The organism is Oceanobacillus aidingensis (assembly GCF_042654105.1).
Lineage (GTDB): Bacteria > Bacillota > Bacilli > Bacillales > Amphibacillaceae > Oceanobacillus > Oceanobacillus oncorhynchi.
Map to the genome: position 1 here is coordinate 1 of NZ_JBHSFT010000019.1, position 115,343 is coordinate 115,343.

The window sequence follows — 115,343 nt, forward strand, 5'->3', positions numbered from 1 at the left end:
TCGACAACTCAAGGTTATCAGAGAGAGGAAAAGGAGTGTATTTTTTTGCCTCCGTTCCATCTGGCGATGGAACGGAGGACACCACCACATTCAGTATAGAGCCTTATTGGGCTGTATTTCTTCTTCCTATATGAAAAAAAGCCATTATCCATGCACAATTGGATAATGGCTTTTATGATTACTATTTCGATTTATGATAGAAAGATTTAGGAACATCTGAACGGAAAAACATCAGTGTATTTGTTTTCGGATGGTAAAGTGCCAGCGCTTTTGCGTGCAGACCCAGCCGGCCAAGTACACGGCGATTTCCGCCGCCGTATTTCTTATCGCCTACTACCGGATGGCCCAGCTCTTGCATATGAACCCGGATTTGATTCTTTCTGCCCGTTTCCAGCTCTACCTCCAGTAAAGAAAAACGTTGATTGGATTGAATAACCCGATAACGTGTCGCTGCCCGCTGACCGTCATTTTTAACCCGGCTGGAGTACATCTTATGTGTCGGACTTTCTTTTAACCAGGAAACAATATAACCTTTTTCTTTAGTAACCTGTCCTTCCACTAAAACGACATAGGTTCGTTCTTTCACTATATCCTTCCAATTATCCTGAAGTTTGCGTTTTACCTTCTCGCTTTTTGCAAAAACCATCACTCCAGATGTTTCCTTGTCTAAGCGGTGGACGACAAAGATACGATTGGCCGGATCCTCCTGTTTCACATAATCCATCAGCTGATGAAAAGCAGTTTGTCTTCTTTCTTCCTTTGTTGCAATTGAAAGCAGACCTGCTTCTTTATCGATGACAATGATATCTTCATCCTCATAAACGATGGACATGCCAATAAAGATTTCCTGCTTCACCGCTTCTTTATTCTTTAATATTTTAACAACCTGTCCCTTTTCCAGCATGTAATTATGCTGTGTTTGGATGCGATCATCCACAGAAACCTGCCCTCTGGTTAAAATAGACTTTACCGAATTACGGCTGCGGTTTTCTAGAACCTCTCTTAGAAAAGGAAATAGTTCTCCCGATTCCGTAACTTCATAAGTCAAAAATGGCGCAGCTTTTTTCGATCGGGGACGTTTTTTGTTTTTCATGTTAAATCTCCTTTATTCTTACACCGTATAGAATTTCATTTTTCACAAACCTTTTTCAGTATATACACCCTTGCGTATAAAAGCTAGTCCTCATCCTTCACATCAATATCCTCTGGGATTGGTTCATCTAAGTATGCTTGAATGACCTTCCTATACTTCTCGACCTGTTCGAAATATGTTGTAAATTGTTCTTTATTGATTAAATAGTTTTCCCCATCATAAATCGCACGTATCTTCCCTTGTAAAACATAAGTACGCACAATGGATTCATCTATTGATAAATACGCTGCTGTTTCTTTGATTGTTAGATACATTTAAATAAATTGCTTTTGAAGGACGTCATGATACGCTTCATTTTTCTGCATTTGTTTTTTTGCAAACGGGCATAAAGGGATAATATATTTGTCGTTTTCTCGTGCATATAGAACAACTTGCTCCAGCAGCTGTTGAGCAATCCCCTGGCTTCGGAGTTCTTTTGCCACATACGTATGATCAATAACTAAACGGTTCGATCCTGATTGTACAAAAGTAATTTCTGCTTCCGGATCCTTGATATCCTCCCCAACGTAAAATTTTGTTTCTCCTTTATGAATGGTAGCCATGTTAGCCCTCCTAAATATCTACATTTCTTTCATTATACTCTTTCAAGTTTCTGGTCTCAAGACATTATTTTTGTAAGCGTTTTAAATATTAAGAAATTAAACTCTTTTTTTAAAATAGATTGCTGGACGAAACCAGATACTTCTTTCTACAATGAACATGAGGTGATTTTTTGAATACTTATATCCGACAATTATTACCATCCGATAAAATATTAATGGAAAATATGCAGACAGAAATAGAAGATGATTATATTATACGCATTTTTGAGATTTTATGTACTGGAAACCACGTACTTTTTGGACTTTTTTATAATAATCAATTAGTCAGCACAGCCGGCTATTCTGTTTTCGCATCCGCCTATGCCATGCTAGGCAGATTAAGAAGCGATATTCGTTATCAAGGAAACGGGTATTCCAATCGGATAACTAAATACGTGCTGGATCAGGCATTCCAAAACAAAGACGTGGAATGGGCAGGTGCAAACACACAAGCTCATAACGCTCCGGCACAAAAGGTATTGAACCGTATCGATTTGGAAAAGCAGACCGAATTTTATGGATGTACAGCAAAAACATTGGATGGCATATCAGGTGCAGAGGAAACTTGGCGGGAAATAACGCAGACAGATGAAAAACTGAAATTATTAAATACATACCATGTTCATGAAAATACGTTTTTTCCGCTTGAATGCTATTATCCTTTTCTAAGCTCGCCTAAGCTTTTTCAAGAAGATCAAATAAAGAGCTGGCGATTCTTTCAAGAGAATGGCCATCCTCCATTAATTACAAAGAAAAATATAAAAAAAGAGGTGTATCTTCACGCTATTTACCCATATAAAGATTTATTTCAGCGCAGAGGGTTATGGAATACGATTGCGAAAGCGCAGCATGCGTTACAAATACAGCATCCAGATAAGAAAGTCCATGTATGGATTGATATTCCCGCAGCCATTATCGACCAGCTGCCTAATGCTCATCCATTTGAATTAGATTCTCCGTGGCTGCTCTATGGAATAGACAGAGAAGCGTGGGCAAACCTCTAAAAAAAGCAGGCGATGCATTTAAAAGATACATCGCCTGCTTTTAGCCTTCATGCTTTTTAATATTCGTGAAACCTGCTTTCTGCATAGCCGGGAATTGACCAGATATTTTCTCCATGTTCTTTTGCCTCTTCCTGCGCTTGCTCCAGCTCTTCTAAGTACTTTGTATTCGGCTCATACACAAAGCCGACCCTTGCATACCCTTCTTCGACTAATAACTGGTTAACATTATCACCATCTGCCCAGATATAGGCAAGCATCCGGTCGTAATCGTCTCTTTCAGGATTTCCTCTTTCTAACTCGACCGTTTCCCCTTCCGGCATCAGTTCTTTGGCAAAATCACTTGCTTCCTCGCCAAATGGCTGTACTTCCGTATCAGGCTTCACACTTTCCGGGGTATCAATCAAGAGTAAGCGGACCCGCTCTCTTGTTCCATCTTCCAGATGAACAATCACAGTATCACCATCAACGACCCGTTCCACAGTGACTAATTCTCTTCCTTCTGCCGGTTCATTGTCTTCTAAAAAATCCAGCAGCTCGCATCCTGTTAAAACAAACAGCGACGCGAACAGAATAAACAGCTTTTTCATTTCTTACATCCTTACCATTATCCATATTCTTTTTTTTGAATTATTTATTAATAACCACGTTCATGCTGGTATAGATTAATCGACGGCGCTTTCCCATCTAAATAGTTCTTTAAATTCGGAATAAAAATATCTTCAATCACACGCTGATTATAAAACTCCGTTGCTCCTGCGGTATGCGGTGTCAAAATGACATTTTCCATCTCCCAAAGCGGATTAGATGCTTCTAACGGTTCCTTTTCAAATACATCCAGCCCGGCACCGGCAATTTCATTATTCTCTAACGCCTCAATCAGCGCTTTCTCATCAACAATTGACCCTCGTCCGATATTGACAAAGAAAGCATCGTTTTTCATCTGTTTAAATTGCTCTGCGCCAATCAGACGATGGGTATCCTCTTTTAATGGCAAAGTAACAACTACATAATCACTTTGCGGAAGTACTTTATCTAATTGATGCGGCTGATACATTTCATCCACATTTTCTGCAGCTTTCCCTGAATGACGGACTCCAAGCACCTTCATCCCAAAGGCTTTTGCTATTTTAGCTGTTTCCTGTCCTATTTTCCCTGTGCCAAGCACTGCCATTGTCTTGTTATGGATTTCCCCGCGAAGTTTTGCGTGGTGCCATACTTTTTCCTGCTGCTGTCTGACATAAGTATGAATTAACCGTGTAAATCCTAGAATATACGCAAAAATTGTTTCGGAAATCGGATAGCTGTGCACCCCGTTTGCGCTTGTTAATTGAATGTTCTTTTCCACAATTTTATCTAAGTTTAACGAATCGACCCCTGCACTCCAGGATTGTACCCATTTCAGCTGATTGCTTTCCAGATAGGTACTTTCTTTATCCTTGCGCCAATTAACAAGGATTTCTGCTTGCTTCAGAATATCATCAGAAAGTTCTTTGCCTGTATGGATTTCCCAGTCTGGAGCAGCCTTTTTTATTTCTTCTACATACGTATCCTCCAGATTTAAATGAATTGCCATCGTCCTTTTTGCCATATATCCTCCTATCCGACACCATTCTCATAAACATCGATGGTACCTGTCTCTATATTCTTATCATTATCTTAGCAATTGCTCAGCCATATCGCAACGACTGCGCATTCTTTGTATTTTTCGAGAACAAGTAATACAATTGTGAACGGAGCCTATATCTATTTAAAGACATTGATAAAACGGAATCACAGCAATGGATTTCGAAAGGAGAAACAATAATGAATGCTATTCAATTACCTGAGGCAGTCCAAGAGCTGCTTGAAAATAATAAAAAAGAAGTAACAGATCGCGAGGAATTGATTCGTTCCGGCGGATACCTCCCGCCAAGCGATGATTTATTGATTGATGCCATTGTCGCATTAAGTATGGGTAAAAATATATTATTAAAAGGACCGACCGGCGCTGGGAAAACAAAATTTGCGGAAACCCTCTCCTCTCTTTTTCAGCGGCCGATGTACAGTGTAAACTGTTCCGTTGACTTAGATGCAGAAAGCTTGATGGGGTTCAAAACGCTTGCTTATGAAGAAGAAAAACAGACAATTGAATTTGTTCCGGGGCCAGTTACCAATGCAATGAAGCAGGGAACATTTCTTTATATTGATGAAATTAATATGGCTAAGCCGGAAACCTTGCCGTTGATTAATGGTGTTTTAGATTATCGCCGAACGATTACGAACCCTTTCACCAACGAGATTGTGACTGCTGCAGACGGGTTTGGCGTTATCGCGGCGATCAACGAAGGCTATATTGGAACAGTTCCTTTAAACGAAGCATTAAAAAACCGTTTCATTGTCATTGACGTACCTTATATTCAAGGAGAACAGCTGGAACAATTAATTACTGAATCGACCAAACTGACAGACAAACAGCTGATTGGGCGTTTTGTGACACTATCCAATGATTTGATCACAGCGGTAAGTCAAGGAAAATTGTCAGAGGATGCTGCTTCTATCCGCGCCCTGCTGGATGCTTGCGACCTCTCAACCTATCTTCCGCCTAAACGCGCTATTTTACGCAGTATTGTGGATAAGCTCGAAGAAGATCGTGAGAAAGCGTTTGTGGGGAATTTGGCAGACACGTTATTTTAATTAAAGAGGAGTAACTTTGATATGTACCGATTTCACCAAACAAAGGTTGACACCCATTTATTTATGCAATTGCAGGATTTAACGACTGTTTTGGCGAAGAATGAACAATTGCAATTCGAGTCCAGCTTTGGTTCCTTTATTGATATAACAGAAAACAAAGTAACCGCTGGCCGTTTTTGGGACCGTCTCCCGGCTGAAATGCAGGAAGCGGGCGCGAAATCAGATGTCATCCTGCGCACATTAGGCACCCTGCATCAGACCGATGTAAAAATCCTGCAGCAATTCAAAAAGGATTGGGAAGATTCCCTTCTTCCCAAATTCGCAATTCAGCTGATGACATTATTAGAAGACATTCGTTTAGAGGACGCAATCCGGAAAGAACGTCCGGGCACGAAGCGAAACTTTTCTTACAGGCGAGCGTATTTCCATCACTATTTCACGACCCAGCTGCAGTCCAATGTCACACGCAGCTATGCAACCGATGAAATATTTTGTATGATTTATTTATTGCTTTTTGCCAATCAGCCAGACCCGGGGTTTCCTCGTGTGGAGAAAGCACAGCTGGAGATGCTCGACAGTATAAAAGGGCATCTGTACAGCGTCTTTGAGACAAAGCATACACGTGATAATGTGGCGTTGACCGAACAAATCATGCGAAAAATGCAGCAAGCAGGCTATACAGATTCAATTCACGAATACTTCATCCTGCCAATCGGGCATGTCGAATCGTATGAAAAAAATACGCTGTTTGATGAATTAACACGTACCGATCCGTTAGTGAATGACGACCAGCAGGAAGAAACAAATGAAGAAAATGAATACTTCGATGAAACCTTCTCTACCTGGCATCGTGAAAATAAAAATGATGACCGCAAGCAAAACTTTCTGCAATTTGAGTTGGAGCAAGGCACAAAAACCTCGATGCTTGGCGGCGGTGCCCGGGAAACAGAAGACGGCGATCAAGCAATGGCTGCGATTCAAGGAACTTCCGGTCAGAGTAAACAAAATGACTATTCCGATAAGGAAACGCTGACCAAAGAAGAAAACACTTCTGAAAACAGTAGTGAATCAAGCTTTGGGAAAGAAAATGAACATGCACAGATGTTTACAGAGTATGCAGAGACTCCTACAGAGGATGAACAATTACAATACCGGCAGTTTGTAGAGGAAATTGATCCCTTTAAAAGAAAACTTGCCAAAACCATTCAATTAACGTTAGAGCATAAACAGGATACACCGAGAACAGATTTATTATTTGGCAGGCTCTCTAAAAAACTGCTTCCTATCTTTTTAGAGGATTCTCCACGTGTATTTTATAAAAAGGAACAGGAATCAAAAAAATTCGATGCGGTCTTCACCCTATTGATTGATTGCTCTGCCTCGATGGAGAACAAGATGGAAGAAACAAAACGCGGTGTGACCCTGTTTCATGAAGTGTTAAAAGAGCTGCGCATTCCGCATGAAATCATCGGTTTCTGGGAGGATGCCAATAAAGCGAGTGACAGCTACCAGCCGAATTATCTGCAATATATCCAGACTGTGGAGGATTCTTTGTATAAAGAGCAAGGAGCTAAAATTATGCAGCTGGAAGCACAAGAAGACAATCGAGATGGCTTCAGTATTCGTCATGTCACTAAAAAATTAATTCCCCGCAGCGAGAAAAATAAATTTCTGCTGATTTTTTCCGACGGACAGCCGGCAGCTTCCGGCTATGACCAGAATGGCATTGTGGATACGTATCAGGCTGTAGCCGATGCCCGCAAGCATCAGATTGATGTAGTTGGAATGTTTCTCGCAAACGGTCAGATTGAAGAAAACGATGATACAATGATGCAAAATATTTACGGGAAAGAACGCATCATGGTTCCAGATGTGAGCGCCCTGCCAGAGCATTTCACTCCGCTGCTCAAGCGTTTATTACTGAAAGCAATTTGATAAAACGAAACTTCACTCAGTGGGAGTCTTTCGACGCACAAATGTTTCCGATGGGGCGAGTAATCGCAAAAGCACTTCGATGGGACGAGTAATCGCAGTCCCAGTCCCAGGATGTGCTAGTGCAGACGTTGCGACAAATGTTTTCGGTGGGGTGAGTAATCGCAACCCCAGGACGTCGCGAACTTAGTCTGCTTCCTTAATTCTCCCACTGAGTGTTAGCTGAGTGATTCAGGGAGTTAGCGTCCGTTATCTCCCGCCTAAATAAATTTATTTTTACGCTTTATTTTGAGGCGGGAGTTTTACGGACGGTTCTCCGTGATAAAGTGTTTTTTCCCCATACAAAAGGCGAGCATTTTTCGGAAATGCTCGCCTTTTATGATTAAATGCAAATATATACTATTTTTCTGAATTTTATTTCCAAACCAATATAACCTGGATAGCTTTATTGAACTTCCATGTGCAGATCGCCTGTTTTTGCCCAGCCTTTCATCTGCAGTGCCTTGTAAGTCATTACAGAAATAATTGCCGGCGTAATCACACCAACTACAATATACATGACTAAAACGCCCGCACCTTGGTTGGCTAAAATATTTAATGGCGCAATAAACGAGTTTAATCCTAAACCGGCTAGCTCATAGGGTACTTCAAAATCAAATATTAAAATAGCAATGGGTGCACAGATAATCGATGATACAAACGGTCCGATAACTAAGCGCGGATTCTTCACAATATTTGGGACCTGCACTTTCGGCGTTAAGAAGAATTGTGCAATATTTGCACCTAAATTGTTTTGTTTGACCGACATGGCAGTGAACCCTACAAATTGAGCTGTGCAACCAATCAATGCCGCAGCACTTGATACGGGATCAAGCTGTAGTGCAATGGCTATAGCCGCGGAAGATGCCGGCGACATTAAAAAGATACTCCAAATTAATGAAATAACAATCGCTGAAATAAACGGAGACCCTGTAGTAGAGCTTGCGATGATTGCACTGATTTTCTCAAGTAATGGGGTTGTCACGGCCGCTAAACCAACACCTGCAACTCCCCCTACAAAAATAGAACAAAACGGAATTGCCATCATATCAAGCGATGTTTTCCCTGTTACACGCTTTCCGACCCAGGTAGCAATAACAGCAGCCAGTACTGCGCTGATAGGCTGTCCTGTAATAAGCGTCCAGCTTCCGTCAGCCGTCATAGATAAAGCATTCGCGCCAACCGTACTGGAAGCCATCGCTCCAAAAATAACTAATGTATTTCCCCCAAGCTGATAGGCTATTCCAGCTCCAATCGCCGGCGCCAGCATCAGCTGAGCTGCATTACCAATCAATAGAAAACCTTCCCACCCTGTAAATGTTCCGATTGTTTCAATCAACAATCCGATACCAAGCGTCACTAAGACGGCGTTCGCCAATCCTTGTGATGCTTTGTACATTCGATCAATTATGTATTTCTTTGTTGACTCTTTCACTTTTCGTACCTCCTAATAATTCACTTAATTTCCTTTTCTTTAAATTAGTGGGAAATGTTATTTAATTCTAAACAGAAAGTGCTATTTATCATAAACCCATTTCTTTTTTGCGTCAATAATTATTTTTTTCTGAATGTTTATCTTTTCGATGAAAATGAACGTTTTTGGTTGTTTCCGACTGAATTTAATGATATTCTATCATTAAGAGGTGAAAGTAATGCTGACAGATGAACGCCATCAATTTATTTTACATCGTCTAAATGAAAGCGGTGTAGTTAAGTCTGTAGATTTAATCGAGAGACTTAACTGCTCTGAGTCCACTATACGTAGGGATCTTGCTCATCTAGAAGAAAAAGGGCTCCTGCTCCGCATCCACGGCGGAGCAAAATTGAACGCTACATTTGGAGCGGAATTGACCTATCAGGAGAAAACAGTCAAAAACAGTCAACAAAAGAAAAATATAGGAAGGCATGCTGCCTCCCTTTTAGAAGAGAATGATGTGATTTATTTAGATGCAGGGACGACAACACTGGAGATGATACCGCATCTTGCTAATTTGTCGATTACCGTTGTAACAAACGGTATTGCCCATGCTTCGATGCTTGCAGACAGACAAATTGAAGCCTATCTCGTAGGCGGTAAATTAAAGCATTCCACAAAAGCAATGGTGGGCGCGCCAAGTCAACATTCTTTAATGAATTATCAATTCACTAAAGCCTTTCTCGGCGTAGACAGCATTGATATGACATATGGCTGTACCACGCCGGATCCGGAGGAAGCAACAATGAAACAGCTTGCTATTGAAAGAGCTTCAGACACATATTTTCTTGCAGATGACAGCAAATGGAACAAAGTCAGTTTCGCAAAAATATGTAATTTCTCGGATGTAACGTTTATTACGGATAAAATATCAACGATTCACCAACCCTATTTAAATCACACAACTATTTTGGAGGTAGATTAGATGATCTATACAATCACTTTAAATCCATCGATTGACTATATTGTTCCGGTCGACAAATTGGATTTAGGCGGGCTGAGTTATATGAATAATGATTATAAGCTCCCCGGCGGAAAAGGCATCAATGTATCACGAATTTTAAAGGCACTCAGGGCAGACGCTGTTGCTCTTGGATTTGTCGGAGGCTTTACCGGAAAATTTATTGAAGATGCTTTAGACGAATTAGATGTTCGGACAAACTTTGTTAATATCCAGGAAGATACCCGCATCAATATTAAGCTGAAAGCTGATCAGGAAACCGAAATAAATGGACGCGGTCCTGCTTTATCGGATGAAGAAGTGGCAAGGTTCCTGAAGCAATTTGAAGAAGTGAAGGATGGAGATACGGTAATTTTATCCGGAAGCAAGCCCCCTTCCCTTCCAGACAACTTCTATGAGCAATTAATCCAAAGAGCAACCGATCAAGGTGCTGCGTTTGCGATTGATACAACAGGTGCTGCCCTTGAAGCATCCTTGAGCTACCAGCCGTTATTAGTGAAGCCGAATATTCATGAGCTGGAAGCATTATTTGATGTGAAGCTGCAAACAGATGAAGAAGTCATCGCTTACGGGAAAAAGCTCTTAGAAAGAGGGGCAAAACACGTGATTATTTCCATGGGTGGAGATGGTGCATTACTTATCACGAAACAGGGAAACTATAAAGCAAAAGCACCAAAAGGAAAGCTGATTAACTCCGTAGGTGCCGGCGACTCCATGGTTGCAGGATTTATCAGCTCCTTCTTAAAATCGGGAGATCCGGCCGAATCATTTAAAACAGCAGTTGCTTCTGGCAGCGCTACTGCTTTTTCAGAAGACCTGGCTACTGCAGAAGCCATTGAAAAGCTGCGTTCCCAAATCCAAGTAGAAACCATTTAATTTTTAAATAGAAAGGATGAGAAACATGCAGGTAACCGATTTATTAAAAAAAGATGTTATGATTTTAAACCTTCAAGGCACATCGAAAGAAGCTGTCATTGATGAAATGATTTCAAGTCTTTATAAAAATGGCATTATAACAGAACAAGCATCATTTAAAGAAGCTATCCTGGCTCGCGAAGACCAATCCTCCACCGGCCTCGGTGACGGAATCGCCATGCCACATGCGAAAACAGCAGCTGTAACTGAACCTACTGTCTTATTCGCTAAAAGTGAAGCAGGAATCGATTATGATTCCTTAGATGGACAGCCTGCCCACCTCTTCTTTATGATTGCTGTTCCTGATGATGGAAGTGATACGCATCTGCAAACCATCGCAGCGCTATCCCGTCTTTTAATGGAACCGGATTTTACAGGTAAATTAAAAGAAGCAGGCACTCCAGATGAAGTACAAGCGCTTTTTGCAGAAGCAACCGAAGAAAACGATGCTCCGGAAGATGAAGCAGCGGAAGATAAAAACGAAGAGATGAATGTCACCGACCTATTGAAAAAAGACGTCATGCTCTTAGACCTTCAAGCTTCATCCAAAGAAGCAGCAATAGATGAAATGATTGCAAACCTTTATAAGCATAATGTTTTAACAGAGCAGGCATCTTTTAAAGAAGCTATATTGGCTCGTGAAGAACAGTCCTCTACCGGGTTAGGCGACGGTATTGCAATGCCGCATGCAAAGACAAAAGCAGTAACCGAACCTACTGTTCTATTTGCTAAAAGTAAAATTGGAGTAGATTATAATTCCTTAGACGGACAGCCTGCACACCTTTTCTTTATGATTGCTGTCCCTGAAGGCGGAAACGATACGCACTTACAAACACTGGCTGCTCTTTCCAAACTGTTGATGGAACCTGTCTTTGTAGCAAAACTGAAAGAAGCATCTACTCCGGATGAAGTGCAGCAGTTGTTCCTTGATGCAACACAAGAGGATACAACAGAGGAAAAAGCAGAGGCGCCCGAATCAGGCAGTTCTGCCAGCAGTGATGAAAAACCTTTCGTCGTAGCAGTAACCGCTTGTCCTACTGGTATTGCCCATACCTATATGGCAGAGGATGCTCTCAAGAAAAAAGCAAAAGAAATGAATGTAGACATCAAAGTAGAAACAAATGGTTCAGACGGTACGAAAAACCATTTAACAAACGAAGACATTGAGCGTGCTTCCGGCGTTATCATTGCTGCCAGCAAAAAAGTGGAAATGGCCCGCTTTGATGGCAAGCACGTTGTTGAGCGACCGGTTGTAGACGGCATTAAAAAAGCAGAGGAACTTATTACCAAAGCATCGGCGCAAGATGCTCCCATTTATCGTGACTCCGGGGAAAAATCTGAAGAAGACGGCGAATATGAAAAACAATCCGCCTGGGGTAAGATTTATAAGGATTTAATGAACGGGATTTCCCATATGCTTCCATTTGTTATTGGTGGCGGGATTTTAATGGCTATTTCCTTCTTGTTTGAAAGTTTCTTAGGAAGTGAATCAGAATTCTTCTTATTCTTTAACAGCGTAGGAGGTACAGCATTTAATTTCTTAATCCCAATTCTTGCTGGTTATATCGCCATGAGTATCGGCGACAGACCTGGTTTAATGCCTGGTATTGTAGCTGGTATGATGGCAGTACAGAGTGACGCCGGTTTTATCGGCGGTCTTATCGGTGGTTTTGTAGCTGGTTACTTGGTGGTATTAATCAAACACTTATTAAAAGATCTGCCACAGTCTTTAGCAAGTCTTAAACCAATTTTATTATATCCTGTGCTCGGGTTACTTGCCACGGGAACAGCAATGTACTTTGCAATTGGACCAGTTTTTTCTAAGCTAAATAGTTTCATCCTTAGTTTCCTTGAAGGTATGGGAACAGGAAATATTGTTATACTCGGTATCCTTCTTGGCGGCATGATGGCTATCGATATGGGTGGGCCATTTAATAAAGCTGCTTATACTTTCTCTATCGGAATCTTTAATGATACAGGAGATGGAGCATTTATGGCAGCTGCCATGATTGGTGGTATGGTTCCTCCTTTAGCAATCGCTCTGGCAACAACGTTCTTTAAAAATAAATTCACCCCAGATGAGCGTAAATCTGGAACAGCGAATTATATAATGGGGCTATCCTTTGTTACAGAAGGCGCTATTCCATTCGCAGCTGCTGATCCATTACGCGTGATTACCTCATCTGTTATCGGTGCTGCAATCGCTGGAGGATTGACTCAATTCTTCCATAGTACCATTCCAGCACCACATGGCGGTATTTTCGTTGTTTTATTAGGTAATGCATGGTGGTTCTTCTTACTATCATTACTTATTGGTACAGTTATCTCAGCGTTAATACTTGGTATATGGAAAAAACCAGTTTCCAAATAAGAAAGAATCCATACCTGGATTTTCAAGGGGCGAGTTCGACAAATGTTGAACTTGCCTCTTTTTCTAATATATAAAAAAGCTCTGGCATCATTGCGATGCCAGAGCTCTTTATTATATCGAAACTATTTTCTCTTGTAATTTTTATGGTTAACTACGGTTTTGATCGGTTCCCCTGTAGATGGGTGATTTCCGATACGGACAATAACTGAATTCTCGCGGATAATAAGCACTTCTGCTTTCTTACCTTTATATTCACCGCGAACAATACTAATCGTTTCACCGACCTCAGCAATATCCTCCTGCTTCACCGGTTCTTGTTCTAAATTTTCTTCTTCCATGTTATAACCTCCCTGTATCAATAGCGAACTAGTAATTTACCTCATTCATCGTACCACAAGTGTATAAGGAATTATATTTTTTTTCAAAAGAAACGCTAAAAATTTATTTCTACGCTCGAATCTTATATAATCAAGGTATCTTAAGGAGGATTTGTTATGAACCTTGTTTTTGACCCTAAATGGGATAAAGCGCTTCCCGATACAGACCGTCTTAAAATTGAACAAACGTTTCAAAAATTCGTATTGCCGAATACTGCCGGTAAACAAATAACATTTACCCCTTTATGGCAAGCAAGAAATCACCGGTCTGATTTATTGGTTACTGTTTTAATAAATAATTATAGCGGCCAAGCGTATTCCTTTGGAGACACCACACTAAAATACGTAGAAGACAACGCAGTAAAAGCCGAAAAGACATTCACTTTAGAAAGAGTTTATGTGCCTCCAGACTCTAGCATGCCCTGGACATTTATTTTTCCGGAATCCAGCTTTATAAACAGCTCTATTAACTTACATGGCAGCTTAATTTGTCACAACTTAAACGACCTTGATCCTCCTGATTGATTATGACGGATAATGGCTAATTATGATGAAAAATAACCGTCATTATATTTACTGGTTAAATCTGGAACCGGAAAATAGATTAAAAAACGTACCCTTTGAACTAAGTTTCGTTTTATAATTAGTATATTACTTGGATATTCATGCATAGGTAGGTACTTTTTCTTTTTTAAACCGGGATTTAACTATCATTTTTTATTAAAAAACTATTACAAGATTTTAATTCATACAATCCTATGCTATATTTGAAGATAGGTTTCATCATGAACAAGTTGAAAATCCATATCCCTGCCCTTATAGTATTAAAAGCTCGAACAGATTAGTCGAAACCTGTAAGTCAGCTTCAAGAATCAACATCGCATAATTATTCATTTTATATTGACATCACGAAAATACTTGCTCAAATGACAGGAGAGGATAATATTGAGTATGACACCAACTTCGAATTCAACTTTGAATTTTATTGACGCATTTACGTTATCTGAAAAAACAAATTTAAATATTTCAATCCTATCTTTAAGAGATTTGGATGATTTTCAACTTGATTCATCAAATATACCGGATTTAATTATGATCCCAATTTATCAATACAACGATATTACACGCATTCTTGAACAGGAACAATTAAAGGATGTTAAAATTGCAATCATCCTGCCTAATTTGCATATGAAGGATATTATCCGATTGTATGAATTTGATATAGATGGATATTTTGTTAAAAATATGAGCCTGAATGAAATCATATCAGGAATCCGTTTTATCAATGAAGGATGCATTTATGTTTACCCCGAGTTAGCTAAAGCATTACACGATGAATTTTTAACTTTATCTTCTACGTTACAATCCCGTCCGGATGGTCTTCTTACCAAACGGGAATGGGATGTTTTACTTGAAATATCCAGAGGAAACAACAATGAAATTATTGCCAATAACTTAGAAATCTCTGATAAAACAGTGAAAAACCATGTAACCACCGTTTTACGTAAGTTAAATGTTAATGACCGGACGAATGCGATGCTGTTAGCGTATCGGAAAGGCTGGATCTAAAAAATAAAAAGTATAACTAAAACGAGAAGCCTATGAAATATATAGACTTCTCGTTTTTATAATGAATGGTTTGTAAAGCACTCAGGCATTCTAAAACTGCACTTTATGCTTTACACACTCTCTTTTCAGCTATTAGCTGCCCTGAGATAATTCTGTTTGCACTTGTTGTACTTCTTGAGGTGTTGCTGTTTGACCAGGCTGATAATAACCATGCTGCAATGCATATTGATATACTTTCAATTGGCGTGCTTCGTCCCGATTTCTTAGTTCTACAAATTTTTGGCGCAACGCAGGGTTATTCGATTCAGAAATATAACCGGCGTAACCTTTCAAACTTGCATTAAGACCGTTTAAATAATCATTTACCATCTCTTTATCCTGAAACATTTTCAAATCACCCTCCTACTGTAAAAATGACATTAATTGTTGTTGTGCATTACGAGCATCCTGCGCATCAAATTGCAGGATTGATTTAAACTCCGGATCTTGTGCCTGTTCAGCATATGCCTCCAGCTTATTCACAATCATCCCGTGCTCTCCAATAACCTTACGCAATGTTTCCAGTTCTGTTTGCGTTAATTGGTTCATCAGACAAACCCCTTTCCAAAAATTTATCAAGGTTATTATGCCCGGTGAACTCATTTATATGCCTTTGGATAGGTGCGATAAAGAAATTTTTTACTGTTTTAATGCATCAAGTCTGTATCCAAAATTTATATTCTTCCATATCAAGTACTTCTATCGATCCTGACCAATGCAAAACAGTTCCAATAAAATCCGGAATATCTAAGTCTGACATCTCATATACTTCTCCATTATTTACGGTAGCAGTAGCATCCTCTACAAATACAACTTTGAAACCTCTATCATATGCAGCAATTGCTGTAAATAAACAACAAAATTCTGTGTTAAGGCCAATAATGACAAGCTCGTCCACTTTATATTTCTGACACTTTTCCAATAAATCTGTTTGGTAAAAAGCACTGGGAGTTTCTTTTTGAATTATTTCTGTAGCATATTTTTTAAAAGACGGATAAATCTCTGCACCTTTTCCCTCAATATAGAACGGATCTTCTCTATTTTCACTAGTATGTTGAATAAAAAAAACAGGAAAATTCTGATTTGAAAAATCCTTTAATACCGTCTCCATATTTTTTACACGTTGCCCTAGACTATATTGTTCATTAATCAGCTCTTTCTGCATATCAATTGCTAATACTGCCTTCAATGTAGCTCCCCCAATTGTATTTAAAATTTTTTAATTTATTGAATCAATATATACCATTAGAATCAGCTCTCTAATTTAAATTCCTGCTTTTTTGCCAAAAAAGAGTTTCCTTATATAGGAGAACTCTTTTCATCAGCTTATTTTTTAGTGCTTTTTATCTTTTCCGGATAAAAAGTTATTTGCTTCTTTTCATTTTAATAATACTTAATTTGACCTTGAAGCGTTCCAGTATATAATTCAAACTTATATTCATCAAAATTTGTAAAATAAAGAATGGTTTATTCCTTGAATATACATTTAAATCCCTCTATGTCGAAATTTCTTTTATTAAGCCTTTAATCTCAAAACATCGCTTGTCAGCTTCGGATCAAACCCGTAGATTTCTTTCTGCTTGTATGAATGGATTTCCTCATAAATAGTTATCATATAATCCAGTAATTGCTCATTTGTTTTCTCTTGTTCATCCCAGTACATAATATCCAATTCTATTTCTGTATGAGATACTAATGCCTGGAATCGATAAGAAATCCTTTCTGATACCTTAAAGCCTTCACGGAAATAAAAACGCAGGCGTTTCTCTGTATCTTCATCCCTTTCATCCACTGGCTCTACTTCCAAAATAATCGTTTTCCGTTTGTTTTTTAGCTGTTGAATCAACTTTTTACCTATTCCCTTTCCCCGAGCCCTTTCAGAAACCCATAAAAAGTCAACAAAAACAAAATCGGCATACTCCGCATACATCATAATATGTAAATCACTTTCATCCTTATGATAATGATTGGGCTTATCCACCAGTAAAGCTTTTAATTGCTCTTCTGCTTTCATTTCTTCCACTGGAAAATATCCGTTTAATCGTTGAAACCAATCCATTGTAAAACCTCCTGAAAAATTTTTTGCTTCCCTTTTTTATTTGCTGTCTCCAGTCACAGCTGACTATTTGACAGGAGAGATAGACACACGAATACAGCGTCAAGGCAATGAACGCTTTCCTTGATAAAAGGCCGATGATTTCATAGAATCATCAGCCTTAAAATCATACTTCGCATTCCTCTACTCTTCCATCAAAAGCACTGCTTCTTCTTCTACAAATTCACCTGTCCGCTGAAAGCCGCTATGTTCATATAATGTGATGGCAACATGATTTTCCTTCACGGTAGATGTACGTAACGCTTCTTTCGGATAATTCTTTTGGAAGTCTTCCATAAATTTCTTTAAAGAAGCTTTTCCATATCCTTTGCCTTGAAAATCCTTCGCAATCATAAACCGGTCCATCCACCATGAATCCTTATCATAAATATCACTTGCCGGATAATAGCATAACATGAGAAATCCGACCATTTCCTCCTCATGATAAATCGCATAAGGACGTTTCTCTTCCTTTTCATAAACTGCTTCCAAAACAGAATACCAATTAGGAGCTATAAAATCTTTTTGATTATCATTCACCTTTAATAATGAGCATTTTTTATAGTTCGAGCTGTCAACCTTCTTAAATGTAATTGTCATCCTCACTCATCTCCCTTAGTTATAGATGATACTTTCATTTTAAACGATAGGAAAAAGAATGGACAGTAATTACTCAAAGATATCTGGTTTAAAATTCCTGATGCTTCAAAATGATACGTGCTTTTCCGCAATTTCTTTTTCGAGTCGTTTCCGTACATCGCTCGCAGGTGAGCTCTGGCTTTGCTTTTCGCCATATTTCCGGACGTTTATCGCCTCGTTCTCTTCTTCCTCATCACCGACAACAAAAATATACGGTATTTTTTTCATCTGTGCCTCTCTTAATTTTAATCCCAGCTTTTCTTCCCGATAATCTGCTTCAATACGGATACCTGTTTCTTTGAAAGTATCCATTAATTGATTTGCATAGGAATGATGTGCAGAGGAAACTGGTAAAATAATGGCTTGAACAGGAGCCAGCCAAACTGGAAAAGCGCCTGCAAAGTGTTCAAGCAGAATACCAAAAAAGCGGTCGATGGATCCATAAATTGCCCGGTGGATAACAACAGGGCGCAGCTTTTCATTTTCTGCATTGACATAAGTTAAATCAAATTTTTCCGGCATTTGAAAATCAAGCTGTAATGTCGCACATTGATGGCTGCGTCCTAAGGCGTCTTTGATATGAAAATCAATTTTTGGGCCATAAAATGCGCCATCACCTTCATTTACTTGGTAAGGCAGCTCCATACGCTCTAACACATTTTCTAACGCCTGTTCTGAAGCCTCCCAAGCAGCATCCTCTCCCATAGATTTCTCTGGACGTGTAGATAATTCAACCGCATAGCTGAAGCCAAACACCCCATATATTTCATCAATTAAACGAATGGCTCTTTCCATTTCCTCCTCTACCTGATCTTCCCTTGCAAAAATATGGGCATCATCCTGACAGAAAGTGCGGACCCGGAGCAGTCCATTTAAAGCGCCGCTGTATTCATGACGATGGACTTGACCGAATTCCGACAGCCTGATTGGCAAATCACGATAAGAACGCAGCTTTTGCTTATAGATTAACATATGCCCCGGGCAATTCATCGGCTTTAATGCGAAATTGGTATGATCGACTTCCGAAAAATACATATTCTCCTGATAGTGATCCCAATGGCCTGACTCTTCCCAAAGCTGCTGGTTCATCAGAAGTGGTGTACGCACTTCCTGATAGCCTGCTTTTAATTGTGCTTCTCTGGAAAATTGTTCAAGCTCCTGGCGAATAATTTGACCATTCGGCAAATAGAACGGCATGCCAGGCGCTTCTTCAGAAAACATAAACAGATCCAGCTGCTTTCCTAATTTACGGTGATCTCTTTTTTCTGCTTCCTCTATAAAATGCAAATGTGCTTCTACATCTTTTTTCTTCGCAAAGGCAATGCCATAAATACGCTGCAGCATTTCGTTATTACTGTCGCCCCGCCAATATGCTCCTGCCAGCTTTATAAGATGAAATGCTTTAACATACCCAGTAGATGGTAAATGTGGACCTCTGCACAAATCAGAGAAATCTCCTTGTTCATAGATTGTGATTGCTTCATCAGCCGGGATACTTTCTAACAACTCTACCTTATAAGGCTGATGGTGTTTTTTGAAATAAGCTTTTGCTTCTTCCAAGGAGAGTTCATACGAATGAATTGAAAGATTTTCCTGAATAATCTTTTGCATCTCTTTTTCGATTTTCATCAAATCTGCCTGTGTAATGGATTCCTGACATTTCATATCATAATAGAACCCATGTTCAATCACCGGCCCAATACCAAACTGAACGTTTCCTTTTCCGTAAAGCCGCTCAACAGCCTGTGCTAAAATATGTGCTGCAGTATGCCGCATAACCTCCAGACCTTCGTCTGAATCCAGTGTTAACAATTCAATTGCACTCTCTTCGGAAATAGGATAACTTACATCTACCAGCTTCCCATTCACTTTTCCAGCAACAGCTTTCTTCGCTAAGCCTTTTGATATTTGTTCAGCGATTTCTTTTAAGAAAACTCCTTTTTCTACATCATCTTCTCTTCCATCCGGAAATCTAATTTTCACTTCATTTTTCATTTTCTTCATACTCCTTCTTCATTTTAGGCAAATAAAAAAGCATACACTTCCCTCTATACAAAGGGACGAATATACTTCTCCGCGGTTCCACCCAGATTCCCGCCAAGTGATTGGCAGCTTCATTTTGCAGTAACGTTGCATATGGCGGCATCAGTTGTCACCCTGACGCAGCTCGGAGGTGGTAAATTACGCTTCTTGGTTAGAGAGCTCTCACCTTCTGCTCCCCTCTCTTTAAACCTTCCAAGTAATTCATGTCCTCTTCTTCGCTTTTCATTGTTCCAAGCTTTTTATTGTATTAAAAAAAACACATCCTCCCCTTCCTAAGAAGGGGCGAATGTGTTATCTTCGCGGTTCCACCCAGATTCCCGCCAAGTGATTGGCAGCTTCATTTTGCAGTAACGTTGCATATGACGGCATCAGTTGTCACCCTGACGCAGCTCGGAGGTGGTAAATTACGCTTCTTGGTTAGAGAGCTCTCACCTTCTGCTCTCCTCTCTTTGAGCCTTCCAAGTAATTCATGTCCTCTTCTTCGCTTCTCTTGAATAAATTATAAAATATCATACTAAAGTTTTTTAATTTATGCAAGGGGAATTTTTTATTTGATAATTACACTTATAATGTGTGTTCAAAAAGCCAGATAAATAAGACCAAGTCGGCTAAGGCTGTAACGTCCTGGGACTGCGATTACTCTCCTTACCGGAAACGTTTGTGCGTCGAAAATTAAAGATGACGAGCTATCTCCAAACAGAGCGTATGCTTGAGAGTATTGGAAATAGCTCGTCAACGTAAAAATTCGCTATGTCATTTTTAGTGGGACTTTTGAACATTCTCTTATATTTCAATAGCTTATCTGATTAGACTATTTAGATGTTTAAAGAATGCTGTTTTTTTCATTCAATAACCTCCCAGACACCAGAAATTCCGGGCGTTTCTCCACTTGTCCACCATTTTGCTTGGAAAACTTTTCCGTTATAGATAACTTTGTCTCCTCCAAGATAAACAGCATTAGCTTCCCATACCGGATAATTAGGGACTTCTGGTTCCGATTCTTCCGGGTCTTGTTCTGTCCCATCTCCGTCAAAGTCAACGTCTATAACATTATAGAAAGCATTCGCCGTATCATCCACATCCCAAACACCTAAAATAACATGGTAACCAGTCCTCTCAGGAATCGTTACTTGATGCGTTACTTTCTCCCCAGGTCTCGCCCCTCCATCATACACTTCATAAAATGGAATAAGTTCAAATTGGTCTCTGGTTAATGGTTCATTCGGATTCCAATCGGGTTTAGTTATATAATAATGCCATTTCGTTGTTGCATGCATCGCTGTTAAATGCCAAGTAAATGTATTAACTCCTGAATTCAAATCAACTTTTTCCCATCGATCTGAAGTCTGCTCATCTAATTCAGGAAAAACCCCCCCCGCCGAAGCAATTTCCCCATCTGAAATACTTACTCCCGGAAATCCTTTTGGTGCTTCTAAGCTTTGTGGCTCCCATTGAACACCGCCGCAATTTGTATTCACCTGTTCATTACACAATAACCCTCTTGATTTTGGCTGCTCAATATACCCATGTGCAGCAACAGCTCCTAGCCCAACAAACATAAAAAAGACGAGCGAAATAACGGTTGTTCCGAGATACTTCAGTGACTTACCATGAAATAACCTTTGCATAAAACTCCTCCTTTACTTGTTTAGACGGTTATAGATTAAAATCCAATGTTTTCTTAATGATATAATATTTTGGCTAATTTTCATTTAATTTACAACCGTCTTAAATTTATATTATCACTAAAAATGAAAGCGTCAACATAGATTATAATGTTTAATACAATTGTAACATTTTTGATACTTATGTAACAATACATTCTTATAATTCAAAAAAATCATAGCATTCCAATAAAAAAATTCCGTTATAATTCTTTTACCCTGCCCATATCTTATAAAAAGGAGGCTGCTTTCTTGAGTGAAAATCTGGCAAAAATAAATAATAAATGGATTCGGCTGGCTGTTTTAATCATTGTATTCATCAATACAGCTGCCATGCTGTTAGGCTACAAACTCATCCCTTTATCGAACGAAGAGCTTGTTTCCGTGCTATCTCTCATCGCTTTATTCATATCCGAAATCTGGAATCATTGGAAAAATAACAGCTATACCCCCTCCGCAAAAGAAGCGGATAAACTGATGGAAAAGCTGAAACGTTAAGATAGAAAAAGCTGATGGACAAGGTCCTGCCCCTCTATATTTAGAGAAGGCATCCCCTTATCCCTCAGCTTTAGCTTTTTATTCCATCTCCCCATAAATCATGTCCAAATGTTTCGGGAGCACTTCAATCGTTGCTGGTGTTTTATTTAAAAATTCACCATCACAATCAATATTTTGTTCCGGGGAAGTAGATACTTCTAAACGGTTTGTCCGAAAATAAATAATATCATCATCTTTTTCATTTTCCGGATAATCATCCTGTATCTTAGCTTCCAGCCATTTCTTTAAATACTTCAGTTTTGCTTCTTTGACAATCAGGACATCGAATTTTCCGTCCTGTACATCTGCATTCGGAAAGAAGGATTGAATCCCGCCGAGAAAGGAACCATTTCCAACAACCAGCAATTCTGCTTTCTCATCATAATCGAATTCCTCACTATGCAATTTCAATGCAAAAGCTTCATTTTGAAAAGCAAGCCTGGATGTATTCAGATAATAAGAAACCCTTCCGAAAACCTGCTTATTTGCTTCATCCATTTCTTCAGCAACCTTGGAAATAATACCGATGCCCCAGAAATTTAAAAAGTAATTTTCCCCATATTTACCCACATCGACCTGCATTCGTTTCTGCATGATAATTTGCTCTAACGCTTCTATTGGCTTTTGGCTGATGCCAAGCGTCCGGGAAAAATCATTGCATGTTCCGCCTGGCAAAATAGCAAAAACCGGCCTGTTTTTCAATGGAACGAGGGCATTCATAATTTCAAAAACAGTTCCATCTCCCCCACCCGCAATCAGTAAATCAACTTCTTCCGCATGCTTTTCAACAAAACGTTCTCCATCCCCTTCCTTTTTGGTCTGCAAGATAGTTACCTCTTCAAATATTTCCGTTAATCTAGATTGAATTTTATCTAATTGTTGTGCCAGCTTTTGTTTTCCGGCGTTCGGGTTTATAATTAAAGCGACTTTTTTCACCATTTCCGCTCCTCACAAATCCATATTTTACTGCATCAATATGTTTAAAGTTCTCCATTACATTTATAAATAATCATAAAGTGAGACTTCATTCAACGTGAGCCTGCGCCTGTTATCTCCTGCCTAAATAAATACTTTTTCACACTCTCTTGGAAGACGTCAGTTTTACAAGCGCTTCTTCATGAAAAATACCTTTATTCCATTGTACATGAGACCTGCTGTTCTTGCTAAAACACAGCCTAAATTATTTGTAAGATGTTATTCCTTCAAAAGAAAAAAGCTGGCGAAACGTTTTCCTAGAACATTCTACCAGCTGTTAATCTATTCTTATTTAGAATTCTGTCTCTTTTACTTCTCCGGTAGTCTGATCTACCGTATACCATCCATACGTAGCGGTATGTGCTAAGCCGTCATCCTGATCAACAAGCTCATATACCTGTACCACATAGTTTCCTTCTTCATCCTGGTGACTAGTAACAACCTCTAAACTATCGTCGACCATATTTAAGTGTTCTTTAACTAATTTTTCAGCTGCTGCAGCATCAATCGATGAGGCATTCTCATCTGTATTCTCTTCTTCATTCTCTTCTGATTCCGGATTCTGATTGCTCTCAGAGTTGTCCATATCGGCATCGTCTGATGTATCACTGTCACTGGTATCTGTACCACCCTGACCAGAATTATTTTCCTCACTGTCAGGACTTACCTGATCATTTTCTTCTTCCGTTGCATTTGCTTCATTATTAGCTGTATCTTCATCTGTTGATTCATTTGTTTCTTCTGCAGCTGCTCCATCCGTATCCTGGTCTGCAGTGTCATTGTCTGTATTATTTTCCTGTTCGGTCTGATTCGAATCCGCTTCAGCCTCACTATTTGAAGTATCTCCGTCATTTTCCTCAACTGGAATATCTTCTGTTTCCACATCAGATACGATCCACTTCTCTTCATTCCAGAAAATAGAATAAGTAACGGTAAGCATATTATCCGTCTGTTCCTGCTCTACTTCATACAAATTATCTTCTGCTTTTTCTAATTCATATGTTTCTTCTTCATCAAACCAGACAGGTTCTTCGGAAGCAACTATGTAGATGGATCCCTCTTCATTCTCTTCAAAATAAGCATCTGCCATCTTTGCTGCTAAATCCTCGGACATAATGGTCGAGAATTCCTCCTGAAGCTCTTCCGGAGAATCAAAATCCGTTACTTCTCCGTCTTCCGCTGCATTTTCAATCACATTTTGGAATGCTTCATTGTAGGTTTGTAATACCTCTTCTGCTTCTTCTGCCTCTAATTCAGGGATTTCTTCTGTCTGTTCATCCGGTTCTGGCATTGGCTTTTGAGCTTCTTCGTCATCATTATTGCTGCAGGCTCCCAGCAATAATACGATAGCCGCAGCTACAGCCATCAGCCTAAACAATCTGCTTTTCACTATATTTTCCCCCATTTCTAATTTCTTCTTCTTTATCATACACCTTTTCCAGTAAATTAGAAATATCTTCAAACAGGGAAAAGTCATGCAAGCCGCTACCTTCTTTTTTCAATCGTTAACCAGGGTCTGCCTCCATCCCAATGTACCTGAACAGGGATTTTAAATGTTTCACTTAATAAAGCATCGGTTAAAACATCGTGCTTTTCTCCAGTCGCTACTAATTTTCCGTCACGAACTAAGGCCACGTGGGAAATGGCTTCTGTAATTTCTTCGATATGATGTGTAACATAAAGCAGGTGCGTATTCGCTTGTATATCGTTCATTAATTCCAGTACCTCTTCACGCGATAAAATATCTAAACCGGAGCAGGGTTCATCTAAAATCAGTATTTCCGGTTGACTCATTAACGCCCGGCCAATAAGAACTCTTCTTCTTTCCCCTTGCGAAAGCACTTGATATTTTTTTCCTTTTAAGTAGTCTAATCGAAGGTCTGAAAGAATCTGATCAGCCTGCTGCCAATCCGCTTCAGATACCTCTTCATAAATCCCAAAGGAAGCAAATTTACCGCTGATAATCACATTTTCAACCGGCTCCAGCTGGATCGTCTCTTGAAAACGCTCCAATGCACTGCTTACATAGCCGATTGATTTTCGTAATTCAGATAAATCTGTTCTTCCAAAAAGCCGATCCAGCACGGTCATTTTTCCAGACGTCGGATAATTATAACCAGTAATAATATTTAAGAGCGAGGTTTTACCTGATCCATTTAAACCTAAAATCGCCCAATGCTCTCCCTCTTTAATTTGCCAATTAATATCCTGTAAAATTTCCTGATCATTTCTGCGCCATGTTATCTCATTAAAATAAACAATGTTCTCCATTTCTTATCCCCTCTATCTAATTGAAAAGTCTGTTAATTATTCCGCTAGAATACTATAAGATGTGCTGCTTTTCTAGTAAAATGCACTTTATGATTTCTGTTGCCGCTAGTTTTTCGGTTAATTCTATCTATTTGTTTATTGTCGGCTGCTTAGGTCTTTTTCCTTCTCCACCTTAACAATTTCATAATTATCAGAATATCCAAATCATAGCACTAAGCCGCTGTCAGTTCAATCTTATTTATTGAATTGTTAAGTTTAGTCAGCAAACAGATTGATAATTCTATGAAAAGGAGTTATTTCATGCATTTATCCATGTCTTTGCAATTCAGCTTCATATATCATATCCCCTGCTCCAGAGACCAATAGCCGTACCTGTCAGCCAGATATATACCGAGGCATAGAGAATACGCTGAAGCAAACCGCCGGGCAGACTGGTCAATACAGGCTGTAAGAAAAGACTGAAAAGAGCTGCTGAAGTGACTGTCGTACAAATCATCGTCCACCAAAATAGACGCGGCATTTTTTTATAAATCGCAATACTGATTAAAATCATCGCAGGAATCTGCACAATCATTCCCGGGAGTGCTGTGAACGTATGCCAATTAAAATGAATATCTGCAGGAATGATACCAGAGATGCCATAACTCACTCCAAAAATTCCAATAAAAATACTTGCTATTTTAGCAGAACGAACCTTGGGCCATAGCGGGTACAGCAAAACAGCACCCATCAAAACAGCTAACCCGGTTAAGAAAAATGTCCAGTTCATCAGCCAATGGTAGGGTGAACAGATAGCGTAGCTTGCAAGTACATACGTATCCGTTCCACAAGCCGTTACTCCAAGGTCACTCATCGGTTGATTCATAAAGCTATAAGGAGCTGTAGTTGCCCGGATAACAACTGCTTCGATGATAAAATAAGCACTTAAAGCAATCCAGCTGAGCAGACCGATTAGAATAGATAATCTGTTAGATTTACGTAATAAAAATATTACTGCAACAGCCGCCAATGCAACAATCAGCATTGTTATTGCGTGAAATTCATAACGCATTTTCTTCTGCCTCCTCTGCTAATTGAATATATGGTCATTTGGCAAAGTTATATTCACTAATTCATATCCCTTTCTTTCTACTTACGTTGCTTCCCCCTGCAAGGATTCATTCCATTTAGTTGGAAGCTTTATTATTTGAAAAGGCCACCCTTCTTTTTTAAGGATGTCCTTTTCAAGCAAAGTATATTTAAAATGAAACTTCCCTCAGTGGGAGTTTTCCCGCCAGTCACACTGCGATAAATTAAACCTGCAAATACTGTCCTGTATATGAAGCTTTGTTTTCCTTTATCATCTCTGGTGTTCCTTCTGCAATCACCTTTCCTCCTTTTGCACCGCCTTCAGGACCTAAATCGACCACCCAGTCTTCTGCTTCGATTACCTGACTGTTGTGCTCCACCATAATCACTGTATTTCCTGCATCCACCAGCCGATTTAACAGCTTGAGCAGCTGAATCGTATCATTCGGATGCAATCCAGTGGTCGGCTCATCTAATAAATATAGTGACGTCTTTTTCCCTTGCTTCATTAATTCTTTGGCCAGCTTTAATCGTTGCCCTTCTCCTCCAGATAAAGTGGTTAAGGATTGTCCCATTTTCAAATAGCCTAAACCGATTTCTGTTAGGAGCTTTAAGATGGCTTGTATCTTTTTCTCCCCTTCAAATATAGAAAGGCATTCATGGATAGAGCTTTCTAAAATATCATTGATAGAATAGCCCTGGTATTTTACTGCTAATATCTCTTGTTTAAACCTTCTCCCCAGACATTCCGGACAAACGACCTCTAAATCAGGGAAAAAGAGCATATTGGTCGTTACATAGCCAAGTCCCTGACAATTTTCACAACGACCTCCTGCTGTATTGAAGGAGAAATGCTTTGCTGTGAGCTTCTTTTCCTTTGCTTCCGGCAGCTTAGCAAACATAGCTCGAACAGGTGTAAATAAATCAATGTAAGTTGCCGTATTGGACCGTTTCATTCTGCTGAGCGGAGACTGGCCGACAATAATCATCTGATCAAAGATATCTAGACCAGTTATTTTTTCAAAGTCTTCATGGATGGCATCATTCGCTTTTGCCAGCACTTCAAATAACAGCGATGACTTTCCTGAGCCTGAAACACCAGTTACTGCGGTTAAGCAGGCTGTCGGAAAAGTTACGGTCACATCCTGAAGATTATTGGCAGCAGCGTGATGTATTGTTATCCCGGCTTCGTATTTCTTTGTCCGATTATTCATTTTCCGAGGCTTCTCTGCACGCAAATATTGCCCTGTAACTGACTTTTCCTGCTGAAGCAATTCCTGCAGTGTTCCTTGACCAACCACAGTACCTCCAAGCTTTCCAGCTCCCGGTCCAATATCAATAATATAATCTGCCTCCCGCATGACATCCACATCATGCTCAATCAACAGAACGGTATTCCCTAAATCACGCAAATGCTTTAAGATACTAATCAGGCCGGCTGTGTCCTTCGGGTGCAAACCGACTGTCGGCTCATCCATAATATATAATACACCGGTAAGTGCAGAATCTAAAAGTGCAGATAACCGAATACGCTGTGCCTCCCCGCCGGATAACGTAATCACTTGTCTATCCAGTGTCAGATAACCCAGCCCTATTTTGATAATTCGGGAAAGCTTTGTTTTTATATCCTCCACAAATGTTTCGACAAGCTGATAACTTGTCTGCTCCAGTGATGCTTCTAATTTATCTATCCAAGCTGCCATTTCCTCTAAAGAATGGACAACCAGCTGTGGAATTGTCCAGCCTTCAACGGTAACTGATCTGCTCACTTCATTTAAACGTTCTCCATGACAAGCTGGACAAGTCTGCGAATAGAAATAAGCATCTGCTTCGGCTGAAGAACCATCATGCTCTGCATATCGGCGCCACATCGAGGTTAATACGCCGGGGAATTTTCCTTTTTCTACTGTTTTTGGAGGCTTTACGTTTGGAAACAGCTGCTTCACTTCATCACTTTCTACACCATAGTAAAGAATAGCCTTTTGCCCTTCATTAAAGTCCCTGATAGCTACGTTATCGGCATCCGGAAGCTGATAATATTGAAAAGCTGCTTTTAAAACAGCAATTTGATATTCGCCATAACGCCCGGCAAAAATATCCACAGCGCCATCCTCTAAAGAAAGCTCCTCATGAAAAACTGATGGCAAATGAATAGCTACTGTTTCTCCCAATCCTTTACAGTTCGAACAAGCTCCTTCGGTTGTATTATAAGAAAAGTGCGTCCGAGTCAGCTTTTCCATTTTCACATTACAATTCGGACATAAGATATATTCTGTAAAGCTATCCGCTTCTTTTTCCACGTTTCCTTCATAAGTCATTGGATTAATGCTATATTGACAGCTTGGGCATGTTCTTTCTCCAAGCTTTTCAAATACCATTCTCAAGCTGGTATACATATCTGTCATCGTCCCCACTGTCGAACGTGGATTCCGATTGGTGATATGCTGATTGATACTGATTGCAGGTGATAACCCGCTGATAGAATCAACTTTGGGTTTGTTGATTCCCTGCATCCCCATTGATTCTAAATATTGACGCTGACATTCATTGAATAAGGTGTCCAGAGCAAGCGTGCTTTTCCCAGACCCAGAAGGGCCTGTAACCACAATCAGTTTGTTTTTAGGGATAGACACAGAAAGATTCTTTAGATTATTCTCCCGTGCTCCGTTTACGGTCATTACATTATGCATGTTGATATTCCTCCTCCGTGATTTTTGTTTTCTTTCTGTTTTCTGTTTTCAAGTGCAATGTTTTTTTCATGGTGACATGATGAACGATAGTTTTAATAACCAATTGCATCTTGATATCCCTCCTTTCTAACATCTATTACCATCATATAACATTTGTGCAAGTGCAAAGTTTGAGTTAAAATGATAAGCTATAATAACGTTCAATTAACCAAAACCCGTCATGGGTCTATAAGGTTTTAATCTAATCTTTGGAGGTAATCATGGAACTGCGGCCAATCGATATTGCTAAGAAACTAGATGTAGGAACAAGTGCATTAAGACACTATGAAGAATGGGGCATTGTGCCAAAAGCGATTCGGAAAGCAAATGGATATCGTGTGTACACTGAGGTCCATGAAGCTTATTTTCAGTGTATCCGGGCTATGTACCCTGGTTTTGGGATGGGGACCGTCCGCAGAGTGATGCCTCTGCTGCAGGAAAATAAATATATTGAAGCATTATGGGAAGTCAACCAAGTGCAGGCTGAGTTATTTGAAAGAAAACAGCAGGCATTGGATGCTGCTTCTATCTTAAGTCCAGATAATATACAGGATTTCATGAAAAAACAGCAAAAGAAATATTATTCGATTGGAGAAGTAGAAGACGAATTACATGTTGCTGCAACCACCCTCAGACATTGGGAAAAGGAAGGGTTAATCACTCCTGAAAGAAATCCGGAAAATGGTTATCGACTATATACAAGGGAGGATATGAGGAGAATATTGATCATCAAAACGGTACAATCCTCTGTTTATTTATTGGACACCGTACGCGATATCCTGGATAAGATACAGCATCATAGTTTAACAGATGCCAGAAAAATTGTTATTGATGCACTGGATTATATGGATTATCAAATCGAGCAGCAATTAAGAGGAGCTTATTATCTATATAGACTGATTGATTTGTTGAAGAGCAAAAATACAGCTGTTTAATCTTTTTTCTGGGAACGCTTCGTATTTTTTAACGCTGTAACACAATGCCCATAAAAATATAAAACAGATATTCCATAAAATGGAATATCTGTTTTATATTTTATTCAAATTCCCAATCTAATTGCGGTTTTTTGGTAACACAATCAATATGCACATCTGCTTTATTCATTCCGCCAAAAGTATGATTAGAGCCAAAAGCAACATGGACCGTTTCATAAGCTTTTTCATCTTCTAAAATATTTCCAGTGATTCTCGCAGCATGGTTCGTGCCAATTCCAAGCTCAGCTGCCAGACGCCCATTTCCTTCTCCAAGAAGGGTTAATAGCAATTCCCCCTGTTCTCCGGTTGCTTGAACAAGCCGTCCTTTTTCAACTGTCAAAACAACAGGCCCATCTACCAATCCGATTCCTGCCATGGACCCATTTATTTCTATTTTCCCTTCAGCCAGTCCTTCTACAGGAGCAATATATGCTTCCCCAGATGGAAGGTTTCCTGATGCTGTTTTACCGCGGAATATTCCTGTGCTTGCTATTCCATCTCTGCCTTCTAGCGGAATACGGAGTTTAAGATTTTTTTCTTTTCCAGTTGTAATGGTTACTGCTTTCGCTTTTGTCAGCTTAGCGGTCATTTCGTTTGTTTCTTTTTCTACGCGCTTGTAATCTGCACTCATTGCTCCTTGAAGAATCATATCTTCCGTAATTCCTGGCATCGTAATCACACTTACCCCATGGGCATTTGCATTTTTTCTTGCAGCCGTATGAGTAAGGGAATGCTTGGTCAGGCAGAATACAAGATCATATGAAAGCATCGCTTCAGAGATTGCTTCCGATGGTTCTTCTCCCGATTTACTGCGGTCCGACATTATTTGTAAATTTGTATTCCAGCCATCCTGCTCCAAAGCCTCATTAAATTTCTTTCCCAGAGCTTCTGTACTACGATCTGTTACCACTAAAATTATCGTATCTTTCTCTGCAAATACATTATTCTTCATTAATTTCGCAACGGTTTGCTGAAAAGAATTCATTTTACTGCCTTCTTTCTATGCCTTAAAAATTATAATCTATTTAAGTGTGCTTTTGCTGCATAAGCAGCGACTTTTCTTGGCAGAAATACCTTTAGTCCACTTGCATTTACTGCTCTCTTCTCATGCTCTTCATTGTAACCCATACAATCAAGGACAATCAAATCTGCTCCCCGGTTTTTTAAAGCTCTTGCAGCTCCTTCTATATTACTTTTTTCATAAGGAGAAGCTACTTCCACAAGCTTTTTTATTTCCGGATGATTCCACTTTTCAATCAACGAATCTCTTTGCTCTTCTAAAGGAATAATTAACCCCAGATTTCCTGACGGCATTACCTTGTGGACAGCTTGGTTTAACTCAACGTCTGGATAAATAATTGGCTTGGTCCCTTGTAAAGTTGGAAAATCTCCTGTACAAAGCATAATAATTACTTCTGTCTGTTCTTCCAACATATCTCTTTCTTCCTGGAGCAGTGGAAGAAGTTTTGATTTTCCCATTTTCACAGAGCCTCCGTTTCTGACTCTGGATATATACGTTATGTCCGAAGCATCCGGAGCAACGGTATGAAATGAATCCACATCAAGCCGGTCCAATGCTCCTTTTTCAATGATTTCTGTTTCTGATCCAAGAATTCTCTGAATAGAAGGAGTAACATCTGTACGCGGAGCTTGTCCGATAGTTAAGACGCCAACGCTTCCTTTTCCCATCTTAGGCTTTCCCCAATGTTTGCAGATGTTTCATCGATCCATAAAGTTCTTCCAAACGATTATACTCTGCTTCATCATAAAATTCGATTTGCTTCTGAGTAAATTCTTTAGCTACTTCAATTGAAAAACGGACAGCCTGTGCAACATCCACTTCATGGCTTGCTCCTGTACCGCTTCCCGGAACAGCTGTCTGCGCAGTTATTGCTACACCAATAACTGGTGCATCTGTCGCAACTGATGGTTGGAGGATACTGTTAATATGGAAAACATCATTTCCATATGGAGTAATATCCTGTGTGGTGACCGCAAAAGTGACTGGTAATTCTCCCGTTGTCATCTCCATAATTCTTATTAAGTCATCGTTGAATTTTAAAACATATCCAGACTTCACAGTTGGTGACAATGCTATTCCGCGGTGATTAAATACTTTATTTCCTTTTGTCGTATCGATAGATAATACTGCATCCATCTCTGGGAATACTTCATATTGATTCATCGTCAAAATATCAACCGGTGATCCCATAAAGTCTACAGGCTTATGTGGCTGAGTTGGTGCATTTGGACAAATATGTGTGGTGATATAAATATCTCCAGGCAGGCGATCTCCTTTTTCAGCCATCGTTGCTAGTTTCAAAGCTGTTGTAACTGCTGCAGCCGCACCATCCCCATCAGAGACAAACCCGATACGATTTGGACGTGCACCAAGTCCGCCTAATCTTCCAACAATACCTAAAGAAGGCGCTTCCCCTCCGTCTATTTTTCCATTTGTTCCTTTAATCACTATTTTAATGAAATCAGTCGAACCAGCTTCTCCATTTACTGTCTCAAAACCGGCATCGCAATAAGTCATTTCATCGAACAGTTTTACAATTTTTTCACCATTGATACTTGGATTATCTAATAATTCCATAACTTCCATTGTATATTTTAAAGACATTTTATCTTCAGCCCCTTAACGTGTTTTGTATATTCTTTTAAATAATTGATTTATTGATAATTGGCTCTACCGTTTTTAATAGCTTCTGATTGTACATGGTAGAACTTAAAAGTAAGTTCTCTTTTGGTACTGACATAACAGCTATTTTTATGCCTTCTTTAATTTCTGCACTAACAAGCGGTTTCCCCGTCTCGACATCGAAAGTCATAATTAGATCAGGAAATGTTCCTTTACGCTCTCCGTTCTTTTCTGCGGTCATATATTCGTTCCAAAAAGTAAGCTCTAAATCATCAATGCGAACATAACCAACATCAAATCCACCTGTTTTATCTAATTGAAATTCATTCACTTTACCAGAATGAATAATTCTTCCTTTTAAGTACGTCACTGCTTTTTCAATCCGTTCTGGACCCTCAGGTACAGATAAAAATTCATTACCTAGTTCAATTGCCTGTGTTATTGCTCCAACTGCTGCATTTTCCTTAATATACTGTGTATCGACTGGATTTCGGCAAACACCAACCATGCCTCCTGCTTGCACTGAGATGGAGCGGACTGCACTGGAAGTAAGGTCTAATGTACCTGTGATGGAACCAGCTGCTTCTTTATCACCTTTCCCTCCAGCAAAGGTTTGAATCGATTGATAATCCGCTACTTCAGAAAGATTCATTGACCCCATGGAACCTGTTGGATGTGCTCTCCCATTGGAAGGGGCATCTACTACTGGCAAGCCAGTAGCAGCAGCTTGCAGCCAGCCATTAATCGTTGTTGAAGCACCATTTTCATTTGTCATTAATGCTGCAATCGGCTTGTCAAATTCCATTTTCATTCGATGAATTGTATTAACTAATTGATCGGAATCAACATACATTTCTTTAGCGGAAGGAGCTCCTACTAAGGAAACACAAGGAACAAATTCATTGTCCTGCAATTCATCGACTGTAATCAGCTCCGGATTCCCCAAAGCAAAAGCAAGGTCGGTCTTTTCTAAGCCGTCAGCGATCCAGCCGCCTCCACCTCCGCCAAGAATACATCCTCCATATACAGCACTGATTGCATCTTCTTTTGTCAACATTTTTCTAACCATTGTCCAATCCCCCTAATTATCTTGCTTTCCATAAAGATGAAAAGAAGCTATAAATCGCATCACCGGCGATAAATCCGGCTGCCATCGTATACATTGTATTTTCTGCCTCTTGGCCTCGAAGCTTGATAACTGCTATTCGAATAATCAGTCCGGCGATAACAGCCCAGCCGGCAAGTGGGTTAACAATCAGCAAACCTGTCGCAAATAAAACTCCCATTTGACGTTTTGGACCGCCAATAAGCTGGATAATTGCACCAGGAATGGCCCATATTAATATCATCATGCCTACATTTCCTGTCAGACCCGATTCAATTGTTGCTGCATAAACTGCATCAACAGGTGGAATGAGTCCTTGTTCAAAGAAACTCTCTGCGAATAAAAAAACAACGACAAATGCGACACCAAATCCGATAAACGCACTTTTAAGCTGTTGCTTCCTTCCAAACAATTCCTGCTCCAGAGTGGCCCCTTTTCGTAAAATAACACCTGTTTTCAAATCAAATCCCAAGTCTGCAAAAGCAGGTCCAGTCGAAGCGGTATATCCTGTTAGTAACGCAAGGGCAATCGGTGGAAATCCAATCATCATTCCGATTAATAAGAAAATCAGCGTTACTGCAAATGCAGGAAACCATCCGGAGTGCATAGCGGCAATTCCGACAATCATCTCACTGATGATAGCAGCAAGTGCAGCAAATAAAACAAATATAACAATCTGCCATACTGGCATGTCTGTCATAATTCCACCTAAAATTGCGACTACCACTGCACCTAGAGCATAAAATAGATAACCAAGTCCAAAACCAGTTTTGATATCCTTTTCTGTACGTGTATATTCACGCTCTGGAATCTGTTCATTTATTTTTCTCTGTTCTTTTCTCGATTTGACAAGGATGAAAATAAACTGTAACAGTGCTACACTTCCCGCACCAATCATCATGCCATGTGGAATATAATATGCATTTAAGTCTAATCCAAATAAAGGATCAGAATATCCCATAAGTAATAAACCTATTCCAAACATGGCAAGAGCCCAAATATTACCGATAAAAGCTACACCAAAGGCTGACATCGAGATGCCAAAGTAAGAACCAATTACCCCGCCAACAATGCCCAAACTTAAATATTTGGCTTTCTTTCCACCTTCATCTCCTGCTTTAATAGCTTCTGCAGTTGCTATTCCTGATGGCCAAGCTTCATCTGAACCAAATAACTTTGTGTCAAACACTTTATATAAGATTAAAGCATCGATAGCAAGAGCAATTCCTGAACCAATCAGCATAGGTATTATCAACTCAGGAACTCCCATTGCATAAGGTAATCCAATTGGAATCAATAAACTGTTTGCTGCGCCAAAGGTTGCAGCAGATATCGTTGTTTGCACCAAATTCTGGTTTTCCAATGTACGATATTTATAAAACATCTGCATCGGAATCCTCGCAATTAGCATTGCAATTAGAGCACCAATAATAGAGGTATTCGGAGTAATCCCCAGTGACGTAATTAACTGCATCCCAATAATCGCACCTAAAAACGCGATAATAATAGAGAATATAATAAATGTAGGATCAAACGTTTTATTCTTCATCTTTTTCCCTGCTTTCTATTAGCTGATAGGCTATCGCCTGCGCTTCGACTAAATCAATCACAGGAATTTTCACCCTTTTCTGTAAATAGTTCTTTAAACGTATTGTTGAAAAGCCTGTACAAGCGAATAAAATAACATCAGCCCCCGATTCTATCTGCTCATGAACAAGTGTCAATAGTTCCTGTTTTGCGTTCTCTTTGAATAAATCTGTTGTTTTACTTAGTTTTGGTGAAGAAGTATAAGCGTGGAAACGACTTCCGAGCTCTTCTTTCATTCTTATTGGAGCCTCTTGGGTTATCCCAATAATTCCAACCTTACTCCCTACCATACTGGCAGCATGTGCACCTGAGACTCCTGCACCGATTATTGGAATATCTGTTTCCAAACGAGCTTCATCTAATGCCGGATCCGCCGCACAGCTGATGGTAATTGCATCAATATCCCTTTCTTGGGATAGCTCTTTTGCCAGAGAAACAATTTTGGGTATCGCTGCTGCTTCCGATTCATTATCATATATACCATTCGGCTGCTCTCCGATACATTTTGTTTTTGAGGCAATTTGATACAACTCTTTCATTCTTGTTCCATGCTCCATCAAAATATTTTCATTATCTGTTGATAATACTCTGATAATTCCTAACATTACTTCATCTCCTTTCCGGCTATTATAAAGAGTTATAAATTATTTTAGAATGTTAAAAATGTGCAATATATTTACAATAAATTTTCACACTTTTTTCAACTGCAAAAAAAGTGCATACGTTTTATCTTTCTAAAAATGACTAAAAATAAACTCATTATAGCTGTTATGAAATCAATTAAATGCCCTGGTTCCCAAAAAAAACTGGAGCAACACTCAAATTCTATCAGTAGAGTCTGAGTATTGCCCCGGTTTCTTTCATTTCCACAATCTTTTATTCATAACAATATTTTTTATCGTTTTATCTTTCAAGATAATTCTTTTATTTTCAAACAAAAACGCAATATAAAACCTGCTTCCGGATTACTGATATCCATATTTAACTCCTCTTCAATTTTATTAATTCGGTAATTTAAGGTACGTCTGTGAATAAATAATTTTTCAGAAGTTTTAGAGACATTTCCGTTATTATCCAAATAAACGATTAGCGTATGCAGTAAATCATCATTTTCTTCCCGAAGCAAGGGAGACAGAACTGTGTCGGTATATTTTTGCACAACATCTTCCGAGGTTAAATTAATCAATATCTCATAAATTCCTAATTGGTCTTGGATATAAACATTTTCTTCCGGTTTTACCTTTTCCCCTATTTCCATCATTTTTGTAACAGAATGCATCGACTGATCGAAGTTTTGAGGATCTGATATGCAAGAACTTATTGAAATACGAATCGGTTCTGCACTGTTTCTTGCATTATATTGTACAACAATCTGCTGCCATGCCTTAACAAGCATTGAATAATTCACCTTTTTCCCATAATGAAATGCATAAAAATAATTATGTTTTTCAAAAATTAATGTCTGACCAAATTCGAATTTCTTTATTAGAACGTCCAATTCTTTCCTGATGAGACAGGAGGAATCCACCAACAAATTCGCAGGCTGGTTCGACTGTCTTATCCATGGCGCTTGAAAGTGTACAATGGTTATTCCCTTATCTTCATTCTCCTTTAAATCATTTAAAAAAGATTCCATTAACTCTATTTCATATAGCCGATTTTTTTGATAATAAATCTGATCACTCATAAATAGTTCACTCAATTTATTACTCATTTTCTTCATAGTGACAGAATCTGTTTCGGCTAATTTTTCATCTGCATAGAGCACATGAATAATTCCAAAGATTTGATTCTTTGACGTCAAAGGAATCAGCATCCTATTTTTATATCCTTGCATTTTATAAATAATAAATGATTGATCATTGAATTCTGCTATCCATCCTTCAATGACTTTTAAATAAGAAGCAGCTTGTGGAGGAGAAAATAAAGCGTTCTTTTTCCTCCATCCATCTGTTTTAAAATAAGCAGAACGATACAAAAGTTTTCCTTCCAGATCTTCCACATAGACAGAAGCTTTCACGACTTCTGCCATACTTTCAATTGCCTGCTCCATGGAAATAAAATTTGATTCTTGTATTTGAGTAAATGGATGATGGGTTTGAATTTGCAGTTGTTTCTCTTCATATAATTTTTCATATAGAGGCATCAAAATATTGATATACGAAATATTCTTTGGAATAGATATAATCGGAAAATCTCTTCTGCTTGCCAATTCAATCATTTTTTCTGGAAGCTTATTAATAAACCTTCCAAGTTTGACTACAATCCCAGACGCACCTTTCTCAATTAAAGTACGGACAATGTCAACTTGCTTTTCTTCGTCATCCTTAATCGAATAGAAAGTAGTCATAATCAATATACCGGGTGTAACCCAATCCAGCACTTCAGGAACCTCCATTACTTCAACAGAATTAATTATATTATTTAACCCCTCATGCCCTGTAATTAGTGTTCCTTCTGATAACTCTCCAATTTTTAATGCTTCTGCAATTCTCATAAACGTACTCCTAACCATTTCCTAATCTCATTTATAATTTTCAAAACAAATTATTGGTTCACTATCTGAAATAGGATATTACAGTATCTTACCTCTTTACATTATTTGAAGTCAAATACATCAAACACTTTTATATCACATTAATAAACAGCCATGAACCTCAATAATCCTGAGTTTATGGCTGTTAGTTTCTTATTAAAGAGCTGCACTAAAAATTAACCTTTTAGACAATTCCTATACTTTTTTATAAACTTCATCAAGGGAATCCAATGATTCATTTTAGTATAACTTTAGAAAAAACCTCTCAAACTCCTTCTTCCTCATCCGGCACATACTCTAAAATATCCCCTGGCTGACATTCCAAAGCCTCACAAATCTTTTCCAATGTAGAGAACCGAATCGCTTTTGCTTTTCCATTTTTCAAGATAGACAGATTTGCCATGGTAATACCAACCTTCTCTGTTAATTCCGTTACACTCATTTTACGTTTTGCCAGCATCACATCAATATGAATCACTATTGCCATATCATCACCCCTCACACGGTCAAATCATTTTCTGTTTTAATTTCTAACGCATTTTTAAACAGCTTCTGTAAAAGGGAAGCAAATACAGCAACAACAAATGAAACAAACAATGGCACCATGCCAATTATAATTACACCTGGAGCATCATCCTTCTCGGCAAACAAATAAATAAACGGCATCGTCAGAATATAAATCCCAGTAATTGTTAAGGCACATTGTTTAATCTTTTTCAGAGTAAAAACAGCCTCTTCTGAAAAGGTCTGATTTTGGTCAATCAGCCTCAGTAGTTTTAAGGCTTGGTAAAGTGCCAGATAAAATGGAATCGTTGTTAAAAAAACACCAATTACAATTGGATATATGACCCATTTAACCATCGCAGAACTATCCGAAATATCGATGATAATTTGCGGAATTAAAATAACCGATAGGGCAATCATAATTAATCCCATTAAATAAATAACTGTTTTCAAAAATGTCGTTGAGCTTTTCTGCATCATAATCACCTCGTTTATATATATATAAAATACTTCTCTTAATTAACTTTTACTTCTGGCAATTCCTTGATTACTTCCTTCCAATAACCCTTCTATCTTCGCCTGTGATTGTTTTAACATTGCTACAATCAAGAAGCTGACAATGACTAATAACAGCCAGGAGCTTACTTTTCCTAAATGTACCATGCTCCATACTTCTGCCTGGTTTGGATATTCCCATGCCTGGAAAAAGGTTGCTATATTCTCGGCTATCCATATAAAGAAACCAATCAGGAAAAAAGAAAGGACGATGGGCATACGATAGCGTTTATTGCCGACCTTATAATCCACCCATGCTCTTAAAAATACGATAAGTACTAATGCAGACAGCCACCATCTGATGTCCAGCCAATAATGATGGGTAAAGAAATTCAAATAAATTGCAGCTGCCAGCGGTCCTGCTAAAAAGATAGATGGCCATTTTACCAGCCGAACATCTAATCTTCTCCATGCCTGACACAAATAGCTGGCGACACTTGCATACATAAAACCACTGTATAGCGGAACTCCAAAAATCTTCGTAAACGCTTCTTCCGGATAGACCCATGAGCCCATATTCACTTTAAAAATTTCTAAAGTCAATCCAATGATATGAAATAAGGTAATGACGACAAGCTCTTTTTTCGTTTCTAATCCGGAGGCTATCATAAAAACCTGTGTGATGAGACAGATAACCAATAGCCAATCATATCTTGACAGGAAAGGCAGATCGATAAACTTTGTTATCGCTAAGGACGCAAAAATAATGACTGGAAAGATACAGGACAGCGCCTGTTCATAACCAAATCGGATAAGCTGTTTGATTGCTTTCATTTTCTCAATCTCCAATTTAAAATTTTATTATTAACATTGATTATAGATAACTATTTATCGAAAATCAATAAAAATATTTCAACTAAGAATAAATTTCTTCATTCCCCCTGTTATAACAGGCTATTGCATCTTTTCAAAATTAAATGGAACATTTCTGATAGAAATTATAATTAAGCAGGACACCCGCTATATGTTAAAACTATATCTACCAATATGTTTTAAGTATTTTACAGACTTTTATTATTCTGTATATAATTAATCTATTAAGCATAAGTAAATACATACTTACGAGGAGTTGCAGCGATGTTAAACATAAAATACGATATTGTAGGTTCTTTTTTAAGACCCGATGAAATCAAGATTGCCCGTGCAAAATATTTTAATGGAGAAATTGATTTGAATGCATTAAGAGAAGCAGAAGATCAGGCCATTTCCGATTTGGTGGAGAAGGAAGTGGCACACGGTCTCAAATTTGTTACAGACGGTGAGTTCAGACGCAGATGGTGGCACCTTGACTGGCTGAAAGAATTTGACGGCTTTACTACAAAGCATTTTGATAAGGTAATCAACGACGTCACGAACAAAATTGAGCTAGGATGTATTGAAGGGAAAATTTCTTATAACAAGAATAAGAATCATCCAGAAATAGAAGCCTGGGATTATTTACATAGCCTCGCTAAAAATTACGATGGCGTAGAAGCAAAAAAATCTATCTCCGGACCGAATATGATTCTGGTTGATCATTTTCTTCAGCTCGGCATCAAGGATACACCATATTATGGCACCGATATTGACCTCGTTATTGAGGATATTGGAAAAGCCTATCAGGAAGCCGTTCAGGATTTATACGATCATGGATGCCGTTACTTACAGATTGATGATACGTCATGGACCTATATGATTGATGACACATTCAATGAAAAAGTATCCGCTCTGGGTTATACAAAAGAAGAGGTTTTAGAATGGTTTAGACGAGCTTCTGCCAAGGCTTTGGAGAAAAAACCCGAAGACATGACAATTGCAACGCATTTCTGCAAAGGAAACTTTAAAGGAAACCCGCTCTTTTCAGGATTTTATGATTCAGTCGCAGAAGTTATCAGCACGATTCCTTATGACGGTTTCTTTGTGGAATATGATGATGCCCGTTCCGGTTCCTTTGCACCTTGGGAAGTGCTTAAAAATACCGGCGCTACATTTGTAGTCGGTCTTATCTCTACCAAAAATCCGGCATTGGAAGCACATGATGATATTAAGAAAAGATATTTGGAAGCCAAATCCGTCGTGGGCGATAACATTGCACTATCTCCACAATGCGGTTTTGCTTCCGTGGAAGAAGGAAATTCTATTGATGAGGAAATACAGTGGAAAAAGATTGACCTCTTAGTTTCCTGTCAGGATTTCCTCTAAAGAAGAATGCTCTCTGGAGCTGCGAAATAATAAAGCATTAGAAAGCGTGGCTGTGCCAGACTTCTAATGCTTTTTCCATCTCTAGAAATTCTAATAGATGCTCTTAGAATTTATCTCCTCTCCAGCTCTAATAAACTTTCTTTCATCGGAATACCTCCGCGAAATCCTGTCAGCTTGCCATCCTTTGCAATCACACGATGACATGGAACCAGAATCATTACTGGATTGGCGCCGATTGCGGCACCAACAGCTCGTACCGCTTTCGGTTTTTCTATTTTTTCCGCTATATTCATATACGAAACTGTTTCTCCATAAGGGATGTGCTGCAGCGCTTCCCAAACAGATTCTTGAAAAGCAGTCCCTTTTAAATCCATTGCCAAATCAAATTCTTTTCGTTCACCATCTAAATAGGAAATCAGCTGCTCTTTGTAACAATTAATTTTCCCCTCATCATGTACCAGTTCTGAGTCTGCTCTTTTTTTATCTGCCCAGGCTTCAATTTCATCTATTTCTTTATTTTGAGATCCGACATAGCATAATCCATTATCAGTTGCCGCAAGATAGAACGACCAGCCGTTATGCTCTAATTTTCCATAATAAATTGTTTCTTCTTGGTTATGCTTCATTGCAGACACCTTCTCCCTGTACGCTTTTCTAAATTGACGCGGTGTTTGTTGATTCTTTTCTTTAAAAAGTGTTGTGAAGCGAGTTGGATTTGTTATACCGATAAGATGAGCTATCTCCTTCACAGATAAATCCGTTTCTATTAAGCAGTCCTTTGCTTTTTCCAGCCGAATTTGCTGCAAATAAGCCAATGGAGTTATTCCTGTCCACCTTTTAAACACGCGATGCAAATGATAAGGACTGCCATGACACGCTTCTGCAAGCTCATTTAATGTTAAAGACGTTGCATAATTTTCTCTGATATAATTTTCCGCCTGTGTTACCCATTCTTCATCCGGAAGGCTGCTTCCTCCAGATTTACATCTCTTACATGGCCTATATCCAGCTTGTAAAGCATCTTCTGCCTTTTTGAAAATGGTAACATTATCAAAGTTGGGAACTCTTGATTTACAAGAAGGACGGCAAAAGATTTTTGTTGTTTTCACCGCATAAAAGAATTGCCCGTCATACGATTTATCATTTTCTATAATTGCCCTTCGCTGCTCTGCAGTTATTTTTGTATCCAACAGCAACCACCTCTTCTTTCATTGTACACCTGAAAGATAAGAAATAAAGAATAATCCAATTAAAAAGCAAGATATGAAAGTTTCTACTTTCCTCTTACAACTTGTTTTTGTCTGGCTTTCTGCTGGAATAAAAAGGGTATTACTAAATACAAAGCATAGGCAAAAGTCATCCAGGATGAAAAAGCAATTACCTGTGTCTCGTGTAAGTCAGGAAATATCATTTGATAATTTGAAAAAACAAAGCTATCCAATAGTAAACCAATCATGGTTCCTACAATTCCAAATCGTATCGCGGCATACTCCTTTTTATCAAATAGGGTATAAAGATAGATGACCAGCGTTAATAGAATGGCTGTTCCAACGAGAAGTGCTCCGGAACTATACATAAATGCATCTGTACCAGGCGGAAAAAGAACAGCTTCTCCAAAAATCCGGAAAAATAAGGTAGCTGCGCCCCAAACGATGACACCCCATGCTGCGGTGAACAAATAGGTTTTCATTCCGCTGCCTCCTTCTCGCTTAAATTTGTAATAGCCTCTATAATCTGCTCAAATTCCTGATATACTTTTTCAACGGGAAAATCTTTTTGCAGTAATGCCTGCATCGCCAAGCCATCCACCATGGCATTAAACATAATTCCCCATGCTTCCATAGAAACACCATGCACCGGAGATGCCGGCCATATTTTTAATAGATTCTCGGATAATGCCTGATTTTCTGCCTGCATAATCTCTGAGAGCTGATTTCTGATCTTCTCATTTTTGAAACTGGCTGCTGTCATTAAAATAAACAGCTGATGAAAAAAAGAATTATAGGAACAGCGGCTTTTAGCCGAAGCAATCGCCTGCTTTAGCACATAGGTATTACTTTTAGAAATTTCATACCAGCTTTTTTCACATATGTCCTCGACAATGCTCAAGAGCAGCTGTTCCTTGGTCCGAAAATGGTAATAAATCGTCCCTTGAGTTACTCCGGCTGTATCTGCTACCGCTCTCAAAGTAAACTTCTCCGTCCCCTTCTCAACCAGACATTCCTTGGCATATTGAATGAACTCCTGCTTGCTGACTCCATTAGGTTTTGCCATTCGCACACCGTCCTTTTAGTTATTCAACTGACTAACTTTAAAATATCATAACCAAATACTTTTTACAATGATTCTTCCGGATGTTATTACACGACATAAAAGCCTGTTACTATACCGAAAAAAGAATACCTTTTCGAATTGAATATTTATACAAATAAATGTATAATAATTCAAAAGCTATCGGAGGGATATTATGCTTGATAAGACGATGGAAGAATTATCTTTAAACAATTGGCAGCCTTTATCTACATTACTTTATGACGGCTGGGTGCTGAGATTTGCGAATGGTTATACCAAACGGGCGAATTCCATTCAGCCTATCCTCTATTCCACTTTAGAATTGGAGCAAAAAATAGATGCATGCGAGAAAATCTATGCAGAAAAAAATTTACGTACCACGTTTAAAATCACGCCTTTTATTCAGCCAGAAAACTTAGATGATATATTAAAGGAGCGGGCTTATTCATTGGTGGACTATACCAGCGTCCAAACTATAGCTTTAGATACTATCAGCGAGCCGGCTCTCCATAGGGTAAGAATAGATGAAAAAATAAACAGAGAGTGGCTGGATTGTTTTTGCCAACTTAATAATGTAGAAGAAAAAAATAAGGATACTATGATGCAGATGCTATCCAATATCGTAACGCAAAAGTGCTTTATATCCCTCTATTATAATGAAGAAGTAATTGCCTGCGGTCTTGGTGTTATCGAAAGGGAATACATAGGGCTTTACGATATTGTCACCGATAGTCAATACAGGAATCAAGGATTTGCCGAACAGCTGATATTGCACTTACTAAAATGGGGAAAAGATAAGGGAGCAAAATACAGTTACCTGGCTGTTTTGCTGAATAACGAATCTGCATTGCGGCTCTATTCCAAAATTGGTTTTTCAGAAGTTTACAGATATTGGTACAGAGTAAAAGAAAATAAGTAAACGCCCGTTCTTCTGCCGGAACTGCAACAGCAGATCAATAAGCTTGAAGAAGGGCCGATTGTATCTATTATTATAAATACACAATCAGCCCTTCTTTTCTTTCTAAAACAATAAATTATTTTATTATCTCAGCCGGTATCCGGCATATTACCGCTTCATAACGTTTTGAGGCTCTCCTTCTAAAAATGCCACCGTATTATCAAAAGCAATTTTAGCTCGTGCTTCCATGGCTTCATCTGTTAAAAAGCCGACATGTGGAGTTAAAATAGCATTTTTCGCATGCAATAATTTATAGTCTCCTGGAATTGGCGGTTCCATATCAAACACATCAATACCAGCTCCTGCGATTTTGCCGCTGTTCAACGCATCTGCCAACGCGTCATTATCCACAATCGGCCCCCGTGCACAATTAATTAAAACAGCTGTTTCTTTCATCAAGCTTAGTTTTTCTTTAGAAATCAGCCCCTTCGTGTTCGGCATCAGCGGCACATGTAAGGTTACAATATCTGATTGAGCCAATACCTCATCTAAATCCATATACTCCATGCCCAGTTCTACTGCTTCTGGATTGATGCTCGCCTGGTTGGAGGCAACTAATTTAGCGCCAAATGCTTTGAATAAACGGGCAGTCTCGATACCAATTTTTCCTGTACCGATAATACCGACTGTTTTTCCTTTGATTTCTTTTCCCTGAAAAGCTCCAGGATAATCTGCAGCACGGATATCACTATTCCCCTGCGTTACGCGGCGATACAAATCCATCACCAGGCCAATGGCTAATTCAGCAACTGCCTGATTGGCATATCCGGCTGCATTACATACGAGGATATCTTGATTTTTTGCATCTGCAATCCCTACATGATCCACTCCTGTAAAAGCAACATTGATTAATTTTAAATTGTCATTTTGATTAATTACTTCTGTCGGATACGGATTATTTGCAATCATTACTACATCTGCATTCTCACTCCGTTTGGCCAGTTCTTTCGTATCGGTTGTTTTTTCATTATAGTAAACAAATTCATGCCCTTTCTTTTGGAGTGGTTCTGCTAATTTTTCAATAAGTGAATCTGGAACATTTAGCGGTTCTAATAATTTGACTAACATACCTGTCATTCAATCCTTTCTGCTATCCTTCTTAGCTGCTGGTTTAGTTTTTTTGTCTACATTTTAAACTATCTATTGTTTCATTATAATGATAAACATTATGTTAACTCAAGAAATGACCATCATTCTTTTCGGTCACATCTAATTCATTTTGAACATTGCGTCCCTTTTAATCCAGTTATGCAGCTAAATTTTAACTTCTGTTCCTATCATTTGAATACAGTAAAAACGTGCCTGTCTTCATCAATCTATTCTGCCGGATAACTGTAAACAGCTATTGTATTGTATGATGATACACTTATTAGATAAAAGCTGGAAGTACATAACATATATTTAAAGGGGATAAAAACATGTATTTTGATCGAATTGATTATCATCACGCGTCTGCTTACGAACCGTATATGCAAAAATTTCAAAAAGACGAGGAAGAACTGACAGAAACAGATATGGATGTAATTGAATATTATGCTGGAAACCATATCGGCTTCTTTCTGACCTAGATTATTCAACATCAGTTTGAAGGGGAATTGTTAAAAGAAACAGCAAATGAAGATCTCCAGGCTGTACGAAACGAAACAATGTCCGGGATAGAATTTTTTATTAAAAATTGTGATGGAAAATTCACAGAGGAAGATGTCTCTGAAGAAATTTTTCCGTTTGTAAATGCTTATTATGAAAGATACTATCTGACTGATTATGGATTATGGGTAATAGATGATTTAATAGAAGTACCATTTGGTTTCATCGGTACATGGGAAAATTATCATGATTTCGAGTATACTATCGATCATGCCTACCAAGACTACAAAGATCAGAAACTCTATCTGAATTAAAGAAGAGCTTCTCTTAAACATACATATGTCTAAGAGAAGCTCTTCCATTCATTGATACTTTTTTTGAAGTCTCTTGTTACTCTTCTTTTACTTGAGATTCCTAAAACACATCATTTTACCGTTTCTTTTTGACTTATCAAGGCATCCTCCAGTCGATTCACTGCTACCACTAAAGCATATACAGATGCCGCAGTGATATCCTCATGAATGCCTGCTCCCCAGTAAATTTCTCCCTGATGGGAAATACCAATCTGTGCACAAGCCTCTGCAGCGGAATCTTTACCTAAAGATTGCTGTTCATAAACTTCTAAAGCATAATCAATGTCAAAATGCGCTTTTAACGCATTACTGATCGCATCCAGACTTCCGGCTCCTTTACCTTGCAGCTCGATTTGCTCCTTTTCTTTTTGGATGGTTAACGTTACTTCCTGCCCGGTTCCTTTATTAAAATAGTAATCTACTAATTCAAAGTTTGGATGATATTCCACATAATTTTCTCTAAAGACCTGATAAATTTCTTCCGCGGAAAGCTCTCTGCTTGTTTGATCAGACACTTTTTTCGTTGCATATCCCATTGCTTCGTTCATTTTATACGGAAGTTTTACGCCAAAGTTCGTTTCCAGAATATAACCGATTCCGCCTTTTCCGGACTGACTGTTGACCCGAATAACATCTGCCTGATAATTTCTGCCGATATCTACTGGATCTACTGGAATATAAGGAACATCCCACTTTTCCGTATTTGTTTCCTGACGGTATTTCATCCCTTTGGAAATTGCATCCTGATGTGAACCAGAAAAGGCTGTAAAGACAAGATCGCCGGAATACGGATGTCTTTCATGCACTTCTGTTCGAGTCAGCTTCTCATACTTTTCACGGATGGCATTCATCTGACTGAAATCCAATTCCGGATCAAACCCTTGGGAATACATATTCATTGCTAAGGTAATCAAATCGACATTCCCTGTACGCTCACCGATGCCAAATAACGTACCTTCTACTCGCTCTGCACCAGCTAAAACGCCAAATTCAGCATCACTCACGCCACTTCCACGATCGTTATGCGGATGAATCGATAAAGTAACTCCATCCCGATAAGCCAGATTTTTGTGAATATATTCAATTTGATTAGCAAAAATATGCGGCATCGCAATTTGAACAGTGGTCGGGATATTGATGATTGCTTTATGATCAGGTGTCGGCTTCCAAATATCTAACACACTATTACAAATATCTAAAGCATAATCTACCTCTGTTCCTGGAAAGCTTTCCGGACTATATTGGAAATAGATATCTCCTCCTGCTTCTTCCGCAAGCTCTTTCACTAAAACAGCTCCATTTAGAGCAATTTGTTTAATTTCCTCTTTAGATTTCTTAAATACTTGCCTGCGCTGAGCTTCCGAAGTGGAGTTATATAAATGCACGATAGCTCTTGGTGCACCTTGAATTGCTTCAAAGGTTCTGCGTATAATATGCTCTCTTGCCTGCGTGATCACCATAATTGTTACGTCATCTGGAATCATATTATTATCAATTAATTTCCGTAAAAGATTAAACTCCGTATCAGAGGCAGCCGGAAAACCAACTTCGATTTCTTTAAAGCCGATATCTACTAATAGCTGGAACAATTCCAGCTTTTCTTCCAAATTCATTGGAATAGGCAACGCTTGGTTTCCATCCCGCAAGTCCACGCTGCACCATGTTGGAGCTTTCTCCAAGGTTTCTTTCTTCACCCAGTCATAAGATATTGTCGGTGGCATAAAATATTGTTTTCCGTATTTTTGATGATTAAACATGATACATTCCTCCTCAAATTTAAATTGAAATAAAAAAAGCCTTTCTTCTCCAGCAATTCACTTTGCTAGGAGACGAAAGACTTATTCTTACGCGGTACCACCCCGATTTCATGGTAAACCAAATTACCATGCACTTATCCAGATACAGACAAAACTGTCTTATATCCTTCCCGTGTAACGGTGGGGTTCCGTCCTTAATTACTTTCTTAACTTGATTTCACTAAGGCTGCTCTAAGGCGAGTTCCCTGCTTCCCTGTCATTGCTTCTCATCAGCCAGCAACTTTCTGTAAACAAGTCAGACAAGTACTATTCCTTATCCTTGCATTCCAATTTTGATATTTTCACTATCTTATCAGATTTATCAGAGAATGGGAAGGGGGAATTTTAAAAATATTTTTTGTTGCTTGTAAATTCATATTGAAAACATCAGCTTGGCACTATTTGTATCAAATATTAAATGTTTTTTAATAACCCTCCAAATTCATAAGCAAAATTTCATTCAGGGAGTTAACACCCGTAAAATCCCCGCCTAAATAAATTCATTTATACTCTCTATTTGGAGGGAGAGGTTTACGTAAGGTTCAAATAACAGAAGATGCCTACCCTTTTTTATAGTCAGCACGGACAAAAGGCCAGCTTACTTTTCCCTGTTTCTAATCTCCTTCTCCACCTTCCGCAACGCTTTTTTAGATCCCCGCTCCAAATCATGCTGCATTTTCAGAGAATGATAATTCTCGAATAAAGTATCCATATCGTAACCTGCAGGATATAAATCCTTCCCTTTAATCTCTAAGGAGATTCGCTTTACATTCACCGTAATCAGCTCATTTTTATAAAAAACGACCACATTATATTGTGAATCAGCTCCTTCATAGATAATTCCGAAATCATCGTATTCCAACAGCTTGACCCGATCTCCTTTTTCGTACTCCGTAAATACAGCTGATTTCTGTTTAACTGTCTTAGGCTTTCTAATTTTATTATGATTAACAAGGTCAAAATGATATTCTTTATTATTCATATATTCCTTCGCTTTTTGAAGAACTTGTTCTTTCATGTTCATTTTCCTGGAGATCCACAGCGCATTACTTTCTCCTGATTTCCCCATAATCAATTTATACAGCGGCTCTAATGTTTCACTATTAAATTGCATCGCCGCATTCATGAAGTCCGGATGCATTTCTGAAAAACGCTTGATTTCACCATAGTGGGTTGTAGCTACAGTAATACAGCCCATCTGATAAAATTCTTCTAAAATAGAGATAGCAAGAGCTGCTCCTTCATTCGGCTCTGTTCCGCTGCCAATCTCATCAAAGAGTACTAAAGAATGATGATTCGCCTGCTGCATAATCTCAGCTATATTTTGCATATGAGAGGAGAATGTACTTAGCGCATTTTCCATGCTTTGATTATCGCCAATATCCACAAAAATATTTTCGAATAAGCTGATTTCCGTTTCCTTATTAGCCGTTATATGAAACCCTGACATCACAGATAATGTCAGAAGCCCAATCGTTTTTAATACAACGGTTTTTCCGCCGGCATTTGGTCCGGTGATAATCAAGCTCCTGAAATCTTCACCTATCTCAAAATTCAAAGGCACTGCTTTCCCTGTTAACAGCGGATGTTTACAATCGATCAGTTTCATATACCCATGGTCATTCAATTTGGGCTCAATTCCGTCCGTCTGCTTACTAAATTTAGCTTTGGCAAACACCATATCATATTGGCCAATCAATTCCATATTTATTTTTAATTCGCTGATATTCTCTAAAATCATTCCCGATAAAGTTGCCAGAATTTGATATTCTTCCATCTGCTCCTCAGCTTTTAATACAGCAAGTTCATTATTTAATTTACTGACTGCAGCAGGTTCAATAAAAACCGTAGAGCCTTTGGAAGAGGTGTCTACAATGACGCCATCGACATGATGCTTATAAGCAGCTTTTACTGGAATTGTATATCGATCATCTTTTTTACTGATAAATGCTTCCTGGATATATTTTTTATACACACTGCTTTTCAAAAATCGGTTTAAACGTTCCTCCATCTTCGTCTCAACAGCTTGGATATGGTTTCGAATCCGTTTTAATTCTTTGCTTGCTGCGGAATCGATTCGATTTCCTTTTATCGAAAAATCAAACTCTTCTTCTATACTTTGAAATACGGCCATTGAATTTGCATAAGAGGCTAATACAGGTGCAAAAAATGCTTTATCGAGCATGTATTTTTTGATTTTCCGGCAGCCCCGCAGGAAATCCGATACATTTACTAGATCATCCGGCTGTAAGATGATTCCCTTTTCTAGATTTTGCATGATATTTTCAATATTGGAAACGCCCAGGAAAGGAACACGGCTATTCGTATTCAAAATGGCCACCGCTTCCGTCGTTTCATTCAATCTGCTTTTCACCACGTTAATATTTGAGCTGGGCTTTAATTTATCCATTAACTGCTTTCCCAGCCCGCTGATACAATAAGATTTGATAATTTTTTTTAGTTCATTATATTGCAGTTTATCAAAGGTTATCTCATTCATTTTTTGTTCTCCTTTACGATATGCGTTGAAGTAATCAAGTTCCTCTCTTGTTTACAAGGGAGCGTATGAATGAAGATACCTGCCCATTAGATTTCAATACGTATCTTCTCATCCATTTTGAGAATGAATTTTATCAATAAAAAAAGCCGCAGGAATACCGCAGCTTTTTTACATAATAACCCATCTGTCATGTACATCTGTTTCAGAATAACAACAGATAGCACAACGAGACAAGACGATTATGATGAGGTGCTTATAAGTTCAGCAGGTATCTTCATAGGTTGAAATAAATACATTACAAATAAAGGGTCTACTCACCCTAATTATTTCTATATTTATTTCGTTTGAAATTATCCTATTTAGAACCTACTACAATACTCACACAGCACACTCCTTATTTATTTAAATAGCATTGAAATCTAATTTATAATCACATTATACAATATTTAAAAATGAAATGGAACTGCAAATTTATATGAGATGTATTTCTTCTTACATTAGGTCAAGGCATCCCATCTCTTTTCTATTTCAAGTATTGTTTGACGTCTTCTATGGTTTCCAATTCATCTATATGATCTATTATTGCTTCCAGTGTGCTTATTTCCTGTTCGTGTATCTTTTTCTTTATATCTTCTGAAGGTGGAGCTACAAACTTTGTGATTAATCGAATTGTGGTATTGGCTATACCTTCCGCTCTGCCTTCTTCCTTCCCTTCATTCCGAAAAATCTCCGCTAATGTCATTGTCAACTCGCTTCCTTCTTGATAAGTGTTTCCTATATGGTCGATTATATCATAAAATTGTTTTTTGGTAAGATGCCGCTGGACACGGAAAATATAATAAAACAACGTCTTCAAATACGCTGTGGCTCTTGCTTGATCCTGCAGCTGCCGCAGGTAATCGACTGCCTGATAGATGGTATTTACCACGGCGTGGATATCCTTTTTGCGGATATCCCGAAACACCATCAGAATAATTCGCAGGAACACATTCAATTGGACATTTTCGTCTTTATAACCAGATACATCGTATAGAAAAAATTCATAATCAGGGACATATTTCTGCAGATCGGGCGGGAAATCCTTATACTCTTCCAGCAGGTACAAACGAAAGTTCGCTGACCATAAAAATTCCCTCTCAAGATTGAATAATTACATGTTTCGAAAATACCTTGCAGGGGTATAATAAAAGGAAAGGAGTGGATTACAAATGCATGAACAACATAATCATCACAACGCGCATCATTCCGACCATGAACATCATCAAGAGAAGCATCATGCTCATTCCCACCACGATCATCATGAGCATATGATTGCAGATTTTAAAAAGCGGTTTTACATTTCGCTTGTACTGGCACTGCCGATTATTCTGCTTTCGGATATGATTCAGTCGTTCTTTAATTATTCGCTAACATTTGCAGGGGACCATTGGGTTGAGCTCATTCTGGCATCTATTATTTTCTTCTACGGCGGCTGGCCATTTTTAACAGGTGCTGTGGACGAATTAAAACAAAAATCTCCTGGAATGATGACCCTGATTGGATTTGCAATTACTGTAGCCTATGTTTATAGTGCCGCTACTGTATTGGGTTTGGAAGGTCATGATTTATTCTGGGAATTAGCAACACTGATTGCCATTATGCTGCTGGGGCATTGGATAGAAATGAAATCTGTCAGCAAAGCCTCTGATTCCATGGAATCATTAGTAGAGCTGATGCCACAGGAGGCAACTAAAATAGACAAAACGGGCAACACCGAAGTCATCCCCGTTTCAGAGCTAAAAAAAGGGAATCATGTTCTGATTAAACCAGGTGAAAAAATACCAGCAGATGGTATCATTATTAACGGAAAATCCTCTGTGGATGAATCCATGCTGACTGGCGAATCGGTCCCTGTTGAAAAACAAGTGAAAGATGAAGCAATCGGCGGTTCAATTAACACATCTGGTTCATTGACAATTGAGGTTTCTAAAACAAGTGAAGAAGGCTATCTTTCACAGGTGGTTCAGCTTGTTAAAGAAGCACAGGAAAGTAAGTCAAAAACGCAAAAGCTTTCCGACCGTGCAGCAAAATTACTGTTTTATGTTGCTATAACTGCCGGAATCCTTACATTTGTTATTTGGATTTCTCTTGGCTATGGAATGGAAGAAGCGATGACACGAATGGTAACAGTTCTCGTTATTTCCTGTCCACACGCCTTAGGGCTGGCAATTCCTTTGGTAGTTGCCCGTTCCACTTATCTGTCAGCTCAAAACGGTTTGTTTATCCGTAATCGTGCAGGCTTTGAAGATGCACGAAAAATCGATACAGTCGTATTTGATAAAACAGGCACGTTGACCAAAGGGGAATTTGCTGTAACAGATATTATTTCCAGCAGCAATATAACCGAAAAAGAGCTTCTGCAAAAAACAGCTTCTATTGAAGCACAGTCGGAGCATCCGATTGCTGCAGGGGTTGTTGCGTCTGCGAAGAAGCAGCAAATAAACTTGACCACACCAGAAACCTTTGATTCCATAACAGGTGCAGGTGTAAAAGCAAAATTGGAAGGTTCCTGGCTTCTAGCAGTAAGCCCCGGTTATATGGATAAAAACGGAATCCCTTATGATAAAGAAGCTTTTAACCAGCTTGCTGATGCAGGTAAAACAGTAATTTTTGTTCTGGAGGAAGAACAGTTCATTGGAATGATTGCCCTTGCTGACCAAGTCAAAGCTTCCTCCAAAGAAGCTGTACGCCGTTTACATGAGCTTGGCATTGAAGCACAGATGCTGACTGGTGATAATCAGACCGTAGCGACCGGCGTGGCCAAAGAAATCGGCATTGACCACGTTATCGCTGAGGTGCTCCCAGACCAAAAAGCCGATCAAATCAAACAGCTGCAGGCAAATAAAAAAAGAACAGCGATGACCGGCGACGGCATCAATGACTCCCCTGCTTTAGCCACTGCTGATTTAGGCGTAGCAGTCGGGGCCGGTACAGATGTCGCGATGGAAACAGCTGATGTTGTCTTAGTGAATAGTGACCCGGTCGATGTTGTTTCCATCATAGAGCTTTCCCGCTCAACCTATCGCAAAATGATTCAAAACCTTTGGTGGGCAGCAGGCTATAATATTATTGCCATTCCATTAGCAGCAGGAATACTAGCCCCTTGGGGCATTGTACTAAACCCTGCCGTTGGCGCAGTATTAATGTCACTCAGTACGATTATGGTAGCGTTCAATGCCAGGTTATTGAAAAATAAACATGCCTAAAGAAGGCCTCTGCCATGTAGAAAAACGCAAATCGGCTGGCGCGTCTGATTTGCGTTTTTTCTATTCTTTCAATAATCACCTTATATCAGGATTGTTTTTATATTCCAGTCCCTTTTGATATTCCGCTTCCTGAATGTCACCCGGCACCATGCTTCCACCGGTAGCCCAAATTAAATGCGTATCTCCATCGGTCACTTTCAGTTCATTTTGAACGACATAAGAAGGTCCCATCAACCCGGTTACAGCAGAAGGTTCCAAATGAATGCCCTCTGCATCAGCCATTTCTGCAATTAGGCGGAACATTTGCTCATCACTTACCGTATAAATTCCTTCTAACAGCGGCTCCATGACTTTTCCGACAAAACCAGAGGGTCTGCCGACAGCTAGCCCATCTGCGGCTGTTTGATTGTCTAATCCAAAGTCATTGACGGAAATCTCATTATGCAGTCCTGTCATCATTCCGACCAGCATACAAGGGGAATGAGTCGGTTCTGCAAAATAACATTTTACAGCGTCACCAAAGATAACCTTCAAACCAAACGCAACACCGCCCGGGCCTCCGCCGACACCGCAAGGCAAGTAAACATGGAGCGGCTTCTCCGGACTCACTTGAATTTCCCGTTCTTCGAATTGCTTTTTCAAACGAATAGCTGCCACCGTATATCCTAAAAATAAATCCTTAGAATTTTCATCATCGATGAAATAGCTTTTCGAATCATTTTCAGCTTCTTTTCTTCCCTCTTCCACTGCCTTGCTATAATCAGATGGATGCTCCATAACCTGAACTCCGCGCGATCTTAACAAATCTTTTTTCCATTGCTTTGCATCTGCAGACATATGGACAATGACTTGAAAACCAAGCTTGGCGCTGATGACGCCGATACTCAGACCCAAATTACCTGTAGAGCCTACAAGAATCGTATACTGCGAGAAAAATTCCCGATACGTTGCTTCCGTCATTTTACTATAATCATCTGTTTCGGATAACAAATGATGCTCCTGTAACAGGGTTTCTGCATATTTGAGAACTTCATAAATACCGCCTCTGGCTTTAATCGAACCGGAAATCGGCAAATGACTATCCAGCTTTATGTAAAATGCACCAGGGATTTTTTGACCTGTAATCGTTTCGATTCTGGCCTTGATTTGATTCCCTTCTATCAGCGGTGATTCAATAATTCCCCTGTCCTTTTCCGTTTCGGGATAGGCCTTTGCTATAAAAGGTGCAAATCGTTTTAAGCGTTCCTCCGCATCTTTCATATCTTTTAATTGAAGCGGCTGGTCTTGCAATGCTTCCTTATTATCCTTCACACCCGGATTACTCCAATAAAACGGGGTGTAATTTAATATGGGGCCCAGATCCGGAAATTCTCTGATCCATTTCTCCATCGGTTTCCCCTTTACGATTGTCATTATCCTGTCACCTCTTTTTGAAAATTGTTCTGTTAAGCTAGATTATAACACTCTCCACTTAAAACAAATAATTTGATGGCAGGTATTCTATTATGTTTTTTCTTCGCTTAACCACGTTTCCCTCGTTAATTTCATTTGCATAGAATCGATCCATTCCCCTTCAAATTCCAGCTCGTTTTCATTGATGCCAACTTTCACAAAACCAATTTTTTCATAAACATGCCTCGCCCTTGGATTAAATTCCAAAACGTCCAGGGTCAGATAATGAAGTGTCGTGTTTTTAAACACATAATCGATAAGAAGCTGTGTCGCCTCTGTTCCTAAGCCGCGATTTCTCCCCTGTGGACCGATAAGTATTCTGAAATTCATACTATGCGTGGATTCGTCGTATAAATTGATTACTGCTTCGCCCACCAAAATGTCCAGGAATGAATCAACAATAGCCAAGTCCAGACGGTCCGTTTGAGTGTGTCTTGAACGGTACCAGCCAAGAATATTTTCTTCTTCCTCCTCAAAGTCAAAATCCATATCGCTTCCAGTTAATTTTAAAACTTCCTCATCCGTCAGGCATGCATTTATATGAGGAAAATCTTCTTCCTTAAATGGCCGAAGTGTAACCTTTTCACCTTTCAGCCAAGGTTTATGACTTAAATCTATCATACCGCAGCTCCCCCTTTTTCATTAACATACATGGATATAGTCCTGATTTCCAATGAAAGCCATTCTTTTTCAATCGAATTGACACAAAGAAAGTCATAGAAAAAGCACCTTGTTATCTGCCTGACTTAACAAGGTGCTCTGCTTATTTCTTAAACGCTTTATATATAAAATAACCAATGATACCAATCACTGCATAAACTGCAAAAAAGACAATAAAGCCCCATAAGCCCATGACAGCATCAGCAAATTCCATATTTCCGCGTTGTGTATAGGCCTGCTGAATCTCCACAGCAAATACAAGGACGACCATTACGGTAAATGTGTAGAGAAAAGCCAAAATGGCAATACTCCACTTTATTTTAGATAGAATTTTAAATACTACATAGACAATAAAGAAAGTTACGATTCCCAGGATACCAAAAATCCAGAAATGCAATTCTTTATCTGTCATATTCGAACCAAATGTACTGGCAATCACATCATGCATATCATTGATTAAATCGACAATCAACATAATTGCTTCCCTCATAGCAGACTCCCCTCTGTCAGAAAATGCTTATAATCATAGCCTACACGAAAACAAAAAATAATTCCTTACTTATCTCTTTAAATTTATACAGCTTTACGCAATCAAAGGAAGTATGATAATGGGGAACATGTTCATCTTGGAATAGCAATATATATATGCTTATTGTTAGGTGTGAATGTTGAGTTATTTAAAAAGATTATTTATGCCGTACACGATTTATACATAACTCGCTGTATTCATTAAGACTATATTCTTTAAGAACAGCGCTACTTATCATTTAAATAATTCCTTGGAATCGCAATATAATTTCTGCAATTAATGCCGAACCTATAAATGTTCCTAACATGACTAAGCTTGCCACAACAATCGTCTTCCATCCTAATTTCACAAAATCTGTCCACGAACGGCCGATGGCAATACCGGCATAAGCTAATATAGGCGTTGCAAGTGCGAGAAGCTCGACCTGACTCGTCCATTCAACAATTTTCTCCGAACCGGGCATCCATGGCATAGATACCAGAACGCCTATCAGTGAAATATAAGCAATACTCGGGAAGTTAACCGGTATAAGTTCTCTTAAAATAAATCCAGCTAAACAAATCAGTATGAGTGTGATCATCCCAGGAAGCGCTGTTAATGGCATAATTTCATAGCCTGCCCAATTTCCTATAAGGGCTGTAAACCCAAAAATAACTAATAATAATGTCCATTCTTGTATGTTTTTTAATAACATCATTAAGCCCTCCTTATCATTTAGACGATCTGCTTCGAGTCATCACACGGTATATTTTTTCTGTCAGCGGCAAACCAATAAACAGGCTGACCCATAGTCCAGTTGAAAGTGATAATAAATTACTTGCTCCAGCAAATGCGACAATTTGGGTCTCTAAATCTGGAAATGCAGCTACGAGCGAACCGCTGGCTGCTGCCATCATACTGCCGCTTCCTACTCCTGAGGCCATGGCAAAAGAAAGCGGATTTAACGGAGTAATCGTTGCAAGAAGACCGGAAATCAGCCCCAAGAATACGGCTCCAAAAACCGTTCCAAAAATATACATTGCCATAACACCGCGGCCTTCCGGAGAATTGACTCCAAATTTATCCATGATCAGCCCTACATTTGGCTCTCTCCCAATCGAATGAGTCATTCCAACAGCTTCTCGTTTCAACCCCAGCCAAATTGCAACAGGGAGAGCAAATAGTATTGTCCCTAAATTACCAAGTTCTTGCAAAAGCAATGCCGGACCTGCAGCAATTACTTCCGGTAAAGATGGGCCAATGATAACTCCGATTTTTGCTAATAATAAAGCAACTCCGAGCACAATAATAGGCTCTGCATTTTTTGATTGCTCTTCTTTAACCAATGGGGTAAAAAATAAAACCAGCCCGATAATTAAGGCATATAGCATAGGTAAAAGTAAAATTACTCCGGGACCGACCGTGATACTAAATTGTCCAATTGCTTCTGTTATCAAAACAATGACAAGTACGATAGCATGCAAACGCCAATCCTTCCATAACCCCATAACTGTACTGGATTTTTTACTCATTTTGGAACCCTCCTTTTAATTTTTATTCAGCAATTCTACTTGTCTTAATTGACCAATCATTTCATAGACAGCTGTAGAATCTTTATGATTCTTCCCGTTATAACTGGCGATTTGAAATAATTGGTGTGCGGATTGACTGGAGACCGTCGGGATTTGCTGACCTTCAGCAAGGTCCCGGTATAAATTCATATCTTTCATCATATTCGCTAATGAAAATTTCACATCATTAAATGTGTCTTTTAACATATTTGCTCCAAAAACATCCATTACACGTGTTTGCGCAGATCCATTTTGTAAAATAGAAGCAATTTTCTCCTTGGAAACACCCGCCTTTTCACCAGTAATAAGTGCTTCACTCAACAAGGTGATTACTCCTCCAACCACCATGTTATGACACAATTTCACAATTTGTCCTGCACCGCTTTCCCCTACGTATTCGATATTCTCCCCCACCGCTTCTAAAACAGGTAATACCTCTGGAAAAGCTTGTTCGCTTCCTCCGGTCATAATCGTCAGCGTACCATTATGAGCACCTTCCGGACCGCCGCTTAATGGGCAATCAAAATATTCTATTTCATATGTTTTAGCGATTTCATGCAATTGTCTTGTAATTGCTACATCATTTGTGCTCATATCTAAGATATAAGCCCCTTTCTTCATCACAGAAAATGCTCCCTGCTCTTGATCTGTCATTAATTGCTGAATAACGGAAGGAGACGGCAGGGATAAAATTATAACATCAACCAATTTTGCTAATGTTCTAACATTTTCAGCACCAATGGCTCCTTTATCCGTCAATGCCTGTACAAGTTCATCATTAATATCAAAAACATGTACATGATAATCTTTTTTTAATAAATTGGAAGCAATTCCAGCTCCCATTAATCCGCATCCGACGATTCCTATATTTTTCACGAAACTCTCCCTTTCCTGGTTGACTTCATTTAGATAATAGACAGACGGCGAATATCAGGTTTATTAGAATATAGATGTGCATTCCAGGATATGAGCCGTCTGTTTATTATCTTTTTATGCTTTAATATAAACAGTTTTATACTCTGTCCAAAAATCTAATGCTGTTGACCCTTGTTCACGAGGACCAATGCTGGATGCTTTTTTGCCGCCAAATGGATATTGATTTTCAAAATAATTAGACGGTATATTCACATGTGTAACCCCCGATTCAATTTCACGAATAAAATGAAACGCTTTATTCATATCATTGGTATATATCGTTGACGAAAGCCCAAATTCATTATCATTCGCCAGCTCAATTGCTTCCTCATACGTATCTACTATTGTAATTCCCATTACCGGACCAAAAATTTCTTCCCGGTTAATCGTCATTTCCTTTGTTACATTACTGAATATGGTCGGCAAGACAAAATATCCTTTGTCCTTTCCGTCGTCTGTCAAACGCTTTCCTCCATATTCCAATGTGGCTCCTTCATCTATAGCAGAGTGAACATAATGTAAATAGGTGTTTAACTGTCCTTCATCAATTACCGGGCCATTATCTACGTTCTCTATAAATCCATCAGCAATAACTAATTTTTCTGCCCGTTTTACTAATTTTTCAATTAATTCTTTTGCGATAGACTTTAATACAATCACACGGCTGGTCCCTGTACAACGCTGTCCATTATCTAAAAACCCGCTAATCACCAGATTTTCAACCGTTTCGTCAATATTGGCATCTTCAAGAATAATAGATGGATTTTTTCCGCCCATTTCAGCCTGCATTTTTGCTCCGCGAGCCGTTACAGCTTTTCCAAGCGCCAATCCTACATCCGTTGACCCTGTAAACGATACAGCCTTGATTTTCGGATGATTTCCAATAGCGCTCCCAATCACGCCGCCAGGTCCTGTCACCATGTTAATTACTCCAGCCGGTACCCCAGCCTCTTCAAATAATTCCATGATTTTCACACTAATTAGCGACGTATTGCTTGCAGGCTTAAAGACTACGGTGTTTCCTGCGATAATTGCAGGAGCTATTTTCCAAATCCCGATACCTAACGGAAAATTATAAGGAGCTATTACACCAACCACCCCGAGTGGTTCTCGAATAGTATAGCCGAAGATATCATTATCTTGAGAAGATATGGTTTCACCTGTCAGTCTGGTTGCTTCTCCGCTAAATTGCTTCATCGCCTCAATCGTTTTACGTACTTCTCCATGTGCCTCCCGGAGTGATTTGCCAACTTCTTTTGTAATAATGACAGCCAATTCTTCCTTATTGCTTTCAAGAAGCTGAATCAAATTGAAAATGACATCCCCTCTTTTCGGAGCTGCTGTGCGCGACCATTTTAAAAAAGCGTTTTCAGAAGCTTGTATAGCTAACTCGACATCTTCCTCATTAGATTGTTGGAAAAAGCCTACTATTTCATCTGTTTTTGCAGGATTTATGCTTGCGTATGTTTCATTTGTTTTTGATGGAACCCATTCCCCATTTATAAAATTAAAATACGTATTGCTCATTTCTAAATAGCCTCCTTTGAATACTTGATATATTTCATCTTAAAATGAAAGCACTTAAAATTAAATAGGGCGAGCAACAAAGATTACCCATCTTTTTTGTTGCTCGCCACATATAGACGAAAGGCTATCACGAAATCAATCCAATCCTTCTCATCATCAAATTGAATGTCTAATGCTTCCTCTATTTTTCGTAAACGATAGTAAAGTGTATTGGCATGTATATGCAAATGCTCAGCAGTTAGTTTATGATTTTTATTTAAATGGATAAATACTTGAAGTGTTTCAATAAAGCTTTCATCCAGTGAATATAAATGCTGCAGCTTATCATGCATAAACATTTTCAGAACATCCTCGTCTACTTCATATAAAAGCCTCTCAACTCCCAGCATAGCATATTCAACTATCTCCATCTGGTGATGTTTGGCATATCCAATGGAGCGAATAGCTTCCTGATAGGAAACAGACAGTTCCTTTATATTCGTTTCTCTGCCAATACCATAAATAACCTCCATGTTATTCCAATATATTTTTATTTGTTTAATAAGCTCATATAAACGATTCTTTTTTGGCTCCGGTACAATAACAATTACCTGAAAGGTACGCGTAAAAATTAAACTGTCTATTCCCAGTGACTGACTAATTCGCTCTATTGACTGGATAAATCGTTCTTTTTCTATTAATTTATCTAGCTGCCATAATGATTTATCCTTCCCTTCCATTATCATACATTGCACAGTCCAATCTTTCTTCCATTTCACATATTGTAAAGCATGCTGCAGATCTCTATCTGAAATTCCTTCCATTAACTGATTAAACACTTCTTCTCTGAAATGGATTTCTTTTTCAAAAAGCGCATTGTTTTTAACCAATTCTAATGCAATGGGAAGGCTTGCTTGTTCAATAGCAATTTTGCTCATATAAGAAAAATCATTAAAGGCTTTTTCAAATTTCAATAATCCCAGCCTTTCATTTCCTCTTACAATAGGAAAAATATTTTCTTTATCGTATTCTTTTATCTCATGATCAAACTGAACCGGCGATTCAATAATTTTTTCCAATAAAGAAATGACATTTTCAATGCCTCGCCCTTCAATAATTAATTCATAAAATTGATTATGAATAGCATACGATTGTCTCAGTAAATTATTTTTCTCCTTTAAATCCTGGTAAACATTCGAATTATCGATTGCGATAGCCGTTTGATCCGCAACCACTTCAATAACCTGCATATCCTCTTTTGTAAATATATTTTTACGGCTGAAATTATTGACAACAACCATGCCATAGCAGCGGTTCTTATTTACAATCGGAACAACAAATGTGCTTTTTATTTTTCTTTCTTTGATTCCTTTATAATAATATTGATAATTTTTTGCAGTCATATTTTTCATATAGTCATCAATTTCTTCTTCCGAAGTGAATAGTTTTGACTTTTTTTCTTGAAACACCCTGCCAGCAATCGATTCACCGGGAGCGAATGCAATTTTTTCAAATGCTTCCTTATTCACATCCTGCCCTTCAGCAAATTTAAGTGTTTTCGTTTTTTCATCATATAAATAGATAATAAAAACTCCTGACACATCAATTAACTCCGTGGCTGCTATAATAACACTTTTTAGGATTTCTTCTATTTTTAATGACTTTGTCAGCATTTTATTTATTTCCAGCAGTTTTTTTGCTTTATGAATATCCTTAAAGTTTTCATCCATTCATTTCACCACTTTTCCAAAAGTCTAAATAAATAATTTATTTATTATCTTATCACAATTACTTTAAAATAATTGTGATATCTCAAAGTATCACGATAAAATGCCTCGACAAACACAAAACGCCCCTGGAGTTAGATGATTCCATCTAATTCCAGGGGCTGTCGTACTATATATAAGAATTATCCCACAATGGATGCATACCATTTTTGAAACAAGGTAAAGGCTTCTTCGTCATACGCAATAAGATACACACGCATCTCATTCTCTGATAAAAAGTCATGAATGACTGAGACAGCAATGTTAAACGCTTGTTCCTTTGGATATCCATAAACGCCGGAAGAAATAAGCGGAAAAGCAATACTTTCCATTTGATACTCCTTCGCTAAAGCAAGCGAATGCTTGTAGCAGTCGGCCAATAGCTTTTCTTCATTTCTTTGCCCACCGTGCCAAACTGGTCCGACAGTATGGATAACATATTCAGCCGGCAGCTGATAGCCTTTTGTTATTTTCGCTTGACCTGTTTCACAGCCGCCAAGGTTCCGGCATTCCTCATACAGTTCAGGTCCTGCCGCCCGGTGAATTGCTCCATCAGCCCCGCCTCCTCCAAGCAAAGTAGAGTTAGCAGGATTTACAATAGCAGCTGCATTGACTTTTGTAATATCACCTTGAATGATGTTAAAAGACATAAACGTCCCTCCAGGTAAATTATTAATCCTTCTAATCTAGTTATTTCCCATTTTCATAATAGAGAAATGACTGCATAGGAAAATACAAAAAATAACATTAAAACGGATAATACTTATTGGTAGCTGGATGATTATGAAGCGTCTGTAGCTGACTTATGTAATATAATTATAAGGAAGTGAGGTTTGTGTTGCAAATAAAGATGGATTCATTTACAAAAACCACTAATTTTTATTTATCTTACATATGGTAATAAATAGAAAAAGACGTCTCTATCTTCCATGAAAGAATTAGCAACGTCTTTGTGCCATGTATATTTCATTATATTTGGGAGTGTAAACTAAACTGTGTAAGTAAGAGCACACGGCTAACAATGCAGCTTAGTTTACACTCCCTGAAGCTTCGCTTTATATATTTACCAGCCGCTCTTTTCCGATTCTTCTCCAGAATTTAAAGAAAGTCTCTCTTTTCTTGCCGAGCTGTGCATAGCTATCGATGATTCTCTCTATAATCACGTATAATTCTTCCGGCTCCAGATTCTCTTTCAGAAGCATCCCCACTTCTGCATCGAATCCATTTCCTTTTCCACCTACATACAAATTGTACTGATCCTTAAATTTCAAAACGCCTATATCGCTGACCATTGGTTCTCCACAGCCAATCGGACAGCCTGTATAAGCCATCTTTAGTGTGAAAGGAACTTGTTTGCCTGCAAATCGCTTATTAAGTTCTTTTGCTACAGGCATCCCTTCCCGCTCTTCTCCTTTACAAAAATTGCAGGTTCTCAAGCTCTTAACGTAATTTCCCACTGGATAACAAGATAACCCAACATGTTTAAATTCTTGTATTATTTCTTCTTTTTTGTTTTCCGGTATTTCGATATAAAGCTGTTGAAAAGTGGTTAATTCCAGCTCTTCATTTGCATCCATATATTTAGAGATGGTCAGCAGCTGGTTGGCATTTAATTTTGATCCGAATCCGATACCTCCATTGACGGCGATTTTAATCTTTTTTCCATCACTCTCCATATAAACTCCCCCCTCTTTATACTTTTTCATCATTTTTATACAATACATTGGTAAGGTATTTTTAATGACAGAAAAGAAATGGACTCCATAAAGAAATAAAATCTCTTTACGGAATCCATTTCTTTCTCTTAGCTGACTTCTAACAGCTTTTTGATTTCTTCTTTATTTTGCTCAAACCCGGTCATGCTTTTCGCTTTTTTCCTTAAACCCAGCATAGACGATCGAGAAAAAACAATACCGGGAACGATTCTATTTCCTGTTATCTTTTTTAATTCCTTCTCTTTTTCAGGCTGTTTTGCTAAGTCATATTGCTTATGCTGGATTTGATGTTCTTCCAAGAAGTTTTTCAAATCCTGGCAATCTGAGCAAGTTGGTCTAGTATAAATTTCCAAATGATATGCAGCCATTTATTAACTTACCTCCTCCAGGTATGATGATATCACTTATTTACTTACTTCAATATTGAATGAATAAGTGTGTACCTTATTATTAAATTCAAATTCTGACCAAATTTTATACATGCCCTGCTTTGGAAAATGAGCATGGAATGTCGTTGTGTCGTCAGAATCTGGATGAACATGGATATATTGTTCTGCTGCTTCATCTACAATGACTACATGCCCCAAAGCACCTAAATACGGTTCAGGAGTTTCTCCATGCATATTAAAATCTAAAGGTACTGCTTTTCCGGTCTCTGCTTTGACGTCCTCTAACGTAACAGTTTTACCATCTACTTCTTTTGTCCAATCATCGTCAGGCTTTAAGACAGCTTTTCCTGTTTCCTCCGTTCCAACCTGAACTGGACTTGGAGCTACCTGATATGCTTTTTCCTTTGATGTAATATCAACAAAGGCTTTGTACGTACCATCCTTTAAAGGCTGGTTAATAGTATAAAGTCCTTCCTGCTCTTTTTCCGGATGCAAATGATAATACTGTTCCAAGTCATTCGATACCATAATAAAATGCATTTCTTTTTCATGTGCCAAAGCCAGCTCCGGCGCTTTTCCGGCATTATCCTCTAAGGCGATAGATATTTTTCCGTCCTTATACGTTACATCTACTTTTACCTCTGATTCACCTGAATGATTATGGTGGTGATGGTGATGACTATGATCCATATTTACTTCCTCCTTTGATTTTTTCATATGATGATATACTGTGTTTTCATTGGTCTCGACAGATTTTATGAGGAGAACTTTATAAAAAGAGGTTACCTCTTAATTTGCCGGTGATAACTCTTCCTCTGTTACCCATTTATGGTATTGAACTTCTTCTCCAGTATCTGTGGTTTCAAAATCAACCATATAGACAGTGATTTCATCTGCCGAATCGATTTCCGCATGAGCACCGTCCATTCCTTCCATATGATCGGCATTCAATACAACCTCCGTACCAGGATCTAATGGGGCAGCATCTGGATTTTCCAACTCTTCATGGATGACCCACTTATGATTCTCGATCTTCTTTCCATCTTCTGTCGTATAAGATACGGTGTAAACCGTTGTATCAAATGCACCGGAGACTTCCGCAACAGCACCATCCATTCCTGGCATATGATCGGCACTTATGATTGCCTCACTGCCGATTTCAAATGTCGGTTCCTTTGCTTCTTGAAGACCTGCAGGGATGTCTCCAGAACTGGACATTTCTTCAGCTGAATGATCCATCCCTTCATGCTCATGCTCATCTGCGTGTTCATCGTGTCCCATTTCTCCGCTTGCCAGTGGATTTTGCCCAGTAATAATGGCAAACGCTGCGAAAACAGCCACTACATAGATAATCCCTAAGGAAACCCATTTCTTAATGGACATATTATTGGCCTCCTTTTAACTTCAAGCGTTGTAATCGTAAAGCATTTAGTACAACGGATACTGAACTGAATGCCATCGCTGCTCCGGCAACCCATGGAGCGAGCAGTCCAATTGCTGCGACTGGAATGGAAGCTGAGTTATAGAAAAAGGCAAAGAACAGGTTCTGTTTGATATTACGCATTGTTTTTGCGCTAATTTGTACACTGTCTGCTACGCTATTTAAATCGCCGCGCATCAGCGTAATATCCGCTGCTTCAATCGCTACATCTGTTCCTGTACCAATCGCCATACCGATATCTGCTACAGCTAACGCTGGGGCGTCATTGACACCGTCACCAACCATGGCTACTTTTTTGCCTTCCTGCTGAAGCTTTCTAACCTCATCTGCTTTTTGCTCGGGAACGACTTCTGCGATAACACGATCTATTCCTACCTGTTTTCCAATTGCATCAGCTGTCCGCTGATTATCTCCAGTCAGCATAATGACTTCTAATCCTTGCTCGTGCATTCTTTGGATAGCTGTCTTAGAAGTCTCTTTCACAGTATCTGCCACCGCAATAACACCCGCTAATTGATTTTCCAAACCAATTAACATCGCTGTTTTCCCATCTGATTCAAGGTCTGCCATATTATCTTCTACAGAAGAGACATCAATATTCTCTCGCTTCATTAGCTTTCTTGTACCGACAAAAATCATTTTCCCATCTACAGATGCTTGAATACCGTATCCCGGTATCGCTTCAAAAGAATCGGTTTCTTGAATCTGAACGCCTTTTGCTTTTGCACCTTTTACAATTGCTTCTGCCAATGGATGTTCAGAATTATTTTCAGCAGAAGCGACGAAAGCGAGCACTTCTTCTTCTGTAAATCCTTGCTCAGGCAGAACATCTGTTAATTCAGGTTCTCCTTTGGTTACTGTTCCTGTTTTATCTAAAACAATTGTGTTCAGGTTACGTGTATTTTCTAAATACTCTCCGCCTTTAAACAAAACTCCCAGCTCTGCTGCTCTGCCTGAACCGGCCATCACAGATGTCGGAGTAGCCAGACCAAGCGCACATGGGCAGGCGATGACCAATACCGTAATCGCAGGGACTAAAGCAGAGCGTAAATCGCCAGGTGCAACAAAGAAATACCATACAAGTCCCGTCACAAGTGCTATTCCTATAACGATGGGAACAAATACGCCAGACACTTTGTCAGCAACACGCTGAATGTCGGCTTTACTTCCCTGTGCTTCCTCAACTACCTTTACAATCTGAGACAGAGCTGTATCCTTACCAACCTTGGTAGCTTCCATCGTCAGCAAGCCATTTTTATTAATAGTCGAACCAATAGCTACATCTCCTGTCTTCTTATCAACAGGAATACTTTCCCCAGTAATCATCGATTCATCAACTGCTGATTCCCCTTTTACAATTTGACCATCCACAGGGATTTTTTCACCAGGACGTACCATAACCACATCACCAACGATTACTTCTTCAATTGCAATTTCTTGTTCTTTTCCGTTTCTGATGACGCGGGCAGTTTTTGCCTGCATGCCAAGCAATTTTTGAATTGCCTGACCTGTTCTTCCTTTGGCACGAACTTCAAATAGTTTTCCAAGCAGGATTAATGTGATAATAACTGCCGCAGCTTCAAAATAAAGCTCTGGCATACCAGTCTGACCTTGTACCTGCCACTCGTAGCCGAGGAAAATACTATAAACAAAAGCAACCGTTGTTCCTAATGCAACAAGGACATCCATATTCGCACTGCCATTTTTCAATGCTTTATATGCGGATTTATAAAATTGTGCACCAACAATAAATTGGACGGGCGCCGCTAATGCCAGCTGTACCCACGGATTCATCAGCATATCCGGTGAATAGATAAACGACGTAAATTCAAAGTGTGTTACCATTGTCCATAATAAAGGAAGGGTTAAAATGGCTGAAAAAATAAATTTCCCTGTCTGATGTCGAATTTCTTCTCCTTTATTATTTGCTGTTTCTTCTTTAGATGATTGCACTTTTAAGCTGTAGCCTAATTTTTTTACAGCTTCCATCATATCGCCTGCAGTAACTTGGCCTTGGTCATAATCTACTGCTACGTTTTCTAAAGCAAAGTTGACAGAAGCGTTAGAAACACCTTCCATTTTATTTAATCGTTTTTCAATTTTATTGGCGCACGCTGCACAGGTCATACCCGATATATCAAATGTTTGCTTATCATGCGCAACATGATAGCCTAATTTTTCAATTTTATCTTCAAAATCCTGCACATTTGTTTTATCAGGATCATAAACAACCTTTGTTTTTTCAATTGCAAAGTTGACATTTGCATTTTCCACGCCTTCTATTTTGTTGAGCCCTTTTTCAATTCTATTGGCACATGCTGCACAGGTCATGCCTTGAATTTGTAAGTTTACTTCCTTTTGTGCTCCCATTTTCTCCACCTCTCTTATACCCTTTGGGGGTATTAAAAATTCAAAAAGGAAATCGTGCTGCTGAAAGCACGATTATCCCCTTCTTATTTAAGCGACATCATAGCCTTGTTCTTCAATTACTTCTGTAATTTCTTTTAAATTTACTTTATCAGCATGGTAGGTTACGTCTACTTTTCCATCTTCTAAATGTACTTTGACAGATTCAACTCCATCCAATTCTCCTACGTTGCCCTCAATTGAGTTGACGCAATGGCCACAAGACATTCCTTGAACATTTAGCGTTTTATTTTCCATGTAAATTACCTCCTAATTTTTAATTCACCTTCATATTACCATACCCTAGATAGGTATTGTCAAGTTAAAAAATTTTTACTTCATTATTTTTGAGATAGTTGTCATAAACTCTGCAACAATTTCTGGGTCCTTAATCTCTAACCTATCCATTACACATGTGTTTATATGGCTTTCCAGAAGCAGCCTTGAAACAGAATGCAATGCAGATTGCACCGCCGACACTTGCGTTAAAATATCATCACAATATACATTCCGGTCAATCATTCGTTTAACACCTTTGACCTGCCCTTCAATCCGGTTCATGCGATTCATTAAATTTCGCTGAAGCTCATCTGTCATATGCGTGCTGGTATCTTCTCCATCTTCAGCGCAACACATTTTCTTCTGTTCGATCGGAGCCATTTGTTCAGCTGTCTTACCCATATCTATTCTCCTTTCTTGTTTCAAGGATTATTGATTATTCAACCTAATCCGCTTCTAAATACCCTTATATAGTATGCAAACAAATAAAAGTCCATCTATTTTAATCAACAGGTAGTATATGTAAAATATTATTTTCTATTCTTTTTATTAATAATAGCCAGAGTGAATTATTTCAAAGCGGCTATGACAACTCCCAAAAAACGCATTACTTACTTATTATTATGCGAATAACAAATCTAACTTCCTGCTTTTTAGGAAAAGTATCTTTAGCATCGGAAATTTAATTCATTGAGTAAAATACATGTATTTTACTTTGAAACGTAATATTTTATTAAAAATGAGAAAACATTCTTATTATGAATATTCTTGATTCAATAGGTGATAAATTAAATCCATTCTCTTTTTATTCTCAAAATCTAATTGATAAAAATGGTATATATTTAGCTTTATTGTACAAGTTATTACATGAAAACCAAATCATCTATAGTAATAGGAAAACGCACTTTTTTCAGCAGAAAAAAGTGCGTTTTCTTTCCATACCTAATGATAATATAACTATCTTTACTTAAAATTATACGCTGTTACAATCTTCTCTCTATTCATAGACAAATCATTAAAGTATTCATACAGATTAATGCCTAAATAGGACCCAGAAATATTATATACTTTCTCATAACCTAAGTTATTTAGAGCCATTACCATGTTGTAGCTTCGTTGACCTGACCGGCAATGTATATATACAGGTTCATCTTTCGGAATTTCTGTTAATCTGTCTCTAAATTCACTTAAGGGAATATTTATTGCATGTTTTAGATGACCAGCATTGTACTCTCCTTTTTCACGGGCATCAATGATAAAAGCATGATTCTCCACTAACTCACGTACACAGGAAACCCTTACTTCTTTATATCGGCCTTCTAATTGATTTAATGCTACAAGCGCTGCATGATTAACAACATCTTTTGCCGTTCCCAGCATTGGAGAATACGTTAATTCAAGTTCTTTTAAATCATCTAAAGTCCCATTCATCGTGATTATCGTTGCAATGACATCGATCCGTTTATCGACATTACCTTTTCCAATCGCTTGTGCACCTAAAATCCGCCCTGTCGGGTATTCATATACTAATTTAAAATGCATTGGATTACTATTTGGCATCAAACCTACTTTATCTCTAGGCATCACATAGACAGAATCAGATGATATACCGGCTTGTTCCGCTGTTCTGACATTTAAACCAGTGGAAGCTGCATTTAAATCAAAAAGATGAATAGAGGAAGAGCCAATAACCCCTTGATTCCTGCTTCGAATTCCATACATATGATCTGCAGCTGCTCTGGCCTGCTTCTGGGCAGGTCCCGCCAGTGCTAACCTGGCCGGTTTGTGTAATAATCGATGGTATACTTCTATGGCATCTCCGACTGCATAAATATTTGGATCACTTGTAACGTAATTCGTATCCACTTTGATGGCGCCTGTTTCACCGATTTGAAGACCTGCTTCTTCCGCTAAGCGCGTTTCTGGTCTGACACCAATCGCTAAAACAACTGCCTCTGCTTTTATCCTTCTTCCAGAATTGGTCTCTACAAAACCAGCATCTATTTTTGCTAAGCCGTCATCTAAAATAAGATTGACTCCTTGGTCAACCATTTCTTTATGGAGAATCTGGGCCATATCGTAATCAAATGGAGGCATTACTTGACTGGCAAACTCTACTAAAGATATATGATAGCCTGCCAGCTTTAGATTTTCAGCAACCTCCACACCAATAAATCCCCTCCAATCACTGCAATATTTTTTATATCTTCTTGTTTTATGAAGTCATTCATATTTTCAATATCAACCACATTACGAACTGTGAACACGTTGGGATGATCGATGCCATCCAAATTTGGCCGAATTGGTTTCGCTCCAGGTGAAAGAACTAAAGAATCATACGGTTCTTCGTAAGTTCTATCCGCAATCAGATCTTTAATAGTAATTGTTTTTTTATCACGATTAATTTTCATAACCTCTTGATTTACTCTTGCTTCAATATTATATCGGTTTTTAAATATATCTGGATTCATTAAAACAAGATCTTGACTATCTTCTACAATTCCACTTAAATGATAGGGTAAGGAGCAATTCGAGAAAGATACATGCGGACCTTTTTCAAGCATAATAATTTCGGCATGTTCATCTAATCTTCTTACTCTGGCAGCAACGGATGCTCCGCCAGCAACTCCTCCAACAATTAATATTTTCTTCCCCATTGCTATCACACCTTCCGTTATTCTATTTCACCCTGCCAAGCCATCATGCCGCCAGTGATATTTATTACATCGTAACCCTGTTCAGTTAAAAAATCACATGCGGTGGAACTTCTGCCTCCGGAATGGCAAATCAAGTAATAATGTTCATTCTTGTCCAACTTTTCTAATGAATCTGCTAACTCCCCTAAGGGAATGTGTTTCGCTTCAGGGATTTTCCCCGCTGCTACCTCAATCTCTTCTCTAACATCAATTATGTTTATATGTTGGCACTGTCTTATTTTTTTCGCTAATTCGTTTACTTGTATACTTTTCATAACATCCTTCTCCATTTCTGCTTCCTCCGCGGGGTATACATATAGTGATAAAGACCCGTGAAAAACTTACTCTTGAAATGATAATAATTTATAACCGGAATCCGCAATCACTGTGAATGCTTCCATGAACTCATTCCGCCTTGTACATTCACAACCGCTTGAAAGCCTTTCCGCTTAAGAAATGATGCAGCACGGCTACTGCGCATTCCGCTTTGACAAATTAGAAATACTTCTCTATCTGAAACCAGCTCATTCCACCTGCTGTTTAGTTCGTTTAAAGGAATATTTTTCGCTTCTTTTATTTTATTTGCTTGAAATTCCCCCTTTGTTCGAACATCGATCAGCTGTATATCACTCTTTTTAAGCTTTTGCTTTAATTCCTCCGTAGTTATTTGTTTAATTCCCTTTCGTTTCAATTGATTGAGTATTATAACAAGCAGCACAAAAATCGCTATGATTGTATATATCATTTTTTTATCCTTCCTCCAATACATTTGGGGTAGTTCAGGTGCTTCGCAGTCCTTCACCTTAGCTGCGAATGCTTTATCATAATTGGTAAAAGGTAATTTATTTGTTTACACCACATCTATTTACCCCATACCCGTACGTGTATTATTATTACTTAAAAATTTTTGCTAAGATAGACTGAATTGCTTTGTCTATCCTAGCGGCTCTTCACTAATAAGTTGACTGCCTGGTCAACAAACTCGGTGGTATCTTCTCCTTCTTCTACTGCCTTTTGAACGCACTCAACAAGGTTTGAACTAACTATAACTCCCATTGTACGATCAATGGCAGTACGTGAAGCAGACAGCTGCGAAACAACATCACGACAGTCCTGACCCTCTTCCATCATTTTCAAAACGCCTCTAAGCTGCCCTTCTATACGTTTAATCCGATTTTTCATCTGGTTATTATATTCCACCATACATCGCCTCTTTCTAATTAATTTTATAAATCCCTCATATTTATCCAAGATTTCGCAGGTATTACTTTTTAAACTGGCTTTTGAGCAATGATTTGAATAACATGAGCTGTTCCACTATGAAAATTACCTTCACTGCGCTCCACTTCTCCCATAAAGAAATGAATCATTTTCCAATCTTTAAAGACTTCTAACACTTCTTGAGGGTCATATAGCATATTCTCTATTTTCGGACCGCCGCTCTCATAAGGTATTTGGTAAATAGAAAAAACCTCAGAGACATAATAGCCGCCTGGTTTAATAGACTCCTTCACATTTTCTAATACCTTATGACGCAGCTCTGAATCAAAGTGACCATATATACAAACTATTTCATCCCATTTATTTTTTGTCCAGTCAGCTTGATTTAAGTCAACCATTTCAGTATTAACATGCACATTTCGTTCATCGGCGAGATTTTTCAACTTTTTGATGCCTTCTTTAGACGAGTCCCATGCAGTGACATCCAAGCCTTCTTCAGCTAAAAATACTGCATTGCGTCCTTCCCCCTCGGCAATTGCTAAAACTTCGCCTGAAAACGGATGATTTTTATGCATCTCTTTCAAGAATTCATTCGGTTCTTTTCCGTACACATATTCATTTGTATTAAATTTCACATCCCAATGATTCATCTAATTACTCCTTTCTTCATCAAAGATACCATTACTCCTATAGGTACGCCAAATGTTTTAACTTATCGGGTATTAAAACGCTATAATAAGAATTTATTTTTTATTTAACATAAGCGGGAAATACTCCCCAGGTGAATATTAGAGAGTATTTCCTTTTTTAATTTTAACGTTTTTCTTTGCCATGGAAATATTTTTTAAAGAAGGAGATTACACATCTCTCTGTTATTCCTTACTATAAATCCTTCTTAATATCTTTATATCCTTCTTTTACATTAATGATATTTCTAAAGCCTTTTTTCTCTAACAGCCCAATTGCAATGGAGCTTCTAACCCCTGACTGACAATGAACGAATACTGGTTCATTCGTATCAAAAGGTACTTCCCTTTCTAACAATTTACCATGTGGTATATGCACAGCTTGTTTTAAATGACCTTGATTCCATTCACTCTCATTACGGACATCCAGCACATTTTTCTCTTCACCGGTGATATCTTTACTATGCACATGCTGAGAAATAACTTCATCTCCTGGTTTTACATATCCCTTTACAATGTCAAAACCAATTAATTGTAAGACATGCGCAGCATCTTGGACTGTTTGGTTATCACCTACAAGGTTAATGGGCTGATCATAATCTAAATACCAGCCGATTTGATTGATAAAGTTTTTATCAAACGGAATATTAACAGTACCATGTTGATGTCCGCCGTGATAGGCGCTTCGCGTGCGAATATCAAACGTTTGTAATGCTATGTCCTCCGCAGGATATACAATGTATGGTTTAAAATAGTCACTGCCATACTGATTAATTTTTTTCATTTGAGCAAAATGATGCGGCGGTTCCGGCTGGTCTGTTGTTAATACTGTAATAAATGTTGCTTCATCAAGTGCTTGAAATGCCCAGTTGTTTATTTTTTCATAACCTAATGTCGACATCGGAACTGCACCAAGTGATTTTCCGCAAGGGCTTCCGGCACCATGCCCTGGCCAGATTTGAATATAATCAGGTAAAGCTGTTATCTCCTGAATGGATTGATACATCTGTTTTGCACCGATTTCTGTGGAGCCGCTGACTTGTACCGCTTTTTCCAGCAAATCTGGGCGTCCAACATCCCCAACAAATAAAAAGTCTCCTGAGAATAATCCCATTGGTACAGAAGATCCGCCTCCTTTATCTATAAGCAAGAAGCTGACACTCTCCGGGGTATGTCCGGGTGTATGAATAACCTTTAGAGAAACGTTGCCAACATGAATTTCATCATTATCCTTAACGAATATCGTACCATCCGGCATATTTTTATAGCCTAAAGTGTCATCTCCTTCACCAGATACATAAATTCTTGTCTTTAATTTTGCTGCAATATCACGAATACCTGAAGCAAAGTCTGCATGAATATGTGTTTCTGCAGCATGCGTAATTGTTAAGCCTTCAGCTTCTGCCACTTCAATATATTCACGAATGTCTCTTTTTGGATCAATAACAATCGCTTCCCCTGTACGCTGGCATCCAACTAAATAAGAACTTTGTGATAAGTGCTGATCATAAAACTGTTTAAAAAACATAATAATTTCACTCCTTGGTTTTTAAATAAATAGATTATGTTTCGCTTTTTCTGTTTCACCGATATACGTACCTACACCGGCAAATTCAATTTCTGAGCGTAATTCTTCTTTCTTGATTCCCATGACATCCATACTCATCGTACATGCAATCAGTTTAATATCCTGCTCAATTGCTTTGTCTATTAATGCTGGCAAACTATCTACATTTTTCTGCTTCATAATAAAACGCATCATCCGGTTACCTAAACCAAGCATGTTCATTTTCGATATAGGCATGTTGACAGGAGTACGAGGTAAAAATAAATCAAATAATTTTTCCATCCCCCGTTTCTTCACTTTTTCTTTATTATTAAGCTTTAGAGCACTTAATCCCCAGAAGGTGAAGAAAATCGTTACCTCTCTGCCAGCTGCTCTTGCTCCATTAGCAATGATAAATGCCGCAAGTGCTTTATCCAATTCACCACTGAATAGTACAATTGTTGTGCCATTCGAAGTTTCTTTTATTGCCATATCCTTATTAATTTGTTCTTCTTTTTGGATAATTGCTCTAATATGCTTATTGCTTTTCTCTAATTCCACAATGGAATGACCCGTTTGAGCAGCCCAGCTTCTTACATCACTATGAAAACCAAAATCAGTAACTTTAACTTCTATTTGCTTCCCTGCAGCCATTTTTTGAACTTCCGCATTTAAACTGACAATTGGTCCCGGGCATTGCATGCCGCTATAATTAACAAGCTTACGATTATCTTGAATTTTTAATTCTCTCTTTTCCTCAGCAAGAGAACTATTTTTCTCAGCAAAAGCTGAATAACCACCATCTAAATTGACAACCTCAAATCCTTTACCTGCTAAAAATTCACTTGCCTTTTGACTCCTGGCGCCAGATTTGCAATGAATATAATATGTTTTATCATTTTCAGGATATTTGTGTTCAATTTCCGATAATGGAAAATTGTACGCATATTGAATGTGACCTGCTTCATACTCCGAGGTTTCACGTACATCTAATAATTGCCCATTCTCACCTAACTTCTCTAACTCTTCTTTTGAAAAGTCATTAATATGTTTTGCTTGATAGTTTGCCATAATAATCTCCCCTTTGTATACCTATAGGGGTATAATAACTGATGATTAAAGAGATGTCAAATACCATATAGGGTATTTTATAAGCTATAATTATTTCCTAATATTAAATAAGCAAGGGGAGAGACATACAAAAATATAATAAAAATTGACAAACTGGATTAGCAGCGTGCAGGAAATTCTGAGATTACTCTCCTCAACGAGAAGGTTTAACCTCACTACTTTATTTTTTCACCTTATTTGCATAACGTCTTTTTTTGATAAAACAAGGCTTGCATTATTTTTTCTGGGTTAAATCCAGAAATCCGTTTTCCATTTATAACAGTCTGTGGTACAGATAACCTTTTTGTTTTTGAAATTAATTGATACATTGCAACAGGATTCATATCCACATTCACTTCTTTATAAGGAGCTTCAAAAGAATCCAAAAAACTTTTTACCATGCTGCATACTGGACAAAATGTTGATGTATATATCGTTATAACTTGACTCATCCCTATTCCTCCTTAATTATTAGCTGTCTGCATATTTAAAAGATAAGAACAATCAAATAATATCCGTCCAGATTTTTAAGGCAGTGGCAAAGATTAACAATGCTAATATTGCCTGTAATATTTTGATGTTCATTTTTTTCCCGGTATTTGCACCAATTGGAGCAGCAATTAAGCTGGCAATTATCATGACAGCTGCCGGCCCGTATAATACCTGATCTGTAATAATTTTTCCTATAGCTGAACCGATAGAGGATAAAAAGGTAATTGCTAATGAGGAAGCGATTGTTACCCTTGTAGGTATCTTTAATATTACAAGCATAATCGGAACAAGCAGAAATGCTCCAGCGGCACCTACAATCCCAGCTCCCAGCCCCACAATAAATGCTGATATAACTGCAATCAAATGATTAAATTCCACTTGACTATTCTCTTTATCCTCTACATGCTGCTTCGGTACAAACATCATTACTGCGGCAATAGTGGCCAGCATGGCATATACCAAATTAATATTACTATCTGATAATAAATCAGAACCAAATCCGCCTATAAAGCTTCCAACTAAAACAGAAATTCCCATCGTTAATATTAAGGATTTATTTAGATATCCATCCTTTCTATATGCCCACATGCCGCCAATTGTTGAAAAGAAAACCTGAATAGCTAAAATACCAGCAACCTCTGATGAAGATAATGAGCCTACTCCAAGCAGTACCGGAATATATAATAAAAGTGGATAATTAATAATTGAACCGCCAATACCTAACATCCCTGATACAAACGATGCAATAAGCCCGATAAAAAATAATACAATAATAAAACCTAATTCCATTTGATCACCTGTTTTCCTACCAATACTAGCAGGCTGATTTCTTATAATCTTCTAGTAAAAGCATAATGTTTGTGCGATTACTTAAAACGATAAAGTGTGTCATCCCTTTGTTATTGGAAATTTTTCTTTCGTCCATGCTACATATCTGCCTTTTACGTTCAATACATTTTTAAAATTATTTACCTGTGTCAGGCTGTCAGCAACTGCTGAACGGGCATCAGAACGACAATTGCATCAAATAAATTTTTTTAGGTAATTCTTCAATTTGATCAACATGTGTGCCTAACATAATATGGTCGCACCAGCTATTCTTCCTTCTTCCCAAATTATCGCTTCACCAGTTTGTTGACAGCCAATTAAATAAGGTTTTTTGTGCTAAATTTTCATCAAAAAGGGAGCGAAAAATATGTCTTCTCTTTCATCATCTATTATTTTTCTTTGTCTGCAACTTCAAGGAATGATTCTAAATATCGGAATCCTTTTTGAATGGTTGGATCCTTCAATAAACGGTACATTCCATATAAGGAAAAATTAGCAGTATTATCATTCTGTTTGTACTGTTCATTTGTCTCCTTTATAACCTTGACTGCCTTATCCAGTGGAATAATATCATTTATTCCTTTTAATGCATATTCAACAGATGCTGTATCGTTTAAAAAGTCATTAACGAACTGAGAAACTTCATCAGCCTTCTTTAATAACGGGACTAATTTAGGCAATAAATGCATCAGTTCCAGAAGGGAAGTTAAATGTTCCTGGTTAATATGCAAGTTTTCTATTTTTTCTTCTATTTCATTACTAATAGTAGATAATGATTGTTTGTCTTCGATGACATTCTCAATAAAATCCAATTTATCATCCAGCTTCTGTACTCTTGATACAAAATCAGGGAGTTTTTGGACGAGATAATATAGAGCGTCTACCTGTTCCTTTTTCTCCAGTTCTTGTATTACATCATCCATCGTGGACTGCTTTTGAGTAGTGTCCAATTTTAAAACCTCCTTTTCATGAATATACTAATATTCATAAACTTGTATTATTTCACTACATCGTTCCTTTCAACATTCCATTCCAGTACATTATTGGCAGCAGATTTTTCTTCACAATATACATACTGCTTCTTTCTTTTGATTGGTCAATTGGAAAAGTTTCCTGTGGATTTTTATCATAATCAAATTCCGCCATCACTAATTTGTTGACACCTGTCACCAATGGACAGGATGTATAACCATCATATTTTGCTTTCATCTGTCTGCCATTCATAATAGAAAGAATATTTTCAGCAACTACAGGGGCTTGTTTACGTATAGCTGCTCCTGTTTTAGACGTTGGAAGACCAGATGAATCACCAGCACTAAATATATTTTGGAACGTTTTATGTTGAAGTGTGTAAGGATCAACATCCACCCAACCAGCTGCATCTGCAAGCGGGCTGGCCGCAATAAAGCTGGGAGCCCCCATTGGCGGCGTAACATGGATCATGTCATAATTAACTTCCATTTTTTTATTTGTTTCTATATTTTCAAAGACCGCTAATTTATTCTCCCCATCTATTTCAATCAAATCTGTCATATAAGTGGTTTCGATACCTTTTCGATCAATAACCTGTTCTAATGTTTTCGCATAGGTCGGAACTGCAAAAATATTACCTGTACCAGAAATAAATTGTATGTTTGTTTTTGCGCGGACACTAGATTTGTTGAAATAATCATCTGCCAGGTACATAATTTTTTGTGGAGCTCCCCCGCACTTAATTGGGGTGCTCGGTTGAGTAAATATGGCGTTTCCACCTGAAAAGTTTCTAATATTTTCCCAAGTGCTTTCCACGAACTCGGGTGAGTAATTACTGCAGACACCATTTTTTCCAATTGCTTCTTTCAGCCCTTTAACTCTGTCCCACTTTATTTCAATACCAGCTGCTACAACTAGAAAATCATAATTAATCTGTGAGTGTGCATCTGTTATAACTGAATTTGTATCTGGGATAAATTCTGTCACATTTTCTTTAATCCATTGAACGCCGTCAGGCATAAGGGTTTCCTGTTTTCGATGAGAATCTTCTAATTTAGATTGACCGCCGCCAACTAACGTCCATAAAGGCTGATAATAATGGTCCTCTGAAGGATCAATAATCATTATATTTTCTTTTAAATAAGGTGCATTTCGAATGATTCGAGATGCAATGGAAATCCCCGCTGAACCCGCACCAACAATAACAATTTTTGAAAATTTACTTTCACTCAATTTTTCTCCCTCCTAATTAGTCGTTTTAAAGATAGGTTGAAAAAATTCTACTTAATTAATCAAAGCTTCTCAGGTTACATTACTTTGATCAGCTTTATCTGAGAAATCGATTAATCATAAATTTGCTGTTATTATTATCCTACTATATAAAAACCTTTATAAATTATAGAAGAATGTTATGGGCCATAATATTTTATTATTCTTTAAAGGAAAAACCGTTTTCACAATAAAACCCGGTTTAAAAATACATTTGGCTCTTTAGGTTACATTGTCAATGCCAGCTCTAAATCAAGCTCTAACAGTACTTTCAAAAGGCATCAGACAGTATATATTATATTGTGAGTTAAACTTATCTCGACATCGGAAAAGTGCGAAAAGAAAATTTGACAAGCCTTATACAATTAACGATTTATTAATAGAGGATTCCATATTCTTTTCTCAAACGTATTAAATGGACATGCTCATGTAGATATCTATATTGGAAATAATCAGTTTATCTATGCAGACACAACTACTGGTGTAGCTGCTTTATCCTTACATATCTCTTACTAAAGCTCAGATTCTGATAATTATAAGGGTTCATTAATTTCACTTCATAAAAAAAATCTGTACCATTGCTATTTTCCTTCATAGCTGGATACAGATTTCCCCTGATATTTTCCTGATTTCGAAAAATACTTATTTTTTGTCTCTCCCCTTAAAAATACTATTTTGAGTATAACTGTACAAACTTTAAACTCATCCCATATTAACAGGAGTCATTTACATACTGCCTGTCCTCCACAATAGACTTTGGGAACTTCAGACCTTCTCTATATGTAAAAAATAATAGATTAAAAGTTAGATTTCCGATCTTTTAAAAATTGAGTAAATAAATTGATGCTATTTTTGGGAAATCTTGTTGTTCTTTTTACAATCCATAAATCTCTAGAAATAGTTATATTCGAAATAGGCATTTGTGTAACAGCCCCTAATTCAAGTTCATGCGCCACAGAAAGTTTAGGGATTATTCCAACACCAAGACCAGATTCAACGCCGCAGATAATTGCCTGGGTACTCCCAAGTTCTAAATAATGTCGTATTTCTTCCAAAACATTATTTTCTGCAAATACCGATTCTATAATTTTTCGCGCACCTGCATCCTTTTCCCTTAAAAGGAGCCTTTCCTCCGTTAAATCTTCTATATTTATCCTCTCTTGATTTTTCCAGCGGTGGTTTTTCGGAATTATCAGTATCAGCTCATCTTTGGCAAATTTCTCAATGTGAAAATCTTTATGCATAACCTTCCCTTCTACTAAAGCGATATCGATTTCAGAACTTTCTAATTTAGAGATGATGGTAGGTGTATTTCCGATAGCTAAACTAAATTCAATATTTCTGTATTTTTTTTGAAACTTACCTAACACTTTTGGCAGAAGATATTCTCCGATTGTTAAGCTGGCTCCAACATGTAATGTTTCCTCTTTATCATTAGATATATTGCCCATTACTTCTTGAGAACGTTTATAGTATTCAACGATTTCCTTAGCGTATGGATATAATTTAGAACCTGCATTTGTAACACGTATTGTACCGCCATCCCGATCAAACAAAGCAACACCATAATGATTTTCCATTTGTCGTATTTTACTCGTTACTGCGGGCTGCGTTACAAAGCTTGATCGAGCTACTTGGCTAATACTGCCCTGTTCAATTACCTTACAAAACATTTCCAAGTTATCTATATTCACAGTAATAACCACCTTTTCCATAGTGAGATTCAAGAAAAGACATTTTAAAATCATATTTGCTAAAATTCTTTATGTCTATGCGTATAATTAGTGTTAATACTCTTTAACATAATTATTCATTTATCTCACTATGTAATTTCTATAAAAATTTCTTTATCCATTTTTATTATTTTCTTACTGGATAAACATAAGCTACAAAACGGTTTGGAGCATTACTAACCATATGAAATGGTTAACAGGAAGTTAAAACAAGAACTATCGTGTCTTCCTGCAATCGTTTATTTCAGATTTTCTCCAGTTACCATAAATAAAGGGGATGTTTTTTAACATTCAATGCAATTAGTTTATCAATTATCATTCTCTCTATTAAAGGTTATTATATATTTCAGGAGAAAGGAATAATAAGCCAAAAAGTATGTATATGCCCTTCCGTATGGACGCCTATTTTCCCGTGGTGCCGTTCAATAATTTCCTTTGAAATCGCAAGCCCTAAGCCGGATCCCCCAAATTCACGTGACCTGGAAGTTTCTACACGATAAAATCTTTCAAAAATCCGTTCTTTATCTTTTTCTGGAATCTTTCTTCCAGGACCTGTTATAGAAATTTTATATTCATCAGCGTTTTTTTCTCCTTTTATGGTAATTGGCCCTGCGCCTTCATAATAACGAATGGCGTTATCTATTAAATTGCTGATAACCTGAGAAATACTTGTACGATTTATAACAGCTGTACCTTGATGGGCATCAATCTCTATATCAATATGCTTCTTTTTCAAGGACCACTGAAATATTTTAATTGATCTTTCAATGAATTCTTGCATATCTATTGGTTCTTTTTCGTAAAAAGAATATGCTTGCATATCGTCCCATTCCTTTAACTGTTCCATTTGTTCAACTAACTGTGTTAACTTTGACGATTCTGCATAAAGAGATTGGTATAATTTCTTATCTCCTTCCATGACTCCGTTTTGTAGGGCAAGTAAATAACCATTTAAGTTTGTTAACGGTGTACGAAATTCATGAGATAAATCAGATACAAGATTTGTCCTATGCTGTTCATTGGTTTCTAATTGTTGAACCAAATCATTAAAATGACGGATTAATTCACTTACTTCTCCATCTCCCTTTACATAAATGGAGCTTGGGTACTGCCCTTTTTTCATTTCTTTTGTAGATTGGATTAATTCTTTTAAAGGCTGGATCATTTTTTTTGTTAAATAAAAATGAATCAAACTGCCTACAATAACAGCAGAAACACTAAACAACCATAAGTATTGAAAAAGCGTTGCTTGGAATTGACTCTGCTTTTGAGCAGTCATCGAGGTTAGTCCATCTGCCAGCGTACAAGCTGTATTATAAATTGCCCAGCTGCTAAACATTACAAAAGCTACAATTATGATGATATTGATAAATGTCAATTGAAATAAAAAACGTCTTGGAAGAAAACTCCTCCCCCATTTATTCTGTAACAAATTTATACCCCATTCCTCGAACTGTCATAATACGCTTTGGAGATGCAGGATTCTCTTCAATTTTTTTACGCAACTTTTTGATGTGGGCATCAATGGTTCGGTCGGATACTAATTTATCTGCATAAGGATATAATTGCTCCATTAAACTTTCCCTGGAAATCACTATATTAGGATTTTCCATAAAATAGTACAAAAGATGAAATTCATGCTTGGTTAACTCTAATTGCGTATTAAATAACAATACTTCCCCTTTTCGAGGCTTAATACAAAGCCCATTGTAAGCAATTTTTTGGCAAAACTGTCCTGTACGGCGAAGAACTGCTTCTATATGAGCAAGAAGCTCATCCGGGTCAAAAGGTTTTACTAAATAATCGTCTGCTCCCATCTTTAACCCATTAATCTTATCTTCTGTACGTGATTTGGCTGAAAGCATAATAATAGAAACCTCATTACGTTCTTGTTCACGAATCCACAAACAGAATTCTTCGCCGCTTAACTTTGGAAGCATAAGATCTAGAATAATAAGACAAGGATGTTCCGTTAAAAAAACCGCTTTTGCCTCTTCTCCGTCTGCAGCTGTAAAAACTTCATAATCCGCTTTTTGTAGATAAATACGGATAAGTTCACGTATCATTTTGTCATCCTCAACAACTAATACTGTCTGCTTCATCCCCATTCCTTCTTTCTAATCTTTTATAAAAAATTACTTCATTTTCTCAAACTCTTGAACCATAAAATCATAGTTCAAAGAACCAAAGGCTTTAAATGCCACTACTCCATTTGAGTTTATCATATATGATGTGGGTATTGGTTGAATCATATATTGTTCGGCGACTTCTATTTTCTCATCCAGTAAAATTGGAAACGTTAATTCGTATTCATTTACAAAATCCTGCACCTGCTGCAGATTATTTTCTGTCTCTGTTAAATTAACTGCTAAAATAACAATATCCTTGTCCTGATAAAAGGCTTCCATATCCGGCATTTCCGCTCTGCATGGCGGACACCACGTCGCCCAGAAATTAATCATTACTTTTTTCCCTCGGTAATCAGATAACTTCACTGTTTCACCTGCCAGCGTCTGGAGTTCAAAATCTGGTGCCATATTTCCAACCTCCAGACCGACTTCCGTGTTTTCTCCTGCCGCCGAGTCCCCCTCTTCATTATCTGCTGCTTCTAATTGCTCTCTCACGTCTTCCTCTACACTGCTATTCTCTTCTACAGGCACAAATTCATCCGTGGATTGTCTGCTGGAATCTATAAAATCATACAGTGCCCACCCAATCATTCCTACAATAATCATAGTGAAAATCCATTTTTTCATTACAACGCTCCTCCTCTTAGCCTAACCTAGACAACCAAGTATCCTCTACCAAATCAAGTAAAAAACCTGAAATAAAAGGCATCCATCCAAAGAACAAAACAATACCCATGATAATCATCATTATTGCTCCAATTTTCATAATGATATTACTATGCCGGACAATCCACCTTGTTTTTCCTATAAACAAGGTCAGAACAAGAAATGGAATTGCAAAACCGATAACATATAAAAAAGTGTAGAATATTCCCTGACCAGGATTGCTTGCAGCTAAAAATAATATAGACCCAAAAATCGGCCCAATACAGGGTGTCCAACCGGCAGCAAAACCTAACCCTACAAAAAATGTGCCGACATATCCCGCTTGTTTTTTTCTTGAATGAAAACGATGCTCTCTCATTAAAAAAGGTATATTTATCCATCCTGCTATAAATAAACCCATAATGATAATAAAAATACCTGCTATTCTTTGTATAAATAATCCCGAATCTCCAAACAGCAAATTCTGTACCCATTGTCCCAGAAGAGAAGCTCCTGCTCCCAAACTAATGAACACCAGCAAAACTCCTAATAAAAAAAGCAAAGAATGAGCAAATAGTTGACGAAGAATTTGAACATTCTTGTTTCCCTGTAACTCTTTTACACTAATTCCAGTTATGTATGACATATAGGCTGGAAAAATCGGTAATACACAGGGGGATAAAAAAGATAATACGCCTGCCCCCATTGCTAAAAACATACCAGTAAGCAGCATTGTATCTGCTTCAATCATACTCATTGTTTAAACCCTCGCTTTGTTTTATAGAATAAATTGGATAATGCTAAAACAATAATAAAAAAGATACTAATAAACCATGGGTCCATCATATAACCAAAAACCGTTACGAAAGGCTGCATGAAAGATAAGGTTATTATACCGAGCGACCAGCTGCCCAGGATAATAAGCAACAATAATTTTATTTGAATCCGTTCCCTGAGGAAAAAGTATAAAATTATTAGAACAGAGAGCAGTAATAAGTATCCGAATGCATATACATTATCTTTTAAAATAATTTCAAGAAATTCGTATAAAAAAGAAGCAACTAAAAATACATGTACAAAGGATTCCATAAAAGGACACAAATCCAATTTCTTTTGTTTATCCTTATAAATCAGCATAATAATACTTGCAAACACTGCAAAATAAAAAGCCATTGAATTAGCAGGATAAGCCAGTATTGTTAATGGATCAGACAGGAAACTGGAAAGATTTAGTATGATTTTCCCTGCCCACATAAAGAGAACAAAATTAATTAGTTGGGATACGATTTCTGCTATATGCTTTTTCTTCATTTTTATAGGCAGGTTACTCATGATATAAAATGAAAGGCACCCTACCAAAAAGCTGGCAGCAATGATTCCTGCCGCAATTAATTTACTTGCTATCACCATTCAGATACTCCTCCATTTCAAACGCTCTCCTTTCCTATCGTACTTGTTTAATGTGAAAATTTGATGAAAGGATTTAAAATAACTTTTCATAATAAAACGGGTCTAATTTTTTTAGTTTCAGCAAAATGTCTGCAATAAAATAAGTAAACTCAAATGCGTGTAGTTACTGTGAAATATTCTGTGAAAAGGTTTCAAACATAAAAAATACCTCTTTAATTTAGGTTAGTTAATTTATCCATACCCGCTTTCAAAACAAAACCTAAATTTACAGAGGGAACCGTTCCAACGTATTTATCTTGGGTGATTCTTTTTATAATCAAAATAGGGGTGCTGCATAATCAATTAACTGATTATGCAGCACCCCTATTTTTTATTTTTAATGATTTATAATTGTCTTTCTGGGACACTTAACACTTCAGCAAGGCTTTCCACATATTTTATTGCTGTTTCAGCTGCTATACTTCCATCCCCGGTCGCTGTTACAATTTGCCGAAGATTTTTTGCTCTAATATCACCAGCAGCAAAGATTCCAGGGATTTCTGTCTCCATATTTTCATTGGTAAGAATATACCCTGTATCATCTGTAATACCCAATTCTGTAAACGGGTCATTTAATGGAAGCATCCCAATATAAATAAATATCCCATTTGTATTAAAGTCATAGACTTCATCAGACTTCATATTTTTTAAAGTAATACTGCTTACTTTTCCATCTGTTTCATTAAATTTTTCTGGAACAGTATCCCAAATGAAATTAATTTTTTCATTATCAAATGCGCGCTGCTGCAGAATTTTTTGGGCGCGAAGCTGATCACGTCGATGGATAATAGTGACTTTATTTGCGAATCGAGTTAAATAAACACCCTCTTCAATTGCAGAGTCTCCTCCACCTATAACAACGATATCCTTCTCCTTAAAGAATGCACCGTCACATACTGCACAGTAAGATACACCGCGCCCTCCAAGCTCTTCCTCACCAGGAACACCAATTTTTTTGTATTGGGCTCCAGTCGCAATAATTAAAGATTTTGTACGATATTCTTTTTTTCCAGCATGGATAATCTTATAACTTCCATGATTCTCAATGGACTTGATATCCCCGTATGCATATTCTGCTCCGAATTTTTTTGCATGCTCAAACATTTTATTCGATAAATCGGGTCCTAAAATATGCTCATATCCGGGATAGTTTTCCACGTCCTCTGTATTTGCCATTTGACCGCCAGGAATTCCTCGTTCTAACATTAAGGTATCTAAATTTGCACGAGACGCATAAACAGCTGCTGTCATTCCAGCAGGTCCTGCACCGGCAATAATAACATCATACATTTTTTCTTCAGACATTTAATTTCCTCCTTAAATAAAAAATAAGTTCATTCATCCCCTCTTTCTAGAGAGGCACTCCTATGAATGTTTCCTAAATAAAATCTCTCGTTTATTTTATATTCAATTGAATAATTAAATATAAAATAAAAAAATATACTGTCAACATGATTGCTTTATTTAGTAAAATAATACTGTGCTGACAACTAAAACTAATCCTGCAATAAATTGAATTAATGTTATTTTTTAGAAGCTGCCAAGATGGCAGCTTCTATCTTATTAATTAACGTAAAATAATTATTTCTAATGACTTACGTTTAAATATTTATCCCATTCATAAACACTGTCTTCCATACTGAAAGCTGTAAAGCCATTTTCCTTTAGCTTTTGTGCCGCCATAGCAGAAGCTGCACAAAATTTCCCCCGGCAGTATACAATAATTTCATTATCCTTTGGTAATTTTTGAAGATATACATCTAAACGATCCTCTGGTACAGAAATAGCCCCTTCAATATGCCTGTAATTAAATTCTTCTTCTGTTCTTAAATCTAAAAGTGTAATATTATCTTTTTCTAATTTTTCATATAACTCTTCCAACATAAGTACGTTAACATCATCAATATTCTCTAAAAAATCCCTTTTTATTTGATTAATATCAGAAAGATGATTTTCACTAATCTTCCATAAAGAATTTAAAAAATCAGCAACGGAGTCATCGGAAAGTGAGTAGTATGCATAAGTCCCTTTTTTTGTAAACTTTACTAATTTAGAATCATTTAGAACTTGAAGATGACGGGACACATTTGCAATGGCCATCCCGGAAAGTTCAGCCAGTTTTTCCACTGTTTTTGGTCCATGTGTTAATAAACTTAATAATTCAAGACGTTTATCACTAGAAAGGCTTTTCCCAATTCTTGATAACTGTTTATATAATTGATCTTTATATTCTGTTGCAGATAATAGAGATTCCCTCATACTCATCACCTTTTCATGAAGTGTATTTAAATTGATATTAGATTAAAATAGAATGATACAGCCAAGTATAAATGTAAATTTCACCATATCAACTATTCAATTGTTTAATTGAATTATATAGTGAAAAAGATTTTTAGTCAAGTGTTACCTCAGCTTTACCGCGTTAATAAGAGTTTTTTTAATAAGTACAATTTTTCTAAGAAAATTAAAAAAAGTTTTTCGTTGTATTCTTACAAAGTGAGAATGAATTAAAGTTGATTTAACATATACTCTAAAATTTCATAGTCCATCCATTACTGCAAACAAAAATAGAGACTTCCATTCTTCCTGTGAAGTCTCTATTTTAAAACTCTTAGATTTGCGCCCTGGCCTGCTGAATCAATGACTATGCCCATGATGGTGATGCTCTTCCATCACATACTCTGCCTGACACATAATTGTATCTTCATGAGGATGCTCCCCTGTTTCTACTTGAATCGTGACATGACCGATATTCTCTTGCTCCAATTCATGCTCAATTTTCCGGAGCAGCTGCTGACTTTCTTCCACAGTCATCTGGCCATCGACAATAATATGGCAGGAAAGCACATTCTGTCCGCTGGTTACACTCCATACATGCAGGTCATGAATTCCCTCGACACCATCTATATCACTCATTTTTTGAACGACATTTTCTAAATTCACGTTGGCAGGGGTCCCTTCCATCAATACATGGATAGAGGCTTTCGTTACCCGCCAGCCGCTTACTAAAATAAGCAATGCTACCAGCACACTTGCCACCGTATCTGCCCAAGTCCATTGAAAGAAAATGATAAGAAGTGCTGCAATAATCGCACCTACTGATCCTAATAAATCACCTAAAACATGAAGGAAAGCAGCTCGCATATTCAAATTATTTTCTGTATCTCCGCCGCGCAGCATGATAAATGCTACAATAATATTGACAAGTAAACCAATAACAGCAATGATTAACATTCCCGTGGAAGCTACTTCCGGCGGATCAAACAATCGCTGATAACCTTCATAAAAAATATAGATGGATACAATAAGTAATGTGGCACCATTGATGACCGCTGCCAGTATTTCAAAGCGCTTGTATCCATATGTCTTCCCGTAATTGGCAGCTCTTTCTCCCAATTTAAAAGCAATTAATGCAATTAATAAAGAGATGGAATCACTCAGCATATGTCCCGCATCGGCTAAAAGAGCTAAGCTGTTTGTCAGCAAACCTCCAATAACTTCTATAACCATAAACGCCGTGATAACAAGAAAACTAATCAGCAGCGTCTTTTTGTTTGCACCATGTGTATGATCATGGCTGTGATGATCGTGTCCCATGCTAAAACCTCCTTTATGTTTATATTCATATATACGCATATAGTTCGCTTGCAGAAATCTTCCGCCTGCCTTCTAATTTAAGAAGTACCGCTATTTTTTTGGATATATCTTTTCATCATTAGGTTAGTATGTAATCATATACAAATATTAAAACGATTACTTTTATAACATCAATGGTTTTGATACTAACTATGACAAGCATGGTCTATCATTTGTTTTAATATCAGCATAACGTGCTCATCATCATGAGAATAGTAAAGCGTGGTTCCTGCCCGGCGATATTTCACAAGCCGAAGATTCTTCAAAAATCGCAATTGATGAGATACGGTCGATTGCCTGATATCCAACGTATCTGCAATTTCATTAACGGAACATTCTTTTTGAAAAAGCAGATGAAGAATTCGGACTCTTGTCGGGTCTCCTAATGCTTTAAAGGTCTGTGTAACGATAAATAATGTTTCTTCATCGATTTCCTTAGAAGGACTATTTTCAAACTCCAGCTCTTCCATTGTTTTATTGGCCTCCCTTTTAACTGTTGTTACTTATTAATTTGCTTATATGAACATATTAACATATAACCATTTAACTTTCAATGAGAAGCCTTTTTGTATCCTTCTTTTTAGAAGGCATTAAATACAAAAAGGCAGCTCCCATCACCCATTCAGCAAATTCCCTGTTTTCAGCAGGTGGTGATATGTAGCACCTACCATCCCTGAGTGATTTTTAAAATAACAGGTGTTGATTTCTAACCAATCCTCATTTAATTCATATGCTTTTAACTGTGATTTTAATTCACTAATAAACGAATCACGATTAGAAATTCCTCCTCCTATTAATATTTTTGCTGGATTAATAATATAAAAAATATGATATATTAAATTCGCAATATGATCATAAAACGTGGATATAATTTCTATTGCGTCTGCATCGCCCTCATCAAAGGCTTGAAACACCGCTTCTCCAGTTACTTGGCTTAGCGGAATTTCTTTTACAGATGAAAATTGTTTTCGTATAACTGCCATCGTAGCTTTAAGATTTAAGGAATTACTGAAAAGGTTCGGTGTTTTGTCCGGGCTGGTTTTCATATATCCAAATTCACCTGCGCGGTGCGAGACACCTCTATATAACTGATTATTAAGAAATAAGGCTCCTCCGATGCCGGTGCCAATGGTCATACAAACAAAATCGGTATCCTCCCGAGCATTCCCCAGCCATTTTTCTGCATAAGCCACGCAATTAACATCATTTTCAATCGTAACAGGAATAGACAGCTTTTCATCCAGATAGGATTTCATATTGAAATGATCAAAATCTCTATATGCTCCACCATTTTCAATGTAGCCGCTTTCCGCATCAATAAAGCCTGGAGCGCTGATTGCCAGCCCATTGATTTCGTTGTATTTAGAAGAGGCAATCTCTACAATCTTGTCCAGTACAAAGTTACCGTTTGTATTTTTTGAAGAGAATAATTCTACTTCTAATATATCTCCCTGTTCATTTAATATGCCATATTTTATTTCCGTACCACCTATATCAAATGCTAAATACTGCTTCATTATAAATCCCCCAATATGAACTTATATCAAACGATGCTATTCTACAATTTTGTAATATAATTACTTCCCCTGCAAGTTCCTTATACATTACGAATAAATTCTTATTGCATTTCTTGCTTCTTTTGCTTGATACAGAGCCAAATCCGCCCTGGCAAACCACTGCGAGATATCTACTCCCTCTTTATATACCGCCATTCTTTCCCTGGTGCGAAATGCGTTTAGAATACATCACTGCCGTACCAATCGCGAGAAATATCACATTCAGAATGCTTAGTACGGCAATAAACCTCCAAATATAGATTGGAACAGACGTGCTAAGCAAATCCGTCCGGACAATAATAAGGCTGAGAAGGCATTCTATAATAAAAGTAAAAATCACCAGCCAAATGGATAATTTATAATGAAACCAGAGCCAGTCCTTATCCAGCCTTGCATATTCCTTTTCAATTTCAGGAATACTGGTGGCATTTTTTTCGTCTGGATCTAACGTTATTGTATTCTGTCCCATAGCTGCCCTCACACTTTAATTATCTTTTTCTGCCATGAAGCAGGTCCAACGTATATGAAAAATTCCATTAGATACTAAGAAGCTATCACGCTTTTCACTAACGTCTAAAAACTGCAGAGATAATGATAATTTAGTTTATTTTAATCAAATTAGTTCTTATTTCATATTAGCATATATGGAAAAAATAGTTGTAATTTTTGTTTTTTATCCAGTGATTCAAATTAAAAACAGCCTTTATACTTTTTGTTGTTGAATTATAAAGACTTTCTTTGAATTTCTCTAAAGCTTCTAGAATTTTTTATACATATCAAACTGCAGAAGCATTAAAACCATTGGGAAGCTATCATTAAAAAACAATGAACTGCAAAGCAAAACCATTTGTCAGCGGATACGCTTTTTGTTGCGCCGCTTTACCAGCTTGGAAATTAGTAAATAAATGACAATTCCTGTGCTCGCACCACCACTATCAATCAAGACATCTCTCACCTCTCCGGATCTCCCGGGGATAAATAACTGATGCACCTCATCTGTGATGGCATACAGAATACAAATCAACAAGGCAATACCTATACCTCGCTTGCCAAATACACCGCTTCTTCTTAATCCGTTCAAAACGAGAATGCCCAGTATTAAATAAGCAAAAAAGTGCGCATTTTTTCTAATGATATGATGCAGCTCTTCTATATGGAACTGGAATGAAGAAGCAAGATTCTCCAAGGTGTTTATAATTATTTCGGTAATTCCTGAACTGAGTTCATTGGAAATGGCAGCAGGCTGATGGGATAAATAAAAAATAAGCGCCATCCAAAATATCACTGCCGCCCAGGAGAAGATTTTGTACATGTAACTAGCTCCTTATATATGTGTTTTATCTGCATGAAACATGCACTTATTCAAGTGGCACCTTTCTAAAGCGTATCAGACGGATACTACTCGCTTCTTATGTATGAGAAAAATAATAAATGGTAACCCCTTTAAGAAAGGAATTATTTCCCTTAAACTTTCTATAATAATGTTTTTACAGAAACCTTTTGCGCACTCCAGCCAAGGCTTTTTGCCCAAGCCCGCATCTCAGACTTTTCCAGCCTATCTTCGCTTTCATAAATAGTTCCTAAAAAATTGGCAAATCCGCTTAAGCCGCCAACATCATCACATACGGAGATACCTTGTTTATGAATACAAACTGGTTTATGCTTATCCAAAACCATTGCTTCTGCTTCCGCCAACTCCTCTTGATCTATCAAATTTCGATGTAATAAATCCGCACAATCCTCATATTTGGTGATTTTTACCGTCCAATCATCTCCAAAATCATACTGATAAATGAGTTCATCTGTTACGGGAAACAATTCATTGTCCTGTATTTCTTCCGTTTTCGCAGCGATTACCTTATCCACTTCCAGACGCTCCAGCAAGTTTTCTACATCCCCCTCTAAAGTAAACGCTGAGCGCATTTCAGCAAGAGTTAATTCAACTAATGGCGCTTTCCGGATAGTTCTCATTTCTGTATCAGGATTTTGCTTTTTCCGTTCCAGATAATCCGTAAATGATTCTTTCACTTCAATCATTGTAAAATAATTTAACATTTCCTTCATATCCTGCTTCGCTATTTCCGGCTGCTCCAGTGTCCCCTTATATATGAAAGGCCCTGTATACTTCTTCCTCAACCATGTATGGATACTTCCACTTTTATAATCTTCGTCCCAAAAAAGATCACTTTCTGCTTCAGAAGGAGGTTGAAATAGCGTACCTACTAAATCAGACCAGCCCTTTACCGTGCCTCCGGTCAGTTTCTGAAATACAGGATCAGGAAGTTGAAATTTGCGCAGATGCGCATTTTGCCATCCAAATAGTTTTTGAATTGCATAATGAAGGTTGTGCAGCGGCATATCAGATGGAATCAGAATGTCTCGGGATATTGATCCACCAGTTAAAGTCTCCCCATACCGATTCAGCATTCTTTTTTCATAATCCGACAAATAAGCGTCTGTTAATTCCAGATGCAGACGTACGGGGGTAAAGTTTTTATTTGACTTGTCCATATTATTTTTCCTCCTTCTTTTAAATAGATTAAATTATATAGAGAGCTCTAATATTAACGCTTTTCTATCATCACATGATAAAATACGCTATCATTATGATAATAAAAAAGATTATTATTCCTGTAGGAGTTTTTAATAAATTCCCAATAATAACCAGATCCTTCATCACATGATGTCATTATAGCATTCACAAAAGGAACGTTCCTACGATTGTTATTTATTTCAGGGTCATAAGTATATGGTGAAGAAAATTAAAGAGCACCATACCTCGAACAAGGCCTGTTTATAGATTAACGGGTTTGCAATCTCTGCTATTCATATATAGAAAAAACGTTCCTATTTTCCCTAATGAATTTAGTAAACGTTTTGTTTCATTTATATTTGACTGTCATAAAGATTTCAGATGTATGAAACTTTTTAAGTAAGCATCTCTACAAAATAGCACAGATATTTATTCAAAGTCTTTACTTAGAATATCCACGCGTTCTTCAAAGGATACTTCGCGGTGAATCTCATGTAACATCCATACATACCCATAGCTGTCAGCAAACATTGCATTAGAGATGCCCATTTCTTCCATCCTTGTAACAGGCTGTATTTCTGTTGCATTCGCAGCCATCGCTTTTTCATATGTTTCTTGAATGTCCGGAACTGCAATATTGAACCAAAAAGATTGTGTTTCCCCTTCTTTCGGAGCAAATAATTGATATTCAGGATTCTCATCAAGCATGTGAAAACGCGTCCCGTAAATGGTAAATACCGCTTCATTATTTCCTGCTTTAAAATTTGTTTCTTCTACTACTTCTACATCAAAAATAGACTTGTACTGCGCTAAAGCTGCTTTGCTGTCTTTTACAACAAAATCAAATTCCACTCCGTTAATCATTTGGCATTCTCCTAACTTTTAATTAATTCCTATCTTCTACAATACGCTTGTTTTTATTCTACTTTGTCAGTACCTTTTCAGCAATCACCGGAGCACACAGAAAAACCAAATTTCTTCAGCGCTCACGCTTTAAGCAGATATAATGATTATTTTAAAACGTGATTTAATCTGGTCTAATCATGGTGTATCAGGAGCCACTATTCATTATAAAGTTTCCTTATTAATTTTGGTGATATTTTTTAAAAATATCACCAAAATCTTTCAGTGTATTGTCATTGTATGTCGTATTTAGCCAATCAAAAGCAAATTTCGCAGCTTTTTCAAATTCATTCGCTATGGTTCCTTCCTGAAAACGGTTGTCAGTGAATAAGGTTTTGGATAAATCAGGACTATCTTCTGCATAACCTTTCACACGTGCATCACTGTCTTGAATATGTGAAATGGTAACTAATGATTTATATAAATCAGCAATAGCCTCGCCTTCCTTTTTCTCAATATCTACGGAAATAGCTTGTCCTCCAATCGTAAATTTTATTTCAAGGTCCAGGTCAATCGTACCAGCCGTTTCTACTGTGACGTTCTGAATAGGATAGCGGTAGTAATCATAGCGATAAATATTCCGCTTACTGCTTGTTGCCTTTTCCCCATCTAAGTGGATGAGGAACGATTCGTAAAGCAGTATTCATCTGATTTCGATTTAATCAGAAAATGAATTTGTTCCCCTTCTTCATGCAATACGTAATCATCTGATTCCGTTTTATCGAAGTTATCCGGTTGAATAATTTTACCAATATCACTCAATCCTAATGCATCACTGGCAATCTTTTTAAACATGCAGTACACTCTCCTCTGATGGAACTTGCCTCAGCTGGATTTTATCATCCAGCATGAAAGGTTTGTTCTGTAATAAATTGTTCTTATAATGCTATATTAATCTAATCATCAAATAATAGAAATTGATTAGGTGAAAAATATATGAATGGCACAAATGGATAAAAAAAGAACTATTTGTTCCGTTCTTTTACTTATCCTACAGTGTTCTGTTGATAGTTCTGTCTTCATCTAGTTCTCCATTTACTTCCATTAAAATAACCGTTATCAATGTATGGTGGTTCAGTTTTTATTTCTCAATCATTCTATTTTGAGACAGCATACCATTCGCTGCCTTTTTCATCCCTTTACTCTTCCATCCTCGACAACACCGTCACAGCCTCTACATGTGTGGTAATTGCTATTGGAACGCAATTCGTTTTCCTCGTTTTCAGTATTGGAATACAATTCATTAAAAGATTCCTTTTTTTTATTTTTTCTCGGAGGTTTAAAACTATTTCCATCTAATGAATCGACTGTTCCAATTTTGTAAATAAATGTTAACTTATATGGATTGTCATTTCCTTCATTATCCACACCACCAACTATTACTTTCTCTATTATACTTTCAAAAACATATCGATCAAAAGTATTTAGACCATTTTCTTTTTCTAGTAATTTTCTAAATTCTAACAATCGTTCTTTAATATCTTTTTCATCATCAAGACTTGATTGTAAATAGGCTTTTCTTCGTTTCTTGTCATCGAGTTTTTTGATTGTCTTATTATATTTATCTTCATATGTTTCTTTATCTAGCCTACCCTCTATATGCATATCAATCAACTTATTTTTCTTTTTCTCTAAAGCTTCAATTTCTATCTCAATTTTAGAAACCTTCTCATATGCTGTATTTACACTTAAACTCTCTTCCATTCTTTCCAAAAATTCTTCTAAGACATCTTGATTATTATTACACATAAGACGATAACTTTCTAAAAATGCTTTTTCAATTATTTCTTCCTGTATCCCTTTACTCTCTGGGCAATATTGTTTTCCTTTTTTTGTACTAGTCATACAATGCCATATTATTTTATGATATGAACTGCCACCATGCCAACTTCGTCTCGACAATATGCTTCCACAATAAGGACATTCAAGCAAGCTGCTAAAAGCGTACTTACGACTATACTTTTCCCTCTTGCCACCATTTCTGTCTACTCTAAGTTTGTTCCGATTCCTGCGTGTTCTAATCTCTTCTGCTTTTTCAAAAATTTCAGCACTGACAATTGGTTCATGGTTATTTTTTATATAGTATTGATCTTCTTCTCCAAAATTACTTAATCTACGTTTTGTAATAGGATCAACTGTAAAGGTTTTCCCCATTAAAAGATCACCTTTATATTTCTCATTCTTAATAATACGAAGTATAGTTGCGTCTTGCCATTTTGTATTGCCTTTTTTGTTTTATGGCCTAAAGCTTCCAACTCTTTTGCTATCATCTTTCCTCCTGCACCCTGCACATATCTTTCAAATATATATCGTACTATTTCTGCTTCTTTTTCATTTATAGTAAGCGTTTTATCTTCCGGGTTATAATCATAACCAATGCAACCTTGAAAACCTATCAGCTCCCCTCTGCTCATTTTCATTTTTAAGCCTTTTTTTACATTAGCAGAGATATTTTCAACTTCCTGTTGAGCAACCGAACTCAATACTACAAGTAACAATTCTCCATCCATCGTAAGCGTATTAATTTTTTCATCTTCAAAGAAGACTGCAATATCTTTTTCTTTAAACATTCGAACGTATTTAAGCGTGTCTAAAGTATTTCTTGCAAAACGAGATATTGATTTGGTAATAACCATATCAATATCTCCATTCATACAATCATTTATCATTCTTTGAAAATCTTCCCGCTTAACCGTTTGTGTTCCTGTAATCGCTTCATCAGCATAAATACCAGCAAATACCCATTCCGGATTGTTATTAATTAAATCCTTATAATAGGTAACTTGTGACTTATAACTACTTAATTGATCCTCATCATCTGTACTAACCCGACAATATGCAGCTACTCGACGCTGTTCAATAGCTTTGCCTCGCCGATGGCTAAAACGGGAATTGTTTCCTTTTATAATTTCAACCTCTGACATTACAAATCCCTCCTTGGATTTTATTACCAATATTCTACGGCGATTTAAAATAAAAGTCAGCCTGTAATATCAGAGATAATATGATAATCTTTCATTAATTTACTTTTTGCCATTTTATATTCTTCCTCTGAAATTAACTTATAAGTCAGTAATTGTTTTAACATAGAAATTTGCATACTGTATTTAATCAAATTCTTTTTCATAAAAACCTACCTCCTCAAAGAATTTCAAAATAAAAAATCAGACGGCTGTTGGTACAGCTCCACGGGAATTTCACCCCTGCAAGTATTTCTTCCAGCCCTACTCATAGCTTGCGACGCTCCAAACGCTCGAACCATGACGGTAGGGGAGTATCATTATACTGCTAATGAGTCATCGCCAGTAATCCACCACGATTACATTAGATTCTTTGTTTATCGCTCGTTTCAGCAGAAAGTCATGGCGCAAGAATCAAGTAGCTCTTCATCAGCAGAACGTATCTGATTTTCCAATTTATAATGCATGAGATTAATCATGCTTTCTTTATCAAAGAACGTTAAAAATCATTCTCCCACTTTAAGTGACTGCTAAAAGAAAAAGGAAAGTTCCATATGCCACACATCTATTTTTTTAAATAAGAAATGCTGACTTTCCTTTCTCTCCTTCCTTTGCTATTACTACAAATAGAAAGAACCATTTTGCCAAAAACGAGTAAAAACCAAAAAAAGAAATCATAAATTGAACTTGCATGTGTTTGGTAAATGTTCTACATTTGTTAAGCTGTTACGATTAAGAATTTAATACTAATTGGCTATAACGTGTTTATGATATTATGTATTTAAAGGAAAGAATAGGTAGGATTGGAGGAATAAAACTTGAACATTCATGAATACATTAAATTTCTTCGCAGAGCAATCAATAATGTGGAAGAAGTGTATTTTGGAAACCAAAATTGGATTGATTCTATGTTAAATGTTCATAATATTAAATCTCAGGATAAAAAGCGTGAAAAGCTAATGCCATATTTGAGTATGCATAATGAGCGAGTTTTCTGTTATGAGCTTTATCATCAATTGCGTAAAATTATGGAAGAAAATAGGTTGAATGAAAAAGTGATTTTACAAGCTGAACTTCGCAAGGCTCAAGTAAGTGATGAAATCACACAATTATTTGGAGTAAATAGTACAGACGGAGTATATTACCCTGACTTTTTAATACATGAACCGGGTACATATGAAAATCAAGACTTAATTATTGAAGTCAAAGCTAATCCTAAACTTTCTACAACAGATATGCTAAATGATATTAAGAAAATTGATCAATTCATTAATAGATACAACTACAAAAAAGGAATCTTTTTAGCAATAAATGTGAATAAAGAAAGGTATAATCAACTAATGACAAATGATCATCTTCTAAATAGTTTAGAAGAACAAATTAATTCTAAAAATGAAATCTTACTTATGTTTAGAGAGTCAGCAAAGGAGCTGTAACTGCTAAACTAAAGTAGACCATTATTGCTTGATAAGAATGAACACTTTTCTTTGGGGATAGGCATGTAACAGGCTGTTGCCCCGTAGGGGCGGCAGCCTGTTACATGCTCGCCGTTCCGTCAGGTACCAACTAACTATTGCAATCTTTCATTTACTGTATAATACATGTTTGTACGATACAGAAATGGGAGGAGTAAGAAAGGTGGAAACATGGAAAGTGTATATGGAAATCTATCAACTAAAACAAGAAGGATTTAAAATACGGAGAATAGCTAGAAAACTAGGTATATCAAGAACAACAGTATATAAATACCTTGAAAAGTCTCCTCAGGAAATGGCGGAGTGGGTAGCTTCCACACAGACAAGAAAGAAGAAATTAGATGCCTACGAATTACTTATTCATACTTGGCTAACAGAACATCCAGATCTTTCTAGTGCTCAAGTTCATGATTGGTTAAAAGAAAGGTTTCCAACTCTATGTGTTGGAGAAAGTACCGTTCGTAGTTATGTCAAAGCACTCCGGGAAAAATATCATATTCCAAAGACAGAAATGAAGCGTGTCTATCAAGCTATTCCAGATCCACCAATGGGGCAACAAGCCCAAGTAGATTTTGGTCAGACGATACAGAAAACATCTCAGGGAAAGGAGAAGAAATTATATTTTATTAGTTTCGTGCTTTCGCACTCTCGTTATAAATACGTTACATGGCTCTCCCATCCTTTTACAACAAAAGATATGATTCAAGCTCACGAAGAGGCTTTTCAGTATTTTGGAGGAATTCCATATGAGTTAGCTTATGATCAAGATTCCCTTATCGTAGTAAGTGAAAATGAAGGTGATCTCATTCTTACCAGTGAATTTCAAGCATACAGGGAAGAAAGAAAATTAAAGCTCTTTGTATGTAGAAAAGCTGATCCAGAAAGTAAAGGGAAGATTGAAAATGTGGTAGGATTTGTGAAGAAGAATTTTGCGAAGAGCCGCGTATTTCACCATATAGATAAATGGAATGAATCCTGTTTAGCATGGCTGATTCGAACGGGAAACGGAAAAGTGCATAATACAACAAAAAAAAGACCGGTCGAAGTGTTTGCCCTAGAAAAACAACACTTAAGACCAGTCAACAAAAAAATTTCAATTTCAAATATCGATAATAGTATAACAAGAAATGTTCGTAAGGACAATACTATTATCTATCAATCGAATCGGTATTCGGTACCACTTGGTACATATAAAAAAGATAAAGAAGTTTTTATTGAAATAAGCAATCAAAACGAATTAATAATACGTGAAGAATCGAATGGAGCAATCATTGCCAAACACACATTAAGTATAGAGAAAGGGAAATTGATTCAAGATTCTCAACATACCAGAGACCGTTCTAAAGGAATAGCTGCCTATATAGAAACGGTATCGACGTACTTTGATGATAAGGAAATGGCTTCTGATTTCCTTCAGGAAATTCACCAAAGATATCCTCGTTATATACGAGATCAATTATCTCTTATTTTAAAGGTATCTAAAACAGTAACAAGAGAACGAAGGAACCAAGCTTTAGAAGAATGTGTCGCACGCAAAATATATAGTGCAACAGAGTTTAGAGATGTCGTAGAGTTTATCCAAAGACAAACGGATTCTCATCAAAGGCCTCCGCAAATAGAAGCTATCAAAACATTGCATGGTATGGATGATACGCTGCTTCAAATCAAGCCAAAAACAAGAGAATTGGATTCTTATATAGAGTTATTGAAAGGAGCAACGGTATGAGTCATTCAATAGAAGAAATACAACAACAGTTTCGATCGTTGAGACTCACAGAGACGGCAAATTATTTGCCATCTCTGATTCAACAAGCAGAGTCAGAAGATTGGACATATCAAGTACTTTTGACACAATTGACTGGATATGAATTAAAACGGAGGGATGAAAAATTAATCGAAAAACGATTAAAATGGGCTGCATTCCCTTCCTATAAGACGTTGGAGGAGTTTCATTTAGATGAGCAGCAATCACTCAGCAAAAGACAAGTAAATCAATTAAAGGAGTATACTTGGCTAGATCAACTCTATAATTTAATCGTTTTAGGACCGCCAGGTGTAGGTAAAACACATTTAGCCACAGGGCTGGGCATAGAAGCCATACAAAAAGGATATAAAGTCTCTTTTATTTCCATGGGGCAACTGATTCAAACATTAAAAACAGAAGAAGTTACTAGAAAATCACAAACGAGAATGAAACGAATTCGTTCCTCTCATTTAGTGATTATTGATGATTTAATGTTCATGGCAATGGATACACGTGAAGCGAATTTATTTTTCCATCTTATTAACGACCTTTATGATAAGGCTTCAATTATATTAACTTCTAATAAAGGACCAAATGAATGGGGAGAATTACTAGGTGATCCAGGGATTACAACGGCTATCCTAGATAGAATTTTACATCGAGCTGAAGTTATTCATTTTCATGATGATGATAGTTATCGAATGAAACACCGTTCTTCCATTTTCATGGAAGAAAGTGTCCAAATTTAATTAGCAAAAAGTGTTCATTTCTACTTGACGCTCACAGGAGCCCACGATCTCAATAAACCTAGCAAACTTGTTACAATGAAAAAGCTAAATATTAACTTATAATCATCATGGGCTGCAAAACTATCACCACTTCCTTTAATCACCTTTACAAAGTGGTGATAGTTTTAGCTAATAATAATCATTTGTCTTGTAATCCTCCAAATTGTCTCTTTTCTTATTTAAAACATTTCTGATTTGTTCCTAATACAACATTGAATTTTCTCAAAGCTTTCTTTATCAAATATCAACTAGGAAGAACGAGGATTAAAATGCTTAAGAATAAAAACCCTAAGTCAATTCAAATCTTAATATAGCTGTAATTAATTTTGTTTCTAAGCGTCTACGTGTATAATCATCTACTACCATTTGAGAAGCACCAAAATCATCTTGTACTAACCGTAACGATAGTTTATTTATATAAGGTTCATAATGTTTAAGCACTGCGTTTATAGCTTCTACCTCACCCTTTGAAGCTTCTGCAATAATAGAGAAAGGTAACAATTCATTTACTGAATTAAGAGAAATCAATTGATTTTGATCCATCATCATTCCCCTCCAATCTCTGTTTTAATTCTTCTAGTGCCTTCTTTCTTTGATATTGTACTGTGCTTCGAGCACGACCCAATATTTTTCCGACTTCCTTATCTGTCATATTCAAGAAGTAGGATAAAAGAATAACTTCTCGTTTTTTATCAGATAAGTGACAAAGTGAACGAATTAGTTCTTCATTTTTTAAAATGACTTCATATCCTAAAACTTGAAAATAATACCCTTCCAGGACATAATCATCAATAACTGCAAGTTCTTGAGGTTCAAAATTTGATAAAGTTGTAAAAGATACCTCTACTTCACGCTGGCGTTGTAATTGTCTTTGGATGTTAATGAAGCAGTGATAGCATTAATTCCTCCTCTTCCTTTGTCATTACTACAAATAGTAGTACATATTTTGCCAAAAATGAGAGAAGATCCTTATAAAGACAAGAAAAAACCCGAATAACAAATAAGTTATCGGGCTGTAATAAAGTATTGACTATTTAATCCATATCTATTATTAATTTGTTATTAGCGTCTAATATCTAGTAGAGAGCAATAAAGCAACCCTCTCTTATAACGAAGATACAGGTTGCTTTATTGTGTTATTTCAAATGATATTTAAATTAAATCTTCTTTTCTACTATACCTAGGTTAGGTATTTATTTAATTAAAATATATACACAAAACTTATTTCATTTTGTGCTTTTTTATCACTCTTAAGAATGAATGATACTTATATACCCGCTTATTATTCCTCTCCATTCTGCTGTGCTTTACCAGAAGGTGGAATATGACGTAATCGTGTTGCGGAAATAATTGCTGCTACTCCTGCAATTATAGCTGAAACGATAGCGGCAGTATTTAATCCACTGGTGAACGCATTTTGAGCCGCCATAATCAAAGACTCCCCAAGCGTTTCCGAAACATTAGAAGCTGAGACAATAGCACCATCAATACTGTCTGAAGCTGCTGCTGCAACATTTGGAGGCAAATCTTGAGGTAGTGTATCGACAATTTCACTGCGATAAGCTGCTACTCCAATACTTCCAATTACTGCGACCCCAAGCGAAATACCTAAATCATTAGCTGTTGTCGCAAGACCAGAAGCTCCTCCTGCTTTTTCTGGCGGAACAGAGCTAACTACTAAATCGGTAGTTAAGGCCATCGATGGAGCTACACCAGGATAGGTGACCACAAAACTTGCAATAACAAGTGCAAGCCCCGTACCAGCGTCAAGTTGTGTAAAGAGTATATAACCAATCACTTGAATTGCTAGACCTATTGCAATAACATTACCTGGACGAAAACGGCGTGCCATCATCGGTGAAAGCGTAGAGACTACAATCAATACTGCGGCAGCTGGAAGAATAGCAAATCCTGCCGTCATCGGCGAAAGTCCTTGTACCTGCTGCAAGTATTGAGTGAAAAGAGAATATACTCCACCAAGTGCTGCTGCCGAAAGTAAGAATACACTAAGCGCACCACTAACCGTACGATTTTTAAACAACCGAACATCTAATAAAGGTTGTTTTGCTCGTAGTTGTCGAACTACAAACCAAATTCCCACTAGTATACCTGCAACTAACAAAGTAATTGTTGGACCTACAGCAGCTTGTGCTGCAAATTGTTTAATGCTGTAAATTATCGCTAGCAATGTAGCAACTAATAATAGAGCACTGAATAAATCAAGCTTTCCACTATTTTGATCACGGTGTTCAGGTACTAGAATAGGTGCACCTAGTGCAACAACTAACATAACTGGTACTGCTACTAAAAATGTCGCTTGCCAGCCAAATACTTCTAAAAGCAGACCGCTTAATAATGGTCCAAGGGCTACACCGGCTGAAATTCCACCTGCCCAAATACCAATCGCAACCCCGCGTTGTTCAGCATTTTGAAACAGAACGAAAATCAGTCCAAGTGTAGCAGGTACCATCATTGCTGCTGCTAAACCTAAAACAGCACGCCAAGCAATCATCATGGATGGATCACTTGTTAATGCTGCCAATATAGAAACAACTCCAAACAAGATAGCACCTATTACCATTAATAATCGTTTCCCTACTCTATCTCCAAGAACTCCCATTGCGACTAAGAATCCTGCCATCACAAAACCGTATATATCAAGAATCCACAACAATTGCGTACTGGAAGGCCCTAAGTCAGCTGCCATACTGGGGGCAGCTAAGAACAAAATAGTTAACATCATGAACAGTAATGTTGAAGGTAAAACTAACACGACAAGCCCCCACCATTGTCGAGCATTTGCACGAGGTACTTCAGGATTATTAGAATTAGCCATGTTGCACACCTCCTATATTTGATATGATACTCACCCAATTGTTATTTTTTAAATCTTTCAACATTTGGAATTCCTCCTTCATTATGAAAGATATTTGATTTCATTTTCTATTATTGTGTAGAAAAATCTCTGATTGTTTTTTCATTTAATTTTAAGGTAGTTAGCCGATCGACTTCTATTCCATTTTTAAAAAGAATTAAAGTTGGAATACCTATCACGTTATACCTCTGAACAGCAAATTCTAGGTCTTTATCTACGTCAACATCATAAAACATGACATTTTTTATTTCTTCTGCTGCCGATTCAATAATGGGAGTCACCTGCTGACAACCTTGACACCATCCTGCCGTAAAGTTGAGTACAACAGGTTTTTCTTCCATTTTGACTAAAGTACAAAAGTCATCTGTTTTCAATTCCTTTAGCATAGAGATATCTCCTTCACCATGAAAGATAGTACCTTAACTTTAACCTCTATTATTGTGATGAAAAGTCTCGAACGACTTCCTCACTTGCTTCCGGTGCAGTTACTCTGTCTGCCTCTTCCCCGTTTTTGAAAAGAATTAAAGTTGGAATACTCATCACCTGATATTGCTGGGCAAACTCTAACTCTTCATCTACATCAACATGATAGAATGCAATCTCTTCTTCCAACTCTTCTGCAACTGATTCAACGATAGGAGCTAGCTGCTTACAGCCTGGGCACCAGTCTGCGGTAAATTTCAACACAACAGGTTTTTCTTCTGCTTTTACCAATGTGTCAAACTCATTAGCTCTCAATTCTTTGACCATTACAAATCCCTCCTTTCCTTTTCCTTGTTTAAAAAAGTTACTTTAAAGGATTCGTCTCTATAAATGTCTCTACATCCATGGCAGCCATGCAACCTGTTCCAGCTGCTGTGACAGCCTGCTTGTATCTTTGATCTTGCACATCACCTGCTGCAAACACACCTGGTATATTCGTATTTGTCGTACCAGGTTCAACCTTAACATATCCATTCGGGTAAATATTGATGGCTTCTTTCAAAAAATCGGTGTTAGGTATATGACCAATCGCTAGAAAGACACCATCTGTTTCAATAAGTTGTTCTTCCTGGGTTTCTTTATTCTTAACACGAATTCCTGTGAGCTGATTATCTTGAGAAAGAATTTCCATCGGTATACTGTTAAAAATCCAAGATATTTTCTCGTTATTCATTGCTCGATCTTGCATAATCTTAGAAGCTCGCAATTCGTTCCTTCGATGAATAACCTGTACTTCTTTCGCAAACTTTGTTAAAAATAAAGCTTCTTCCATAGCAGAATCTCCACCGCCAACAACAACCACTTTTTTATCACGGAAAAAGAAACCATCGCATGTTGCACAGGTACTTACTCCGCGACCAAGGTTTTCTGCCTCTCCTGGAATCTCCAACATTTTCGCCCGGGCACCAGTAGAAACAATCACAGATTCCGCTTGAATTTCACCGAGACCATCTGCTTCTAAACGAAAGGGACGACTTGAAAAATCTACTTCTTTTACTAAAGCCGTTTTAAATTGTGCTCCAAATCGTTTCGCTTGTGCCCGCATGGTATCTATCAATTCTGGTCCCATCACTGGATCAGAAAAGCCCGGGTAATTTTCGACCGCTGTTGTCAATGTTAACTGTCCACCTGGTTCTGGACCTTCTAAGATTAATGGTTCCATATTTGCTCTGGCTAAATAAATGGCAGATGTTAAACCAGCAGGACCTGTTCCTAAAATGACTGTTTTATACATAATCCACCTCTTCATTAAAAAAATACTTATATATTTTAAAAGGACATTCAGTGAAGGGTAAAATTTTCCTTCACTGAATGTTAGGCTATCAACCTAAACTTTCCTCTAAACCGTTTCAGCTGACGATTTAATATCAGAAAGAGAAACTTACAATACTAGGATTGCCTTATACGTTATTTCTTCGATGAACTTTTTGGCTGATCTGTTTTTGCATTCTCAGTCTTTGCTGATTCTTTTGGTGAGCAGCAAGAGCACGTTGGTTTAGCCATTTATATCACCTCCTTAAAAATAAGGTGTCATATGATAAACCACTCCTTATCCAACTTCTAAGAGCCGTTTAATCTCCTCTTTATTCATTTCAAACCCTGTCATACTTTTTCTTGTTTTTCTTAGACCTAAAATGGAGGATTGAGAAAAGACAATTCCGGGAACCACTCTAGCCCCTGTTCGACTTTTAAGCTCTTTTTCTTTTTCTGGCTGCTTGGTTAAATCATATTGTTTGTGTGGTATCCGATGTTTTTCCAAGAATTTTTTCAAGTCTTGGCAATCAGAACAAGTTGGTCTTGTATAAATTTCTAATTGATAATTAGCCATTTATCTCACTCCTTCCATTTGATTTATATTAAAATGAGTTACTCTTTTACTTCTAAAATAAATGGATATACATGAATTTCCCCATCAAATTTGAATTCTGCCCAGACTTTATACATCCCTGGATTTGTGAAATGAGCATTAAACGTCGTGGAATCATCTGACGCAGGGTGAACATGGATATATTCTTCTACCTCTTCATCTACAATCACCACATGACCTAAAGCACCAAGGTGTGTTTCCGGTTGTTCCCCTTGCATATCAAAATTCAAAGGAACCTCTTCTCCAGCTATTGCTTCCACTTCTTCTAAGGTCACTGTTTTTCCATCTACTTCTTTTGTCCATTCATTATCCGCATGTAAATGTGCTTTGGCTGTTTCTTCTGTTCCAACCTGTAATAGGTTTGGAGCAGGTGTATAAGCTTTGTTTTCCGGCACAATATCAACAAATGCTTGATACGTTCCATCTTCTAAGGCTTGATTAACTCGAAATCTTCCTTCCTCTTCTTTTTCAGGATGGAGATGATAATACTCTTCCAAATCGTTAGAGATCAGAATAAAATGCATTTCTTTTTCATGCTCGATAGCGAGTTCTGGTGCTGCTCCTGTATCATCTTCCAATGAGATGACAAGTTCTTCATTATCATAGGACACATCCGTTTTTACTTCTGAATCCGTTTCATGTCCATGCTCGTGCTCATGTTTATGGTCCATGTCTTCTTCCTCCTCTGAATTACTTTCTGTATTATGGTCTTCATGATCGGTCCCATCTTCTTGTGAAGCTTCATCATTATTATGCTCCTCATGCCCAGCCTCTTCGTCACTATGTCCATCGTGCTCCATTTCACCACTGGCCAAAGGATTGTTTCCTGTAATCACACTATATCCTGCAAAAACAATGACTACATAGACAATCCCTAGAGATACCCACTTTTTTACGGACATAATTATTGGCCTCCTTTTAGCTTTAATCGCTGTAATCGTAAAGCGTTAAGCACTACAGATACAGAACTGAATGCCATTGCTGCTCCAGCAACCCAAGGAGCTAATAGACCAATTGCAGCAACTGGAATGGAAGCCGAATTATAGAAGAAGGCAAAGAATAAATTTTGCTTGATATTACGCATGGTCTTTGCACTGATTTCCACACTGTCTGCCACGCTGTTCAAATCTCCACGCATTAATGTTATATCTGCTGCTTCAATCGCTACATCTGTTCCCGTACCAATTGCCATCCCGATATCGGCTACAGCTAAGGCAGGTGCGTCATTGACACCATCACCGACCATCGCTACTTTTTTATCCATATCTTGTAGCATTTTAATTTGCTCTGCCTTTTGTTCCGGCACTACTTCCGCAATCACATGATCAATATCAACTTGTTTTCCAATAGCTTCTGCAGTCCGTTCATTATCCCCTGTAAGCATAATGACCTCTAAACCTAGTTGATGCATACGGTGAATAGCAGCCTTAGACGTTTCTTTCACTGTATCAGCAACCGCAATGACACCAGCTAATTGGTTGTCTATTCCAATTAACATCGCTGTCTTACCTTCTGATTCTAACTTTGTCATTTGGTTTTCCACAGAATCAACCGTTATATTTTGCTGTTTCATTAGTTTTCTGGTTCCAACATAAATCATTTTTCCATTTATGGAAGCTTGAATACCGTATCCCGGGATTGCTTCAAAGGAATCTGATTCTTTTACTTGAACCCCCATTGCTTTTGCACCTTTAACAATCGCCTCTGCAAGTGGATGTTCTGAATTGTTTTCAGCCGAGGCAACGTAATAAAGAACTTCTTCTTCCGTGAAATGTTGATTCGGAAGAACATCAGTCAATTCTGGTTCTCCTTTGGTGACAGTTCCTGTTTTATCTAACACAATCGTCGTTAGGGAACGGGTATTTTCCAAATACTCTCCACCTTTAAATAGAACACCGAGTTCTGCTGCTCTTCCTGATCCAGCCATCACAGAGGTTGGAGTTGCCAAACCAAGTGCACATGGGCAAGCAATCACAAGTATAGTGATAGCAGGAACTAATGCGGAACGGAGATCACCAGGTGCAACGATAAAATACCATACTAGAGACGCCGCAATAGCAATTAACACAACAATGGGAACAAAGATACCCGATACACGGTCAGCTACCCTTTGAATATCAGCTTTACTTCCTTGTGCCTCTTCAACCACTTTAACAATTTGAGAAAGAGCTGTATCTTTACCAACTTTGGTCGCTTCAATTGTCAGCAGACCATTTTTATTAATCGTTGACCCAATAGCTACATCCCCTGTTTTCTTATCAACCGGAATACTTTCACCCGTTATCATTGATTCATCGACTGCGGATTCCCCTTTGACAATTTGCCCATCAACTGGAATCTTTTCACCTGGTCGTACCATGATGGTATCACCAACGATAACTTCTTCAATCGCAATCTCTTGTTCCTCCCCATTTCTGATTACCCTAGCTGTTTTTGCCTGCATACCAAGTAATTTTTGAATAGCCTGACCAGTACGTCCTTTGGCGCGAACTTCGAATAGTTTTCCAAGAATGATCAAAGTGATAATCACTGCCGCAGCTTCAAAATAGAGTTCTGGCATACCGACTTGCCCCTGTACTTGCCACTCGTAACCCAAGAAAATACTATAGAAGAAGGCAACGGATGTACCTAATGCAACAAGAACGTCCATGTTGGCACTGCCATTCTTCAAGGCTTTATACGCAGATTTATAGAACTGAGCCCCTACAATAAATTGTACTGGTGCTGCTAAAGCTAACTGTACCCATGGGTTCATTAACATATCTGGCGAATAAATAAAGGACGTAAATTCAAAATGTGTCACCATCGTCCACAATAACGGTAAAGTTAAAATGGCTGAGAAAATAAATTTCCCTGTCTGATGACGAATTTCTTCATCCTTACTATTGGCAGTATCTTCTTTAGAAGTTTGTGTTTTTAAGCTATAACCAAGCTTTTTGACCGTTTCAATCATATCGTTTACCGTCACTTGACCTTGATCATAATCCACTGCCACGTTTTCTAATGCAAAATTCACGGAGGCACTTGCTACACCTTCCATTTTATTTAATCGCTTTTCAATTTTAGTAGCACATGCCGCACAAGTCATACCGGAAATATCAAAGGTTTGTTTATCATGTGCTACATGGTAACCCAATTTTTCAATTTTCTCTTCAAAATCCTGTACACTTGTGACAGATGGATTATAAGTAACTTTTGTCTTCTCTATTGCAAAGTTGACATTGGCTTCTGCCACACCATCCATTTTATTTAAACCTTTTTCAATCTTGGTGGCGCATGCTGCACAAGTCATACCTTGAATCTGTAAACTAACTTCTTTTTGTGTTTCCATTTTTTTATTTTCCTCCTTCCTCATACCAGGACAGGGTATAATATAATTGAAAAGGAAATCGTGCAGGTTTTGCACGATTATCCTTTTTATTTAACGAAAAAAATGAAGCATGTTTTGCTGCACATTCCTTATGCAACATCATATCCTTGGTCTTCAATCGCTTCTGTGATGTCTTTCAAGTCCACTTTATATCCATCAAAAGTGATATCGACCTTTCCATCTTGTAAATGAACTTTGACGGATTCAACACCGTTTAATTCACCAACACTGCCTTCAATGGAGCTGACGCAATGCCCGCAAGACATGCCTTGTACGTTAAGTGTTTTGTTTGTCATGAATCATCCCTCCTTTCTGATTACATTTATATATTACCATACCCTAGTTAGGTATTGTCAAGTGAAAAATTTATTTCATTATTTTAGAAATCGTCGTCATGAATTCAGATATAACTTCTGGATCTTTTTTTTCCAATTTTTCAATGACACAAGTATGAATATGACTTTCCAATAATAATCGAGAAACAGCATGTAATGCCGATTGTACGGCAGCCATTTGATTTAATATATCATCACAATATACATTTCGGTCAATCATTCGTTTTACTCCCTTTACCTGTCCTTCAATGCGACTCATTCGATTCATCAGCTGCTTTTGAATATCATCTGACATAATTACCTCTCCGTCTTTACAACAGTTTTCCTTTTGATCCATATGGGGGACTAGTTGAGCAATCTCCTTCATGTAAACGCTCCCTTCTAAAATCAAATAATTACTTTATATTTCCTTACTGCCAATATACCATACCCCCATAAGGTATTCAAGTATTTTATTTAAAATAAATAAAAAGTTTATAGAGAAAGTTATTTCATTTTCTCTATAAACTTTTTATGAAGGATTGTTCTCTTATATTATTTAGAGTACTGATTAATAACTGCTAACAATTCATCAATAACTTCTTCTTCATTTCCATCCTTAATAGAATGAGTCATACATGTTTTTGCATGTCGTTCCATGACAGAAAAGCCAACTTTCTTTAAAGCTGACTGCACGGCAGATAATTGAATAAGAATATCCATACAGTAACGATCATTTTCAACCATATTTTGAAGTCCACGAACTTGGCCTTCTACACGTTTTAAACGATTAATTACACGTTCCTTTTCTTTATCTGTCCGTGGCTCCACTGCCTTTTTTCCTTCTGTTGCATTTTGTATTATTCCTTCTGATTTCATCATTATAATCGCTCCTTTAATTTATATTTATATATTATCTCGCATTTAGGTATCATTACTCTCTTTTTAAATAATTCATAGTAACGAAAACCTGAGTACACATTGCTCATAAAAAGTGGCGGGTAAAAAATGAATCACACTTTAGCTTTTTAGTTCGATTTTCTTTCATGCTTACTTATACCCCATCAGCCAGTAATACATTATTTCTCTCCCCTTTTTTACAATGCTTGTTGATTCCCAAAAACAGAGGAATACGTCTTCCATCCGCCATCTACATTTTTCACTTCAAATCCATTATTTTTTAGAATACGACTAGCTAGATACCCTCTTAAACCAACTTGACAACTTACATAAATGGTCTGATCTTTTGGTATAGTATCAAGAGAATTTCTTAACTCATGTAGCGGAATATTAACAGATCCTTTGATATAACCAGATTCACGTTCCCCTGAGTTACGAACATCAATTAATAACCTCCCATCAGCAACAATCTGGTCTACTTCATGCCACTGGATATGTTCTAATTCCCCGTCTATGATGTTCGCAGCTACATACCCTGCCATATTCACTGGATCTTTTGCTGATGAATAAGGCGGTGCATAGGATAACTCTAAATTTGTTAAATCTTCTACAGTTAACCCGCCTTTTATGGCTGTAGTGATAACGTCCATGCGTTTATCCACGCCTTCTTCTCCAACAGCCTGAGCACCGAAGATTTTTCCTGTTTCTTTATCAAAAAGTAACTTTAGGGAAATTGGTACAGCTTCTGGATAATAATTAGCGTGAGAGCTTGGATGAACATGGACCACTTCGTAGGGAATCCTTAGCCGTTTAAGTGTTTTTTCATTATTTCCTGTGGATGCAACGGTCAAATCAAACACCTTTGCAATGGATGTGCCTACTGTCCCTTGATATTTCTCTTTTTTACCCATTAAATTGTTAGCCGCAATACGACCTTGTCGATTCGCTGGTCCAGCAAGTGGAATCATTGTCTTTGTGCCTGTGATATAATCTGCTACTTCGACCGCATCCCCAACCGCATAGATATGATCATTGGATGTTTGCAGATAGTCATTCACGATGATTCCTCCACGTTGCCCTAATGAAAGTCCTGCTGATTTCGCCAGTTCATTTTCCGGCATAACACCGATAGAAAGAATCGTCATATCTGTTTGAAGTTCCGTCCCATCAGAAAGTATAATCTTCTTTCCTTCCTCTGCAAATGATTGAACTCCATTGTCCAGAATCAATTGAACCCCTTTTTCTCTTAAATGCGTGTGCAGAATAGCTGCCATTTCCATATCAATCGGTGCCATGATTTGATTGGCCATTTCAACTATGGTAACCTTTATCCCTCTGTTAGCAAGATTCTCCGCCATCTCAACACCAATAAATCCACCACCAACAATGACAGTTCTTTGTGGCAGGTGATTATCCACATAACGTTTGATAGCATCTGTGTCGGGAATATTTCTTAATGTAAATAACGAATTATTTTCCTTTAACCCTGGTATCGCAGGTACAATTGGTTTGGCTCCCGGTGATAACAATAATTTATCATAGGATTCTTTGTACGTTTCTCCGCTTTTTAGGTTATTAACTGTCACCTGTTTTTTATCTGTGTCGATGTTCACTACTTCACTCAAATTACGTATGTCGAGATTAAATCGTTCCGACATACCTTCCACAGTTTGTACTAATAATTTATTGCGATCCTTAATTGTTTCTCCGATGTAGTAAGGTAATCCACAATTCGCAAATGAAATATGTTCTCCTCTTTCGAAAAGCACAATTTCTATTTCTTCACTTATTCTTCTTAACCTTGCGGCGGCTGTTGCCCCACCTGCTACACCACCTATGATAACAACTTTTTTTGTCATGATATTTCCCTCCCAAGTCATTTATTGAAATCTGGACCTTAATCCGTCCATAACCAGTTATAAAGTAACATCTTTTTTTGATTAAAAATGACATTTTAATAATTATTAACACATTCATTCATGTTTGGTTGTTTTGTCTTTGGATGACATTGACATTCTACTTTATCTTTAAATGACATCTTCTTTTTGGATTTAATCCATTTGTCTTTTTCCATTCTGTACCACATAACAACGGCGCGTATCACGATATCAATACCGATTGCTACCCAGACACCTGCTATCCCTAACTGCATTTGAATTGCTAAGAGATATACAAAAAGTGTTCGAATCAACCACATCACAATCGTTGTTAAATACATAGGGTATTTTGTATTTCTAGCACCTTGATATGCTCCTGTAAGAATAAGCAATATCGCTAGAAAAGGCTGGAATAATGCTGCTATTTTTAGTGCAATACTTATTTCAGATACAACTACTGGATCTTCACTGAAAAAACCGCCTATCCATTCTCCAAGAATAAATAATAATACTCCCATGAAAACCATAAATACAGCTGATAGAATGGAGATTAATTTTGCATAACTTTTAGCTTCTTCATAATTACCTGCTCCTACTTGTTTGCCTACAATAATAGTTGCGGCAGCAGCAAAACCATAAGCAATCATATAAGAAAATGTCTCGATATTCCCTGCTATTTGATGTGCTGCAAATGTACTTGTACCTAATGCAACAATGAAGCCAAAATAAACGACCTGCCCTATTCTCATTGCCAGGCGCTCACCTGCTGCTGGAGCACCTAAACCTAAAAGCTCTTTTTGATAAACCTTATCAAACCTCCACCAGTTCTTTTGAAACATAATCTGATTATTTTTCTTAATATATAAAATAAGCACAAATGTACCAACCAGACGTGCAATTACTCCGGCTAATCCAGCCCCTACGATACCTAGTGCAGGTATAAACAAGAAGCCAAAGATAAAGATATAATCCAAAATAATATTGACAATATTTGCAATAATAACTGCTTTCATTGGTGATTTTGTATCTCCAACTCCCCTTAAAATACTACTCATCACAAACATATAAGCCATGAGTATAGAAGGAACAGCAACAATTCTAAAGTATACTACACCAATCTCTAACACTTGTTGTTCTACACCAAGAAGGCTTAAAAGAGGTTCTGCAAAAATCAGTGTTAACATACCTGTTAGGCCACCTACAATAGTGGTCAAAATTACTCCTTGCTGTGCAACTTTTGAGGCACGTTCATAGTCGCCTGCACCAGTTGCATTAGCCATTAACACATTGACACCAACACCTATTGCCATAAAAATTGCAAAATAAATTGCTAGTATAGCGTTCGTTACCCCAACTGCAGATACTTCATCCAAACCAATTTGAGCAACAAAAAATGTATCTGCAAATCCTAGCATCGTCTGAAAAAAGTTTTCTATTACAGCCGGAACCGCTAATATAATAATTATTTTTATCTTATCATTGGTACTTAGCCCTTTCTTTAATGTTTGATCTGCAACATTCATCAAACAGCCCTCCATTCAATCTAATTACAGGAGCTTTTCATTAATATATTTAAAGTTTCCTTAAAAACATAATATCATACCCCCGTATAGTATTCAACAAGAAAAAATTTACAGAAAATAATTTTGCATTACTTTCATTTCTCATTGTCCTCAGCGTTGAATTTTTAATAATTTTAACAATTCTATGAACATGAACTTTTTATTTTATTTAGGTGTTATAATAATGCTATATATTTTATATGGTAAGGAGTTGTCTATTTGAAAAATCAAATAGTGTTTGTTTGTTTGTTTCTTTTGGTTATTTTAGCAGCTTGTAACAGTAATACTAATCAATCATCTGAAGTAGATGTTAAATCATTAATACACGATTACAGCACAGATCAAATAAGTGCTACCTCTGCTTCAGTAGATACTAGCCAATTAGTAGTTGAAAAAGATAATAAAGAAGTCAATTATGATTTACCTGATGATGAGTTTTATGTATCGATTGCTCCCTTTATCAATGAAACACACCCATGTACATTCCATAGTCTTACAGGATGTCAAGGTGAGCTAGTGAATACTCCATTTGAAGTTTATATCGAAAATGCCAATGGAAATGTACTTATTGATGAATCGATTGAATCCTTTGACAACGGCTTTATTGATTTATGGCTACCAAGAGATCAGGAGTTTAAAGTCATTATTACTTTAGATGACAAACAGGTAGAATCAACCATATCTACATTCGAGGATGACCCAACTTGTATTACGACAATGCAACTTATTTAAATTTGATAGAAAGCATTTGTGAGTTTGAAAAACCCTAGAGCTAGGGTTTTCTTTTAATAATAAGAATATCATTAGAAAAACTTTAGATTGGGCAATATGTGGCTTTTAAATAAGGTTTGATTAAAAATACCATGTAAACTCGTGTTTTACGTTAAATAAAAGAATCCATTTTGGAAAAAGATTAATCAAAATGGATTCTATAGTTCGAGTAAAGCATAAAATAGTGAAGTTATACTTATTCAATTAATTGAAGCTATTATCAATAAGGAGTTTTTACCCGGCACAGCATGATAATTTTGATACATCTTTATCAAATGTAAGAGCAGCTAATTTTAAACCCTCTGCCATTGTTAAATACGGTGCAAGACTTTCTTTTAAATCCTCTACGGTTAATCCAAACTTAACGACTAATGTAGCTGCATAAATCACATCTCCTGCATTTTCAGATACAATATGAA

General features: G+C 37.5%; 115 protein-coding genes, 4 pseudogenes and 1 other annotated feature (1 of these 120 running past the window's edge). Of the genes and pseudogenes, 20 read left to right on the top strand and 99 right to left on the bottom strand.

Translation table 11 applies throughout. From position 1 onward, the window contains the following. Window positions 1–181: 181 nt before the first annotated feature. From ACFO3P_RS12440 to ACFO3P_RS12450, 3 genes are all read right to left on the bottom strand, one after another. Window positions 182–1,093, bottom strand: a complete 912-nt coding sequence (locus ACFO3P_RS12440) for an RluA family pseudouridine synthase (protein WP_289585434.1) — start codon at window positions 1,091–1,093, stop codon at window positions 182–184. An 83-nt stretch (window positions 1,094–1,176) separates the two neighbouring features. Beyond that, window positions 1,177–1,407: an excisionase family DNA-binding protein gene (locus tag ACFO3P_RS12445; RefSeq protein WP_042533367.1), complete on the bottom strand. Its 231-nt coding sequence runs from the start codon at window positions 1,405–1,407 to the stop codon at window positions 1,177–1,179. Then, on the bottom strand, window positions 1,408–1,695 hold the full coding sequence (locus tag ACFO3P_RS12450) for a GNAT family N-acetyltransferase (protein ID WP_042533365.1): 288 nt from the start codon (window positions 1,693–1,695) through the stop codon (window positions 1,408–1,410). It abuts the gene before it with no gap. Window positions 1,696–1,865: 170 nt separating this feature from the next. Here ACFO3P_RS12450 and ACFO3P_RS12455 point away from each other — a divergent pair, with 170 nt between their 5' ends. After that, window positions 1,866–2,738, top strand: coding sequence for a GNAT family N-acetyltransferase (locus ACFO3P_RS12455; RefSeq protein WP_289585435.1), 873 nt, complete (start codon window positions 1,866–1,868; stop codon window positions 2,736–2,738). 56 nt (window positions 2,739–2,794) lie between these two features. Here the strand turns inward: ACFO3P_RS12455 and ACFO3P_RS12460 are convergent, their stop codons facing one another. Both ACFO3P_RS12460 and ACFO3P_RS12465 read right to left on the bottom strand, forming a co-directional pair. Next, window positions 2,795–3,325: a thermonuclease family protein gene (locus tag ACFO3P_RS12460; RefSeq protein WP_052485027.1), complete on the bottom strand. Its 531-nt coding sequence runs from the start codon at window positions 3,323–3,325 to the stop codon at window positions 2,795–2,797. A 47-nt stretch (window positions 3,326–3,372) separates the two neighbouring features. After that, on the bottom strand, window positions 3,373–4,326 hold the full coding sequence (locus ACFO3P_RS12465) for a D-2-hydroxyacid dehydrogenase (RefSeq protein ID WP_289585436.1): 954 nt from the start codon (window positions 4,324–4,326) through the stop codon (window positions 3,373–3,375). Window positions 4,327–4,541: 215 nt separating this feature from the next. On the opposite strand from ACFO3P_RS12465, the gene ACFO3P_RS12470 reads away from it, so the two are divergent. Continuing rightward, complete coding sequence (locus tag ACFO3P_RS12470; RefSeq protein WP_175297044.1) at window positions 4,542–5,411, top strand: ATP-binding protein; 870 nt, start codon at window positions 4,542–4,544, stop codon at window positions 5,409–5,411. A 21-nt stretch (window positions 5,412–5,432) separates the two neighbouring features. After that, entirely contained in the window at window positions 5,433–7,346 is a 1,914-nt protein-coding gene (locus ACFO3P_RS12475) for a vWA domain-containing protein (protein WP_289585437.1), read from the top strand. Between the two features lie 442 nt (window positions 7,347–7,788). Here ACFO3P_RS12475 and ACFO3P_RS12480 read toward each other — a convergent pair whose 3' ends face one another. Continuing rightward, window positions 7,789–8,817, bottom strand: coding sequence for a PTS sugar transporter subunit IIC (locus ACFO3P_RS12480; protein ID WP_289585438.1), 1,029 nt, complete (start codon window positions 8,815–8,817; stop codon window positions 7,789–7,791). A gap of 217 nt (window positions 8,818–9,034) precedes the next feature. Here ACFO3P_RS12480 and ACFO3P_RS12485 point away from each other — a divergent pair, with 217 nt between their 5' ends. From ACFO3P_RS12485 to ACFO3P_RS12500, 4 genes and pseudogenes are all read left to right on the top strand, one after another. After that, complete coding sequence (locus ACFO3P_RS12485; RefSeq protein ID WP_042533356.1) at window positions 9,035–9,781, top strand: DeoR/GlpR family DNA-binding transcription regulator; 747 nt, start codon at window positions 9,035–9,037, stop codon at window positions 9,779–9,781. Beyond that, on the top strand, window positions 9,782–10,693 hold the full coding sequence (gene pfkB, locus ACFO3P_RS12490) for a 1-phosphofructokinase (protein WP_042533354.1): 912 nt from the start codon (window positions 9,782–9,784) through the stop codon (window positions 10,691–10,693). It abuts the gene before it with no gap. Window positions 10,694–10,718: 25 nt separating this feature from the next. Further along, window positions 10,719–11,150 (top strand): annotated as a pseudogene (locus ACFO3P_RS12495) (PTS sugar transporter subunit IIA); the annotation flags it as partial. Between the two features lie 69 nt (window positions 11,151–11,219). Beyond that, entirely contained in the window at window positions 11,220–13,103 is a 1,884-nt protein-coding gene (locus ACFO3P_RS12500; RefSeq protein ID WP_289585446.1) for a PTS fructose transporter subunit IIABC, read from the top strand. Between the two features lie 122 nt (window positions 13,104–13,225). On the opposite strand, the gene ACFO3P_RS12505 is transcribed toward ACFO3P_RS12500, so the two are convergent. After that, entirely contained in the window at window positions 13,226–13,441 is a 216-nt protein-coding gene (locus ACFO3P_RS12505) for a DUF2187 family protein (RefSeq protein WP_042533352.1), read from the bottom strand. A 156-nt stretch (window positions 13,442–13,597) separates the two neighbouring features. Between ACFO3P_RS12505 and ACFO3P_RS12510 the strand changes: the two genes are divergently transcribed. After that, window positions 13,598–14,005 carry an SLAP domain-containing protein gene (locus ACFO3P_RS12510; protein ID WP_193065113.1) on the top strand — a complete coding sequence of 136 codons (408 nt, stop codon included), beginning with the start codon at window positions 13,598–13,600 and terminating at the stop codon, window positions 14,003–14,005. Window positions 14,006–14,431: 426 nt separating this feature from the next. Next, window positions 14,432–15,049 carry a response regulator transcription factor gene (locus tag ACFO3P_RS12515; protein ID WP_226895178.1) on the top strand — a complete coding sequence of 206 codons (618 nt, stop codon included), beginning with the start codon at window positions 14,432–14,434 and terminating at the stop codon, window positions 15,047–15,049. 132 nt (window positions 15,050–15,181) lie between these two features. On the opposite strand, the gene ACFO3P_RS12520 is transcribed toward ACFO3P_RS12515, so the two are convergent. The 8 genes from ACFO3P_RS12520 to ACFO3P_RS12555 form a co-directional block, all read right to left on the bottom strand. Then, on the bottom strand, window positions 15,182–15,436 hold the full coding sequence (locus ACFO3P_RS12520) for a spore coat protein (protein ID WP_042533348.1): 255 nt from the start codon (window positions 15,434–15,436) through the stop codon (window positions 15,182–15,184). A 15-nt stretch (window positions 15,437–15,451) separates the two neighbouring features. Then, window positions 15,452–15,637, bottom strand: coding sequence for a hypothetical protein (locus tag ACFO3P_RS12525; RefSeq protein ID WP_042533346.1), 186 nt, complete (start codon window positions 15,635–15,637; stop codon window positions 15,452–15,454). Window positions 15,638–15,743: 106 nt separating this feature from the next. Beyond that, window positions 15,744–16,277, bottom strand: coding sequence for an isochorismatase family protein (locus ACFO3P_RS12530; RefSeq protein WP_042533342.1), 534 nt, complete (start codon window positions 16,275–16,277; stop codon window positions 15,744–15,746). 327 nt (window positions 16,278–16,604) lie between these two features. Continuing rightward, window positions 16,605–17,147: a GNAT family N-acetyltransferase gene (locus ACFO3P_RS12535; protein ID WP_042533340.1), complete on the bottom strand. Its 543-nt coding sequence runs from the start codon at window positions 17,145–17,147 to the stop codon at window positions 16,605–16,607. Between the two features lie 180 nt (window positions 17,148–17,327). After that, the gene (locus tag ACFO3P_RS12540) at window positions 17,328–17,783 is read right to left on the bottom strand and encodes a GNAT family N-acetyltransferase (RefSeq protein ID WP_042533338.1); all 456 of its coding nucleotides are present in this window, start codon (window positions 17,781–17,783) and stop codon (window positions 17,328–17,330) included. 105 nt (window positions 17,784–17,888) lie between these two features. Further along, a complete protein-coding gene (gene thrS, locus ACFO3P_RS12545) occupies window positions 17,889–19,817 on the bottom strand; it encodes a threonine--tRNA ligase (RefSeq protein WP_289585439.1) in 1,929 nt (642 codons plus the stop codon). After that, entirely contained in the window at window positions 19,807–19,968 is a 162-nt protein-coding gene (locus tag ACFO3P_RS12550; protein ID WP_289585440.1) for a hypothetical protein, read from the bottom strand. The genes thrS and ACFO3P_RS12550 overlap by 11 nt, the downstream gene beginning before the upstream one ends. A 739-nt stretch (window positions 19,969–20,707) precedes the next feature. Next, window positions 20,708–21,493: a lytic polysaccharide monooxygenase gene (locus ACFO3P_RS12555; protein WP_042533334.1), complete on the bottom strand. Its 786-nt coding sequence runs from the start codon at window positions 21,491–21,493 to the stop codon at window positions 20,708–20,710. 288 nt (window positions 21,494–21,781) lie between these two features. Here ACFO3P_RS12555 and ACFO3P_RS12560 point away from each other — a divergent pair, with 288 nt between their 5' ends. Continuing rightward, window positions 21,782–22,027, top strand: coding sequence for a phage holin (locus tag ACFO3P_RS12560; RefSeq protein ID WP_042533332.1), 246 nt, complete (start codon window positions 21,782–21,784; stop codon window positions 22,025–22,027). A 78-nt stretch (window positions 22,028–22,105) separates the two neighbouring features. Here ACFO3P_RS12560 and ACFO3P_RS12565 read toward each other — a convergent pair whose 3' ends face one another. The 5 genes from ACFO3P_RS12565 to uvrA form a co-directional block, all read right to left on the bottom strand. Beyond that, entirely contained in the window at window positions 22,106–23,005 is a 900-nt protein-coding gene (locus tag ACFO3P_RS12565; protein WP_289585441.1) for a diacylglycerol/lipid kinase family protein, read from the bottom strand. Window positions 23,006–23,333: 328 nt separating this feature from the next. Continuing rightward, complete coding sequence (locus tag ACFO3P_RS12570; protein WP_289585442.1) at window positions 23,334–24,431, bottom strand: hypothetical protein; 1,098 nt, start codon at window positions 24,429–24,431, stop codon at window positions 23,334–23,336. A gap of 95 nt (window positions 24,432–24,526) precedes the next feature. Beyond that, the gene (locus ACFO3P_RS12575) at window positions 24,527–25,312 is read right to left on the bottom strand and encodes an ABC transporter ATP-binding protein (RefSeq protein ID WP_042533326.1); all 786 of its coding nucleotides are present in this window, start codon (window positions 25,310–25,312) and stop codon (window positions 24,527–24,529) included. Between the two features lie 331 nt (window positions 25,313–25,643). Continuing rightward, window positions 25,644–26,363 (bottom strand): DUF998 domain-containing protein, encoded by a 720-nt coding sequence (locus tag ACFO3P_RS12580; RefSeq protein WP_289585443.1) that lies wholly within the window; start codon window positions 26,361–26,363, stop codon window positions 25,644–25,646. Between the two features lie 241 nt (window positions 26,364–26,604). Further along, a complete protein-coding gene (uvrA, locus tag ACFO3P_RS12585) occupies window positions 26,605–29,070 on the bottom strand; it encodes an excinuclease ABC subunit UvrA (protein WP_289585444.1) in 2,466 nt (821 codons plus the stop codon). A gap of 260 nt (window positions 29,071–29,330) precedes the next feature. Between uvrA and ACFO3P_RS12590 the strand changes: the two genes are divergently transcribed. Beyond that, window positions 29,331–30,044, top strand: coding sequence for a MerR family transcriptional regulator (locus ACFO3P_RS12590; RefSeq protein ID WP_042533320.1), 714 nt, complete (start codon window positions 29,331–29,333; stop codon window positions 30,042–30,044). A 100-nt stretch (window positions 30,045–30,144) separates the two neighbouring features. Here the strand turns inward: ACFO3P_RS12590 and ACFO3P_RS12595 are convergent, their stop codons facing one another. From ACFO3P_RS12595 to ACFO3P_RS12640, 10 genes are all read right to left on the bottom strand, one after another. Further along, a complete protein-coding gene (locus tag ACFO3P_RS12595; RefSeq protein ID WP_289585445.1) occupies window positions 30,145–31,068 on the bottom strand; it encodes an aminopeptidase in 924 nt (307 codons plus the stop codon). A 29-nt stretch (window positions 31,069–31,097) separates the two neighbouring features. Continuing rightward, a complete protein-coding gene (locus tag ACFO3P_RS12600; protein WP_256706024.1) occupies window positions 31,098–31,772 on the bottom strand; it encodes an AroM family protein in 675 nt (224 codons plus the stop codon). A gap of 1 nt (window position 31,773) precedes the next feature. Further along, entirely contained in the window at window positions 31,774–32,709 is a 936-nt protein-coding gene (locus ACFO3P_RS12605) for a DUF1177 domain-containing protein (RefSeq protein ID WP_289585331.1), read from the bottom strand. A gap of 37 nt (window positions 32,710–32,746) precedes the next feature. Further along, the gene (locus ACFO3P_RS12610) at window positions 32,747–33,796 is read right to left on the bottom strand and encodes a DUF917 domain-containing protein (protein ID WP_042533313.1); all 1,050 of its coding nucleotides are present in this window, start codon (window positions 33,794–33,796) and stop codon (window positions 32,747–32,749) included. A 16-nt stretch (window positions 33,797–33,812) separates the two neighbouring features. Beyond that, entirely contained in the window at window positions 33,813–35,381 is a 1,569-nt protein-coding gene (locus ACFO3P_RS12615) for an OPT/YSL family transporter (protein ID WP_042533311.1), read from the bottom strand. Further along, window positions 35,371–36,024, bottom strand: coding sequence for an aspartate/glutamate racemase family protein (locus ACFO3P_RS12620; RefSeq protein WP_042533309.1), 654 nt, complete (start codon window positions 36,022–36,024; stop codon window positions 35,371–35,373). The genes ACFO3P_RS12615 and ACFO3P_RS12620 overlap by 11 nt, the downstream gene beginning before the upstream one ends. A 305-nt stretch (window positions 36,025–36,329) precedes the next feature. Continuing rightward, window positions 36,330–37,916 (bottom strand): PucR family transcriptional regulator, encoded by a 1,587-nt coding sequence (locus ACFO3P_RS12625; protein WP_042533307.1) that lies wholly within the window; start codon window positions 37,914–37,916, stop codon window positions 36,330–36,332. A 304-nt stretch (window positions 37,917–38,220) separates the two neighbouring features. Next, a complete protein-coding gene (locus ACFO3P_RS12630; protein WP_042533305.1) occupies window positions 38,221–38,442 on the bottom strand; it encodes a helix-turn-helix domain-containing protein in 222 nt (73 codons plus the stop codon). An 11-nt stretch (window positions 38,443–38,453) separates the two neighbouring features. Beyond that, window positions 38,454–38,936: a DUF2975 domain-containing protein gene (locus tag ACFO3P_RS12635; RefSeq protein WP_042533302.1), complete on the bottom strand. Its 483-nt coding sequence runs from the start codon at window positions 38,934–38,936 to the stop codon at window positions 38,454–38,456. A 42-nt stretch (window positions 38,937–38,978) separates the two neighbouring features. Further along, window positions 38,979–39,788: a DUF817 domain-containing protein gene (locus ACFO3P_RS12640; protein ID WP_042533300.1), complete on the bottom strand. Its 810-nt coding sequence runs from the start codon at window positions 39,786–39,788 to the stop codon at window positions 38,979–38,981. A gap of 303 nt (window positions 39,789–40,091) precedes the next feature. Between ACFO3P_RS12640 and ACFO3P_RS12645 the strand changes: the two genes are divergently transcribed. Beyond that, a complete protein-coding gene (locus ACFO3P_RS12645; protein ID WP_042533299.1) occupies window positions 40,092–41,195 on the top strand; it encodes a 5-methyltetrahydropteroyltriglutamate--homocysteine S-methyltransferase in 1,104 nt (367 codons plus the stop codon). 110 nt (window positions 41,196–41,305) lie between these two features. Here the strand turns inward: ACFO3P_RS12645 and ACFO3P_RS12650 are convergent, their stop codons facing one another. From ACFO3P_RS12650 to ACFO3P_RS12665, 4 genes and pseudogenes are all read right to left on the bottom strand, one after another. After that, window positions 41,306–41,821 (bottom strand): methylated-DNA--[protein]-cysteine S-methyltransferase, encoded by a 516-nt coding sequence (locus ACFO3P_RS12650; RefSeq protein ID WP_212928318.1) that lies wholly within the window; start codon window positions 41,819–41,821, stop codon window positions 41,306–41,308. Window positions 41,822–41,845: 24 nt separating this feature from the next. Continuing rightward, window positions 41,846–42,391 (bottom strand): annotated as a pseudogene (locus tag ACFO3P_RS12655) (bifunctional transcriptional activator/DNA repair enzyme AdaA); the annotation flags it as partial. A 77-nt stretch (window positions 42,392–42,468) separates the two neighbouring features. After that, complete coding sequence (locus ACFO3P_RS12660; RefSeq protein WP_042533296.1) at window positions 42,469–42,885, bottom strand: DUF5367 family protein; 417 nt, start codon at window positions 42,883–42,885, stop codon at window positions 42,469–42,471. Beyond that, complete coding sequence (locus ACFO3P_RS12665) at window positions 42,882–43,469, bottom strand: TetR/AcrR family transcriptional regulator (protein WP_289585330.1); 588 nt, start codon at window positions 43,467–43,469, stop codon at window positions 42,882–42,884. Before ACFO3P_RS12665 ends, ACFO3P_RS12660 begins: the two co-directional genes overlap by 4 nt. 193 nt (window positions 43,470–43,662) lie before the next feature. Between ACFO3P_RS12665 and ACFO3P_RS12670 the strand changes: the two genes are divergently transcribed. Beyond that, window positions 43,663–44,406, top strand: coding sequence for a GNAT family N-acetyltransferase (locus tag ACFO3P_RS12670; protein ID WP_256706021.1), 744 nt, complete (start codon window positions 43,663–43,665; stop codon window positions 44,404–44,406). A 147-nt stretch (window positions 44,407–44,553) separates the two neighbouring features. Here ACFO3P_RS12670 and ACFO3P_RS12675 read toward each other — a convergent pair whose 3' ends face one another. Then, on the bottom strand, window positions 44,554–45,522 hold the full coding sequence (locus tag ACFO3P_RS12675) for a 2-hydroxyacid dehydrogenase (RefSeq protein WP_244882383.1): 969 nt from the start codon (window positions 45,520–45,522) through the stop codon (window positions 44,554–44,556). A gap of 341 nt (window positions 45,523–45,863) precedes the next feature. Here ACFO3P_RS12675 and ACFO3P_RS12680 point away from each other — a divergent pair, with 341 nt between their 5' ends. Together ACFO3P_RS12680 and ACFO3P_RS12685 are read left to right on the top strand one after the other, a co-directional pair. Continuing rightward, a complete protein-coding gene (locus ACFO3P_RS12680) occupies window positions 45,864–46,013 on the top strand; it encodes a hypothetical protein (protein WP_289585329.1) in 150 nt (49 codons plus the stop codon). Window positions 46,014–46,016: 3 nt separating this feature from the next. Next, entirely contained in the window at window positions 46,017–46,346 is a 330-nt protein-coding gene (locus ACFO3P_RS12685; RefSeq protein WP_465263093.1) for a DUF7832 domain-containing protein, read from the top strand. 110 nt (window positions 46,347–46,456) lie between these two features. On the opposite strand, the gene ACFO3P_RS12690 is transcribed toward ACFO3P_RS12685, so the two are convergent. From ACFO3P_RS12690 to ACFO3P_RS12700, 3 genes are all read right to left on the bottom strand, one after another. Beyond that, window positions 46,457–48,142, bottom strand: coding sequence for a 2-isopropylmalate synthase (locus tag ACFO3P_RS12690; protein ID WP_042533288.1), 1,686 nt, complete (start codon window positions 48,140–48,142; stop codon window positions 46,457–46,459). A gap of 65 nt (window positions 48,143–48,207) precedes the next feature. Further along, window positions 48,208–48,471, bottom strand: a binding site (T-box leader). 308 nt (window positions 48,472–48,779) lie between these two features. Next, window positions 48,780–50,681, bottom strand: a complete 1,902-nt coding sequence (locus ACFO3P_RS12695; RefSeq protein WP_289585327.1) for an endonuclease MutS2 — start codon at window positions 50,679–50,681, stop codon at window positions 48,780–48,782. A 523-nt stretch (window positions 50,682–51,204) separates the two neighbouring features. Beyond that, window positions 51,205–51,786: an Rpn family recombination-promoting nuclease/putative transposase gene (locus ACFO3P_RS12700; protein WP_212928303.1), complete on the bottom strand. Its 582-nt coding sequence runs from the start codon at window positions 51,784–51,786 to the stop codon at window positions 51,205–51,207. A 103-nt stretch (window positions 51,787–51,889) separates the two neighbouring features. Between ACFO3P_RS12700 and ACFO3P_RS12705 the strand changes: the two genes are divergently transcribed. Then, on the top strand, window positions 51,890–53,926 hold the full coding sequence (locus ACFO3P_RS12705; protein ID WP_042533284.1) for a copper-translocating P-type ATPase: 2,037 nt from the start codon (window positions 51,890–51,892) through the stop codon (window positions 53,924–53,926). A 75-nt stretch (window positions 53,927–54,001) separates the two neighbouring features. Here ACFO3P_RS12705 and ACFO3P_RS12710 read toward each other — a convergent pair whose 3' ends face one another. The 46 genes and pseudogenes from ACFO3P_RS12710 to ACFO3P_RS12935 form a co-directional block, all read right to left on the bottom strand. Further along, window positions 54,002–55,339, bottom strand: coding sequence for a D-serine ammonia-lyase (locus ACFO3P_RS12710; RefSeq protein ID WP_042533282.1), 1,338 nt, complete (start codon window positions 55,337–55,339; stop codon window positions 54,002–54,004). A 90-nt stretch (window positions 55,340–55,429) separates the two neighbouring features. Further along, entirely contained in the window at window positions 55,430–55,999 is a 570-nt protein-coding gene (locus ACFO3P_RS12715; protein ID WP_042533280.1) for a GNAT family N-acetyltransferase, read from the bottom strand. Between the two features lie 142 nt (window positions 56,000–56,141). After that, complete coding sequence (locus ACFO3P_RS12720) at window positions 56,142–56,528, bottom strand: hypothetical protein (protein WP_042533278.1); 387 nt, start codon at window positions 56,526–56,528, stop codon at window positions 56,142–56,144. A gap of 277 nt (window positions 56,529–56,805) precedes the next feature. Continuing rightward, entirely contained in the window at window positions 56,806–57,264 is a 459-nt protein-coding gene (locus ACFO3P_RS12725) for a hypothetical protein (protein ID WP_042533276.1), read from the bottom strand. 13 nt (window positions 57,265–57,277) lie between these two features. After that, window positions 57,278–58,078, bottom strand: coding sequence for a DUF3100 domain-containing protein (locus ACFO3P_RS12730; protein WP_042533274.1), 801 nt, complete (start codon window positions 58,076–58,078; stop codon window positions 57,278–57,280). Window positions 58,079–58,093: 15 nt separating this feature from the next. Then, on the bottom strand, window positions 58,094–58,993 hold the full coding sequence (locus ACFO3P_RS12735; RefSeq protein ID WP_289585326.1) for an NAD(P)-dependent oxidoreductase: 900 nt from the start codon (window positions 58,991–58,993) through the stop codon (window positions 58,094–58,096). Window positions 58,994–59,107: 114 nt separating this feature from the next. Beyond that, window positions 59,108–60,559, bottom strand: a complete 1,452-nt coding sequence (locus ACFO3P_RS12740; protein ID WP_289585325.1) for an aldehyde dehydrogenase family protein — start codon at window positions 60,557–60,559, stop codon at window positions 59,108–59,110. 83 nt (window positions 60,560–60,642) lie between these two features. After that, window positions 60,643–62,268: a helix-turn-helix domain-containing protein gene (locus ACFO3P_RS12745; RefSeq protein ID WP_289585324.1), complete on the bottom strand. Its 1,626-nt coding sequence runs from the start codon at window positions 62,266–62,268 to the stop codon at window positions 60,643–60,645. Window positions 62,269–62,447: 179 nt separating this feature from the next. Then, on the bottom strand, window positions 62,448–62,954 hold the full coding sequence (locus ACFO3P_RS12750; protein ID WP_042533266.1) for an O-acetyl-ADP-ribose deacetylase: 507 nt from the start codon (window positions 62,952–62,954) through the stop codon (window positions 62,448–62,450). A gap of 405 nt (window positions 62,955–63,359) precedes the next feature. Next, a complete protein-coding gene (locus ACFO3P_RS12755) occupies window positions 63,360–63,980 on the bottom strand; it encodes a nitrite reductase (protein WP_289585323.1) in 621 nt (206 codons plus the stop codon). Between the two features lie 128 nt (window positions 63,981–64,108). Then, window positions 64,109–64,387, bottom strand: a complete 279-nt coding sequence (locus ACFO3P_RS12760) for a glutaredoxin family protein (protein WP_289585322.1) — start codon at window positions 64,385–64,387, stop codon at window positions 64,109–64,111. Window positions 64,388–64,423: 36 nt separating this feature from the next. Beyond that, entirely contained in the window at window positions 64,424–65,098 is a 675-nt protein-coding gene (locus tag ACFO3P_RS12765) for a hypothetical protein (RefSeq protein ID WP_289585321.1), read from the bottom strand. A gap of 99 nt (window positions 65,099–65,197) precedes the next feature. After that, window positions 65,198–65,785: a YdhK family protein gene (locus tag ACFO3P_RS12770; RefSeq protein WP_379542446.1), complete on the bottom strand. Its 588-nt coding sequence runs from the start codon at window positions 65,783–65,785 to the stop codon at window positions 65,198–65,200. Window positions 65,786–65,792: 7 nt separating this feature from the next. After that, on the bottom strand, window positions 65,793–68,219 hold the full coding sequence (locus ACFO3P_RS12775; protein ID WP_289585319.1) for a heavy metal translocating P-type ATPase: 2,427 nt from the start codon (window positions 68,217–68,219) through the stop codon (window positions 65,793–65,795). Window positions 68,220–68,306: 87 nt separating this feature from the next. Continuing rightward, window positions 68,307–68,513 carry a copper chaperone CopZ gene (gene copZ / locus ACFO3P_RS12780; protein ID WP_042533234.1) on the bottom strand — a complete coding sequence of 69 codons (207 nt, stop codon included), beginning with the start codon at window positions 68,511–68,513 and terminating at the stop codon, window positions 68,307–68,309. 75 nt (window positions 68,514–68,588) lie between these two features. Then, window positions 68,589–68,936 carry a metal-sensing transcriptional repressor gene (locus tag ACFO3P_RS12785; protein WP_289585318.1) on the bottom strand — a complete coding sequence of 116 codons (348 nt, stop codon included), beginning with the start codon at window positions 68,934–68,936 and terminating at the stop codon, window positions 68,589–68,591. Between the two features lie 561 nt (window positions 68,937–69,497). Continuing rightward, window positions 69,498–71,191, bottom strand: a pseudogene (locus tag ACFO3P_RS12790) (FAD-dependent oxidoreductase). Between the two features lie 17 nt (window positions 71,192–71,208). Then, the gene (locus tag ACFO3P_RS12795) at window positions 71,209–71,520 is read right to left on the bottom strand and encodes a rhodanese-like domain-containing protein (RefSeq protein ID WP_306432742.1); all 312 of its coding nucleotides are present in this window, start codon (window positions 71,518–71,520) and stop codon (window positions 71,209–71,211) included. A 92-nt stretch (window positions 71,521–71,612) separates the two neighbouring features. Continuing rightward, on the bottom strand, window positions 71,613–71,975 hold the full coding sequence (locus ACFO3P_RS12800) for a rhodanese-like domain-containing protein (protein ID WP_052485023.1): 363 nt from the start codon (window positions 71,973–71,975) through the stop codon (window positions 71,613–71,615). A gap of 194 nt (window positions 71,976–72,169) precedes the next feature. Further along, complete coding sequence (locus ACFO3P_RS12805; RefSeq protein WP_042536145.1) at window positions 72,170–72,430, bottom strand: metal-sensitive transcriptional regulator; 261 nt, start codon at window positions 72,428–72,430, stop codon at window positions 72,170–72,172. 71 nt (window positions 72,431–72,501) lie between these two features. Continuing rightward, window positions 72,502–73,101 (bottom strand): class I SAM-dependent methyltransferase, encoded by a 600-nt coding sequence (locus ACFO3P_RS12810; RefSeq protein ID WP_289585317.1) that lies wholly within the window; start codon window positions 73,099–73,101, stop codon window positions 72,502–72,504. Window positions 73,102–73,333: 232 nt separating this feature from the next. Then, the gene (gene cstB / locus ACFO3P_RS12815; RefSeq protein ID WP_212928296.1) at window positions 73,334–74,665 is read right to left on the bottom strand and encodes a persulfide dioxygenase-sulfurtransferase CstB; all 1,332 of its coding nucleotides are present in this window, start codon (window positions 74,663–74,665) and stop codon (window positions 73,334–73,336) included. A 21-nt stretch (window positions 74,666–74,686) separates the two neighbouring features. Next, window positions 74,687–75,754 (bottom strand): DsrE/DsrF/DrsH-like family protein, encoded by a 1,068-nt coding sequence (locus ACFO3P_RS12820; RefSeq protein WP_289585316.1) that lies wholly within the window; start codon window positions 75,752–75,754, stop codon window positions 74,687–74,689. Between the two features lie 233 nt (window positions 75,755–75,987). Then, on the bottom strand, window positions 75,988–76,245 hold the full coding sequence (locus ACFO3P_RS12825) for a glutaredoxin family protein (protein WP_042533222.1): 258 nt from the start codon (window positions 76,243–76,245) through the stop codon (window positions 75,988–75,990). Window positions 76,246–76,297: 52 nt separating this feature from the next. After that, window positions 76,298–77,074 (bottom strand): sulfite exporter TauE/SafE family protein, encoded by a 777-nt coding sequence (locus ACFO3P_RS12830; protein WP_042533220.1) that lies wholly within the window; start codon window positions 77,072–77,074, stop codon window positions 76,298–76,300. A gap of 428 nt (window positions 77,075–77,502) precedes the next feature. Next, entirely contained in the window at window positions 77,503–78,063 is a 561-nt protein-coding gene (locus tag ACFO3P_RS12835) for a hypothetical protein (RefSeq protein ID WP_193063839.1), read from the bottom strand. 55 nt (window positions 78,064–78,118) lie between these two features. After that, window positions 78,119–79,318, bottom strand: a complete 1,200-nt coding sequence (locus ACFO3P_RS12840) for an FAD/NAD(P)-binding oxidoreductase (protein WP_042533217.1) — start codon at window positions 79,316–79,318, stop codon at window positions 78,119–78,121. 833 nt (window positions 79,319–80,151) lie between these two features. Further along, the gene (locus ACFO3P_RS12845) at window positions 80,152–81,048 is read right to left on the bottom strand and encodes a LysR family transcriptional regulator (RefSeq protein WP_289585315.1); all 897 of its coding nucleotides are present in this window, start codon (window positions 81,046–81,048) and stop codon (window positions 80,152–80,154) included. Window positions 81,049–81,433: 385 nt separating this feature from the next. Next, a complete protein-coding gene (locus tag ACFO3P_RS12850) occupies window positions 81,434–82,519 on the bottom strand; it encodes a sensor histidine kinase (protein WP_212928294.1) in 1,086 nt (361 codons plus the stop codon). Further along, entirely contained in the window at window positions 82,506–83,189 is a 684-nt protein-coding gene (locus ACFO3P_RS12855) for a response regulator transcription factor (protein ID WP_042533208.1), read from the bottom strand. Before ACFO3P_RS12855 ends, ACFO3P_RS12850 begins: the two co-directional genes overlap by 14 nt. A 33-nt stretch (window positions 83,190–83,222) precedes the next feature. Continuing rightward, entirely contained in the window at window positions 83,223–83,843 is a 621-nt protein-coding gene (locus ACFO3P_RS12860; protein ID WP_042533206.1) for a peroxiredoxin family protein, read from the bottom strand. Window positions 83,844–83,859: 16 nt separating this feature from the next. Beyond that, window positions 83,860–84,618: a cytochrome c biogenesis CcdA family protein gene (locus ACFO3P_RS12865; RefSeq protein WP_289585314.1), complete on the bottom strand. Its 759-nt coding sequence runs from the start codon at window positions 84,616–84,618 to the stop codon at window positions 83,860–83,862. Further along, a complete protein-coding gene (locus ACFO3P_RS12870) occupies window positions 84,615–85,271 on the bottom strand; it encodes a hypothetical protein (protein WP_042533201.1) in 657 nt (218 codons plus the stop codon). The genes ACFO3P_RS12865 and ACFO3P_RS12870 overlap by 4 nt, the downstream gene beginning before the upstream one ends. Before the next feature lie 384 nt (window positions 85,272–85,655). Continuing rightward, window positions 85,656–86,615 carry a thioredoxin-disulfide reductase gene (gene trxB, locus ACFO3P_RS12875; RefSeq protein WP_042533199.1) on the bottom strand — a complete coding sequence of 320 codons (960 nt, stop codon included), beginning with the start codon at window positions 86,613–86,615 and terminating at the stop codon, window positions 85,656–85,658. Between the two features lie 282 nt (window positions 86,616–86,897). After that, a complete protein-coding gene (locus ACFO3P_RS12880) occupies window positions 86,898–87,569 on the bottom strand; it encodes an ArsR/SmtB family transcription factor (protein ID WP_212928293.1) in 672 nt (223 codons plus the stop codon). Between the two features lie 378 nt (window positions 87,570–87,947). After that, entirely contained in the window at window positions 87,948–88,907 is a 960-nt protein-coding gene (locus ACFO3P_RS12885) for a cation diffusion facilitator family transporter (protein WP_042533195.1), read from the bottom strand. 185 nt (window positions 88,908–89,092) lie between these two features. Then, window positions 89,093–89,416, bottom strand: a complete 324-nt coding sequence (locus tag ACFO3P_RS12890) for an ArsR/SmtB family transcription factor (protein ID WP_042533193.1) — start codon at window positions 89,414–89,416, stop codon at window positions 89,093–89,095. A gap of 144 nt (window positions 89,417–89,560) precedes the next feature. Further along, window positions 89,561–90,463, bottom strand: coding sequence for an ROK family protein (locus ACFO3P_RS12895; protein ID WP_042533191.1), 903 nt, complete (start codon window positions 90,461–90,463; stop codon window positions 89,561–89,563). Between the two features lie 181 nt (window positions 90,464–90,644). After that, window positions 90,645–90,971: a hypothetical protein gene (locus tag ACFO3P_RS12900; protein WP_289585313.1), complete on the bottom strand. Its 327-nt coding sequence runs from the start codon at window positions 90,969–90,971 to the stop codon at window positions 90,645–90,647. Window positions 90,972–91,352: 381 nt separating this feature from the next. After that, window positions 91,353–91,814, bottom strand: coding sequence for a VanZ family protein (locus ACFO3P_RS12905; protein ID WP_042533187.1), 462 nt, complete (start codon window positions 91,812–91,814; stop codon window positions 91,353–91,355). A 161-nt stretch (window positions 91,815–91,975) separates the two neighbouring features. Next, window positions 91,976–93,013 (bottom strand): IS1096 element passenger TnpR family protein, encoded by a 1,038-nt coding sequence (locus tag ACFO3P_RS12910; RefSeq protein WP_379542442.1) that lies wholly within the window; start codon window positions 93,011–93,013, stop codon window positions 91,976–91,978. 451 nt (window positions 93,014–93,464) lie between these two features. Beyond that, window positions 93,465–93,899 carry a VOC family protein gene (locus tag ACFO3P_RS12915; RefSeq protein WP_212928292.1) on the bottom strand — a complete coding sequence of 145 codons (435 nt, stop codon included), beginning with the start codon at window positions 93,897–93,899 and terminating at the stop codon, window positions 93,465–93,467. 220 nt (window positions 93,900–94,119) lie between these two features. After that, window positions 94,120–94,733 (bottom strand): annotated as a pseudogene (locus ACFO3P_RS12920) (PH domain-containing protein). Window positions 94,734–95,069: 336 nt separating this feature from the next. Next, window positions 95,070–96,092: a recombinase zinc beta ribbon domain-containing protein gene (locus ACFO3P_RS12925; RefSeq protein WP_465263092.1), complete on the bottom strand. Its 1,023-nt coding sequence runs from the start codon at window positions 96,090–96,092 to the stop codon at window positions 95,070–95,072. Next, on the bottom strand, window positions 96,092–96,862 hold the full coding sequence (locus ACFO3P_RS12930; protein ID WP_289585311.1) for a recombinase family protein: 771 nt from the start codon (window positions 96,860–96,862) through the stop codon (window positions 96,092–96,094). Before ACFO3P_RS12930 ends, ACFO3P_RS12925 begins: the two co-directional genes overlap by 1 nt. A 56-nt stretch (window positions 96,863–96,918) precedes the next feature. After that, window positions 96,919–97,065: an SHOCT domain-containing protein gene (locus ACFO3P_RS12935; protein ID WP_042533183.1), complete on the bottom strand. Its 147-nt coding sequence runs from the start codon at window positions 97,063–97,065 to the stop codon at window positions 96,919–96,921. Window positions 97,066–97,716: 651 nt separating this feature from the next. Here ACFO3P_RS12935 and ACFO3P_RS12940 point away from each other — a divergent pair. From ACFO3P_RS12940 to istB, 3 genes are all read left to right on the top strand, one after another. Beyond that, window positions 97,717–98,334 carry a hypothetical protein gene (locus ACFO3P_RS12940; protein ID WP_289585310.1) on the top strand — a complete coding sequence of 206 codons (618 nt, stop codon included), beginning with the start codon at window positions 97,717–97,719 and terminating at the stop codon, window positions 98,332–98,334. A 223-nt stretch (window positions 98,335–98,557) separates the two neighbouring features. Then, window positions 98,558–100,099 carry an IS21 family transposase gene (istA, locus tag ACFO3P_RS12945; protein ID WP_379542443.1) on the top strand — a complete coding sequence of 514 codons (1,542 nt, stop codon included), beginning with the start codon at window positions 98,558–98,560 and terminating at the stop codon, window positions 100,097–100,099. Next, window positions 100,096–100,866, top strand: coding sequence for an IS21-like element helper ATPase IstB (gene istB / locus ACFO3P_RS12950; RefSeq protein WP_379542444.1), 771 nt, complete (start codon window positions 100,096–100,098; stop codon window positions 100,864–100,866). The genes istA and istB overlap by 4 nt, the downstream gene beginning before the upstream one ends. Before the next feature lie 327 nt (window positions 100,867–101,193). On the opposite strand, the gene ACFO3P_RS12955 is transcribed toward istB, so the two are convergent. The 14 genes from ACFO3P_RS12955 to ACFO3P_RS13020 all read right to left on the bottom strand — a co-directional run bounded on the left by ACFO3P_RS12955 (window position 101,194) and on the right by ACFO3P_RS13020 (window position 114,114). Then, entirely contained in the window at window positions 101,194–101,448 is a 255-nt protein-coding gene (locus ACFO3P_RS12955; RefSeq protein ID WP_042533179.1) for a helix-turn-helix domain-containing protein, read from the bottom strand. Then, entirely contained in the window at window positions 101,420–101,788 is a 369-nt protein-coding gene (locus ACFO3P_RS12960) for an RNA polymerase sigma factor (protein WP_379542448.1), read from the bottom strand. Before ACFO3P_RS12960 ends, ACFO3P_RS12955 begins: the two co-directional genes overlap by 29 nt. 399 nt (window positions 101,789–102,187) lie before the next feature. Beyond that, window positions 102,188–103,741 (bottom strand): MFS transporter, encoded by a 1,554-nt coding sequence (locus ACFO3P_RS12965; RefSeq protein ID WP_042533177.1) that lies wholly within the window; start codon window positions 103,739–103,741, stop codon window positions 102,188–102,190. 110 nt (window positions 103,742–103,851) lie between these two features. Then, the gene (locus tag ACFO3P_RS12970; RefSeq protein ID WP_042533175.1) at window positions 103,852–104,166 is read right to left on the bottom strand and encodes a thioredoxin family protein; all 315 of its coding nucleotides are present in this window, start codon (window positions 104,164–104,166) and stop codon (window positions 103,852–103,854) included. Between the two features lie 49 nt (window positions 104,167–104,215). After that, a complete protein-coding gene (locus ACFO3P_RS12975) occupies window positions 104,216–104,530 on the bottom strand; it encodes a thioredoxin family protein (RefSeq protein WP_042533173.1) in 315 nt (104 codons plus the stop codon). Between the two features lie 37 nt (window positions 104,531–104,567). Next, window positions 104,568–105,497, bottom strand: a complete 930-nt coding sequence (gene trxB, locus ACFO3P_RS12980) for a thioredoxin-disulfide reductase (protein ID WP_289585499.1) — start codon at window positions 105,495–105,497, stop codon at window positions 104,568–104,570. A 315-nt stretch (window positions 105,498–105,812) separates the two neighbouring features. Continuing rightward, window positions 105,813–106,091 carry a glutaredoxin family protein gene (locus ACFO3P_RS12985; protein ID WP_042533169.1) on the bottom strand — a complete coding sequence of 93 codons (279 nt, stop codon included), beginning with the start codon at window positions 106,089–106,091 and terminating at the stop codon, window positions 105,813–105,815. A 38-nt stretch (window positions 106,092–106,129) separates the two neighbouring features. Further along, window positions 106,130–107,032 (bottom strand): hypothetical protein, encoded by a 903-nt coding sequence (locus ACFO3P_RS12990; protein ID WP_244882382.1) that lies wholly within the window; start codon window positions 107,030–107,032, stop codon window positions 106,130–106,132. 2 nt (window positions 107,033–107,034) lie between these two features. After that, entirely contained in the window at window positions 107,035–109,461 is a 2,427-nt protein-coding gene (locus tag ACFO3P_RS12995) for a heavy metal translocating P-type ATPase (protein ID WP_289585498.1), read from the bottom strand. A 128-nt stretch (window positions 109,462–109,589) separates the two neighbouring features. Continuing rightward, entirely contained in the window at window positions 109,590–109,796 is a 207-nt protein-coding gene (gene copZ / locus ACFO3P_RS13000; RefSeq protein ID WP_289585497.1) for a copper chaperone CopZ, read from the bottom strand. A 70-nt stretch (window positions 109,797–109,866) separates the two neighbouring features. Next, window positions 109,867–110,202 carry a metal-sensing transcriptional repressor gene (locus ACFO3P_RS13005; protein WP_052485021.1) on the bottom strand — a complete coding sequence of 112 codons (336 nt, stop codon included), beginning with the start codon at window positions 110,200–110,202 and terminating at the stop codon, window positions 109,867–109,869. 167 nt (window positions 110,203–110,369) lie between these two features. After that, window positions 110,370–110,696 (bottom strand): metal-sensitive transcriptional regulator, encoded by a 327-nt coding sequence (locus tag ACFO3P_RS13010; RefSeq protein ID WP_374705724.1) that lies wholly within the window; start codon window positions 110,694–110,696, stop codon window positions 110,370–110,372. A 215-nt stretch (window positions 110,697–110,911) separates the two neighbouring features. Then, window positions 110,912–112,573, bottom strand: a complete 1,662-nt coding sequence (locus ACFO3P_RS13015; protein ID WP_042533163.1) for a CoA-disulfide reductase — start codon at window positions 112,571–112,573, stop codon at window positions 110,912–110,914. Window positions 112,574–112,668: 95 nt separating this feature from the next. Continuing rightward, window positions 112,669–114,114 carry an MATE family efflux transporter gene (locus ACFO3P_RS13020; protein ID WP_042533161.1) on the bottom strand — a complete coding sequence of 482 codons (1,446 nt, stop codon included), beginning with the start codon at window positions 114,112–114,114 and terminating at the stop codon, window positions 112,669–112,671. 258 nt (window positions 114,115–114,372) lie between these two features. Here ACFO3P_RS13020 and ACFO3P_RS13025 point away from each other — a divergent pair, with 258 nt between their 5' ends. Continuing rightward, entirely contained in the window at window positions 114,373–114,885 is a 513-nt protein-coding gene (locus ACFO3P_RS13025) for a CueP family metal-binding protein (protein ID WP_042533159.1), read from the top strand. 273 nt (window positions 114,886–115,158) lie between these two features. On the opposite strand, the gene merA is transcribed toward ACFO3P_RS13025, so the two are convergent. Next, on the bottom strand, window positions 115,159–115,343 hold the 3' end of the coding sequence (gene merA / locus ACFO3P_RS13030) for a mercury(II) reductase (RefSeq protein ID WP_042533157.1). It continues 1,456 nt past the right edge of the window; the window shows 185 of its 1,641 coding nt (coding positions 1,457–1,641); its start codon lies beyond the right edge, outside the window; it ends in the stop codon at window positions 115,159–115,161.

Bases quoted from the DNA above. Each gene is read 5' to 3' on its own strand.
- ACFO3P_RS12540 (WP_042533338.1), bottom strand. From the start codon at position 17,783: ATGACAATTACATTTAAGAAGGTTGACAGCTCGAACTATAAAAAATGC.
- ACFO3P_RS12785 (WP_289585318.1), bottom strand. From the start codon at position 68,936: ATGGGTAAGACAGCTGAACAAATGGCTCCGATCGAACAGAAGAAAATG.
- ACFO3P_RS12880 (WP_212928293.1), bottom strand. From the start codon at position 87,569: ATGAGGGAATCTCTATTATCTGCAACAGAATATAAAGATCAATTATAT.
- ACFO3P_RS12810 (WP_289585317.1), bottom strand. From the start codon at position 73,101: ATGAATCATTGGGATGTGAAATTTAATACAAATGAATATGTGTACGGA.
- ACFO3P_RS12905 (WP_042533187.1), bottom strand. From the start codon at position 91,814: ATGTACAAAATCTTCTCCTGGGCGGCAGTGATATTTTGGATGGCGCTT.
- ACFO3P_RS12510 (WP_193065113.1), top strand. From the start codon at position 13,598: ATGAACCTTGTTTTTGACCCTAAATGGGATAAAGCGCTTCCCGATACA.
- ACFO3P_RS12750 (WP_042533266.1), bottom strand. From the start codon at position 62,954: ATGTCTTTTAACATCATTCAAGGTGATATTACAAAAGTCAATGCAGCT.
- ACFO3P_RS12715 (WP_042533280.1), bottom strand. From the start codon at position 55,999: ATGATAGATTTAAGTCATAAACCTTGGCTGAAAGGTGAAAAGGTTACA.
- ACFO3P_RS12995 (WP_289585498.1), bottom strand. From the start codon at position 109,461: ATGGAAACACAAAAAGAAGTTAGTTTACAGATTCAAGGTATGACTTGT.
- trxB (WP_289585499.1), bottom strand. From the start codon at position 105,497: ATGTATAAAACAGTCATTTTAGGAACAGGTCCTGCTGGTTTAACATCT.
- ACFO3P_RS12915 (WP_212928292.1), bottom strand. From the start codon at position 93,899: ATGATTAACGGAGTGGAATTTGATTTTGTTGTAAAAGACAGCAAAGCA.
- ACFO3P_RS12600 (WP_256706024.1), bottom strand. From the start codon at position 31,772: ATGGGAAAAGGAAGCGTTGGCGTCTTAACTATCGGACAAGCTCCGCGT.
- ACFO3P_RS12670 (WP_256706021.1), top strand. From the start codon at position 43,663: ATGCTTGATAAGACGATGGAAGAATTATCTTTAAACAATTGGCAGCCT.
- ACFO3P_RS12515 (WP_226895178.1), top strand. From the start codon at position 14,432: ATGACACCAACTTCGAATTCAACTTTGAATTTTATTGACGCATTTACG.
- ACFO3P_RS12595 (WP_289585445.1), bottom strand. From the start codon at position 31,068: ATGAATTCTTTTCAGCAAACCGTTGCGAAATTAATGAAGAATAATGTA.
- ACFO3P_RS12720 (WP_042533278.1), bottom strand. From the start codon at position 56,528: ATGAGGGAAGCAATTATGTTGATTGTCGATTTAATCAATGATATGCAT.
- ACFO3P_RS12615 (WP_042533311.1), bottom strand. From the start codon at position 35,381: ATGAAGAATAAAACGTTTGATCCTACATTTATTATATTCTCTATTATT.
- istB (WP_379542444.1), top strand. From the start codon at position 100,096: ATGAGTCATTCAATAGAAGAAATACAACAACAGTTTCGATCGTTGAGA.
- ACFO3P_RS12965 (WP_042533177.1), bottom strand. From the start codon at position 103,741: ATGGCTAATTCTAATAATCCTGAAGTACCTCGTGCAAATGCTCGACAA.
- ACFO3P_RS12825 (WP_042533222.1), bottom strand. From the start codon at position 76,245: ATGAGTCAAGTTATAACGATATATACATCAACATTTTGTCCAGTATGC.
- ACFO3P_RS12630 (WP_042533305.1), bottom strand. From the start codon at position 38,442: ATGGCAATAGTGATTCATATTGATGTGATGCTGGCAAAACGTAAAATG.
- ACFO3P_RS12990 (WP_244882382.1), bottom strand. From the start codon at position 107,032: ATGTCCGTAAAAAAGTGGGTATCTCTAGGGATTGTCTATGTAGTCATT.
- uvrA (WP_289585444.1), bottom strand. From the start codon at position 29,070: ATGCATAATGTAATGACCGTAAACGGAGCACGGGAGAATAATCTAAAG.
- cstB (WP_212928296.1), bottom strand. From the start codon at position 74,665: ATGTTTTTTAAACAGTTTTATGATCAGCACTTATCACAAAGTTCTTAT.
- ACFO3P_RS12830 (WP_042533220.1), bottom strand. From the start codon at position 77,074: ATGGAATTAGGTTTTATTATTGTATTATTTTTTATCGGGCTTATTGCA.
- ACFO3P_RS12680 (WP_289585329.1), top strand. From the start codon at position 45,864: ATGTATTTTGATCGAATTGATTATCATCACGCGTCTGCTTACGAACCG.
- ACFO3P_RS12695 (WP_289585327.1), bottom strand. From the start codon at position 50,681: ATGAATGAGATAACCTTTGATAAACTGCAATATAATGAACTAAAAAAA.
- ACFO3P_RS12505 (WP_042533352.1), bottom strand. From the start codon at position 13,441: ATGGAAGAAGAAAATTTAGAACAAGAACCGGTGAAGCAGGAGGATATT.
- ACFO3P_RS12520 (WP_042533348.1), bottom strand. From the start codon at position 15,436: ATGTTTCAGGATAAAGAGATGGTAAATGATTATTTAAACGGTCTTAAT.
- ACFO3P_RS12565 (WP_289585441.1), bottom strand. From the start codon at position 23,005: ATGGTGAAAAAAGTCGCTTTAATTATAAACCCGAACGCCGGAAAACAA.
- ACFO3P_RS12645 (WP_042533299.1), top strand. From the start codon at position 40,092: ATGTTAAACATAAAATACGATATTGTAGGTTCTTTTTTAAGACCCGAT.
- ACFO3P_RS12730 (WP_042533274.1), bottom strand. From the start codon at position 58,078: ATGAGTAAAAAATCCAGTACAGTTATGGGGTTATGGAAGGATTGGCGT.
- ACFO3P_RS12450 (WP_042533365.1), bottom strand. From the start codon at position 1,695: ATGGCTACCATTCATAAAGGAGAAACAAAATTTTACGTTGGGGAGGAT.
- ACFO3P_RS12895 (WP_042533191.1), bottom strand. From the start codon at position 90,463: ATGAAGCAGTATTTAGCATTTGATATAGGTGGTACGGAAATAAAATAT.
- ACFO3P_RS12885 (WP_042533195.1), bottom strand. From the start codon at position 88,907: ATGGGACACGATCATCACAGCCATGATCATACACATGGTGCAAACAAA.
- ACFO3P_RS12955 (WP_042533179.1), bottom strand. From the start codon at position 101,448: ATGGATCAAAATCAATTGATTTCTCTTAATTCAGTAAATGAATTGTTA.
- ACFO3P_RS12555 (WP_042533334.1), bottom strand. From the start codon at position 21,493: ATGCAAAGGTTATTTCATGGTAAGTCACTGAAGTATCTCGGAACAACC.
- ACFO3P_RS12745 (WP_289585324.1), bottom strand. From the start codon at position 62,268: ATGGATGAAAACTTTAAGGATATTCATAAAGCAAAAAAACTGCTGGAA.
- ACFO3P_RS12890 (WP_042533193.1), bottom strand. From the start codon at position 89,416: ATGGAAGAGCTGGAGTTTGAAAATAGTCCTTCTAAGGAAATCGATGAA.
- ACFO3P_RS12975 (WP_042533173.1), bottom strand. From the start codon at position 104,530: ATGGTCAAAGAATTGAGAGCTAATGAGTTTGACACATTGGTAAAAGCA.
- ACFO3P_RS12765 (WP_289585321.1), bottom strand. From the start codon at position 65,098: ATGGATCATAGTCATCACCATCACCACCATAATCATTCAGGTGAATCA.
- ACFO3P_RS12635 (WP_042533302.1), bottom strand. From the start codon at position 38,936: ATGCAGAAAAGCTCAACGACATTTTTGAAAACAGTTATTTATTTAATG.
- istA (WP_379542443.1), top strand. From the start codon at position 98,558: ATGGAAATCTATCAACTAAAACAAGAAGGATTTAAAATACGGAGAATA.
- ACFO3P_RS12935 (WP_042533183.1), bottom strand. From the start codon at position 97,065: ATGAAAAAGAATTTGATTAAATACAGTATGCAAATTTCTATGTTAAAA.
- ACFO3P_RS12535 (WP_042533340.1), bottom strand. From the start codon at position 17,147: ATGGATTGGTTTCAACGATTAAACGGATATTTTCCAGTGGAAGAAATG.
- ACFO3P_RS12610 (WP_042533313.1), bottom strand. From the start codon at position 33,796: ATGGTTAGAAAAATGTTGACAAAAGAAGATGCAATCAGTGCTGTATAT.
- ACFO3P_RS12820 (WP_289585316.1), bottom strand. From the start codon at position 75,754: ATGGCAAACTATCAAGCAAAACATATTAATGACTTTTCAAAAGAAGAG.
- trxB (WP_042533199.1), bottom strand. From the start codon at position 86,615: ATGTCTGAAGAAAAAATGTATGATGTTATTATTGCCGGTGCAGGACCT.
- ACFO3P_RS12755 (WP_289585323.1), bottom strand. From the start codon at position 63,980: ATGGAGAGTGATGGAAAAAAGATTAAAATCGCCGTCAATGGAGGTATC.
- ACFO3P_RS12445 (WP_042533367.1), bottom strand. From the start codon at position 1,407: ATGTATCTAACAATCAAAGAAACAGCAGCGTATTTATCAATAGATGAA.
- ACFO3P_RS12625 (WP_042533307.1), bottom strand. From the start codon at position 37,916: ATGAGAATTGCAGAAGCATTAAAAATTGGAGAGTTATCAGAAGGAACA.
- ACFO3P_RS12440 (WP_289585434.1), bottom strand. From the start codon at position 1,093: ATGAAAAACAAAAAACGTCCCCGATCGAAAAAAGCTGCGCCATTTTTG.
- copZ (WP_289585497.1), bottom strand. From the start codon at position 109,796: ATGACAAACAAAACACTTAACGTACAAGGCATGTCTTGCGGGCATTGC.
- copZ (WP_042533234.1), bottom strand. From the start codon at position 68,513: ATGGAAAATAAAACGCTAAATGTTCAAGGAATGTCTTGTGGCCATTGC.
- ACFO3P_RS12675 (WP_244882383.1), bottom strand. From the start codon at position 45,522: ATGACAGGTATGTTAGTCAAATTATTAGAACCGCTAAATGTTCCAGAT.
- ACFO3P_RS12605 (WP_289585331.1), bottom strand. From the start codon at position 32,709: ATGTCTTTAAAATATACAATGGAAGTTATGGAATTATTAGATAATCCA.
- ACFO3P_RS12900 (WP_289585313.1), bottom strand. From the start codon at position 90,971: ATGGGACAGAATACAATAACGTTAGATCCAGACGAAAAAAATGCCACC.
- ACFO3P_RS13015 (WP_042533163.1), bottom strand. From the start codon at position 112,573: ATGACAAAAAAAGTTGTTATCATAGGTGGTGTAGCAGGTGGGGCAACA.
- ACFO3P_RS12650 (WP_212928318.1), bottom strand. From the start codon at position 41,821: ATGAAGCATAACCAAGAAGAAACAATTTATTATGGAAAATTAGAGCAT.
- ACFO3P_RS13005 (WP_052485021.1), bottom strand. From the start codon at position 110,202: ATGAAGGAGATTGCTCAACTAGTCCCCCATATGGATCAAAAGGAAAAC.
- ACFO3P_RS12665 (WP_289585330.1), bottom strand. From the start codon at position 43,469: ATGGCAAAACCTAATGGAGTCAGCAAGCAGGAGTTCATTCAATATGCC.
- ACFO3P_RS12485 (WP_042533356.1), top strand. From the start codon at position 9,035: ATGCTGACAGATGAACGCCATCAATTTATTTTACATCGTCTAAATGAA.
- ACFO3P_RS12725 (WP_042533276.1), bottom strand. From the start codon at position 57,264: ATGATGTTATTAAAAAACATACAAGAATGGACATTATTATTAGTTATT.
- ACFO3P_RS12930 (WP_289585311.1), bottom strand. From the start codon at position 96,862: ATGTCAGAGGTTGAAATTATAAAAGGAAACAATTCCCGTTTTAGCCAT.
- ACFO3P_RS12660 (WP_042533296.1), bottom strand. From the start codon at position 42,885: ATGAAAACCTATTTGTTCACCGCAGCATGGGGTGTCATCGTTTGGGGC.
- ACFO3P_RS12925 (WP_465263092.1), bottom strand. From the start codon at position 96,092: ATGGGGAAAACCTTTACAGTTGATCCTATTACAAAACGTAGATTAAGT.
- ACFO3P_RS12525 (WP_042533346.1), bottom strand. From the start codon at position 15,637: ATGAACCAATTAACGCAAACAGAACTGGAAACATTGCGTAAGGTTATT.
- ACFO3P_RS12760 (WP_289585322.1), bottom strand. From the start codon at position 64,387: ATGGCTGCATATCATTTGGAAATTTATACTAGACCAACTTGCTCAGAT.
- ACFO3P_RS12740 (WP_289585325.1), bottom strand. From the start codon at position 60,559: ATGAGCAATACGTATTTTAATTTTATAAATGGGGAATGGGTTCCATCA.
- ACFO3P_RS12985 (WP_042533169.1), bottom strand. From the start codon at position 106,091: ATGGCTAATTATCAATTAGAAATTTATACAAGACCAACTTGTTCTGAT.
- ACFO3P_RS12855 (WP_042533208.1), bottom strand. From the start codon at position 83,189: ATGAAGCAGACAGTATTAGTTGTTGAGGATGACAAAATGATACGTGAA.
- pfkB (WP_042533354.1), top strand. From the start codon at position 9,782: ATGATCTATACAATCACTTTAAATCCATCGATTGACTATATTGTTCCG.
- ACFO3P_RS12640 (WP_042533300.1), bottom strand. From the start codon at position 39,788: ATGAAAGCAATCAAACAGCTTATCCGATTTGGTTATGAACAGGCGCTG.
- ACFO3P_RS12465 (WP_289585436.1), bottom strand. From the start codon at position 4,326: ATGGCAAAAAGGACGATGGCAATTCATTTAAATCTGGAGGATACGTAT.
- ACFO3P_RS12775 (WP_289585319.1), bottom strand. From the start codon at position 68,219: ATGGGAGCACAAAAGGAAGTAAACTTACAAATTCAAGGCATGACCTGT.
- ACFO3P_RS12970 (WP_042533175.1), bottom strand. From the start codon at position 104,166: ATGCTAAAGGAATTGAAAACAGATGACTTTTGTACTTTAGTCAAAATG.
- ACFO3P_RS12800 (WP_052485023.1), bottom strand. From the start codon at position 71,975: ATGATATATACAATCATAGCGATTTTTGTGCTGCTTGTTATAATACTC.
- thrS (WP_289585439.1), bottom strand. From the start codon at position 19,817: ATGAAAAATGAAGTGAAAATTAGATTTCCGGATGGAAGAGAAGATGAT.
- ACFO3P_RS12795 (WP_306432742.1), bottom strand. From the start codon at position 71,520: ATGGAGAAGGATGTTATGAAAAGTATACAAGTAAACGAATTAGCGAAA.
- ACFO3P_RS13020 (WP_042533161.1), bottom strand. From the start codon at position 114,114: ATGAATGTTGCAGATCAAACATTAAAGAAAGGGCTAAGTACCAATGAT.
- ACFO3P_RS12860 (WP_042533206.1), bottom strand. From the start codon at position 83,843: ATGAAAAAATGGATTTTCACTATGATTATTGTAGGAATGATTGGGTGG.
- ACFO3P_RS12690 (WP_042533288.1), bottom strand. From the start codon at position 48,142: ATGTTTAATCATCAAAAATACGGAAAACAATATTTTATGCCACCGACA.
- ACFO3P_RS12475 (WP_289585437.1), top strand. From the start codon at position 5,433: ATGTACCGATTTCACCAAACAAAGGTTGACACCCATTTATTTATGCAA.
- ACFO3P_RS12865 (WP_289585314.1), bottom strand. From the start codon at position 84,618: ATGAGTATGATTGAAGCAGATACAATGCTGCTTACTGGTATGTTTTTA.
- ACFO3P_RS13010 (WP_374705724.1), bottom strand. From the start codon at position 110,696: ATGATGAAATCAGAAGGAATAATACAAAATGCAACAGAAGGAAAAAAG.
- ACFO3P_RS12550 (WP_289585440.1), bottom strand. From the start codon at position 19,968: ATGCCGCCATATGCAACGTTACTGCAAAATGAAGCTGCCAATCACTTG.
- ACFO3P_RS12620 (WP_042533309.1), bottom strand. From the start codon at position 36,024: ATGTTAGGAATTATCAGAGTATTATCAACAGATAATGAAAATATTTTG.
- ACFO3P_RS12910 (WP_379542442.1), bottom strand. From the start codon at position 93,013: ATGGACAAGTCAAATAAAAACTTTACCCCCGTACGTCTGCATCTGGAA.
- ACFO3P_RS12705 (WP_042533284.1), top strand. From the start codon at position 51,890: ATGCATGAACAACATAATCATCACAACGCGCATCATTCCGACCATGAA.
- ACFO3P_RS12580 (WP_289585443.1), bottom strand. From the start codon at position 26,363: ATGCGTTATGAATTTCACGCAATAACAATGCTGATTGTTGCATTGGCG.
- ACFO3P_RS12870 (WP_042533201.1), bottom strand. From the start codon at position 85,271: ATGGTGATAGCAAGTAAATTAATTGCGGCAGGAATCATTGCTGCCAGC.
- ACFO3P_RS12590 (WP_042533320.1), top strand. From the start codon at position 29,331: ATGGAACTGCGGCCAATCGATATTGCTAAGAAACTAGATGTAGGAACA.
- ACFO3P_RS12470 (WP_175297044.1), top strand. From the start codon at position 4,542: ATGAATGCTATTCAATTACCTGAGGCAGTCCAAGAGCTGCTTGAAAAT.
- ACFO3P_RS12710 (WP_042533282.1), bottom strand. From the start codon at position 55,339: ATGACAATCGTAAAGGGGAAACCGATGGAGAAATGGATCAGAGAATTT.
- ACFO3P_RS12575 (WP_042533326.1), bottom strand. From the start codon at position 25,312: ATGGAGAACATTGTTTATTTTAATGAGATAACATGGCGCAGAAATGAT.
- ACFO3P_RS12460 (WP_052485027.1), bottom strand. From the start codon at position 3,325: ATGAAAAAGCTGTTTATTCTGTTCGCGTCGCTGTTTGTTTTAACAGGA.
- ACFO3P_RS12500 (WP_289585446.1), top strand. From the start codon at position 11,220: ATGAATGTCACCGACCTATTGAAAAAAGACGTCATGCTCTTAGACCTT.